Raw genomic sequence first — 115,343 nt, 5'->3', positions numbered from 1 at the left:
AGCGACGGGCACCAACGCAACCGGCAGCGGCTGGCAGCGCTAACCGGCAGCGGGCCGGCTGGGCGCGTCCGAGGCGGAGGTGACGGCATCCGCCCCCAACTGGCCACACGAACGGGCGAAATCGAGCGGCCACAAGGACATCTCCGACGCTGACCGACGAGCGCGACCGCAGCCAGGCAACGGACGCGCTCACGGCGGATTTCGCTTGCGGCAGAAGCGTCTCGCGCCGCCAGAGCCCACCGCCGCCCTGCCCACGGCGGCACGCGACACAAGCGCAACGAGAGCCCCGGCCCGAGCCCGTCAGCAACCGACACCGGCACCGGCTCGGTGCTGGCGACGGGCGAACCGGCAACCGGCAACCGGCAACCGGCAACCGGCAACCGGCAACCGGCGGAAGACAAGCGGAAGCGACCATCCCTTGTGGACAGTCACCCCGACCCAGCGGGCGGCTCGGCCGATGCCGGAGTGGTCCGGCACCAGCCAACGCCGCACGGCTTCGCCGGGGCCAGTGGCCGGATGACCGGCAGGTGGCCCCAACGGGTGAACCTGATGTGCTTGATGTGCTGGGTGACCCGATCGGGGTAGTCCTGCGCCCCCGGGTCGCGGCCTGAGGAAGATCAGGTGATCTTGGCGCGACCGCTAGCGTCCTCGGCGACTCGAATGCCCGTCGAGGGGAAGTTCCCGACCCGCCAACGGGTCAGGGCTGGTGGATCAGGACCTCACCGAGTTGGCGTCGGCCTCGGCGCGCAGGACTTCGTCCAGGCGTTCAAGGAACAGCTCGAAGCTGATCTCCGGCGGGAGGACGTCGTCCTCGCCGGTCAGCTCCACCTGCGGAAACTCGTCGACGGGCAGATCGACGCGGTCATCTACCGGCTGCGCTGGCTCGCGATCGAGCGCGAACAGGTCCTGCTGCCCAGTGGTGTTGTTGGACGGTTCGGTGACCGTGGCCTGACTCCCGTTCGCACTTGCCGGGCCGTGCGCGATGCGTGGCATCGCGGCCCGCCAGGTGACCTTCGAACTGGTGATACGGCTTCGCCGAACCGGGTGCGGCGTGAACACGAACGTCTCCGTTCTGGCCAGTTGAGAAGTACCCCCACAGAGAGGGTAACGAATCGGAGAAGAATACTGCTAATAGGACTCGGCCACTCGACTTCCGGTGGGTTGCCGCGAGCCGGTTCTGCCGGTCGCACCCGTCATGATCAGCAACTTTCGCCCTCGCTGGAGCAGCGGCGTTGCCGTTGGCGCGCAGACGCGAGCGCCGTTGCGAAGCCGTGCTGAGGCGTTCGTCACCGCACTTTCCGAAACGGTCGCGGTACGGAAAAGGCGGTACACCGAAGCACCCGTTCGGCCCAACGAAGTTGTGCGTTCTCCGGACACCCGCGCGGATATCGACGACGAGGACCGCCGGCCGGGGAGCGACCGGCCGACCGCCGGCGCGGCCGCCGCGAGACAGTCCCAGCGCCGACAGTGTCCACAATGGACAGACGGCTCGGCGCCACGGATTCGAGCCCGATTTGTTCCGTTTGTGGCGCACAAGCGCGGCGACCCCGAGTGTGCAGACCGCCCTGCAACTCGTGTTGACACACCCATTAGCGTGACTGCCATCACTCGTTCGCGAGCGGTGGTTGTACAGGTAAATCGCCTGGTAGCAGGGGGCAGGACACGTGAACAGGAATGCGCTCGCCGGAGGGGTGCGGGGTGGCGCGGCGATGGTGGGGCAGGTCCACGGGGGCGTGCACTTCCACGGGGCCGCCGGGGCCTCGACCGCGGAGCCGCGCTGGCCGAGGCGGTACGGGGTGGTGCCGCCGCGGGCGGACTGCTTCCAGCCGCGCGCGGAGGGCACCCGGCTGGCCGAACTGACCGAGCCGACGGGCGGGAACGCGACCGCGAGCGGGGATGGGCCTGACACCGAGAACGCGACCGGGAGCGGAAACAAGCCTGGGCCTGGTGCCGAGGACGCCACCGAGCGCGGGAACAAGCCTGGGTCTGGTGCCGGGAACGCGACTGCGCGCGGGCACGGGTCAGCTGCCGGGAGCGGAAACGAGCCTGGTGCCGATCATGGCCACGCGACCGCGGTGGTGCTCTCCGGTCCCGCCGGGGCCGGCAAGACCCAGCTCGTCGCCGACCACGTCCGCCGCCTCTCCGGCGACCTGGACCTGCTCGTCTGGGTGACCGCGAACTCCCGCGAGGCGGTGATCGCCGCCTACGCCTCTGCCTACGCCGACCTGACCGGCTTCGGCGGTGGCGCGGAGCTCGCCGCGGAACGCTTCCTCGCCTGGCTGGCGCACGCGCCGCAGCGCTGGCTGGTGGTCCTGGACGACGTCCGCGCGCCCGCCGACCTCAACGGGCTGTGGCCGCCAGGCCCGGTGCTGGCCACCACCCGCCGACGGGACGCGGCACTGCGCGGCGCGGGACGCCGGATCCTGGACGTCGGGCTGTTCAGCGCCGCCGAATCGGCCGCCTACCTGGCCGCGAAGTTCGCCGGGACCCCGCGCCTACTAACCGGCGCGGACGGCCTCGCCGAGGACCTCGGCCGGCTGCCGCTGGCGTTGGCGCAGGCCAGCGCGTACATCATCGACCAGGACCTGACCTGCGCGCAGTACCGCGCGCGGCTGGCCGACCGGCGGCGGCGACTGGACTCGCTGCTGCCGGAGCGGGACGCGCTGCCCGATGAGCACCTGGCCACGGTCGCCGCGGCCTGGTCGCTGTCGGTCGAGCGCGCCGACCGGCTGGAACCGGCGGGGCTGGCCCGGCCGCTGCTGACCGTGGCCAGCGTGCTGGACCCCAACGGGGCGCCGGAGGCGGTGTTCACCAGCCCGGCCGTGCTCGAGCACCTCGGCGAGATCGTCGGCAGGCCGGTGGACGCCGAGCAGGCGCGCACCGCGCTGCGTGGGCTGCACCGGATGAACCTGGTGACCCACGATCCCGGCACGCCGCACCGCGCGGTCCGGGTGCACACGCTGGTGCAGCGGGCCGCGCGGGAGGAGCTGGGCGATCGCCTGCCCTGCTGGGCGAAGCTGGTCGCGGACGCGCTGCGCCAGGTGTGGCCGCCGGTGGAGAAGGACCTGCCGCTGGTGCGGGCGCTGCGGGCGAACACCGCGGCGCTGCACCGGCACACCGCCGACCAGCGCTGGACCGCCGAGCACGAGCTGCTCTTCCACGCGGGCAACAGCCTCGGTGAGAGCGGGCAGGTCGCCGCGGCCACCCGCTGGTTCCACCGGCTGCACCGGCTCACCCGGCAGCTGGTCGGCGCGGATCACCCGAGCACGTTGACCGCGCGGCACAACGCGGCCTACTGGCGCGGCGAGACCGGTGACGCCGCGGGCGCGGTGCGGGAGCTGGAGCGGGTGCTCGCCGACCAGGAACGGGTGCTCGGGCCACACCATCCGCACGCCCTGACCACCCGGCACAACCTCGCCCGCTGGCGCGGCCACGCCGGTGAGCACGCGCGCACCGTGCCCGAACTGGAAGCGGTGCTGCGCGAGCAGGTGCGGGTCCTCGGCGCGCGCCACCCGGACACCCTGACCACCCGGCACGACCTGGCCCGCTGGCGCGGCGCGACCGGCGATGCCGCGACCGCGGTGACCGAGCTGGAACGGCTGCTGCGGGACCAGATCTTCGCCCTCGGCCCCTGGCATCCGAACACGCTGACCACGCGGCACAACCTGGCGCGCTGGCGCGGTCACGCCGGTGATCCGGCGGCGGCGGTGACCGAACTGGCCAGGGTGCTCGACGACCAGGTGCGGGTGCTGGGGCCGTGGCATCCGAACATCCTGATCACCTGCCACAACCTGGTGCACTGGCGGATGGTCCTGGACGGCACGGCCGAGCCCTGAGCTCCTCTGCCGCGCGGCCGGGGTTCGGCCAACCGGGTCACGGCGGTCGCCCAGGTTGATCACCACGGGGTATCAGCGGCTCCACCGGCGGTTTTCGCGGTTACGATCCGGCCGTGCGCACGCCCGACTCCGCCGTCCTGGAACGCGAGTCGGAGCTTTCCCGGATCGAGGCGGCGCTGGACTCAGCTGCCCGCGGCGAGGGCCGGGTGGTGCTGATCGAGGGCCGCGCCGGGATCGGCAAGACCCGCCTGGTGCAGGCCACCAGGGACCTGGCCACCTGCCGATCGCGCTGGTCGTGGCCACCCGCCCGCCCGCGGAGAACACCGGGCCGCTGGCCCAGCTGAGCGTGTCCCGGCAGGCCGAGCGGGTGCTGCCGCGGCCACTGACCGCCGCGGCGCTGACCGCACTGCTCGCCGCCCGCCCCGGACCGGCCGCCGCACCGGCGGTGGTCACGGCGCTGCATGCGGCCAGTGGCGGAAACCCTTTCCTGGCAAGGGTTCTGGTCGACGAGCTGGACACGTTGGGCCTGCCCTTGGACGAGGCGGCGACGGCGGCACGGGTCGGCACGCTGGGCCCGAGCACGGTGTTCCGGGCCGCGCTGGGCCGGTTGCCCTCGGCGGCGGTGCGGCTGGCCGGAGCGGCCGCGGTGCTCGGCGTGGGCAGCGACCCGTGGCAGGCGGCGACGATCACCGGACTCGACCCGGCGGAGCTGACCGCCGCGGCCGAGGCGCTCGCCGCGGCGAACGTGCTGGTCAGCGACGGGAACCACCTGGTCTTTGTGCATCCGGTGGTGCGCGAGGCGGTGCTCGCCGGCCTCGGCCCGGTGGCCCGCCGCGGGTTGCACGGGCGGGCCGCGGCCGAGCACCTGACCAGGGCGGTTGACGAGGACCCGGACGATCCGGCGTTGCGGGCGGAGCTGGGGCGGGCGCTGCTGCGCACCGGGGAGGCCGCGCGGGCCAGGGACGAGTTGCGCGCCGCGGCCGCCGGTCTGCCCGACGCGGAACTGCTCGCCGCGGCGGCCTCGGCGACCGCGGTGGTCGACGGCCCGGCCACCGCCATCGCCGAGCTGGAGGCCGCGATCCGGGCCCGGCCCGCCGGGGACCGGGACGCCGGGCGGCTGCACCTGGAGGCGCGGCTGGCGGTGATCCGCTCGTTCATGGCCGGGGAACGGCACCGCTCCTCCGCCCACCTGCGCGGCTACGCCGGCCTGCCGGGCGGCACACCGGATGAGCGGACGCTGCTCGAGCTGCTCGCCCAGATGGGCCGCTACGAGGTCCGCCCCGCCGCCGAGGTCGCCGCCACCGCGACCCGGCGCTGGCCAACGGCGCCTACTTCGACGACGCCACCGGCTCCAGCGAGGCCATGGTCGCCTGGGTGGTCGCGCTGCTGGCGCTGATCTCCGCGGACGGCGTGGAGCCGGCGCGGCGGGAGATCGACCGGGCGCGGCTGCGGGTGCGCGCGCACGGCTCGCCGGTGGAGTTCGCCATGGTGGCCAACGCGGGACTGTTCCTGAACTGGCGGCTCGGCGACGTGGCCGCGGTGGACGCCGAGTCCGAGGGCGCGCTGGCCGCGATCACCCACGAGGATCCGGCCCCGCACGTGATCGCCCTGCGCGCCACCGGCACCCACTTCACCGCCTACGCCGCCCTGGAACGCGGCGACCTGGACGGCGCGGCCGCCGCGCTGGACCGCTTCGACACCGCGCACCCGGACCGGCCGACCATGATGCCGACCATCTGGCTGCACGAGCCCAGGGCGCTGATCGCGTTGGGCCGCAACGATCCCCGCCTCGCCCGCGCCGAGTCCGCCCGGCAGCGGGACCTGATGGCAGAGGCCGGTCTGGACCCGCCGACCATCTCGTGGCGGGCGCCCGCGGCGCGCGCGGCGATGCTGCTCGGCGACACCGCCGAGGCGGGCACGCTGGCCGCCGAACAGCTGGCCATCGCCCGCAGGTGGGGCGCGGCCACCGAGGTCGGGGCGGCGCTGCGGCTGCTCGCCCACGCCGAGCCGGAGCGGCGGCTGGACCTGCTGACCGAGTCCGTCGCGGTGTTGCGGGCGAGCCCGGCGCGGCTGGAACTGGCCAGGTCCCTGGTCGGCCTGGGCGAGGCGCTGCGGGTCGCGCGCCGGCGCGGGGACGCCCGCGAGGTGCTGCACCGGGGCATCGACCTGGCCGGGGACTGCGGCTCGGCGGCGCTGCGGCAACGCGCGGTGGAAGCCCTGGAGGCGCTGGGCGACCGGCCGCGGCGACCGGTGTTCGCCGGGCCCGAGGCGCTGACCGCCAGCGAACGCCGGGTCGCCGGGCTGGCCGCGGCCGGGCGGGCCAACCGGGAGATCGCCCAGGAGCTGTTCGTGACGCCCAAGACCGTGGAGAACCACCTGGGGCGGATCTACACCACGCTCGGCATCACCGGCCGCCGGGACCTGGCACAGGCGCTGGTGTAGGGGGGCCGGGGCGGATTTGGGGGTTCGCCCCTCATGCCCGTGGGGGTCCCGGAGAACAGGCTCTACCTATCACGCCGCGAGGGGCGGCGGAGAAACCGAAGGTAGGAGCCATGATCCGCAAGGCCAGCAACCTGATCCTCGCCGCAGCAGCGACCGCCGCCACCATGGCCGCGCTTCCCGGCGCCGCATCGGCGGACATCGCTCCCCCGCCTGCCTGCGTCCGCGCCACTGATGTCAGCGGCGCCGACTTCGACGTCAAGCAGTGCGGCATCAGCGACGTCGACCAGTTCCGCGCCGGCCTGGAGAACAACGGCAGCGCCTACTGCGGCCCCGCCTCGCTGTACAACGTGCTGCACTACTGGGCGCACGAGAAGAACGCCCCGGTCGGCTGGCTCACCACCGACCTGCGCAACCTCAACCCCAAGGACCAGGCCGACTACAACGTCATCACCAACTCGATCGGGCGCATCGGCGTGGACGCCAAGTACGACGGCGGCACCAACATGGGCAACCTGCGCAACGCCTTCACCATCGCCACCAAGAAGGCCCGCGACGCCGGCTGGACCACCACCTCCGGCAACACCAGCAGCCACACCAGCACCGACTTCTCCGGCGACCTGGCCAAGAAACTGAACGAAGGCCCCGTCCAAATGGTCTACGGCCGTTACAAGGAGGGCCCCCAGACCGGCAGCCTGGAGCGCAACGGCGGCCACATCGTCACCGTGGTCGCGGCGAAGGGCTCCTTCGGCGGCAACACGGTGCAGCTCAAGCTGGCCGACCCGGGCCGTGCCTGGGACCACGGCGACGGCGACTACCTGAAGACCCAGTCGGCGTACGAGTCGCTGGACGTGACGCTGACCCGCCGGGTGATCAACGAGTACCTGCCGGTGGACGACAACCCGGACACCGCCGAGGACGAGAGCCTCAAGCCCGGCACCTACCGGACGGTGAACCGCTGGGAGCTGACCGGACGGCGTTACGTGGGCACGACCCGGCAGATGGTGGAGACGTTCAACTGGTTCTCCATGGCGCCGTGACCCCGGCCGCTCACTCGAATGGATGCGAACGAGGACCCCGTCCGGGTGACGGGGTCCTCGGCTTTTTTGACTGAGCCTGTGGATAGCTGCGACGGCCCAGCCGCGCTCGCACAGTGCTCGCGGAGCTGTTTCCCCTGTTCAGAGCGCTGCCGCCGGTTCACGGGGGCCGCCGGGGCGGCTGGGTCGAGTGCTCGCGGCGCGGTAGACTGGGGACGGCCCAACCGGCATCCGCTGGCCCCAGCCGACGCGAAGATCAAGACGGAAAGCAACCTTTTTGGCCCGAAAAGCGTTCCGCAGAGGAAGCGGAGGGCGGGGGCGGGGAACACGCGGGCCGGACACAGCCCGGGTACAGCTCAGCCCCGGCTGCCCCAGGCCCGGCGCTACCGCCACAACGCGTCGGCCCCAGCTCGGCCCCAGAGCGCGAGCCCAACGGCCCGGTCGTCGGCTCCGGGTGGGTGGTTCCCGCCGCGGGACCGCGGACTCGCCGCCGGGCTACGGCATCTCGCCGCCGACGCATCGCCGTCGCCGTGTCACCACCCATGTCGCGTCGTCATCGCCGACGTCGCGTCGCCGCTGTCGGTGCGGCTCCGGTGGTGCCGGCACGCACCGGCCTGGGCAACGCCCCAGCCCGTGGGCATCGCTACAGCCCACCGGCCCCGCCACCCGCTCGGCGGCCCCGCGACCCGCTCAGCCCCGGCACGCTCGCACATCGTCCGCGCCCACATCGTCCGCGCCCACATCGTCCGCGCCGCACCTCGCCCGCAGCCCCGCCTGGCGTCGTCTGGCCTCCGCATCTGGCCTCGGCGCGCCCCTGCGGGTCCCGGCACGTCCGCGCCCGGACACGCACGCGGGACACGCGGGACACGCGGGCCGCGACGCGCGGTAGGCGACACGCCACCTGATCGAGTTGGTTGCCTGTGCGGTACTCGGGCTACCACCATGAGAGATACCTGGGCACTCCGAACGGCGGGCTGATCGCGATGACGGGATCCACGGGCACACCGTTCGACACCCTGCTGGACGAGGCCGATCCGGGGCCGCCCCGGGTGCGGCGGGTCGCGGGCGGGGTGTTGAAGCTGGTTGGACTGTGCGCGCTGGCTGGGATGCTGGCCGCGGGCGTGTTGTTCCCGCTCGCCGGGGGCGCGGGCGCGGTGGCGGTGCTGGCCAGCGATGATGTGAATCGGACCGCGGCGGAGCTGATCGCCGACGAGGTGCCGCAGATGACCGCGCTGCTGGACACCGACGGCAAGCCCTTCGCCCACATCTACGACCAGTACCGGGTGCCGGTTCCGGCGCACGAGATCTCCAACACGGTGAAGTCGGCGATCGTGGCGATCGAGGACCACCGGTTCTACGACCACCAAGGCGTCGATCCGGTGGCACTGGGACGGGCCGCCATCTCGAACGCGGTCGCTGGGCGGATCTCGCAGGGCGGCTCGACCCTGACCCAGCAGTACGTGAAGAACCACCTCACGCACATCTCGGCCAAGACCCCGGTGGAGCGCACCAGGGCGCAGGAGCAGTCGATGGCGCGCAAGATCCGCGAGCTGCGGATCTCGCTGCAACTCGAACAGACCCTGAGCAAGGACGAGATCCTGACCCGCTACCTCAACACCGTGCCGTTCGGGCAGAACTCCTTCGGCATCCAGGCCGCGGCGCGCGCCTACTTCGACACCACCCAGGACAAGCTGACCGTCGCCCAGGCCGCGCTGCTGGCCGGGATCGTCAACGAGCCGAGCGCGCTCAACCCCTACCGGCACCCGGAGCGGGCACTGGAGCGGCGCAACGTGGTCATCGACGAGATGGTGCGCCAGGGCCGCCTCCCGGCCGACGTCGGCGAGGCGGAGAAGAAGACCAACCTCGACCTGTCGCCCACCCCCGCGCGCCCGCCCAACGGCTGCGTCGGAGTCGGCGACCCCGGCTACTTCTGCGACTATGCGCTGAAGTACCTGGAAAACTCCGGCTTCCAGCGGGACGACCTGCGCCGCGGCGGCTACACGATCAAGACCACCCTGGACCGGAACGCGCTGGCCAAGGCCAAGGCCTCGGTGGACAAGGAAGTCCCGCCGCAGACCCCGAACGTGGCCAACGCCATGGCCATCATCAAGCCCGGCAAGGACAAACACCGCGTGGTCGCGCTGACCGCGAACCGCACCTATGGCCTGGACCGCAAAGCCCGCCAGACCACCCTCGGCCTGCCGTACTCGCCGCAGAACCACGGTGCCGGGTCGATCTACAAGATCTTCACCGCGGCCGCGCTGCTGGAACAGGGCGGCACGCTGACCGAGTCGGTGCCGGTGCCCGACACCTACGTATCCAACGTCTTCCTCGGTGGCGGGGCCAGCTGCCCGCAGGGCGCGATGGGCCTGCGCAAGTACTGCGTGCAGAACGCCGAGAACAGCAACTACCCGCCCCGGATGAGCCTGCAGGACGCGCTGGCGAAGTCGCCGAACACCACCTTCGTGCACCTGCTGGAGCGCGTCGGGGTGAAGGCCGCGGTGGACATGGCGCAGCGTCTCGGCCTGCGCACCCTGGGCACCATGACCGCGACGGAGGATCGGAAGAAGCGCCCGATCGGCCGGTTCTTCGCCGAGCAGAACTTCGGCTCCTTCACCCTCGGCCCCACCCCGACCAGCACGCTGGAGCTGGCCAACGTCGGCGCGACCCTGGCCAGTGAGGGCATGTGGTGCCCGCCCAGCCCGATCGAGGCGGTGCTGGACCGCAAGGACCAGCCGGTTCCGGTGCAGGAACAGAAGTGCGAGCAGGTGGTGCAGCCGGGACTGGCGAACGCGATGACGGTGGCGCTGAGCAAGGACACCCTGGGCGGCACCGCGACCACGGCGGCCAAGCTGGTGAAGTGGGACCGGCCGATGGCGGGCAAGACCGGCACCACCCAGGAGCACAAGTCGGCCGGTTTCCTCGGCTTCACCCCGCAACTGTCGGCCGCGGTGTTCACCTTCGACGACACCTCGGCGCCGCAGACCCTGTGCGACGGTGGCCCGGACCAGCCGCCGCGACCGTGTTCGCAGGGCCGGTACATCTACGGCGGGAAGTACTCGGCACGCACCTGGTTCCGCGCGATGAACGGCGACAACGGCCAGGGCGGGATCATGAACGACCTGCCGGTGGCTGGGCTGCCGGAGGTCGAGGGGCGGTACCTGCACAGCGATCGGCCTCGACCGCCGGAGGTCGAGGCGGCGGGCGAACGGCCGAAGCCGACCCGGACCCGCAACCCCGCGCCACCGCCGCCGCCGACCACGAGCACCGGTGGTCGCCCGGTGACCACGACGCCGAGCCGGCCGCCGACCTCGACCAGGCCGACCACCCCGCCACCGACCCGGACGAAGCCGACGCGCACCGGCTGACGAGTGGCCTGCCCTGGCAACGCGTCCACGTCGGGTCGAACAGCGGTTTGGCAGCGGCGCACCCGGCTGGGTGACAGGGCAGACTTCCGGCATGACCTGGGAAACGATCAACGCGGCCGACGCGGGCAGCTGGACCCTCGGCGACCTGACCGTGCACCGTGTCGGCTTCGGCGCGATGCGCCTGACCCACCAGGCCGACGGCTCCCCCAGCGACCGGGACCGCGCGATCTCGGTGCTGCGCCGCGCGCTCGAGCTGGGCGTCAACCACATCGACACCGCCGCCTTCTACTTCTCGCCGCTGCGCTCGGCCAACGAGCTGATCAACACCGCGCTGGCACCGTACCCGGACGACCTGGTGATCACCACCAAGGTCGGCCCGGGCAAGGACCCGTCCGGGGAGTGGCTGCCGTTGGCGCGCCCGGAGCAGTTGCGCGGGCAGGTCGAGGAGAACCTGCGGCAGCTGGGCCGGGACCACCTCGATGTGGTGAACCTGCGGGTGCACGGACCGGAGTCGATCGCCGAGCACTTCGGCGCGCTGGCCGAACTGCGCGCGGCCGGGTTGATCCGGCACCTGGGCATCTCGAACGTGCGGGCGCACCACCTGGCCGAGGCGCAGGCGATCGCGCCGGTGGTGTGCGTGCAGAACCAGTACGGCATCGGCGCGCCCGCCAGGCAGGACGAGTTCCTGCGGCTGTGCGGCGAGCAGGGTGTGGCGTTCGTGCCGTTCTTCGCCATCGCCGGGGCGGGCAAGGAGTCCGGGGCGGGCGGGGCGGAGGACACCGAGGTGCTGACCATCGCGACCGCCCACGGGGTGAGCACCGCACAGGTCCGGCTGGCCTGGACCCTGGGGCGCGGGCCGCACGTGCTGGCCATTCCCGGCACCGGCAACCCGGAGCACCTGGCGGCCAACATCGCCGCGGGGTCGCTGCGACTCACCGACGAGGAGCTGGCTCGCCTGGAGGCGGTGCACCGGTCGGCGCGCCCGGATTCCTGATGACCTCGAACATGCTGGCCAGACTGTCCTGGCCGAACCCCTGGGCGACCCGTTTGTCCAGGAATTCCTTGACGGGAACCATGAGGTCGGTCGCTATTCGCTGCTCGCGACCAGCTCGAACCATTTTCGCCAACCCGGCCGCATTCAGAGAAACCGTGGACACCGCATTCCCGTATTCACCGGAGTCGACCTGTCTCGCCGCACCTCGAATACTGGGCAGCACCACATTGGTCAGCCACGACTCCGCGAACGGCAACAACCGCTCCCCCGAGCCGACCAGCGCGAAACCCTGGAGCGCGCTGGTCAGGGTGGCCCACAGAATACCGAGCAGGGCCAGGTCGAAGTCGGCCGCAGTGCCCGGGTCCGCGCCGAAGTACACGCTGCTGCCCAACGCCCCGAGCAGCGGCTCACACTCGCGAAAAACCTGCTGGTCACCGGCATAGAACAACTGAGTCTGCGGCTGCCCAACCGTCGGCGGCACGGCCAGCACCGCGCCGTCCAGGTAGCGCAGACCGCACTCGCGCGCCCAGTCCGCGGCGGCCCGCGCCTCGCTCGGCAGACCGGAGGTGAGGTTCACCAGCACCTTCCCGGCCAACTGCCCGCGCACCGGATCGAGCACCTCGTACATCGCGGCGTAGTCCAGGACGCACACCGCCAGAATGTCGCCGGCGGCCACCGCGTCAGCCACACTTCCCGCGCGTTCCGCACCCCGCGCGACCAGCGGCTCAGCTTTGCCGCCAGACCGATTCCACACCGTCGTCGAGTATCCGGATTTCACGAAAGCCCCGGCAATCGCCGATCCCATCCGACCAAGCCCCAGCACTGTAATCACATTTTCAACCTAGGCCGCCCCGCAATTCACCTCAAGTACGCACATCAAAGTGCGTGCCCGACGGCGTTATCCTGGCCCCGATTGGGGGTGCACCACATGAGCGTCCGAACCCGCCCGACCCACTGCGGCCTGGACGCCGCGATGGAGGTCATCAGCGGCAAGTGGAAGGTCCTCATCCTGTGGGCGCTCGGCCAGCAGCCGCAGCGCTACGGCGAACTCCGGCGCCTGGTGCCCGGCGTCAGCGAGAAGGTGCTCACCGACCAACTCCGCGAGCTGATCGCCGACGGGATCATCGACCGGCACGCCCGCCCCGGACCGGTGCCGCACGTCGAGTACTCGCTGACCCCACGCGGCATCGCCCTCAACGAGGCCCTCCGCCCCCTCGGCGCCTGGGGCCGCGAACACCTGTGACCCCGGCGAACCAGCGCGCACGCGAACCGCTGGGCCGCAACGCGAACTGCTGGGCCGCGAATCGCCGACGCCCGCCCGGCCCGGTGCCGGTCGGCTTCACCGATGCCGATCCGCCAGGACCGAGCTGCCAGGGCCGAGTTGCCGGCACCGGCTTGCCTCGCCCCCCGGCCGCGCCATACCTCGTGCTCATCCCGGCGGCGCCTCTTGCTCACCCCGGCCGCGCCGCGCTGCCTGCTCGCCCCGGCCGCCACACCGCTTGCTCGCCAGGCTGCCACGCCTCTCGCTCACCGGGCCGCCACACCGCTTCTTCGGACCCGTGTCACCGGTGCCCGACCCGCCTGTTCCCCGCCCGCGCCTCCGCTTCCTCTGCGGAACGCTTTTCCGGCCGAAAAGGTTGCTTCTCGTCCTGATCTTCGGCTCGACTGGAGCCGCCGCTGCGGTGAACGTGCTGGTCAAGCGACTGACCGAGCATAGCTGGGTGGCTTCCGGAGGCCAAAGCCAGCGCAGCGGGGCAGGTCAGCAGGAGCTGGTGGGGCCGGGGGGCTCGGTGGTGCGGGTGTGTTCGGCGAGTTGGCAGGCGTGGGGAACGTCGCCGGCGTAGGCGGCCAGGCGGGACAGCATGTCGCGGAGGGTTTCGCGTTCGGCTGGGGTGAGGGGGGTGAGGACGGTGTCTTCGACCGTGTGGAGTTTGCGTTCCAGGCGGCAGAGTTCTTGTTGGCCTGGGGCGGTGATGACGATCTGGCGGGAGCGGCGGTCGGCGGGGTCGGGGCGGCGTTCGACGAAGCCGGCACGTTCCAGGTCGTCCAGCAGGTAGGTCATGACGGTGCGGTCGACGCCGAGTTGCTGGGCCAGGGCGATCTGGCTGGGGGCCTCGCCGCGGGCGGCGGCGCTGAGCACCTGGTAGCCGCGGGGGCCGCCGGGCAGGTCGTCGACCGCGCGGTCGGCGGCTTTGAAGTAACCCCGCACGACCGCGCTCAGCGCCAGGCCGAAGTCGAACCGCGCTGGTCGGTGGTGGTTTTGGGTCACCTACCCATCCTATGCCGTTCGTGGGGCGGGATACGTTCTGTTGACAAGATAGTCTGTTTAGCAGAACATCTTGTCGACAGCTGTTCTGGAGAGCAGCGCTTCTGGAGGGAAGACGATGACTCTGCTGCGTGTGGACTCGAGCATTCGGACCGAGGGCTCGGTCAGCCGGGCGCTGGGTGACACCTTCGAGCGGAACTGGCTCGCCGCGCGGCCCGGCACCCCGGTGACGCGCCGTGACCTGGGGCGGCATCCGCTGCCCGCCGACGCCTGGGCGAACTCCGTGGCCACCGGGTGGACCCCGGCGCAGGAGTGGACCGACGGGCACCGGGCGGCGGCTGGGCTGGCCACCGAGCTGGCCGATGAGCTGCTGGGCGCGGACGGGTTGCTGCTGACCGCGCCGCTGTACAACTTCGGGGTGCCGCAGCAGGCCAAGATCTGGATCGACCTGCTGCTCACCGAACCGCGGCTGGCCCCGGCCTCGGGACAGCAGCCGCTCAAGGGCAGGCCCGCGGCGTTGATCGTGGCGCGTGGCGGCGGCTACGGGCCCGGCACGCCCCGGGAGGGCTGGGACCACGGGACGCCGTGGCTGCACCGCATCCTGGCCGATGTGTTCGCGATGGACCTCCGGGTGGTCGACGCCGAGCTGACCCTGGCCGATGTCAACCCGGCCATGGCCGAGCTGCGGGAGCTGGCCGGCCAGTCGCGGGAGCAGGCGCACTCGCTGGCGGAGAAGGTCGCGCCGGAGCTGGCGGGGCTCGCGGTCGCCTGACCGACCGGTTGGCCGGGGCGGGTGGACGGGCAGCACGCCGGGGCTTGCCGGCGAGAAGGCAGAATCCCTGCCATGACCGCCCTGCCCGAGGAGCTCCAGTCCGCATTGGACACCGCGCTGCGCGGTTTCCCGCAGCCGGAGCTGGCGCGCGCGGTCACCCGGCTGATCACCCGCTACCGGCAGGGTGTGGCCGCGACCGAGCCGATCCTGGTCAGCCCGGTGGACGCGGCCGCCTACGCCGGATACCGCATGCCCGGCACCTACGCCGCGGTGCGCGCCGCGCTGGCCGAGGTGGCGCGGCAGCTGCCGGAGTTCGCGCCGCGCAGCCTGGTCGACGTCGGCGGCGGCACCGGCACGGCGGCGTGGGCGGCGGCGGAGACCTGGCCGTCGCTGACCGAGCTGAGCGTGCTGGAACAGGCGCCAGAAGTGGTGGCGCTCGGGCGGAAGCTGATGGCCGCCTCGGCGCGGCTGCGCGGCACCAGCTGGCGGCGCGGGCGGATCGACCCGGCCGCCGAGGCCCCGGCCGCGGACGTGGTGACACTGTCCTATGTGCTCGGTGAGCTGCCGGAGCCGGTGCGGGCGGCCACGGTGCGCTGGCTGGCCGCCTCGGCGCGGCTGCTGGTGCTGATCGAACCGGGCACCCCGGCCGGGTACGAGCGGGTGCTGCGGGCCAGGGACGAGCTGATCGGGCTGGGCCGCTCGGTGGTCGCGCCGTGCCCGCACCAGCGGGACTGCCCGATCACGCCGGGGCGGGACTGGTGCCACTTCTCCGCGCGGCTGCCCAGGCTCGGCGCGCACCGGGTGATCAAGGAGGGCACGCTCAACTTCGAGGACGAGAAGTTCTCCTACGTCGCGGTGGCGAACGAACCGGCCGGCCGGGCGGCGAACCGGGTGCTGCGGCATCCGGTGAAGCGCAAGGGTTTGGTGGCGCTGCGGCTGTGCACGGGCGCGGACGGGCTGGCCGAGGTGACGGTGTCCAAGCGGCACGGCGCGGACTACCGGGCGGCCCGGGAGGTCGGCTGGGGCGAGGAGTGGTCGCCGGCAGCCGACTGACGGACCGCGCCCGGGCTACCGGGGCCGGCTGATGGCCTGGCCGATGCCGCCGTCCACGGTGAGGCGGGCGCCGGTGGTGAAGGTGGCCTCGAAGGCCAGGAACAGCACGGCGGCGGCGACCTCGGCCGGAGTGCCGTGGCGGCCCATCGGGGTCACCGCGTCACCCTCGGCGGTGAAGGCGGCCCGCTCCGCTGGGGACAGGCCGGCGATGCCCATGGTCGGGGTGTCCACGAAGCCGGGGGCGACCACGTTGACCCGGATGTTCCTCGGCAGCAGCGCGCTGGCCATGCCTTTGGCGAAGGCGCGGACCGCGGCCTTCGCGCCGGAGTAGGCGGTCAGGATGTCGGTGCCGCCCTCGTCGGCGATCGAGGTGGTCAGCACCACCGCGCCGCCGTCGGCCAGCAGCGGGGCCAGGCGCTGGACGGTGAAGAACGCGCCCTTGGTGTTGACCGCGAAGGTCTCGTCGTAGCTGGCCTCGGTGACCTCGGCGAAGGGTTCCAGGCGGGCCAGGCCGACATTGACGAACAGCAGGTCGATCCGGCCCAGGGTGTCGGCGGCGTGGCCGGCCAGCTCGGCGATGTCGGCGAGGTCGGTGGCGTCGGAGGACAGGACGTGCGCGCGGCGGCCGGCCAGCTCGGTGCGGGCGGCGGCCAGGTTGGCGGGGTTGCGGCCGGTGAGCAGGACCTCGGCGCCGCGGTCGAGCAGGGCGTGCACGACGGCCCGGCCCATGCCGTGGGTGCCGCCGGTGACCACGGCTTTCTTGTCTGCGTAGGTGTTCATGGCGGCAACCATGGCCGGGCCCGCTCTTGATCCGCTCCAGGTCCGCTCCGGATAGGGTGAGCCGGTGTGGTTCGGGGTGCTGGGGCCGCTGGAGGTGCGGGCGGAGGACGGCGGCCCGGTGCGGATCCGCGAGGTCAAGGTCCGCGCGCTGCTGGCCGACCTGCTGCAGCACCTGGGCCGCCCGGTCAGCGTGGACCGGCTGGTCGAGGACCTGTGGGGCGAGCGCGCGCCCGCGGACCCGGCGCAGGCCGTGCAGACCCGGATCTGGCAGCTGCGCAAGGCCATCGGCCGGGACCTGGTCGTCTCGACGGAATCCGGTTACCTGCTGCGCGCCCAGCCCGGCTCGGTGGACCTCTGGCGGTTCCAGGCACTCCTCGAGCAGGCCGGGGCCAGTGCCGACCCCGCGGTGCGGGCGGAGCTGCTGACTGACGCGCTGGCGCTGTGGCGGGGACCGGCCTTCGCCGAGTTCGCCGACGCCGAGTTCACCCGGATCACCGTGGGGCGCCTGGAAGAGCTGCGCCTGACCGCCGTGGAGGAGCACGCCGAGGCGCGGCTCGCGCTGGGCGCGGACCTGACCGCCGAGCTCGGTGAGCTGGTGGCGCGGCACCCGCTGCGGGAACGGCTGCACGGGATCCGGCTGCGCGCGCTCTACCGGGCCGGGCGCCAAGGCGAGGCGCTGGCGGCCTATGCCGGGTTGCGGCGGCGGCTGGCCGAGGAGCTCGGCGTGGATCCCGGTCCGGAGCTGCTCGCGCTGCACCAGGCGATCCTGACGCGGTCACCGGAACTGGCCGTCCGGCCGCGCACCAACCTGCCGGCCCCCTCGGGTGACCTGATCGGCCGGGAGGCGGCGGTGACCGCGGTGGGCGCGCTGCTGACGCGGGCGCGGCTGGTGACCCTGACCGGGCCGGGCGGGGTCGGCAAGACCCGGCTGGCCGTCGAGGCGGCCCGGCGGCTGGACCCGCCCGATGGGGTGTGGCTGGCCGAGCTGGCCGCCGCCGGGGAGGTCCTGGACGTGGTCACCGCGGTGCTCGGGGTGCGTGACCTGGACGCGTTGCGGGAGCGGAACCTGGTGCTGCTGCTGGACAACTGCGAGCACCTGCTGGATCCGGTGGCCGGGCTGCTCACCCGGCTGCTGGCCGTCGCGCCGGGGGTGCGGGTGCTGGCCACCAGCCGGGAACCCCTTGCCGTGCCTGGGGAACACCGCTTCCCGGTGCCGCCACTGCCCGCGGCCGAGGCGGCCGCGCTGTTCACCGCGCGAGCCACCGCGGCCGCGCCGGGCGCCCGGCTGGACCCGGCGGCGGTGGCGGTCATCTGCCGTCGCCTGGACGGCCTGCCGCTGGCCCTGGAACTGGCCGCCACCCGGGTGCCCGCGCTCGGCGTGCGGGCGCTGGCCGACCGCCTGGACGACCGGTTCTCCTTGCTGGACAACGGAAACCGGACCGCGCCCGCCCGGCAGCGCACACTGCGCGCGGTGATCGACTGGAGCTGGCAGCCCCTGGCGGAGCCGGAACGGGCCGTGCTGCGCCGCCTGTCCGTGCTCGCCGATGGCGGCGACCTGGCCGCGGCCGAGGCGGTCTGCGAGCTGCCCGGCACGCTGAACCTGGTGGCAGGTCTGGTGGATCGCTCGCTGGTGGTGATGACCGAGACCGCGGACGGCCCGCGCTACCGGCTGCTGGAGTCCGTGGCGGCCTTCGCCGCCGAACACCTCGGCCCGGCCGAACAGCAGCGGCTCCGGCAGCGGCACCAGGCGCACTACCTGGCCCTGGCCGAGGAAGCTGACCGGCATCTGCGCGGCCCGGAGCAGCGGATCTGGTTGCGGCGCTTGGACACCGAGTCGGCCAACCTGCGCCGCGCGCTCACCGGTCCCGTCCCGGACGCGCTGCGGGTGGCCAACGCGCTGGGCTGGTACTGGTACCTGCGCGGCCGCTTCGGCGAGGCGCACCGCACCCTCACCGCGCTGCTCGCCACGCCCGGCCTCGGCGCGGAGGCCGTGCGGGCCGAGGCATCGGCGTGGGTGGCCGCCTTCGCCCTGCTCATCCGGGACCCCGAGCTGCCCGAACCCGCCGAACCCGACCTCTCCCCCATCACCGAGGAGAGCAGGCGGACCCACTTGGAATGGTTCCTCGGCTTGGCGCGCAGCGACTTCGGGCCGCCTGCGGCCACCGCCGCCTGGGCTGAGCGGGCGCACGCCGCGTTCACCGCCGCCGGCGAGCGCTGGGGCGCGGCCGCCACCCTGCACACCCGCGCCGCCCTGGCCCTGGCCGCGGGCGAGCTGGCAGCCGCCCGGACGCTGGCCGCCGAGTGCGCCGCCCGGTTCCTCGACCTCGGCGACCGCTGGGGACAGCTCAAGGCCGGGCAGATCGACACCCTGCTCGCCCAGATCGGCGGCGACTACCCGGCCGCAGCGCGCGGTCACGAGCGGGCGCTGCGGCTGGCCGAGTCGCTCGGGCTGTGGACCGAGGCCGCCTACGAGTACGCCGGTCTCGGCAGGCTGGCCCTGCTCACCGGCGAGCTGGCGCGCGCGAAAGAGCTGCACACCGTGGCCGCGCGGCTGGCCACCGAGCAGTCCCACCAGCGCGGCAGGCAGTTCGCCGAGGTCGGCCTGGGCCTCATCGCCCGCCGCCAGGGCGAGTTCGCGGCAGCCGAGCGGTGGCTGCGCAGCTGGCTGGACTGGTGCCGCCGCTACGACGGCGCGGCCGGGGTCGCGCTGATCCTGGCCGAGCTGGGTTTCCTGGCCGAGCAGCGCGGTCAGGCGGCGGAATGTCTTGCCCTGCACCGGGAAGGGCTCGCGGCCGCGGAGGCCGTCGGTGATCCGAGGGCGGTCGCGCTGGCCTGGGAAGGACTCGCGGGCGCGCACGCGCTGGCCGGGGACCATCAGCTGGCGGCCGAGTCGCTGGCGCGGGCCACCGGGTTGCGGGCCTCGGTCGGCGCGCCGCTGCCGCCAGCTGAGCGGGGCGACGTCGAGCGGATCGACCGTCTCATTCGGACAGGTACACGCCCAGACCCAGTTCCTCCGCGGTGCTGACCACCTTGTGCAGCACCGTGCCCGCCCGCTCGTACCAGCCCGCGCCCTCGGCCGGCTCGGCCAGTAACTCCGTCAGCGTGGCCAGCACCTCGCGCAGGGCCGCGTCGGTGGCGCCGTCCGCGCCGCCGACGCCCAGGTAGGGCTCGTCGAGCTCCTCGCGCAGCCGGTCAGCGCCTCACGCAGCGCGCGGTTGGCCCGCTCGGTCTGACCGGCCAGGTGACGGGCCTCGCTGAGGTAGATCAGCGCGGAGGTGACCATGCGGTGCAGCAGCGAGGTGACGAAGTCGCAGCGGTTGGCCATCGAGCGGGACAGCTCGATGCCGCGCTCGCGGTAGTCAGCGGCCTCGGCGAAGCGGCCCAGCGCGGAGCTGGCGCGGGCCAGGGTGTCCCCGGCGATGGTGAACCCGGTCAGCGACTCCGCCAGCAGCGCCCTGGCCTGGCCGAAGCGGCCGTGGTGGGCCTCGAACCTGGCCAGGCCGCGGCGGGCGTAGGCCGCGTCGCCGGTCTCGGTGGCCGCCCGCAGCGCGGTCCGGTGCACCGTCTCCAGGTCCCGCCAGTGCCCGGCCCAGTCCAGGTAGTGCCGCATCATCCAGGCCAGCTGCCAGGCGTGCCGTTCGAACCCGGCGGCGGCCGCTCGCTGCACCAGGCCGATGAGCACCGCGTGTTCCAGGATGAACGGCGGCGCTGTCCTGGGCGGAGACCAGCTCCAGGGCGTAGGCGCGCAGCAGGTCGTGGGTGTGGAAGCGGCCGGGGGCGACCTCAGCGAGCAGGTGCGCGGCGGTCAGCTCGCGGAACAGGGCCTGCGCGCGGGCGGTCGGCAGACCGGCCAGGCTGGCCGCGGCGCGCAGGTCGACGCTGGTGGCCGGGTGGAAGGACAGCAGCCGGAACAGCTGGGCGGCAGGCGCTGACAGCGCCCGGTAGGACCAGGACAGCACGGAGCGGACGTCGGTGCGGCTGTCCGCGCCGGTGAAGGCGTCCAGGCCGCCGCGCGCGGAGTCGAGCTCCTCGGCGACCGCGGCCAGGCTGAAGGCCGGGCGGTAGGCGGCGCGCACAGACCACGGCCAGGGCCAGCGGCAGCCGGCGCAGGCGGCGATGATCTCGCGCACCGCCTCCGGTTCGGCCTCGACCCTGGCCCGGCCGAGGCGGCGGGCCAGGAAACCGGTGGCCTCCTCCTCACTGAGGATGTCCAGCGCCACGGCGTGCGCGCCGGCCGCCGCGACCAGCCCTGACAGCTCGACCCGGCTGGTGACCAGCACGAAGCAGTTCGGGTTGCCGGGTAACAGCGGCAGCACCTGGGCGGTGTCGCGGGCGTTGCCCAGCAGGATCAGGCAGCGGCGGTCGGCGAGCACGCTGCGGTAGAGCGCGGTCAGCCGGTCCGGGCGAAACTGGGTGGGCACGGCCAGGGCGTCCAGCAGGCCCCACACCGCTTCGCGTGGCTCGACCGCGACGCCTTCGGGTTCGAAGCCGCGCAGGTCGACGTAGAGCTGGCCGTCCGGGAACCGCGCGGCCACCCGGTGCGCCCAGCGGACGGCGAAGGTGGTCTTGCCGACGCCGGGGGTGCCGTGCACGACGGCACGCTCAGCGCGGCCAACTCGTCCTCGCGGCCGATAAAGTCGGGCAGGTCGGGCGGCAGCTGAGCGGGGGTGACCGCGGGTGGCGGCGGGGCCGGTCGTGGCGGCCCTGGCCGAGCAGTTCGGGTCGGCGCGCAGGATGCGGCGGTGCAGTTCGCGCACGGCGGGCGCGGGGTCGACGCCGAGCTCCTCGGCCAGCAGCTTGCGCAGGGTGTCGTAGGCGGTCAGCGCCTCGGCCTGGCGGCCTGCCCGGTAGAGGGCGAGCATGAGCAGCTCGTGCAGCCGCTCCCGCAGCGGTTCGGCCTGGGCTTCGGCGGCGAGCCGGTCGACCAGGTCGGGGCAGCGGCCCAGCTCCAGCTCGAGGGTGGCCAGCTCCTCGATCACGCCGAGCCTGCGGCGGCGCAGCCGGACGCGTTCCGCGTCGGCAGCCTCCCCGTGCAGCCCGGCCAGCGGCTCGCCGTCCCACTCCTCGACGGCTTCCTTGTACAGCCCGGCCGCGGCGGCGACCTCGCCGCGGCCGCGGGGCCGCTTCGGCCGCGCGCACGGCGCGCCGGAACCGGCCCAAATCGGTGGCCTCCTCGGGCACCCGGAGCGCGTAGCCGCCACCAGCGGAGACGATCACGGGTTCGCCGTCAGCGGTCTCCAGCACCCGGCGCAGGCGCTGGACGTAGGTGCGGATGGTGCCGCGGGCGGCGCGGGGCACGGCGGCACCCCACAGGGCGGCGGCGATCTCCTCGACCGGGACCGCCCGCCCTTGCGCCAGCAGCAGGGTGGCCAGGGTCAGCCGCTGCTGCGGGGAACCGAGGTTCAGCTCGGCCCCGTCGCGCCAGGCGCGAACCGGCCCGAGCAATCCGAACGCCAGACCCTGCTTCACTGAGTTCCCTCTACTGCCTGGAACTCGAGCGCGTAGGAGACCGCGTGCGCGCGGTTTCGCAGTTCCAGCCGGGAGAGCAGGTCCTGCATGATCTTCTTGATGGTGCGCTCGGAGTAGCTCAGCTGCGCGGCGATGTGCGCGGTGTCCTCGCCCTGGGCGATCAGCCGCAGCACCTCGACCTCCCGCGCGGTAAGCCCGCCGGAGGTGAGCCCCTGCTTGGCCAGCAGGTCGCTCTGGAAGCCGCGGGCCTCGTCGACCAGCCAGCGGGTCAGCTTCTCCGGCAGCACCGAGCCCCCCGCCTTGGTGGCCACCAGCGCCCTGATGACCAGGCGCGCGCTGATGTCGCGCCGGGGCAGGATGCTGACCACACCGACCCCGAAGATCCGGCTCAAATGCCGCTCCCGCAACGGCCCGGCCACCAGCACCACCCGCCGCGCGGCGTTCTCGGCGCGTTCGGACATGGCGGCCAGATCGTCGATCAGCTCGTCGCTCACGGCATTGCCGAGCACCAGCACCACATCCGCTGGAGCGCTCTCACCCACCGCGAGCAGATGCAGGTCCGGCGACAGCGCCAGTTGCGGAACAAGTTCCGCGGCCAGCAACTGATCATCCACCCGAACCGCGACGGCAATTCGATCCCGCGGTTCCGCGGCCCGCGAACCGGCCACCGGAACAACGGATTTCAGCGCGGTGTTCTCGACCTGTTTCGACAAGCTCAAGCTCATGGTCATGGTGACGGCCCCTTTTTCCTCGTCCCCTCGGCGACAAGCAAACCGGAGGCCTGTCAACGAGGCGTCAACGAGCTGTCAATGGTCCCGCCGGACACACTTCCACGCCCCGGAACTCCCTGGTCAGTCACAGGGTGTTGCACGCGAGGGGGCAGCCGCGGGCGCGGGCCGGCGGATTGTCGAGGAGGAGTCCACCGGGCAGGCGCGCGCACGGGGTCAGCGCGTGGCGCACCAGCCAGGGATCCCGCGCCCACGGCTTCCCATGGTTGACCTCCGCCAGCCGGCGACACGACGGGAGTTCGCCCCGAGGGGGTGGGACGAGCGCTCCGGCGGGTGGGGGTTCCCGCGGCCGTGCACCAACTGAACCGACGACTCCATTCCCCAGCAAGCGTCACCGGCCAACCGGGGGCAGCATCACTGCTTCACGAACGGGTTCGCCAGCGGTCCGGTTGTGCAGTGCGGTGTTGGCGCAGGTCAGGGGGTTGTTTGAACTTCCCGGTCCGGCAGCGGTGCGGGCTTTGGGGGCGGTTCGGGGGCCGGGTGGCGGGGTTGGGGTTGGGTCAAGATCACCGCGGTGACCCCCGATTTCCGGGTGGGCGGTGCGGTGCGCTAGGCTTCATCACGTTCGAGAGAACGAAGCAAGACCGGGACGTGGCGCAGCTTGGTAGCGCACTTGACTGGGGGTCAAGGGGTCGCAGGTTCAAATCCTGTCGTCCCGACCAGACGGGGGGTGTTCAAACCAGTCACACAGGCTGGGGCGGGCACCACCTGACGCAGGTCGATCGGTGAAGCGGTCCTCTCCTTCGGGAGGGGGCCGCTTCTCTGTGTGTCGGGGTTCTGTCGGGGGCTGGGAAGCTCGTAGCCGGGCGCTGGGTTGTCGGCGGGGCCGGTGAGGCTGGCAGCGGCGTGGGCGGCGTCTGCGAGTTCGGTGGCGGTGTCGAACGGCTCAGCCAACTCTGAGTTGGTGACGGCCACGGCGGTGACCTCATCGGCGTCGAGGTAGAGCCGGGTGAACATGGTGCGGGTGATCAGGTTTTGGATCTCGGGGGTTCCGGTGTCATAGAGCTGGCGGGCGCGCACCAGCAAGGCGAGCGCCTGGTTCAGCAGCTCGTGTCCGGTGGTGGGGTTGGTGTCGAGTTCGTCGAGTTGCCGGTTGATCCCGGCCTGCCTTGCTCGGATGGTTTTTAGTTTGGCGGTGAGCTTGTCGCGGTTCCACTCGTCATCGCCTGCCAGGTCCAAGAGGGCGTCTTCTGTGTTGTCCAGTTTGGCTAGTTCGGTGGTGAGCTTCTCGCGGATGGTGTCGCTGCCGCTGCCAGCAGCGGCCAACGCGGTTGCCGCAGCTGCTGTCACGACGGCGCGGATCTCCTCGGCAATGGTGACGGACTCGAAGTGGGCGCTGACGGCGTGTTCCACTCCGGTGAGGGTGTCCATGCGCAGGAAGGGTTGATCACAGACTTTGTGCTTGCGCCCCATACAAAAGACGTAGGTGTAGGTGCCGCCGTTGCCGGTGTTATTGGACAGCACGAACCGGCGGCGGCAGCGCTGGCACCACAACAGTCCTTTGAGTGGGTGGTAGTGCACGGTGCGGCGGGTTCCGCCGATACCGGAGCTATCCAGGATGCGTTGTACTCGGTTGAATTGTTCTTCGCTGACCAACGCCTGGTGGCGGCCCTTGTATTCGATGCCGTCGTGGGTGATGTAGCCGCAGTAGTAGCGGTCCCTCAAGATTTTCAAGATCACATCGAGCTTGACCGGTTGTAGTGGTGCACCTTTGCGGGGACGGTTGCGAAAGCCGCGTTCAGTAATGATCTCGTGGATCTGGGTGGGTGTGTAGCGTCCAGTGTCGGCCAGGTCGAAGATTTGGGGGATGTATTCGGCCCGCTGCGGGTCGAGTTCGACAGTGTTGACTTTGCGGCCCTCGAATTGGATGGCGATGTTGACATAGCCGATTTTGGCGAGGCCGGGTGTTCCGCCGTTGCTGGCTTTGTTCGCCAGTTTGGTTTTGATGTCCTCCCCGGAGGATTCCACTTGGAACTGATTAAAGACTGCGAGCATGCCGCGCATGGCTCGGGTGGCCGGGTCGTTGCCATGCAAGTGCTCTTTGACCGAGATCACTGTTACGCCGAGGCGTTCCAGGGTGAGCCCGACGATGGCGTCTTCATAGCGATTCCGCGCTAGGCGCGAGAGTGAGTACACCAGCACGTATTTGATGTCACGGTGTTCGATGATCCGTTTGACCATCTGCGCGAACTTGGGGCGTTGATCGAGCGGCAATGCTGATTTACCCGGTTCGACATACTCCTCGACCAGGGTGATGTTGAGGCTTTCGGCGAGTTCTCGCACGGTTTTGCGTTGGGTGGGAAGGGAGTTACCTTCGGGGTCATAGTCGGTGTCGACCTGGCTGCGATCCGAGACCCGGTAGTAGGCCAGGCCCCGGCCTTGACCGATGGCGTCGGCGATGTGTGAGGTGAAGGTACCGAGTTGGGGTAGCAGGTCAGCCAAATATCCCTTGCCGCTCTTGGGTTTCTTCGCCATGGCTAGCCTTTCTCATTCGCCTCAAGTGCATCGAGCAGTCTCCGGTAGGGCGGGAGCAGTTCGAAAGCGGTTCGAACGTCTACCTCAAGAACCTCAATGAGTCCAATTAAGACCTCCGGGGTCGGTGTGGGGGTGGTGCCGTTTTCAATACGGGCCACGGTCGTATGGCTGATATCGAGTTGTTCAGCAAGTGCGCGTTGGGTCAGCTTTTTGGTGGTGCGTGCTGTGGTGATCAGTTCGCCGAAGCTAGCCGGGCGGTTGGTCGTCTCTGGTGGTGTCACGACTTCCACGGTGGCAGGTGGTGCACGGTTGCACCACCGCCGAACCGGTCGCGCTGGGCCGGTTCGGCGGCGGTGCCTCTAGCGGGCGGGCCTGCTAGCTCTAGCAGTCCCTCTAGCGTCTGACGAGGGTCCTGAGCTGGGGTTGTGTCTCTAGCGGGCGAGGCCGGCGAGCGCCTCGGTTTGGGCCTGGGTGGGGGGTGGTGACAGCGAGCTGCTGCTAGCGCTAGGTGCCTAGGTCACGGTGGCCAAGACCACGCCGAGGGTGTTGAGCTGGTGGCGGGTGAGTGCCTCGGCAAGGCGGTTGCGACCCAGGCATGAGAGCGAATAGGCGAACACGTGGCTGACGGATGTGTGGGCGGCCAGATAGGCCAACAGCTCAGCAATAGCTGGGTTGTCCGGCGCGACGCCGGAGATGGTTTCCGGGCGGATGAATTCGGCGACGACCGGCATATCGAGTGTGTCAGCTAGCCGGTGGCAGGCGGTGCGTTGTCGGGGGATGTTGGCGGGGTTGTTGGCGGCCAGATATAGCACTCCGACGGGGTTGGTTGGGTTACGTCGAGCCATGGCGCTGTCTCCTTATCGGATGGGTGCGGTGATCCAGGTGATGCCCACGACGGCGAGTTGTTCAGCGAGGAGTTCAATACGTGCCTGGGCGGTGGGGTCGGTGATGGTGTCGCCGAAGAACACCACGGCGGTGGTGTGGGTGGTGACGTAGGTCAGAAGTTCGTCGATGTCGTGGCGAATGGTCTCGCTCACCCGGTAGCCCTTGGCTTTAGCGGCGTTCCCGGCGGTGCCGGCGTAGGTGGGGTTGGTGTCCACTGTGAACACCACCGCGGTTTTACCTTTCCTGGTCATGACATAGTGCCTTTCGTGGTGGTGGGTGGCGAGGGGTACTGGTCCTCGGGAATGGGCTCGGTGTGCAGGATTAGAGCGTTGCCGTCTAGGCGCATGTGATCGGAGACGTCGACCCACTCCACTCCGAGGGCGGTGAACTGGTGACGCAGTCGGTTGATTCGGTGTTGGGTGTTGGGGTCATGCACAGGGTCGGCCGTATAGACCGCGTCGATGAGTTTTTCAGAGAGCAGGTTGCGCGGGATGGTGGCGATGAAGGTGTCAGTGACGGTGTAGCCGTGCCATCGTGCAATGCGGCAGGCGGCAATCAGGTGGGCGGGGAAGTCGTAGGCGGTGAACACGATCGCGGTGTTCTGGTGTGTGGCCACGGTTTTTACCTCTCGTTCGGTGTGCGGGGGTGCGGAATCTTGGCGGCGGCAAGGGCTGTGTGGACATCGGTGCGGGTGATGGCGCGGCGGTTGGCTTTCTCCCCGGTGTCCGGGTCGGTGCCCCAGTGCTGAACCGGCCGGATGCCATAGGGGCGCAAGGCGGTGGTGAGCTGGGTGGCTTTCGCCCCGCGCTCCAACTTCGCCCAGGCCCCATAGATGTCGGGTCGGAGTTGGGCGAGGCGGTCCACAATGGACTCGTTCCACATCACTGTGGCATCAACGGGAAAAACTGCGTTGATGTCGGCCAGCAGGGTGCTGGCGGCGGTGATCGTGTCGGGGTCGGTTCCGGCGGTTGTATCGATCGCATAGCCGCTCAACCGGTTGGCAGCTTCACGCAGGGCGCGGGCGCGCCTGGCGATGGTGGCGGAGTTGGGACCGTGGGGTGTGTCGGTGGGCACGCCGCGCAAAATGACCGGCTCGTCACCGATGCCGGTAGCGATGGCGATGCCTTTGTCCAGAATGGAGAACGGCACCGCACTGACACCGCTGGCGTTGGCCCCAGTGCCCAGGACCATGTCATTGGCGCGCCAGTCCATGACTTTGAGGCAGATGCGGATGGCGGCGTTGCTGGAGATGCGGGGCGGCAGGCTCTCTTGGTCGGGGCGTTGGGTGGCCAGGATGGTGATGATTCCGGCGGCCGGGCCACGGCGAACAAGGTCTTCCACCAGGGCAGCGAGTTCGGCCCCGTGCTCGGGGTGGGTGAACCACTTGTGACACTCATCGATCCCGATCACGACCGGGTGCAGGCCAAGGTCACGGACTCCGGCGAGGTGGGGGGTGATTTTGGCCTCGGGGCACACATCGCGGGGTAGGTCTCGGATGACCTGGGAGCGGCGTAGGAGTTCGGCGGACAGCTCGCGCATGTCGGCCAGGGCATAAGCAATGTCCTGCTCGGTGTAGCCGCAGCGGTAGCGGTGGGCTACGTCTTCCAGGGCGCGTAGGTCGCCGTTGCCTTTGAGGTCGAACACATGCAACTCCGCCCGCACATCCAGCGCGGCGGCCAACAGCAGGGCGCGCAGCCACACGGTTTTGCCCATGCGGGGGATGGCACCGATGACCACCGAGGCGAACATCAACACCGCGCTGACCCAGCGCCCACGCGGATCAGTCCCGACCGGTATGCCCTCGAACAGATCGACGGTGCCCTTGGCCGCCAGGGGCCACGCGGGTTGGGCTGCGGCGGTGAGGTTCACATCAGCCACCCAGATCACCACCCGGCCCGGATGCACATCGGGGGCTGCTTCCGGCCAGATACACCCCAACGGCCGCGACAGGGCCGAGGCGAGTTTGGGGCGGCGTTCGATCACCTCCGCCGCCACCACACCGGGCGGCAAGTCCACGACGGCACGCCAGCCCGCGCCGTCCCGGCTGATCGGCGCGGGAAAGTGCGCGGCCTTGGCATTGCGAATCCCGATGGCCTCCAACGCGTTCAGCACGTCCTGGCTGTGCAGGGGCCGGGCCGCGGGCACCACCACGGCGCGGCTGATGATCGGCTTATCGACGGGGGTGCCGACCTTGGCCAAGATCACCACGAGGCCGGCGACCACGACGCCGATCATCCACAGTGGTGCGAACACCCACACGGCCACACAGGACAGGGCTGTCACCACCGCCCCCACCAGCACCATGCGCACGCGCTTAGAGATGCGGTGATTGCGAAGCTGGGTAAAGAAAAAATAGGTCTCTGACCGCTCCGGGATGGCCCCCGGCGTGGGGGTGTCTTTGCGTGCGGCGGTGGCGGTTGTGCCGGTGCCCTTGTGTGCGGCGGTAGTGGCTGGCGGGGTGGTTCGGTTGGGTCGGGTGTCGGCATCGATCATCCAGCGCCCCAACGCTGTGAGGGTGATCCACGCCCCTGCCGGGGCGCGCCACAGCAGCGCCACAGCAACGTACTTTGGTAGGCGCAGCAGATGAAACCCGGCCGCATACGCCCCATGTCGGGCTAGGAACACCAGCGCGGCCCGCAGGGCAGTCCAGGAGCGCAGCCAGGCCGGGATGATGGGCCGCCGCTCTTCTCGTTGCGGTACACCAGAATTCGGGTTAGTGGTGTGGGGTTGATCGACCATCACCGGCACGGCCGGGCCGGTGTCCTCATCGGTGTGGTGGGGGTCGCCGGTGGCGTTCATGGCACTCCTGTCGTCGGTGGCGGGATGCTGCAGAAGGGAAAGGAAAGCCAGGCACCGCACCAACAATGGTGGGTACGGTGGCCGCGGTGCCTGACTGCTCGGGGCGCATCCGTTGCGGCACAACGCTTTCAGCGGGCTAGTCCTCGGGTTCGGTGGCGCTGGGCTTGGGCTTGCGGGTGCGTCGTGTTGGCCTGGCGCGGTGCTTGCCGGTGGCCTGTTGCTGTTGCAGCATCCGCACGTACATCACGATCACTTGGGTCAGTAGGTGCGGATCGATGTCCTTGCGCTGCTTGCCATACACGCGCACTCGCAGGCGTCGATGCTTGCCCATCACCGGCCCCCTTTACAGGCCGCGCCGGGCACTGTGGACGGTGCGCGCCCGCAACCGCGAGGTGTACGCGGTAGAGCGGGAGAACGGTGCGGTGACAGGGAATGCCACCGCCACTAGGTCGTAGGTCTCGGCCCGAAGTAGCCACCAGGCGACCCACAACCGTTGGGGCGCATCGAAAGCGGGTATGGAGGCGAGTAGCCGCCGCAGTGCGGCACAGGCTTCGGCTTGCAGGCTCGTCGTCATGGGGATTGCCTTCCGTCCGTCAAACATTGCGCTAATTGCAATGATTGCCCGCTTTGACGGTAGCAAGATTTGGCCGTAACGGTAGAACACGTTGGAGCGCAATGCATCCTACGTATGTTGATGATTGCAATCATGGCAATGATTGCGGATGTGAGGGTAGGATGGAGTGTATGAGTGAGATGCCACCGCTGGACCCGGCAGATACCCGTCCGTCGTATCAGCAGGCCGCCGACATCATCCGGGACCGGATCATCTCAGGGGTCTACAAGGTCGGCGATCACTTGCCGTCCTTTGTGGAGTTGGGCAAGCGCTTCGGGGTGAACAGCAGCACGGTGCAAAAAGGCGTACGCATGTTGCAGGAGCAGGGCTTCGTTGCCTCCGCCCCTGGGCGCGGAACCTGGGTGCTCTCAGCTACTCCGGCACCGGTAGACCCGGTGTTGCAGCGCCTGGACGAGATAGATGATCGGATTGCGTCCTTGGAGACGGTAGTTGAGGAGCTTCTACGTCGCGAAGGCCATACACCTCGTTGAGCTGTGCCACCAGGCGCGTCAGACGCGCAAGCCTGGCGTTGATTGTGCCCAGCTTGGCGCGTCGCTGCGCCTGGATGCTCTGTTGTTCGCTGTGTTCTAAAGGGACGTTGCCCTCTGCGCTGACGGGAGTGTCCGTCACGGTTCCTCCACTGTGGACAGTGAGCCGGGGTAAGCGCCTGCACTGAAAAGGCCGAAAGCTGTCCCGAGGCTGTGCCGTCAGGGACATATGCCATTTCAGCTATACACGCTCGATGCGGACGGCACCGGGAAACCGAGAATGCTCACCGAAGTGGAGCAACGCCGGGGTATGCCGTCGGAGTGTGGACACGGGGCCAGGCCGCGCCACGGGATGCAGGGGTGCGGGCAGGCTCAGGGACGCAACAGGGAGGCGGGGTGCAGGCGGTGCTGATCGACAAGCAACGAGAACTCCAAGCGGTGGAACAACAAGCGGTGCGGGTGTAACAACGGTGGAACAAAGACAGTTCCCACGCTAACCAGAGATCACCACCCGGCGCTAGATACACCAGCACGCAACCCCGCGCTAGGGCGCGCCGAGAAAGGCAACCCCAACAGGTGGTGACAGCAGGGGGTCCGGCGGAGCACGTTGCCCTTACTCGCAGCCAAACCCGTTGAGGCGTAAGGGAAAACCGGGACAGCGGCGCAGGTGGCGCAGTGGCGTGCCGTGTGCGCTGCGTGTTCAGGGTGCGTTACAGCCCCCTGTGAGGATCACCCCATACCGCTAGCCGCCCTGTCTCGTCGTGACACAGCGTCGAACCCACAACTAGCTTGTGTGATCTGGCGCACTCGTGAGCCGGGAACGTGTACCCGATCGGGGCGTTTACGCCGCTCACAGCTCCTGGGTGACGTTCTTGGCGGTGTGCAGGGGCTTACCGCTGTGGCCGGTGGCCGGGTCTACCCCGAGCCAGGTGCTGACCTGGGTCATGGTGACCGGTGGGTCATCGGGGCCAGCGGTGGCGGCCAGGATTTGCCACCACACCACCGGAAGCGGGGAGAGCAGATAGGCAGCGAGCACGGGCACCAGGGCACAGGGGCCGGGGACACCGAGCCGGGTGCGGCAGGCTGGGCACCGGCCCCGGTGGTTGAGCTGGTGTGGACCCAGCACCGCCCACAGCGCGCCGTGGGTCCGGACCAAGCCTCGGCGCAGGCCAGCAGGCGCGGGGCTGTTGGTGGTCTCAGCGTTCTGCAGGGCTTGGGTGATCGTGCTCAGGTAGGCGGCTACGGCCCGGTACTGACCCACCGCAGAAGGCCCGGTCACCGCTGTCCATCCGGGTCGCTGCCGCCGCTGGCGCTGGTGCCGTTGGTGGTGGCGCGCTCGCGTAGCTCGGTGATGCTGGGTCCGCCCACGGTCAGCACTTGGGCCACCGCGGCCAGCAGGCTGTAGGCCCGGGCGGCGGCGTGGGGGTCGCGGGAGAGGTGCCACAGCGTTGGCATGACGACGACGTCCACAGCGAGCAGGGCAGCGATGTCCAGGCAGGCGGTCAGGCCGGGCCGGTGCAGTCCGGCGCGTGGGTTCCGGCCGGTGTCGATCGGCACGGCTAGGACCTCGTATCCGGCTTTGGCGCACCACGCGGTCAGCCGGGCGCGTACCCGTTGCACATCGGCGGGGTGGGCCACCCGGCCATAGCCCACGGCCACCACACCTGGGCCAGAGGGCAGGCGGGTGAGGCGTTCGCGGCACATGATCAGCTCACCGCCAGGGCGGCCATGGTCGCGGTGGGACGGTGGGTGGCCATCGGTCGCCTCCGAATGTCCTTTCTGGACAGTGCTAGGGGCAACCGGAGCCGGGGAGGGAGGGGGGAGCGGGCCGCTGGTCAGCGGTCGGGGGTGATCACCAGCGGCACCCGGCCCCGGTTGCCAGCGCCTACGGTGCGCTGCGTGATCAGGTGAGACCAGAGCGTTAACGGCGCATCAGTGACGCATCGCTGCGGTATCGGTAGGCTTGACCAGCACAAACAGGCATAGAACTTCCCGGTTGTTCTTCGCTCGATTGGGGCAGTCGCCATGGGCGCGCGGCGTGAGGGCTTGCGGCAAGCGCGTAAGTCAGCCGGATATACCCAAGAACGCATGGCCCAGGCGTGCGGCGTGGAACGTTCCACGTGGGCGCGGTGGGAACGTGGGGAAAGCGACCCGCAGCCGTGGCAGCGCACCAAAATCGCCCATGCCCTTCGGTTATCGCTCTCAGCGGTCGATCAGCTGCTGAACGCCTCCACCCCACACGCCGCAGCGCGCACGGGGATGACCCCGTCCCCCGCGTTTCCGTTCGTCCCTGTCCCGGCCAACGCTGAAACACCGGAGCCGTTACGGGGCAACGACATCGCGGCCATTCACGCCACCATGGGCCAGTTGTTGGCCCTGGACGGGCAGTGCGGGGGGACCGAGGCCAGCCGCCAAGGGCTGCGGGTCTTTCGCGGTATTCAGCGCCGTATCGGTGCCGCGCCCTGTCCGCCCGCCCTGCAACGGGATCTGTATGCGGCGGTAGGGGAACTCGCCGAAATCGTCGGCTGGCTGCTCTATGACGCCAATGATCAGGACGGTATGCGGGCGGTCAGCCACGAATCGTTGATGTACTCGGGTTGGGCTGGGGATCGCTCGATTTCCCTGTTGACACATCAAAACCTGGCGATGCACGCCGAATGGACTCAACGCCCCGCCGAAGCCCTGATGATCGTGGACCGTATTCTGTCCGGCCACACGCTAAGTCCGCGCTTGGAATCACTGTTCCGGGCTCGCCGTAGCCACGCCTTAGCGCTGCAACACCGCCCCAATGAGGCACGCGCCGAGCTGGCCCGCGCCTCGTCGCTTTTCCTAGACGGGGCACGGGATTCTGACCCGGCGTGGGCGTGGTGGGTCGATCAACGACAGTGGCAGTGGTTCACCGCCATGGTGCACCACCTGGCTGGTGATAAAGACATCCCCGTGACCGCGTTCGCCCATGCCCTGGCTATCACTCCAGCGGGGCGGCAACGCGGCAGATATAGCTACACCAGCTACCTGTTCGGCGCTCTGCTAGAGGCCCGGCAATGGAACGACGCGCACCGCCTAGCCGATACCTTGCCCGCGTTGATTACCGATGTGGGAAGCGGATCAGGACGCACTACCGAAATCCTGCGCCGCACCCTCAAGAAAACGCTACACGGTGATGTCCCGGTAAGCATTCACGACACAGCACGGGAACTAGTCGCAGCAATTAGCCGCACTGCATAAAGAAAACCGGACTGCATACTAGCCGCGCTGTCCACACAGGATTAACGCGCCGGTGAGGCGTCCACTGAAATCAGCGGACGCCCCACCGGCGGAAGGTGCGATTTCGTTTCAGTTCTTGGGCTTACAGCTGAGAATTAGCACAAGGCTTCGCGCAGTAGCCCGTACTCTTTCAGTAGGAACTGCTCGAATTCTAGTATCGAACTGGAAACAAGGGAACATAGGGAGGGCGTGTCGGAGCTGGCTATTCCGCTGGGGCCGTAGGCGAGCATTTGTCCTTCGCCGGTTGATATGTCAGTTGCCAGGCGGAGGATACTTCCGTATTTTCTGGCGCTAACGAAGATAACGATATCCTCAGCTTGGCCGGGATCGCTCACTCGGCTAAGTGAGGCCCATGTCTGAAATGGCCATTTTTCCGTCGTTCGCCAGCCTGTACTTGCTAGCAATTTTGGATTGCACTCCAGGAGTGCGGCCGATATGTGCGAAAAAGACTGGTCGAATCTTTGCCAGCATTCTTCAAGTTCAGAATTCATAGTCATTCAGGGGGCGACAATCTCATCATCGAGGGCATCTATGAGTTCTTGTGTAAGTGGATGAACTATTCCCATGTCTCGACAAGCCATCCACTCTGACATTTTCGACATGTCAGTAGGCGCAATGCTAACATGCCCCTCGGGTGAATCTCGCACCGCTCGCAGCTTCCGCAGCCTGGAGGTGTCGATCACTTGCAGCCTAGTTCCGGACTTAAATGCTCCAGGTGAATCAAATGCGGACAATCCCGTATCGTCGACGCCGGGGCGGGGCGTAAAATTCTTCGGAGTTTGGCTACCGGAACGGTAGGCCATATACACAAAGGACATCAGGCATTCCTGACTGGCGCAGTTTGGGGTGTCTAAACCATGCAAGGTAAGGCTTTTGCCTATTTCGGTGCCAAGATGACTTGTGCGATAGAGAAAATTTGTCTGTCGGTTTGGCTGGCGCTACCTTCGCTCAGGTTCTGGACGACTTCCTTTCGTTGGGTCCTTAGTGGCCGCTGTCGGTCGCGGTGAGGTTACGTAGCGGCACACGGGGCGCGATGTTACGGAGGTTCCGGCCTCATGTGGCGGCTTGAGCGCAATGGTCGTCAGATCGAAGGACATTCAGGGCGGTCTGGCTGCCAGTTCTTCAGGTATATTCACCTAAACATCTGCCATGGGCGTTGTTATGCGGCTTTGGGCGTGCGGCGTACGCCGTGCTTGCGTAGCAGCCGCTTGACTGTCTGTTCGCTGACGCCGTACTCGACGGCCACGGCGGCAGCGGTGGCACCGGTAACGAACTTGTCGATCATGGCGCGCTGCTCTTGTGCCGTGAACCGGTCGCTGAGTCGGACCCCGCGCCGCCCGGTCTCGGGTGCTCCGGGGGCCGTCGTACCGGTGTCGGGTGCAGGTTCAGCGAGCGCTTGTGTCACCTTGCGGAGCTGTTTGAGCAGGTCAGGGCGGTTCAAACTGCCTCGTAGGACCTCGACGGTCTGAGGAGTCCTCGCAGGTCAGAACCTGCGAGGACTCCTTTTTTGTGATCTTGGCACTGCCTTCGAGGTCGAGCATGCCGCTCAGCGACACCGTGCCCCGGAAGGCCGGGCCACCGCTAGAGATCGAGACCGCCTACCTGGAACTGGAGTCCACCATTTCCGAGGGCCGTCTCCTGCGCACCCGCACCCCGGCCTGGTGCTGATCCTGGCCGGGCCAGCCTCACCATCGCCGGGCACGCCGCCCGTGAGCTGATCGTCCGGTCACCAACGTGATTGTGGGCAGTGTCATCGGCCTCATGGGCCCCAACAGGCGGCGCCTGTTGGACAACCTCGTGCCCTATCGGCGTCTCCGGACCAGGCCATTGGTGGTCAAACGCGCCGTCCAAATACAACGCCAAAGGCATCGTCAACCGCGCCGCCTACAATTTCGCTTACCCCTGAACGACAAGTCGCCCGTCGGGCACCGCCGCATCCGGCCGTCCGGGACGGGCTGACTCCCGAATCTCCCAGCCACACTCGACCTGCGTCGACCACGTGCCAGTCCGGTCCTACCGCCGGTCCAGGAGTTCGGCCTCTTCCGCTGCGGTCAAACCGGCTTCCCGTTCGCGTTCGATCCCGAGCGCACGTTCGTGATTGAGGGCCGCCACGGCGGTCTCGGCGACCGGGCGGCAGCGCAACCCGGCCTCCCAGGCCGGCCCCGTGTCGCGGTCAACCACGCCCAGGTGGCTCTCCGGCAACCACAACGGCAGGGAGCATGGCCCCTGCCAGGGCAGCACCCCGGCCGCGATGAGTTCCTCCGGAGACATCGGGACACGCTGCAAGTCGGGGGCGCCGACCGCGGCCGCGACCTCGTCGAGCACGGTGCCCAGGGTCGTGGACGGGCCGGAGGCGTCGAAGGTGCCCGTGGTCCTGCGCTCGCCGCAGGCCACGATCCACTCGGCGAGGTCACGGACGTCGATGAGCTGGCACGGCTGGTCGGGCGCGTCGGGGACCACTGCGCGCCCGCCGCGAGCGAACCGGCCTGGCCAGTACCCGAACCGGTCGGACACGTCGTCGGGTCCACAGATCAGGCCGGGCCGCACCACAAGCGCGCGGCCGTGGACCGTCTCGTTGACCGCCTGCTCGGAGGCCACCTTGATCGACCCGTACGCGCCGAAGTCCTCGGGGCCAACCGGATCCGTGTAGCGCGGTTCCAGCATCCTGTCGTCCACGCCCCCGTGGCGGCGAGACAGGTCGGCGTAGACGTTCATGGTCGAGACGAAAGTCCAGTGCCCGGCCGCCTCGCCCAGCTCGGCCAAGGCTTCGCGCACCCACCGGTAGGAGATGATGGCGACGTCGACCACCGCGTCGAACCGCTCGCCACGCAGTGGGGCTAGCCCGTCGTCGACGTCACGGTCGACTCTCACCAATCGGGCGCCATCGGGAACCGTCCCAGACTCCCCCCGCGCCGCGCAGACCACCTCGTGCCCATGCGCCACCGCGGCGGCGGCCACCGCGCGGGAGAGGAATCGGGTCCCACCCAGTACCAGCCAACGACCCACAGCGGGCCTCCTAACCACGTCGGACGAGGGCGCGGACACTGATGGCCAGTCCCAGCAGGCACCAGACGAGCAGCACCACCAGATCCTGAGCACTCGCCTCGAACCGGTCTGAGAGCAGGCCAGCGCGAAGCAAGTCGGCGGCAGGCCGGAACGGGAGCACGTCGTGGATCGCTTGGAACCACTCAGGAAGCTGACTACTCGGGAAGGTGATCGGCGAGAAGAGCATCACGAAGAACACCAGCACCTGGCTGACCAGTTGGGACAGCATCGGGGACAACAGCACCGCGAACGCGTAACCCACCGAAACGGCCATGACCGTCGACAGCACCGCCGCGCCCACCAGCAACGGCCAGTCGATGGAGTAGTCGAGCCCGTAACGCAGGCGAGCCACCAGCACCGTGACGGGGATACCGGGCAGCGCGATCACCAGCCAGACGACCAGGTCGGCCGCCAGCAGCAGTGGGCGCGGCACGGGCAGCGCGCGCTGGTAGGTGAAGGTACCGCTCGTGCGGGCCCCAGCCACCCCCCACGGGCACAGGACCAGACCGATAACCATGATCAGGACGGTGGGGGCGCCGGTAGAAAGCAACTCCGCGGTGCGCGTGTTGATGTCGGGGATGAGGAACCCGAATCCGATGATGACGGCCGCCGCGATCGCCGCCTGGACGACGACGAACAGCGGCAGCATCGACCCGGTCTGGGCCATCGTCCAGCGCAGCAGGGTCCAGGTCGTCGTCCCCAGAGCGGCGCGCGGCGGGACCCCGACGGGGACCCGCGCCTCGGGGTGCGCGACGGTGGTCGATTCAGGCATGAGCGGGCTCCTCGTCGGCGAGCGCGGCACCGGCGTCGGCCGTTGCCGCGAGGTAGGCGTCCTCGAGGGTGACGGGCGAGAGCGTGTACCCCTCGATGCAGTCGGCCGCGCGGAGGGTGGTGGCCCACGCGACCGCGGCTTCGGCATCCGCCGCGCCGAGGTTCAGCAGCACCCGGCGGCCGGCGCGGATCCGGCGGTTGAACCGGACGGGCAACTCCGGCGACTCGGACGGGTCCTCGCCGTCCGGCGGCAGGGAGAGCTCGAGGCGCAGGTCCTCGTCGGTCCCCCGTAGCTGACTCGGTGATCCGGTGGCGACAACCCGGCCGCGGTCGAGCACCACGAGTTCGTCCACCACGTGTTCGGCCTCGGCGACGTTGTGGGTGACCAGCAGGACTCCGGCGCCCTCATCGCCGAGCCGGCGGACGATCGTCCACAGCCGCCGGCGCCGGGCCGCGTCGACGTCATTGGTCGGTTCGTCAAGGATGATCAACGGCACCGGGGCCACGGCGGCCATCGCGAAGGCGGTCAGGCGACGCACCCCGCCGGAGATCCCGCCGCCGTCCGGCCTCGCCCGTCGGCCGATCCACTCCCGGATGTCCAGGGCGTCGGCCAGGGACTCGGCGTCCGCCCGCGCGGCGGCGCGGGACATGCCCCGCAGCCGCCCGGCGATCTCGATCGCCTCCCCTGGGGTCAGTCCGTCCAGGGGGGCCTGGGCCTGGGCTTGCAACGCAACGCACTGTCGCGCCGTCGCCGGGTCCGCGACGGCGTCCACCCCAGCCACCCGAATTGACCCGCTGGTAGGCCGCAGCAGCCCTACGACCTGCGAGACAAGCGTGGTTTTGCCGGCGCCGTTGTGGCCCAGCAGCCCGACCACCTCGCCGGGCCGAACCCGCAGGTTCACCTCGTCGTTGGCCACGACCGTGCCGAACCGTCTCGTCAGCCCCTCGATCTCCAGAACTGCGTCACTCATAAGGATCTCCGTCATTGTCGCGGGACCTCGTACCGTCGGTCTCGCTATACCGTTGGTATTCCGATACCGAAGGTATTGAGATACTGACGGTGCGTCAAGGGGCTAAGATGCGATCATGGATCAACCCCGGGTGATGCCCGCGCCACGGACGCGACGCACCAGAGCCGAACAGAAGCGCGAGACCCGCGACGCTTTGATCGAGGCGGGTCTCGTGGTCTTCAGTCGCGACGGCTACCACGGCGCGGCGCTCGACGGGATCGCCAACGAGGCCGGATTCTCCAAGGGCGCGGTCTACTCGAACTTCAGCAGCAAGGCCGAACTGTTCCTCGCCGTGCTCGACTACAACCTCGGCGCGCTGCGCGGCGAGGGTTGGGATCCGCTAGCCTCCGCGACGACGGCCGCCGTAGGCGCCCCTGGGACGACCGGCGGCGACGAGCGCGAGGCTGAGCAACTGGTGCGCGGGTTCGGACTCGCGACGCTCGAGTTCATCACCACCGCCGCGCGGGACGACATGCTCATCCCCGCGCTGCGCACCCGGGTCCAGATGCTGCTCGACGCCTACGGTCGGGTCGCCGCCACACATCGCGCGGCCGAGGAGGACCTCGCCGTCGACAAGGTCGCCCAGCTCATGGCCGCGCTCGACCAGGGCGCGTCCGTGCTTGCGCTCAGCGGTGTCGCCACGGTCGACGGATCCCTGATGCGCTCGGGCCTGCGGCGGCTGCTGGGACTCCCGGCCGACGCCGTGGACGAGCGCTCCGCGGACCGAGCCGGGCGCGCCTCACTACTGCCGACCGTCGAGCAGGTGCAGCGGCTGATCCGCGACGAACCCGGCGACCTGGACACATAGGGACAGGCTCGCGGGCCCATCCCCCGGGCCTCAGGGCCGCCGGAACTCCAACATGGTGAAGTCCACGTGGACGATGCCGTGCTGGTCGGCAGCGGCGACGGCGGCCGGGGGCGACCCCATGACGACTGCCGGGATCCTGATCGCCTCTCTCCGGTACACCTGCCCGGTGAAACCAGCCTCGGCCGCCATGTGCCGCACCCCGGCCGGATCGCCCAACGTCTCGCTGGTCAACAGGTAGATCCGGCCACCCTCGGCCAGGTACGGCCGCACCTCGTGGAAGAAGCGCCGATGCAACGAGTAGCCGGGGTCGAAGACCGACCGCTCGATCTGCGCGGCGTACCGGCGAGAGCCCGGCGCCCTGACCAGTGGCGGATTCGAACAGACCAGGTCGAATTGGTCGTCGGCGTCCAGTGCGGCGAACAGGTCGCTGGTGAACGCCTCCACTCGGCCGGCCACGCCGTGCCGGGCCGCGTTGCGCCGGGTGTTCTCCACCGCCGCTGGGACGATGTCCAGACCCACCACCCGCGCGCACCCGAGGCGGGCCGCCATCACGCACGTGACGCCTGCGGCGCAGCCGACCTCAAGGAACCGGACACCGTCAGCCAGCGGCAGCCAGGAGGTGAACAGCCGAGTTCCCGGATTGGGCTGCCACACCCCCGGCAGCACGTCCCACCGCATGCCCATCAACGTCGTGGCCGACTGTGCGCGGCCCGGTCCCCCCGCCTGCGACAGCAGCCACTCTCCCACCTCAGTCGCGAGAGCGTTCTCCATGTCCGCCTCCCCTCCGATGCCAGCGGTCATTCGTCACCGGGCCTCTTGTCCTGGCGCGTCGGCATACTCGCGGCTTCCCGCCTACGCACCGCTGCGCTGCCAGGCCAACTGGACCTTCGATTCCATCAACGAAGCCATCGATGTGCGGTGCTCGTCGAGGAAGAAGTGCCCACCGTCGAACTCTTTGGTCTCCAGCGGGTGCTCGGTGTAGCGCTGCCACTCCTCGGCGGTGACCGTGTCGCCACGTCCCAGCATCAGGACGATCGGGCATCGAAGCGGCTCGAACGTCGCGTCCTGGTATGCGCCCAGCAAACGCAGGTCCGCCTCGATGATGGGCGCGAAATACCCCATGAAGTCCTTGTCCTGCAGATATTCCGCCCGCACGCCGCCGTACCGCAGCAGGACGTCCCGGAATCCCTCGGCGGTGTCGAGGTCTCCCACCCTCGTGAACGTGGCCCGGCACGGCGCCGCGGCGCCCGAACTGAAGAACGTCATCGGCGGGTTGGCCAGCCGCTCCTGACACCGCTTGGCCACCTCGTACCCGATGGCACTGCCCATGCTGTGGCCCCAAATAGCGTACGGCCCACGGAATACCTCCTCGAACTCCGTGAAGACGTCCTCGGCGAGCGCTCCGATCGAGGCCGGCATCGGGGTCTGCATCCGCTGCTCGCGCAGCGGGTACTGCACGATATGCAAGTCCACTGCGTCGTTGAACGCGTACTGCCACCGGCTGTAGTAGAGCCTGCCTGCACCGGCGTGTGGAAAGCACACCACCGCGATCTTGTTCATGACGATCACCTTCCGGCCGGAGTTCACGTCGCTCCCGTCCCGGTGCCACCCGGCGGGGCAAGGCGGGTCACGAGGCCTGGACCGCGGCGTCCCTGGTCAGGCACTCGACCTCCTCGTCGAGGATCGCGACCACTTCGGCAGGGTCCTCGACCCAGGTGGACAGAACGACGATGTCCAGCCGGTCTCCGCTGACCTTCGAAACGCAGTAGCAGTCCGCGTAGTCGAGCGTGTCCTGGTTCTCGGTCAGCAGTTCCAAGGTCATGTCCCAGATGGCGTCGTACTCATCCTCGGCGTTACCGGCGAAGTTGAGCATGCACGACGGCCGGAACGACGGGCCCCTGGCCGACTTGGTCGTCTGGAACACCTTCCCGTATCTGATCGCCGACAGCGGCCCGGTCACCAGGTTCGAGAAGTTGACGTTGTGCTTGTTCATCAACTGGAGCTTCTGCTGGATGAGCGCTTCCAGGTCGTCCCGAATACCCCGTTTCCCGGACACGACGACAGGCAGGATGTCCGCGACCATTCCCAGCACCCCGGAGTAGTCCACGTCCTCGTACACGCGGGACTGGAACACGAGGTCGAGCGCGACCTTGTCGACGTCGAGCAGCCGGGCCACCAAGCGCGCGTAGAGGTACACGATCAGCGAGAACGGCTCGACTTTCCCCCCGTCTGCCCCGGTGAGGTTCCGCAGGTCGACCGAGTAGCGCACGTCTCGGATCCGGTGGGCGCCGCGACGGGCCGACGCCGAACGGATCAGCTTCCCGTGGTGAGCCCACGCGTCGAGTTCGAACTTCTCGATGATCTCGTCGGCGCTGATGCCGACCGGGCCCTTCCTGGTCTGCTCCTGCAGGTGCCGGTAGCTCCGCGTGCGGGGCAGTGCCCTGGCGGTTCCCGCCGCCAACTCCTGGTACCGCTTCAGCAGGTCGCTGCGAAACGCCTGACCGGACGCGCCGTCGAAGATCGAGTGATCGAACTGGAAGATCAGGTCGTAGCTGCGCTCGTTGTACTTGACCAGGACCGCCTTGTACATGAGTGTGTCGATCTTGAGGTCGACGTTCCACTCGCGCTTGACCAGTTGCGCCCGCACCTCCTCCTGACGCCGGCGCGGCAGTGCGGAGAGGTCGATCCGGGGCAGCGTGAACGTCACCGGGGGCTCGAACTCCTTCCACCGACGCCTGCCGAGGAAGCTGATGAGGACGCTGCGCAAAAGCCCGTGCCGCCCGACGACGTCGCCCAGGGCCCGTTGCAGCACGTCGACGTCAATCAACTCGCGGAACTGCACCAGGTAGAGCTGCGGGCGCGCTCCTCGCGAGAAGTAGTGCTTCTGCGTCCCGCTGACCGGATAGGTCCATCGCACCGGCCGGGCCAGGATCGAGCGCCGCATGTCCTCCTGGCGCCGGTCGATTTCCTCGAACAACCCGGCCAGGCCCCCCTTCCGGGAGGTCGGGTCGCCACCGAGTGGAAGAGAGGCGAAGTCCCGCCCGGTCAGGAAGACGTCCTCAGCCGACCCGGGCAGGATGTAGTGCGGCGTGAACGCCTGCGGCAGTCGCAGATCGTTGACCTTCCTGATTACCGTCGTGCGGAGTTCCTCGTGAAAATCGTCGACGAACAGGACAACCGTCGCCTCGCCGTCGCTTCCGGCGGCGACCTCGTGCAGGCGGCACTTTGATCCCAGGCGCTCGCCGAGCAGGAGCGCCGCACTCTCCAGCGAGTCGCAGTCCTGGTTGATCTGCTTGCCCGCCCGGCTGAGCAGACCGGCCAGCTCGCCGACGGTCGGGTGGCTGTGCACGTCGCTGGCCAGGACGGTGTAGCCACGCCGCTCCAGGGCACTGGTGAACTGGACCAGTTTCAGGGAGTCGAGCCCGACGTCGAACAGGTCGGCACGCGCGTCGATCCCGTCCAGCCCGAGCAACTCAGCGAACTCCCGCTCGATCATCGCGGCAAGGGTGCCCCGTTCGTCACCGGCGCCGGGCTCCTCTGGCAACCGGACCACCTTCCGCGCGGCCGCCACCGCCAGCAGGTCCGGCCCGTAGTAACCCGTCCGCACACCGGAGTCGGACATCTCGTGCAGCAGGTCCAGGAACGACACGTCGTCATCGCCGAGGCGCCCGAACGAGTACAGCCTCGCGCTGTCCACTTCGGCGTCGATCGCCGCGTTCCCGGTGAGCCGGACGGTGACGCCGGCGTTCCACCCGGAGCGGTCGAGGTCGAGGCGGGAAACGACGCCGCAGGGGATTCCCAGCTCGCGTCCGGTCTCGCGGACGCGGCGCAGGAGTACCCGCGGGTCGAGAGGACTGGGAGCCCCGTCGGCTGCCTCCTGCAGCGAGGTGTCCCAGAGCACGACCCGATCGATCCTTGGCAGCGCACGGATCCGGCGGGCCAACTGTGTCGCGATCTCCTCGGCTGTGCGTCCCGACACGGCGGACCGGATCGTGCATCGCCCCTCGACTCGGTCGGTGGCGGCCACCGAGCCGGCCTGCGTGAGACCGAAGGGCACCACGTCGACGCTCCGGTCGCGGCCCGCGGCCGCGAGCACGTCGTCGACCGCGTCCGGCGGGCACAGGACCGCCGACCGCCCGGGGCGGGCGGCGGACCGGCCGCGGTGACCGTGCAACGGCACCATGGCGGGCACGAACCGGCCCCCGTCCTCGTAACGGGCGGCCACGGCATCGTCGTGCTCGGCCGCCAACTCCCTGCGCAGGCTCTCGCTCCAGACCCGTGGGCCCTGCCGGGCGGCGAGCGCCTTGTCGCACCGGAGCACCCGGATCCGCAGGTCCGGGTGCTCCAGGTTCAGGCCGAGCACCTCCGGCAGCAGCAACGGGCCGCGCACATCGTCGGCGGGGTCCAGCACGATCAGGTCGCGCACCACCGGCTCCCGCATTTCGGAGACGACGGCGCACAGCTCCCGCACGAGCGCCGCCGAAGCCGCGCTCGCCTCGCGGTGGACGACGACGGTGTCCCCGACCAGCGCGTGCTCCGCCAGGTCCGCGGCCAGCCTCCGCAGGTCGCCGTCGTGGCCCAGCCGGATCTGGGCGCCAGAGGGTCCGTCGAACCGGTACTCCCGGCCGAACCCAACGTAGAGCGCGGTCCAGTACGGGACCTCGTCCATGACGCGTTCGATCCGTGGCCTGTTGCCGGTGAACACAATGATCGTCCTCGGCCTGCCACTCCCGGCCGAGTCCGGAAGCAACGCCCGGGTCCACATCGGGTGCAGCAGGTGCGGCGCCCTGCGGGCGACAGGACCGGACGGGAACTGCCGGCCGCGCTCGGGGACCGCGCGAGGCCCGTCCTCGGCCCCGGCGAGGAACTGCTGGAACTCGGCGATGTCAACCGGGTACTCGGTGCGGTCGAACGGGTAGAGCGGGAGCCGCACCTTGCGCGGCGCGCGATCCCGATGGAAGGCCGACCAGTCCAGCGCGACACCCGCCTCCCAGAGCTTCTTGACCGCGGTGGCCAGGTGCTCACCGTCGCTGATCTTCTCCAACCGGTGGCGCAGCATGTTGACCGTCGTCGTGCCGGTGCCCCTGGTGATGGCGCGTACGAAGGAGGACAGCGACTTGCCGGGGCCGACCTCGACGAACACGGCGTCGCCCCGCTCCATGATCGTCTCTACGCCGGCCTTGAACTGGACCGTGTGCCGGACGTGGGCGCAGTAGTAGCCGGGGTCGGTGGCCTGCTCCGGCGTCACCCACGTCCCCGTCACGTTCGAGACGTAGGGGATCTCCGGCGCCTTGAAGCTGATCGTCGCGGCGACCTCGCGCAACTCCTCAAGGATCGGCTCCATGTATCGCGAGTGGTACGCGTGGTCCGCCTCGACGTGTGTGAAGGCGATCCCCTTCTCGCCGCACTGCTGCTCGAACGCGGCGACCGCCATGGAGGTGCCACTGACGGTGCAGTCCTCCGGCCCGTTCACCGCCGCGATCGACAGTTCGTCGGTCAGCATCGGCCCGATCGTGCCCTCGCCGGCCTTCACCGAGGTCAGCGCTCCCTCGGGAGTGGCGTCCATCAGCTTGCCCCTGGCCTGCACGAGCCGGATCCCGTCCGCAAGCGAGAACACGCCGGCCACGCACGCGGCCACGAGCTCGCCGGTGCTGTGCCCGATCATCCCCCGCGGCTGCACGCCCCAGTCGAGCAGTGTCCGCGCCATCGAGTACTCGACCACGAACAGCAACACCTGGGTGATCTCGATGTGGCTCAGCAGCTTCCCCGCCGACGCCGTCTCACCGAAGAAGACCTCCCGCGGCACCGGATTGCCGAGCGTGTCGGTGATCGCGAGGCAGGCGTCGACGCGGGCCCGGAACGCGGCCTCGGTCTCGTAGAGATCGCGGGCCATCCGCAGGTGCTGCGCGCCGAGCCCGCTGCAGAGGAAGTAGACGTCTCGCCGCCCCTTCCTGGCCACATGTGCCGGCTCGTCGCCTGCCTCCAGCGACTCCTGGAGGCGCGCACGCAACTGTTCGATCTCCCCGAACCCGACGGCGTAGCGGTAGGGCAGATCGCGCTGACGATCCTGCAGGGTCCACGCGAGATCAGATCCGTCGAGGTCCGGGTGGACGGCCAGGTGATCGACGAAGCTCTGCTTCAACCGCCGGATCGCCTCGGCGGAAGCCGCTGACAGCACGAATGTGTTGTGGTCACGGCCGGCTGCGGCCGGACGCTCGGGGACGGGTGCTTCCTCCAGCACGACGTGGGCGTTCGTCCCGCCGATCCCGAACGCGCTGACGCCCGCGCGCAGCGGGAGCACCTGCCCCGAGGACGACCTCTTGCGCTGCAGTTCGTGTCGCTGCGCGGCGATGTAGAACGGGCTTCCGTCAAGTCTGATGCCCGGGTTCAGCCTGCTGAAGTGGAGGCTCTGTGGGACCGTGCGGTGCTCGAGCACCTTGCATGCCTTGATGAACGAGGCGACTCCGGCGGCGGTGTCCAGGTGACCGATGCTCGCCTTCAGTGACCCGATGCCGCACGAGTCCGGCTCGCCGGCGCCGAACGCCCGGGACAGCGCCTCGACCTCCACCGGGTCGCCGAGAGCGGTGCCGGTGCCGTGCGCCTCCACATAGGACACCTCTGCCGGGGTCACCCCGGCGACACGGTGGGCCTTGCGGATGACCTCCGCCTGCCCCTCGATGCTCGGCGCGGTGTAGCCGACCTTGCGGGCGCCGTCGTTGTTGACCGCGGAGCCTTTGATCACCGCGTGGACGCGGTCACCATCGCGCAGCGCGGTCTCCAACCTTTTGAGGACCACGATCCCGACGCCGTTGCCCTCGACGGTGCCGCTGGCCACCGCGTCGAACGCACGGCAGTGCCCGTCCGGAGAGTGGATCATGTTCTCCTGGTGCCGGTAGCCGTTCTTGTGGGGCAGGGTCAGGCCGCTGCCGCCGGCGAGTGCGATCTGGCACGCGCCGGTCCAGAGATTGCGGCACGCCACGTCGATGGCTACCAGCGAACTGGAGCAGGCGGTGTGCAACGTGTACGCCGGTCCCCGGAGATTGAGGGAGTGGGCGATCCGAGTCGCCGCGAAGTCCTTGTCATTGAGCTGCAGACCGGCGAAGACCGCGCCCGCGTGATCGGTGAACCGCCTCAGCGTGTCGACCTCCCACGCCACGTTGTTCGTGGCCCCCAGGAACAGGCCGATGGACTCGCTGCGCCGCTCCGCCGAGTAACCGGCGTCCTCGAGGGCGTGGTAGACCTCCTCGTGCAGGGCACGCACCTGCGGGTCGAGCACGGTCGCGTCGGCTGGCGTGTAGTTGAAGAACGCCGAGTCGAAGAACTCGATGTCCGGGAAGACGCCCTTCGCTCGGACGTAGTTCCCGTCCTCGAGCGCCAGGGGGGAGACTCCCATCTCGATCAGCTCGTCGTCGCCGAACCGGGAGATGCCCTCCACACCGGCCGTCAGGTTCGCCCAGAGAGCGTCCACCGTGTCGGCTGCCGGGAAACGGCCTGCCATGCCGATGACGGCGATCTCGAGTCCGGTGTATCGGTGTTCGGGCACGGTCGCGTCAGACATCGTCAACGCCTCCTTCGCCATCGTCCATCATCCGACTCATCAGCAGGCTCGTCCGGACCGCCTGCTCGTGCTCCTGCTCATCCGGACCGGCCGCCGTTCCGCCCGAAGTGGACGGTCCGGCGCTCGCGGGGGAGTCGAGGTGGGACGCCAGCGCGGCGACCGAGGTGAACTCGAAGAACGAGGTCACGGGCAGGTCGCGATCCAGCGTCGTGCGCAGCCGGTTCCTGATCGCCAGCAGGCTCAGCGACGTCACGCCGATCTCGAAGAAGTTCTTCTCGATGTCGACGCTGTCGGCGTCGAGGACCTCGGCCACGACGTCGTGCACGATCCGTTCGGTGGCACGGAATCGGCCTGGGTCCGGGCCCGCGCGGTGCGCCCCGGCTTCGGGACGCAGCTGCGCCAGGCGCTCCTTGTCGACCTTCCCGTTCCGGGTGAGCGGGATTCGTTCGACCCGCACCACCGAGGCGGGCACCAGGTAGCCGGCGAGCGTCCCGCCCAGCTCATATCGGACGCGGCCTGGGGTCAGGGCCTCAGCGGCCACGTAGTACCCGGCGAGCTGCGTGCCACGCTCCCGCTCGACCGCGATCACCACGGCATCCTGGACGCCGTCGATCGAGCGCAGGGCGTTCTGCACCTCGCCCAGCTCGACACGGAATCCGTCGACCTTGACCTGGTCGTCCAGGCGGCCAAGACAGTCCAGGGCGCCGTCCGGGAGCGTGCGGGCCAGATCACCGGTGCGATAAAGACGTTCCCCCGGAAGGCGGGCAAGGGAGACGAACTTCTCGCGGTTCAGCTCCGGGCGGTGGTGGTAGCCGGCGGACACACCCTCCCCGCCGACGCACAGCTCGCCGATTGCCCCAGGAGGCAGCCCGTTGAGGCCGTTGTCCAGGACATAGGCCGTCGCGTGGTTCACTGGCCGCCCGATCGGTATCCGTTCCCCCCGCAGGTCTTCGGCGCGGACGGTGTGCGTCGTGGAGAACACCGTGTTCTCGGTCGGCCCGTACCCGTTGACGATCTTCACCTCCGGGCAGGCCTCGATCACCGCGGCGACGTGCCGGACCGACAACGCACTGCCCACCACGCACAGGTACCGCAGCGGTGCGAAGATCCGCGGATCACGGTCGCAGTGCTGGTTGAACAGAACCGTCGGGATGGTGACGTTCCGTACCCCGTGGCGTTTGATCGTCTCCCGCATCCGGTCCGCGTCGAGCAGGTCCAGCTCGTCGTCGGGCAGGACGAGCGTTCCGCCGGAAAGCAGCGCCCCCCAGATCTCCAGGGTGCTCCCGTCGAAGGCAGGTGAGTTGACGAAGAGGACGACCTGCTCCTCGCGGAAGTCCATGAACTCCTGGTCTGCGAACAACCGCAGGACGTTGCGGTGGGTGATGACGCAGCCCTTGGGCTTGCCCGTCGACCCGGAGGTGTACATGAGATAGGCGCTGGCCCTGTTGCGGTCGCGCCGCCACCGCGCGTCCACCTTTGCGGCGGTGTCGCCGGTTCCGTCCCCCGCGGTGTCCGGTCCGAGCTCCTCGACCAGGACGACTTCCACCGCCTCCGGGGCCCGCTCGGCGAAATCCGCCACGGTGCACAGGCACCGCACGCCGGCATCGGTGAGAACGGTCTCGACGCGGGCTCGCGCGTCCTTGGTGTCGACTGGGACGTAGTAGTTCCCGGTCTTGAGGATCGCGAGGATGGCGACCACCAACTCGGGGCGGCGATCGGCCAGCACACCGATCCCGGTGTCCGATCCGACGCCACGGTCGACGAGCGTCCGGGCGACGGCGTCCGACCAGCCGTCGAGGGTCCGGTAGGTGTACTCCGCGCCCCGCCAGAGCAGAGCGGTCCGGTCGGCGTGCGTCCGGACGACGTCGTCGAAGACCTCCAGGAGCGAGGACTCAAGCGAGATCGAGGGCGCGGCCGAGCTATCCGGAGCGGTCGTCGCGGTGTGCCGCTCCGGCTCCCACATCCCGATGTCCCTGATCCGGATCCGCGCATCCTCGACCACGGTTGCCAGCACACGCACCAGGCAGCGTTCCAGGGTCTCCATCAGAGCGACCGAGTGGACGCAGGCGTTGTACAGGAAACTGACGCCCAGTCGCGTCCCGGGAGCGACCACGATGTTGAAGTCGTAGCTGGTTCGCTCGAAGACCTCGACGCCGTGGAAGCGGGGGCCGGCTCCGTCGCCGGCGCCGAACTCGCGCAGTCGCTCCGACATCGGGTAGTTCTCGAACGCGATCACATGGTTCAGCAGCGCGTTGCGCAACGGTGACAGGCTCTGCACCTCGTGCAGCGGGAAGTGCTCGTAGCGGCTCGACCGCAGGGACGCGGCGTGCGCCGCGCGGCACAGGCCGGCGAAGTCGGTGTCTTCTGCCGCCGTCACCCGGACCGGCTGGGTGTTGGCGAACAGGCCGACCATGTTCTCGATGCCGTCCACCTCGGCGTTGCGGCCGGAGACCACGCTGCCGAAGACCACGTCGTCGGTGTAGTTGAACTTCTGCAGCACCACTCCCCACACCGCCTGGAACACGGTGCTGGGGGTCACCGCGAGCTGCCGCGCGAGCCGCGCCAGCCCGTCGTGGAGGTCCTGCGGCAGCTCGAACCGGTGGGTCGCGTGCCGGTAGCCCTCGCCGCGCCGGTCCGCAGGCAGTCCGGCCGGCCGCTCGTAGCCGTCCAGCGCCTCCGACCAGTACCGCCGCGCCTGGTCATCGTCGTGCCGCTGTTCGCACCAGGCGATGTAGTCGGCGTAAGGGCGAGCCTCGTGCCGTTGCACGATCGAGCCGGCGCGGGCCAGCTCGTCGTAGTACTCGAACCACGTCCGGAACAGCGGCGCCAGCGACCAGCCGTCCAGGATGATGTGGTGGAACGTGACGACCAGGCGCCAGCGCTGGTCTCCGACCATGATCAGGGTGGCTCGCAGGAGCACGCCGCTGTCAAGCTCGAAGCCTGTGGCGCGGTCGGCGGCCTTGAACTCCTCGATCGCCCGGTCGGCGTCGTCCCGGTCGCGGTAGTCGATCGCCTCGACCCGCGGCGGCCAGTCGTTGAGGACCACCTGGTAGGGCTCGTCGGTCCGCTGGAAGGAGAAGACTGTTCGCAGGACGCCGTAGTGACGCGAGGTGGCCCTGAGGGCCGCACGCAGCCGTTCGAGATCCACCTCGCCGGTGCCGGTGAAGTCGAACTGCTCCACGTACGCGTCGGACCCGGCGCCGACGACATGGCTGAAGAGCATGCCCTTCTGCATCGCGGCCAGGCCGGAGACCGATTCGATGTTCTCTGTGGCAATCATGGACCGAGCTCTCTCTCTGTGCTCCGCACGCGAGACGGATGCGAGTCCTGACGGAGGTGGGTCCGCGCCCGGGCGGAGCCGGGCGCCGGCCATCATCGGTCGCCGCCCGCCACGTCGAGGAGGATGTCGTCGAGCACATCCGGCTGGACTGACGGCGACGTGCGCACGTCCGGCCGGTCCCGGGCTGTCACGGCGTCGCGGACCGCACGGAAGGACGACCGGAGGGCCTCGACCAGTGCCCGGTCGTCGCCACGCGCCCGCCATACCGCCGGATGGCGCAGCTCGACGAGCAGGTCGCCCGTGCGGCGCAGGGCGATGATGTCCAGGACGTGGGGCGAGCGGAAGTCCTCATCGACGGTGACCTCCGCCGGGAGGTGCCGGACCTCGACGCCCTGCCGGCGACCACCCTGCTCCCCGAGGTAGTTGACGCTGACCTGGGGGCGAATCCCGGCGAGCAGCGCCGCGTCCTCCCCGAGACCTGGATCCGACCAGCGCAGTGGCGCGAAGCCGATCCCCTTGCCAGGCAACCGGTCGAAGGAGCGGCCGATGGCGCGCAGAGTGTCCCTGACGCTGCCTTTCAGCCGCACGAGATGCGGGAAAACGGCGGTGAACCAGCCCACTGTCCGGGTCAGGTCGCGTTCCTCGGCGAACGGCTCCCGCCCGTGCCCTTCCAGCGTCACCAGGATCCGGTCACGGCCCCGCCAGGCGCCCAGCGCACAGGCGACGACGGCAAGGACGGTCTGCGCGGGGTCCAGCCCGTGGGCCGTTCGCGCCGCGTCGAACAGTTCGGTGGCCTCGCCCGCCGCGAAACTGACCACCTCCGACACGGTGTCGGCGCGCCGGAGCTCGACCTCGTCGAACATCGCAGCCGCTGAGCCGGCCCGCCGCGCCAGATCGGTCCAGTACGGCAACTGCCCCCGGAAGCCCCCGTCGCGCGCGTGCGCCGCCAACTCGGCGGTCCACGCCGGGAACGGCATGGACTTGGGTGCGAGCGGGGCGTCCGGGTCAGCCAGGCAGGTCAGCAGATCCTCGATCAGGATTCCCCAGGAGACCACGTCCACGGCCAGGTGATGGATCGCCAGCGCGCACTGCTCGCCTCGCTCGCCGAGACCCGTCGCCAGCGCGACGGCAGACCCGGTCACCACATCCACCCTCGCCTGCAGCGATCTCAGATAACCGGTGAGGACGTGCCCGGACAGGCCCGCCGGCGCCACCTCGGCGTGGACCAGCGGCTCCTCGCCAGGATCGCGCAGCACGAGCCCGTCACCATCGATGCGGACGCGCAGCGCGTCGTGGAAACGGACGAGCCGCTCGACCGCGCGCACCAGGTCGCTGCCGGGCAGCGGGGCGTCGCAGGTGATGAGCAGGCACTGCGTGAACACCCGGTCGCGGTCGTCGGCCGAGGCCAGGAACGCCTGCTGGACGGGTCCGGGGACCATCGGACCCGACACCGGCTGCTGGTCGTGGACCTGTTCCTCCCGCCCGCTGCCGGCCCACAACTGCTCGGCCAGCATGCGCACGGTCGGGTTACCGAGCAGGTCCGAGGCCCGGATCGCCATGCCATGTCTCTTGAGCGCGGCCGCGATCTGGATCGCCTTGATCGAGTCTCCGCCGAGGGCGAAGAAGTTCGCATCGATGTCGGCCACCTCCGTCCCGAGCGCGAGCGACCAGGCCACGGCGATTCGTCGCTGGGCGTCGGTCGCCGGCCTGGTCGCTGACGCGGGGGTGGCGAGGTCCGGGGCGGGCAGTGCCGCCGTGTCCAGCTTGCCGTTGCCGGTAAGCGGGACGGCATCGACTCGGACGATGAACGCGGGCACCATGTAGCCCGGCAGCCGCCGTGCCAGCGCGGCGCGCAGGCGCGCGTCGTCGGGTTCGGCGCCGTCCTCGTAACGGACCCAGAGGCACAGGCTCCTGCCGGTCTCGTGCACCGCGGCGTGCGCCCATCGGACCGTCGGCTCCCCCACCGCGACATGGACGATCTCCGCGGTCTCGATGCGATAGCCCCGTAGCTTGACCTGGTCGTCCATGCGGCCGGAGTAGTAGAACAACCCGTTGCTCCGCAGGGTGACCAGGTCGCCGGTCCGGTACAGCCGCTGCCCGGGCAGAGCGGGTGACTCCACGAACCGCTCGGCAGTCAGACCCGGCTGGTTCAGGTAGCCGTCGGCCAGCCCGGCGCCGCCGATGCAGAGTTCGCCGGGGACGCCGATCGGTCGCGGTTCCAGGTTCTCGTCGACAACCCACAGCGAGGTGTCGTTGATGGGTCGCCCGATGGGGACGGCGTCGCGCTCGTCGCAGGAGTCGAACGTGTGCACCGCGGCGAAGACCGTTGACTCCGTCGGCCCGTAGCCGTTGGCGATCCGTCCTGGTCCAAGGAGCCGGAACGCCCGCGCGACGTGGGCCGGTGACGCCGCCTCCCCTCCGAAGATCAACTTGCGGATGCCGGCCAGGCGTTCCGGGATGTTGTCGATCAGGGCGTGGAACATGGCGGCGGTGATGAAGAAGCTGGTGACACCGTGGCGTTCGATCGCCGCGCCGAGCCGGTCGAGATCCAGCACGTCCGGCTTGTCCAGGACCACGAGCGCGGCGCCGTTCGTCAGCGCGGCGAACATGTCGTAGACCGACCCGTCGAAGGAGTAGTCCGACAGCATGAGGAAGACGTCGTCGGGCCCGGCGGGGTAGAACACCGACTGGCGCACCACGCGCAGCACGCCTTTCTGCCGGATCGTCGAGCCCTTCGGCGCCCCGGTGGTGCCGGAGGTGTACATGATGTAGATCGGGTCCTCGCTGCTGCTCGGCAGCCCGGGGTCAGCACTGTCCGCGGCCGGCTCCGGGCCCGTGGACAGGTCGAGGACCTGGAGCCGGTCGCCGGCGAGTTCGCCGGCCTGCTCCGCGCGTCCGGCCGTCACCACGATGAGCTCCGCCCCCGAGTCCCGAAGCACCAGCCGGAGACGTTCGCCCGGAAACTCGACATTGAGCGGGACGTAGTGGCAGCCGGCCTTGAGCACTCCGAGAACGGCGACGACCAGGCCCGCGGAACGGTCCGCGAGAATCGCGACCGGTGAGCCGGGCACCACCCCCAGCCGGGACAGGCGGTGCGCGAGCCGGTTCGCCCGCGCGTTGAGTTCGCCGTAGGAGACCCGCCCGGAGTCGGTGATCAACGCCGTCCGGTCGGGGCCGGCAATGGCCTGCTGCTCGAAGAGCCGGGCGACGCCACAGTTCTCCAGCGGCGGGGCCGGAGTTGTGGCGAGTCGCCGGATCTGCTCGATCTCCTGCTCCGGCACCAGCCGGAGCGCGCCCACCGGATCCGCGTCGGCCGCGGCGAGGACGGACCGCAGCAGCGTCGCGTAGCGCTCGACGTGCAGCAGCAGCGTCTCCTCGCGGAACAGGGTGGTGGAGTACTCCCACTCCATCAGCAGCCGCCCGCCGCTCTCGCGGGCGCTGAGCGTGATGTCGTACTTGGCACTGCCGTCGTCGAAGGTGACCACCCGTTCCCCGGCGTGTTCCAGACCCAGGTCGGTGTTCTGGTAGACGAAGCAGACGTCGAACAGCGGGCGCCGCCCGGGTTCGCGCGGCGGGTCCAGGTCCTCGATCACCAGTTCCAGCGGGCATGCCTGGTGCTCGAACGCCTCCAGCACCGTCGACCGCAGCCCGGAGAAGAACTGCCCTATCCCGTCGGCGGGGTCGGCGGAGATCCGCAGTGGCAGCGTGTTGACGAACATGCCGACGACGTCGGCGTAGCTGAGGTCCGGTCTACCGGCGACTGGGGTACCGACGACGAGGTCGGTCTGCCCGCTCAGCCGGCTCAGCAACTGGTGGAAGACCCCGAGCAGCACCATGGAGGGCGTCAGGTCGCGTGTGCGCGCGTAGTCCTTCACCGCCTTGAGCGTCTCCGCGTCCAACTCGGTGAACAGCGTCGCGCCTGCACCGGCCACGGCATCGGTGCGCTGCCGGTCGGTGGCCAGGTGCAGCGTCGGGACGCCTTCGGCGAATCGGGAACACCAGTAGTGGCGCCCACGCAGCACGTCGGCGCCCGTCTCGCGTTCGAGCAGCTCTCGTACGGCCGAGCGGTACCCGCGGGCCGGTGGAGGGAGTTCGGCCCCGTCGACGATCGCGGCGAGGTCGCGGAACAGGATCCCCATCGACGTGCCATCGGTGACGATGTGGTGGAAGTCGATCGCCACGCAGCTCACGCCGTCGCCGAACTCGAAGCAGCCGACGCGGAACAGGGGGCCCTCGTCGAGCCGGAAGGGCCGGACGAAGCGCGTCATCTGCTCCCGTGCCCGGTCTTCGTGGCTCTCCCCCGGTCCCGGGGCGTCGAGGTGGAGGCGTTCTACCGCCACCTCGACCTCGGCGTGGATGCGCTGCACCGGTTCGCCGTCAACGAGGTGGAACGTGGCACGCAGGCTGTCGTGGCGGCTCACGAGACAGTGCAAGCCCGCCTCAAGACGGGCCACGTCGAGGGTGCCCTCGCCGATCGTCAGTCCGGTGATGTTGTACGCGACCGAGTCGCCGTCCAGCCCGCCGGAGAACAGCATGCCCCGCTGGGACGCGGTGAGCGGGAGCTCGTACTCCGTGGCGTCGTCCTCGGTCCCGGTGCCGTCCGAGCCGCGGTCGGGGCGGCCGCGGACCGGCTCGTCGCTGAGCCCGAACTCGCCGGCGACGGCGTCGGCGAAGTCGTCGAAGACCGGCTTTCTCAGCAGCAGTGGCGCGGGGATCTCAAGGTCGAACTCCGCGTTCAGCCGCTGAATGATCTTCAAGGACGAGACGGAGTCGCCGCCCAGGGCGAAGAAGCTCTCGGATCCGGCGAACTCGGGGTAGCCGAGGACCTCCGACCACACTGACGCGATGACGGACCGCGTTGTGGGCGGCTCGGGCTTGCCGTCCGGATGCGCCGACCGTGCCGGGTCCGTACCCCCTGGCAGCACCGGCCCGTCCCCGGCCGGGGACGGCGGGCCGACCCGCACGGTCTCGTCCCAGTAGCGGGCGTGGTCGAAGGGCTGCGGCGGCAGCGGGACCCTCCGGGCTCCGCCGACCGGTGTGGTGTCGGCGAACGGCCGGGCGTGACCGGCGAGATAGGCGGTCGCCGCGGCGCGGTGGCGCCGGAACCACTCGGGGAGGTCGGCCCGCCGACCGGTTCCGGCGCCGGGAGGCAAGGTCGTGCCTCCGTCCTGCGGTCCGTGATTGGCCGCAGGGGACTCGGGGCGTCCGCGCAGGACGGCCGTGCGCCTGTCCGGGAATGGCTCCTCGTGCGCGCCGCGTGGGCGGAGCAGGCGCGCCAGGCCCGCCCGCAGGCCGACGCGATCGTGGCAGAGGATGACGGCCCGTACCGGCTGGTGCTCCCGGCCCACCCGCATGGTGTGGCAGATGTCGATGAGGTGGAACTCGGGATGGGTGTCAAGGAAGTCCAACTGACGAGCCACGGACCGCACGAGGAGTTCCTCGCTCCGCGCGGAGATCACGTAGAGATGGACTCCCGGCCCGGCCAGTGGTCGCGGCGGCGTCTCCGGCGCCTCCTGGAGCACCACGTGAGTGTTGGTCCCGGTCAGGCTGAAGCTGCTCACCCCCGCCCGCCGGGGCGTCACGCCTGGCTCCCACGGGGTGAGCCGGTCGATCACGTACACCGGCGAGTCGACGAGGTCGAGGTGGCGGTTCGGGCTCTCGAAATGCAACGACGGCGGGAGCATCCGGCGGTCGAGGCACAGCACCGTCTTGACCAATGACGCCAGGCCCGCGGACCCGACCGTGTGCCCGATGTTCGACTTCACCGAACCCAGCGCACAGAACTGCCTGCGGCTGGTGAACTGACCAAAGGCGGCCTTGAGGCCCTTGACCTCGATCGGATCGCCGAGGGCCGTCCCGGTGCCGTGCGCCTCGACGTAGGACAGCGACTCCGGCTCGATACCGGCCCGCTTCCATGCCGCGACGAGCACGTCCTTCTGCGCCCGAGCGTTGGGGGCGGTGATGCCGTTGCTGCGGCCGTCGTTGTTCACCGCGTTGCCGACGATGACGCCGTAGACATGGTCTCCGTCGGCCGTGGCCCGAGCCAGCGGCTTGACGTGGACGGCGACCACCCCCTCGCTCCAGACCGTGCCGTCGGCTCCGGCGTCGAAGGCCCGCACCCGGCACTCGCCGGACTCGGTCTCGCTGCCGAGACTCCCCGGGGAGAGGAAGAGGTTGATCCCGGCGACAAGGGCGCTGTCGCAGTCACCCTGGCGGATGGCCTTCATCGCCGTGTCCAGCGCCACCAGCCCGGACGAGCAGCCAGTGTCGGTGACCGACGCGGGGCCCCGCAGGTTCAGGTGGTATGAGATGCGGCTCGCCAGGGTGCCCGGCCACGAGCCCGCGAACGCGGAGAAATCCACCTCTGACAGGAACGGCAGGTAGGACATGCTCAGCCGGTGCGAGTGGTCGTTGCCGACGAAGACACCGATCGCCGCGCCGTCCAGGTCGCCGCGGGCGTACCCCGCGTCCTCCATCGTCTCGACGAGGACTTCCATCATGTGCCGGTGGTAAGGATCGAGTTCCCTGGCCGCCCGCGGCGAGATACCGAAGTACTCGGGGTCGAAGAGGTCGATCCGGTCCAGGAAGCCGCCCCGGCCGAGGCCGGCGGGGTTCGGCAGGACCCGGCGGAGGTCATCCAGACGGGCCTGCGGGAAGTCTCCGATGGATTCACGCCCCGAGACGAGGTTGTCCCAGAACCGCTCCTTGTCCGGCGCCCCGGGCAGTCGACAGGCGATCCCCACGACGGCGATCGGGTCGCCGCCGGGTCCCACCGCGCGGTCAGGCCGGGTGCCGGGCCGCCCGACCGCGCGGATGAACTCCTTGGCCCGCTCGGCGTCGAGGCGGTCCTGCCGCACCTGCGTCAGCAGGTACTTCAGCAGTTCCTTGCGCGTCTGTTCCCCCACTTCGGTCACGGTCGCTCCCCATGGACCCCGGTGTCGCCGAAAGCGGAGAGCAGCTCCGTGTCGCCGATCTCGGCCAGCACCTCCCGCAGTGCCGGGTCCGCTCCCGGGTCAGCGGTCCCGTCCGCATCCGGGCCGAGTCGCTCGTCGATGTAGGCGGCGAGATCGACGACGGTGGAGAAGGAGAACAGGTCGGCGACGTCCACCGTCTCCGGATAGGCCACCTCCACCTTCGACAGCAGGTCCGCGGTCATCAGCGAGTTGCCACCGAGTTCCTGGAAACCGGCGTGGGCATCGATCTCCACGAGACCGAGCACCGCCCCGTAGATGGCTGCGATCCGGCGCTGGGTCGGGGTCGGGTCCGGCAGGCCGGTCAGGGTGACATCGGCCATCGCGTCACCGGGCTCCGGCGTGGTGTCGGCAGCGTCGGCGACCTCGGCCGGGACGGTGAAGGGGAGAGTCCTCCACTCACGCCGCAACACCGGGAGGTTGAACTCGGCCGGGACGGCGCCGTCGGCCGGGTGGCGCAGGAAGTACGCCAGCCAGGCCAGTCCCTCCCGCACCGACACTGGCGTGAACGGGGTGTCGTCCGCTGGCACGCCACGATCGACGGCCATTCCAGCCCCGGTCCAGGTCGGCCAGTTGACCGACAGGGCGCGCACGCCCGCCGCCCGTGCGCCGGTGGCCAGGGAGTCCATGAAGGCGTTGGCGGCGCAGTAGTCGCCCTGGCCGTGCCCGCCCATGACCGAGGCGATCGAGGAGAAGAACACGACGAACGGGTCCGGGTGGGCCCGCGCCAGTTCCAGCAGCGCGATGCTCCCGTCGACTTTCGGGGCGAGCACGGCGTTGTAGTCCGCCCGCTGTTTGGTCGAGAGGAAGCCGTCACCGGCGACACCCGCCGCGTGGACGATGCCGGACAGGCGCACGCCGTCGGCCCGCAGGCGCTCGTCCAGGCTCCGGACATCGTCAATCCGCGACACGTCGCAGCGGATGTAGTCGGCCACCCCCAGTTGCTCGACGCGACGCCTCGTCGGTTCGTCGAGTTCTGTGCGGCCGAGCAAGAAGATCCGGTCGGCTCCCCGCGCCGCCATCTCCTCGGCGACGCACAGGCCCAGGCCGCCCGCACCACCGCTGATGAGGAAGGCGCCCCCGGCATAGGGCGACTCCGTGTCGTCCTCCTCGTCGACGGTGACGGGCTCCAAGCGCCGCACGTGCACCTCTGATCCGCGGATCGCGCGCGGCGAGGCGCCGTGAGCGCCCAGGCACTCGTGGGCCAGCAGGTCCGCGGGCACGCCGGGGTGCGCGTCGAGGACCCCCACCGGCAGGTGTTCCTGTCCGATCACCACGGCCAGCGCCGCGGTGGCCGCGGCATAGGGGTCCGTGACGGCGTCGGCGCCGACCACCCGCCAGGCGTTGCTGCCGAGCACCCGCAACCCGAGGGGGAGCTTGACCCGGTACGCCAGCAGGCCGCGGTACAGCTCGAACAGCGCGTCGACGCCACCACCGCGCCGGTCCGCGTGGGACAGTTCGGAGCCGGCCGTGAAGTCGGTGGCGAACAGCAGGCCCTGGACCTCCGCCGAGCGCAGCCGGGTGCACAGCACCCGCACGCCGTCCTCGTCGGGAGTGAACACCTCGCCACCCGGTCCGACGCCGGCCCCGAGGTAGCACGGCACGACGCGTACCCCCGCCCCGGTGAGCGCCTCGATGAGATCGCGGCCGGTCACGGTGTCGCGCACCAGCACCGCCCAGGCCGCCTCCTGGTTCGTCCGCAGCTCGGCCGGAGCGGTCTGCTCCCAGGTCACCCGCAGAAACCGGCGCGGGCCAGCCACACTGAAGCGCGTCCAGTCGACCTTCTTGACGGTGTAGCCGCTGATCTGACCGAACACCCTGCCGTCGAGGTCGATCAGGTCCACGTCGAAGGTGATCGTCTCGCCACCGGGGCCACCATCGCGAACCGTGCGGACCCGCGAGTAATACGACTCGGGCGCCGGCCGGTGCAGGACGAAGTTCTTGTACAGGTACGGCAGGTAGGTTCGGCCGCCGACCTGCGAGCTCACGTTGACCGCGTTGTCGAGCATCGCCGGATGCAGCCCGTAGGTCGTGGTCTCGGCGTCGATCCCCAGGGGCAGCCGTAGCAAAGCCAGCGCCGCTCCGTCACCGTGCCATTGCGCGCGCACGGAATTCCAGTGCGGACCGAACTGGAAGACTCCGGTGTCTGCCTCGAAGTCGACCGGGTCGGCCACCGTGGTCGCCGCGCGCTGCACCGCCGCGACGTCGACGATCGTCTCCTGCTCCGTGGCGACCGCTCTGCCGACTCTGCCCTCGACGTGTGGGACCCAGTCGTCGCCCTGCCTGCTGACCACCTGGAACGTGTAACCGTCCGCGGACCGTTCGAGCCGGGTCCGCACGGTCGCGTCGGTGCCGGCGGCCACAGAGAGGGGCACGCGGAAGACCACGTCCTGGAACCGCACGGCCCCGGCGCCCGCGACCGCGGCGTGGGCCGCCCGAGCCATCTCCAGGTACGTGGTGCCCGGCACCACTGCCCTGCGGTCGATCCGATGGTCCGCCAGCACCCAGTGCCGTTCCACCGACAGCGTGTTCTCGAACACGACGCGGGAGTCCGACCGGCTGGTCTCCGCACCGAGCAGGGGGTGCTCTCGTGGGGCGCCAAAACTCCGCACCCGAGTCCGCAGCGGCCGGGCCCAGTGGCGGGTCCGCGCGAACGGGTAGCTCGGTAGCGGCACCCGCCGACGGGCGTCTCCCGCGTGGTACCGCGCGAAGTCGACGCGCGCGCCCCGGACGTAGCGGGTGGCCAGTCCGGTCAGCACGTCGTCCTCACCGGGCGCCGTGCCGGCGGCGATGACCGCGTCCGCCTCCGCCGACAGGCGTTCGAGGGTCTGCCTGGTGACGTCGCCAGGGGCGAACGTGCCCTTCTTGTCACTGACGACGACGTGCGCTCCGTAGTGGACGCCCTGCCGCTCGTCGGTGCCGAGGCCGCGAGCGCGGACGCGATCGATCGACTCCGCGAGCTGTTCCCTGCTCGCCGCGATGATCAGAAGCCGGTGCTCGTGGTGCGCACGCCCGATGTTGGAGGTGTAGCAGATGTCGGCGAAGGACCACGGGCTGCCCGCGAGCAGCTCGTCGTAGCGGTCCAGTAGCTCGCGCAGGGCTTCCTCGGTCCGGGCGCTGACGGTCAGGCAGTAGCGCGGCCGACCCTGGTCCGCGCCGCGGTAGGCGGGGGCCTCCTCCAGCACCAGGTGGCAGTTCGTCCGGACGAAGCCGAACGAGCTGACCCCGGCACGCCGCGGGGTTGCGGAGGTGTCCCATGCCGCCAGCCGGTCGTGGACGTAAAGCGGGCTGTCGGCGAAGTCGATGTAGGGATTGGGCACATCGAAGTTCGCCGACGGGGGCAGCACACCCGTCTCCAGCGCCTTGACCACCTTGGTGACAGCGGCCACGCCGGAGGCGCCCACCATGTGCCCCATGGTGGTCTTCAGCGAACCGATCCCGCAGAACTGCCGGCGCGAAGTGTGCCGCCGAAACGCCTCCGACAGGCCTTTCGCCTCGATCGGGTCGCCGAGTGCCGTCCCAGTGCCGTGGGCCTCGACGTAGCTGATCGTCTCGGGCTCGACGCCAGCCCTGGCCCAGGCGTCGAGGATCACCTGCTCCTGCATCTGCGCCCGCGGTGCGGTGATACCGCCGGACATGCCGTCGTTGTTGATGGCCGAGCCCTTGATGACCGCGCGGATGTGGTCCCGGTCGGCGAGTGCGCGCGCGAGCGGCTTCAACATGACCATGCCGACGCCTTCGCCCCACACGGTCCCGTCGGCCCTGGCGTCGAAGGTGCGCACGGTGTGGTCGGGGGACTCGACGCTGTCCATCGTCGCCCCGGTCATGTACGCGGCCTTCACCTCACCGGCCTGCGACAGGTTGAGGCCGCCTGCCAGCGCCATGTCGCACTCGCCGGCTTGCAGTGACTGGACGGCCTGGTGGATGCTCACCGCGCCGGCGGAGCACGCGGTGTCGATCATGACGCACGGGCCGGTGAGGTCCATCAAGTAGGAGATCCGGCTTGCCACCAGCCCTTCCCAGGATCCGGCGAGCTGCATCGGACTGCGCTCGGAAAACATGCGGTAGTACGAGTAGTTCGTCTGGTCACGACCGAGGAAGACCCCGGTTCGGGTGCCTCGGACGCTCTCACCGCCGTATCCGGCGTTTTCGAGTGTCTCGTACGCGACCTCCAGGCCGATCCGCTGATGCGGATCCAGGTAATCCGCTTCCAGCGGCGGGATGCCGAAGAAGCGCGCGTCGAACCGGTCGATCCGGTCCAGGTAGCCGCTCATCGAATAGATGCGGTCCAGATCGGACTCGGCCACGATCGCGCCGAGGATGACCTCGGAGTAGTACGGGTTCCGCAGGATGTCGTACATGTCGGCCTTGCGTGCCTGCGGGAAGTCCCGGACGCAGTTCCTGCCCAGCCGCAGGAAATCCCAGAACTCATCGACGCTGCCCGCCGCGGAATAGCGCCCGGCCAGGCCGATGATGGCGATGTCACGAGGGGTCGTCGGCGCGGCCGTCAGTTCCAGCAGCAGCGCCTTCGCCTCTCCCTTGCTGATCCGCCGCTGCGCGACCTGCTCAAGGATGAAAGCCTTCACACTGTCCATCTGGCATCCCGATTCTGTCGAAACGACCCGATTCCGTTACAGCAGGCCACGGGACTCCTCCACCGTGATCTCGCCTTGCTCCACCATGTCCAGCAGCCGGTCGATGTCGTCCGCACCGGCCATGTCGGTCGCTCGTGCCGGCGCACCGGCCGCACCGGTGCTCTCGGCGCCGAGCCGGGAGGCGACGCACGCCGCCTGATCGGCGATCGTGGTGAACCGGAACAGGTCGGTGATGTCCATGAGGTCCGGAAAACGCTCGTCGTAATGCCTCAACATCTGCGAGGCCAGCAGAGAGTTGCCGCCGAGGTCGTCGAACTTGTCGTGGGCGTCCAGTTCCGTGACATCGAGCGTCCGCGCCCAGATCTCGGCGACGGCCTGCTCGACTGCGCCGACGCCATCCAGCCCGTAGAGCGCGACGGCCGGCGCGCCGGCGGCGTCGGTCGTGCGGCTCGCCCGCGCGGTGGCCGCCGCCGTCACCGCACGTCTCCGGCCTGGCATGACGACCGGCGGGTGGTCACGCTCAGCCATGAGTGCCCGGAGCAGCCCGGTCCCCTCGCTCGGGCCGACCGGCGGGAAGAGCTCGTCCTCGTCCACGGCGTGCAGGCGCGCGGCCATCCCGGTCTCCCGCCACGCGGGCCACTGGATGCTCAGCGCGGGCAGGCTCCGGGCCCTGCGGTACTGGGCCAGGCTGTCGAGCACCAGGTTCGCGGCGGTGTAGTCGGACTGGCCCTGGTTCAGCAGGAGCCCGGAGATGCTGGAGAACGCCACGAAGAAGTCCAGGTCGTCACCCAGGGTGGCCTCGTGGAGAGCGACCCCGCCGACCGCCTTCGGGCGGTACACGGCCATGAACTCGTCAATGCTCTTGGTGTGCAGGAACCCGATCCCCGGCCGACCGGCCAGGTGCAGCACCCCGCTGATCCGGCCGTACCGCTCCCTCAGGTCGACGACGGCGCGCTCGACCGCCCGCGGGTCCGCCATGTCCAGCCGGACGACCTCGGTGACGGCGGGGTCGCCCTCCGGCCCTGATCCGGGGCCGGGCGCGACGCCCTCCCGCTCCGAGCCCAGCAGGACGATGCGCCGGAACCCCTGCCGGGCCAGGTCCTGCGCCACGGCGGTGCCCAGCCCGCCCGTACCGCCGGAGACGACGGTGAGCCCGTCAGGCGGGACCGGACCGCGCGTCCCGTCCCGCATCGAAATCCCGCGCCGCTCGATCACCGGCTCGTACGGCCGCGCGTCCCGGTAGAACAGCAACGCCGGTCGGTCGAGGCCGCGCGCCTCGTCGATCAGGACCCTCGGCGGAGTGCGTTCGTCGATATCGACGCAGCGGATGCCCAGCGCCCGGTGTTCAAGGCCGGCGACGCGCATCAGGCCGAGCACGCCGGCCTGCCCCGGATCAGGTGCGGGCTCCTCGCCGGTGACCGCGAGCGCGGTGTGGGTCAGGACCACCAGGCCACCGGCGAGTTCCGGACGGCGGGCGGCGAGGAACTGCACGAGCGCGACAGTCCTGTCGACGGGCTCGACCACCCGCTCTGCCAGCGGTGCGACGGAGTCATCCGGAATGCCAGCGAGAATCCCGAAGGCGAATTCACGGCCCTCGCCGAGCTGGTCGTCAGCGGCGTCGGCCACGTGCAGAAAGTCGTAGCCCGCCGCCCGGATCTCGCTGGTGAGGGTGGCAAGCATCGGACCGAAGCCGCCACAGAGCAGGACGGTGCCACCCCGGCCGGCGCCGGCGTCGACTGGCGGGTCGGTCAACTGATAGGCCTGCACGTACCCGTAGCCGCCGGCACCGCCCAGGTCGAGGTCGACCGCCGACTTGATGCAGTAGTTCTCCACCGTCAGCACGACCCGACCGGTGGGGTCGGCGACCGTCACGTCGAACGCGTACAGCCGACCCTCGACCGAGGCGGGCCGTTTCCGGAAGTGCGCCAGGACGTGGGCTGGCAACGGGCCGTGAATCGTCAGCCGGCCGTAGGACAGCGGCAGGTAGAGCCGGTCCTCGTCGTAGAGGTTGCTGGGTGCGTTGATCAGCGTGTCGAGCAGTGCCGGGTGCAGGGCGTAGTCGTCGATCTCGTCGCGGAACCGCACCGGCAACTCGAGCTCGTAGAGCATCTCGGTCAGCTCACGATCCGCCCAGCCGCCGCGCAGACTCCCGGTCCAGCGCTCGCCGAGGGTCAGCCCCTTGGACCGGTCGAGCTGGTCGTCGTAGCCCAGCTCGCGAGTCAACCGGCGCCGCAGGCCGTCCGGATCGATCGGTCCGGCCGCCGCTGCGGCGATCTCCGTGACGAGTTCCGCGGTGGCGTGGCGCACCCAGATCCCGTCCGTGCTCTGGGCGGCGACGGTGACCTCGGCGGTCCCCGGACCGGCCCCGGCCCCGATGATGACGTGGACCTCGGCTTCCGCACCGTCGTCAACCGCGAGCGGCGCGGCGAACTGCACCCTCCGCAGCGTCATCGCGGAGCCGGTATGGCCCAGCCGCCTGGCGACCTGCACGATCATCTCCACCAGTCCGGTACCGGGGAGCACGCTGAGCCCGTCGATGCGATGCTCGGCCAGCTCCCAGAACCGGTGCGGGGAGAGCCGGCACACGGCGATGTCCCGGTCCAGCGTCCGCACCAGGTGGGCGCCGGCGGCCGGCCCGCCGCGGGGAGTCGGACCGTCGGCCTTGATCCAGCACCGCAACGGCTCGAACGGGTAGGTCGGCAGCGGGATACGGCGCTCGCCCCGCGCCGCAGCCCGCCAGTCGATGTCGGCGCCGCGGACATAAAGTGAGGCGAGCCGTCGCAAGCCGTCACGAGCGAGTGTCCCGTCGAGCAGCAGCGCCGCCTCGCGGCTTAACCGCTTCTGCTCCTCGGGGGTGAGATCACGCGGGTCACGCGGCTCGCCGCCACCGACCACGAGTCGGAACTCCCCGGCGGTGAGGTCCCCGTTCGGTGCCGTGCCGGGGCCATCCTCGAGGTGACGCGCGAGAAGCGCGAGCAGCTCCTGCCGCTCCTCGAACACGAACGCGACACGTGCCCGGTGGTGCAGGCGCCCGGTCGACGCGGTGAAGCCGAGGTCGGCCAGATCCACCTCGTTCGCGCTCAAGAACGCTAGGTAACGCGCCACGAGCCGTTTCAGGCCCGCGGTGTCCGGCGCGCTCAGCGGGAGCAGCACCGGGGCCGGAGCAGCCACCCGCTCCGGCTCGGGGACCGGGTCGGCACTGCGCACGACGAGATGGCAGTTCGTCCCGCTCAGGCCGAAGCTGTTGATGCCCGCGTACAGGGTCTCGGTCCGGTCGTCGCCCCACGGCACCGTGCGGTCGTTGACGTAGACCGGTGACAGCGGGAACACGATGTTCGGGTTGGGCTCGTCGAATCCGAGACTCGCCGGCAGGGTCCGGTGTCGCATCGACAGCACGAGCTTGGCCAGCCCCGCCAGGCCGGACGCGTTGTCCATGTGGCCGATGTTGGTCTTCACGGTGCCGATGCCGCAGAACTGCTTCCGGGAGGTGTGCCGGGCAAAGGCCCGCTCGATCCCGCCGATCTCGACCGGATCGCCGAGGCGGGTCGCCGTGCCGTGTGCCTCGATGAAGCTGATCTGATCCGCCCGGACGCCCGCGTCGGCGAGTGCCGAGTCGATCAGGTCGGCCTGCGCTTGCGCGTTGGGGGCGGTTATACCGTTGGAGGCGCCGTCCTGGTTGATCGCGCCGCCGAGGATGACCGCGCGGATGGTGTCGCCGTCGCGCTGCGCCCGGTCGAGCGCCTTCAGCACGAGGACGATGCAGCCCTCAGCCGGGCTCGTGCCGTCACTCCTGCGGTCGAAGGTCCGCGTGTGGCCATCCCGGGACGAGGTGCCCTGGATGTCCTTGATGCCGATGCCGGAACTGTCGGCCACGACCGGGAGCAGGTCGCAGTTCACAGCGCCGACGAGCGCCATCGTGCAGTCCCCGCGCTGGATCGCGCGGCAGGCCGTGTAGGCGGCGACCAGACCGGACGAGCACGCCGTGTCGATGAGCATCGACGGTCCTCGCAGGTTCAGCAGGTAGGCGATCCTGCTGCCGATGATCGACTTGACGTTCCCGGCGACGGAGATCTCCGGGGCGTCGGGGGCGATTGCCTGGATCATCGTCCGGTAGTCGTCGCCGAAGTCGGTCGACATGCCCACGTAGACCCCCACCTGCTGGCCCCGGATCTCGGCGTTGAGGTGGCCGGCGTCCTCGAGCGCGGCCCACGCGGTCTCCAGGAAGATCCGCTGGTTCGGGTCGAGGGCCCGTGCCTCCTGGCGGGACATCGAGAAGAACGGGTAGTCGAACTCCGCCACGGAGGGCAGCCGGGTGCCGCCCCAGTAGCGTTCCCGCGAGGGCCGCGACGGCGCCCCGCGCGCGGCCAGGTAGGCGTCGACGTCGGCGCGTCGCTCCTCGGACAGGTCACGCCGGCCCCGTTCGCCGCGGACCGTCATCTGCCAGAACTCCTCGAGGTCCACGGCCTCGCCCACCCGCCCGCTCATCCCGATGATCGCGACCGGGACGTCACCGCGTCCTGGGTCGGATCGGGCGATCCGCACGTCGGCGGCCTCGGGAAGTTCCGCCAGGTCCAGGTCACCGATGGCCAGCAGCGGGTTCATGACCCGGTCGCCCGGATCGGCACGAACAGTTCAGTGTCACCGGCGCGCCGCAGGATCGACGCGATCCGCTCCTGCTGCTCGGCCTCCGGCACGCCCTTTGTCCGCATGATCCCGCGCAGGAGGTCAAGGGCTTCCCGCCGCTGCTCGCCGGTGAGCTCGTCCTCCTCGGTCGAGGACAACTGCTGGAGTCGGCGGTAGGGCGTGATCACACCGGCGGCGTACTCGTCGTCGTCGAAGTTCCTGTTCCGGGTCGCGGCGGCCGCGCCGAGGCACAGCCCGACGAGACCGGGACGGTTCCTCCGCTCCTCGATAGCCCGCTCGAGCGCCTTGTGGGCTCCGTCGGTGTCCTCGTCGAGGCTGTGGGCCACCGCCCCGGCACCGGTGATCATTCTGGTGAGCACGTTCTTCGGCCCCACCTCGATCCACAGTGTCACCCCTCGGGCGGTGAGCGTGGACACCACGGCGTCCCACCGGACCGGGCTGGTGAGCTGGACGGCGAGGGCGTCCCTGATCTCCTGTGCGCTCTCGTACAGCCGGCCGGTGACGGTGCTGCAAACTGGGACACCCGGCCGTGTGAACTCGATCTTCTCGATCTCCGCCACGTAGGCGGGCACGGCATCGGCCATGAACACGCTGTGGAAGGCGCCTGCGACGTTGAGCGTGGCAACCCTGCCGCCCCGGTCCTCCAGCAGGGTGGTGATCCCTTGCAGGTCCGCGAGCGTCCCGGACAGGACGGTTTGCCGCTCGGCGTTGTAGTTGGACACCTGCACCGTGCGGCCGCCGGAGTTGAACTCCTCGACGCACCTCTCGACCTCGGCCACCGGCATCCGGAGCGCGGCGATCATCCCGGTGTCGGCGGCAGCCGTGCATGACTCCATGGCCTCGCCGCGGACCTTGACCAGGCGCACCGCGTCCTCGAAGCCCACTGCTCCTGCCGCGAGCAGCGCGGTGATCTCACCCAGGCTGTGCCCGGCCAGGTAGGAGACCGGCAGCTGCCGGTCCCGGCCGAGCACCTCGTACATCGCGAAGCTCAGGACCAGCAACGACATCTGCGCGTGCCGGGACCGGGTGAGCTCGGCCGGGGACTCGGTGAAACAGAGGTCGGCGAGGGAGTAGCCCACGAGGTCGGACGCCTGCGCGAAACGTTCCCGCACGCTGCTCTCCGACTCGAACCAGCGGCGGCCCATCCCGGAGAACTGGGATCCCTGGCCGGGGAACACGAGCGCGAGGTCGGTCATGTCTGGTCCTTCCGTGCCGATGCGTGCAGGTGTCCCGGTGTGGCGCCGGATGTGTGGGGTGGGGCGTGGGAGCCGACCGGGGCCGTGGGGGATTCGAGGACTCCCAGCAGCCGCACGTAGCTGTCGAACAGCCGGTGCGCGGCTCCGGGGTCGATCTCGCGCCGGTGCGCGAGAGCCACGGCGGCAGACTGCGCGGTCACGGCGGTGCCCAGGACGATGTCGGCGTGCCGGAGGATGTCGCTCTCCCCGGCGCGCAGGCGGTCCGCACAGGCGATGGTCACCATGCCGCCGGCGCCGCGGCCGGGACGGATCCGGTCGAGGTGCACCTCGCCGCCCGGCAGAGCGACCAGGCGCAGGTAGTCGTCCACCAGGTCGGACAGGTCGGCCCGGCCGAGGACATCGAGGCGAACCGGGACCGCCCGGTCGCGCCCGAGCACTACGCAGAGCGTGACATCGTCGCAGGAGAGCGTCTTGCCGACGGTCAGGGCGAACGCGGCATGGGCCAGCGCCTGCGCCGCGCGCTCACCGCCCTCGCCCGCCCGGTTCAGCGCGGCCCGGACCCGGGCAGGCAGCACGACCTCGACGGTCCCGTCGGCCCGCTCGGCGCCCCGCTCCGGTGCGAACCAGGACTCGGGCAGTCGCACACCGACCTCGGGCAGGGAGCCAGCCTGCCCGTGCCGCGCCAGCTTCCGCTGCAGGAGTTCCTGCAGGCCGCCAAGGGTGGGCTCGGCGAACAAGTCGCTCACGTCGAGCACCCCGGGGTATGCGACGTTCAGCTGTTCCAGCAACAGGACGAGGCTGAAGGAGTTGCCGCCGAGATCGAGGAAGCTGTCGTCCGGGCCGAACGAGACGTCACCGAGAACCGACTTCCAGGCTTTGAGCAGGTCCTCGCTCACCGCCGGGGACACCTCCGTCCGCCCCGGTCCGGGCGGCGGGGTGCCTTGGCGTGCCAGTGCCGTGCGATCGACCTTGCCGCTTGTCGTCATGGGCACCTCGGGCACCGCCGTGAGCGTGGCGGGGACCATGTAGCCGGGCAGCGTCCGGGACAGGAAGTCCTTCAGCGACTGCGGGTTCAGGTCCGCGTCCCCGCGCACCGCGTAGAACCCGCGGATGACCCGGTTCCCCGGCGAGATCTCGTCGACGACCGCCCCGGCCCCAGCCACCAGTTCGTGCCCGGTGATCGCCAGCTCGATCTCCTCCAGCTCGATCCGGTAGCCGCGGACCTTGACCTGGTTGTCCACCCGGCCCAGGCAGTGGACCTCGCCATCCCGCCACCGCGCCCGGTCCCCGCTGCGGTAGATCCGTCCCTCGCCGAAGGGGTTCTCGCGGAACACCTCGCGGGAGAGCTCGGGCCGGTGCAGGTACCCGGGTGACACGCCGTGGCCGCCGATCCACAGGTCACCGACCGCTCCCTCCGGAACGAGCTGAAGGTCGCCGTCGAGCACGTAGAAAGTGGTGTTGGAAATGGGCGTGCCGATGCTGACGGACGCGTCGCGGGTGAGCTCCTTGACGCTGGACCAGATGCAGGTCTCGGTGGGCCCGTAGACATTGAAGACCTGGCACGACGACCGGGCCCACAAGTCCGGCAGCAGGTCCTCCGGGAATGCCTCGCCGCCGACGACCAGCTTGTCCAGCGGTTCCAGTGCCACCCGAGCCGCGTCCGGATCTGCACACAACATCCGCAACCGGCTCGGCGTCATCTGCAGGTACCGCACGCCGTTGCCATCGACGAACTCCGCGATCGCCGCCGGCGTGCGGGTGTCCGCCTCGTCGGCCAGGACCACGGTCCCACCGGTGACCAGCGTCATCAGGGTCTCCAGGAGGTGGATGTCGAACGACGGGGTGGTCAGGCACGCCACCGTGGCGTTCTCCGCCCAGCCGAGCGCCCTCGGCATGCCCCACAGGAAGTTCGCCAGCGCACGGTTGGTCACCGTGACGCCCTTCGGCCGGCCGGTGGAGCCGGAGGTGAAGATGACGTACGCGAGGTCCTCCGGCTTGTCGGACTCCGGCGCCGGCGCCGCCGCATCCGGCAGGTCCTCCTCGCCGATGGTCATCGTCATCGCGCCCAGTTCCAGGGTCTCCGCGATCCCCGGAGCACACAGGACTTTCGCCGGGGCGGCAGTCTTGATCATCGAGCGCAGCCGCTCCGGAGGGTTCGTGACCTCCAGCGGCAGCCAGGCGGCACCGACGCGGTGCACGGCCAGCATGGCCGCGACGAGGTCCGGTGATCGCGGCAGCAGTAGCGCGACCAGGTCCCCCTTCCCGACTCCGGAGTCGCGGAGCCGGGCGGCGAGCCGGCCTGCGCGCTCGGCCAACTGCGCGTAGGTCGTCTCCTCGCCACGGAAGCGGATCGCCGGCCGCCGGGCGTGTGTGGCGAACGCTCGGTCGAACAGCTCCCCGAGGCGCGGCACGTCCGGTACGGACGGACCGGCGCCCCAGGACAGGAGACGTTCGGCCGTGGCTTCCTCGACGAGCGGTATCTCGCCGATCTTGCGGTCGGGGTCCTCCACCGCTCTCGCGAGCAGGGCGCGGTACATGTCCATCAGGTCGGCGATCCGCTGCTCGCCGTAGACGTCGGAGTGGTTCAGGTCGACGAACAGGCCACCGTCGCGCTCGACCAGTTCGAGCGTCATGGCGAGCATCGAGCCGCGCATGCCAAAGTCCACGGTCGTGCCAGTGAGCGCACCGAACCGGCGAGCGCGCTTCCGCGCGTTCGTGTAGATGAACATCGTGTCGAACAGCGCGTTGCGACCGTAATCGCGCTCCAGCTCCAACTCCTCGATCAGCGCGTCGTAGGAGTAGTGCGAGTGCTCGATCGCCGCGACGCTGGTGTCGCGGACCTGCCGGAGGAAGTCCGACAGCCGGGTCTCGGGCGTCGGGCGCAAGCGCAATGGCAACGACTGGGCGAACATTCCGACCGTGCCGTCGAACGGGCCCAGGATCCGCTGGTCCAGAGGCACGCCGACGCACAGATCCGTCTCGCCGCCCGTCTTGGCCAGCAGCACCGACCACAAGGACAGGTAGAAGACGAACGGCGTCGTCCGGTGCCGACGGATCACCGCCTTGGCCGCCTCGTGCACCTCACGGTCGATCTCGGCGTAGAAGTGGCGTCCGTTGAAGTCGTTGACGACCGGGAGGGGAGCGTCGGTCGGAACGGACAGGGGCGAGGGCAGGGTCTCGAACTCGCCCAGCCACCACCGCCGGTGGTCCTCGTAGCCGGCCCCGCCGGGCAACTCGGACCGCCGGCGGACGTGCTCGGCGTAGTCCGCGGGCTCGCCGGTGCTCGTCAGCCGCCCGTGCGTCAGGTGGTCGGCGAGCTCGTCGATGATCAGTTCCAGCGCGCGGCCGTCGACGATGATGTGGTGAAAGGAGACCACGAGATCGTGGGTGCCGTCCTCGCCGACGACGATCCCGTAGCGCCACAACGGCGCCCTGGACAACTCCAGCGGCGCGTTCATCACCGCGGCTACCTCCTCGGCGCTGGCTCCGTCGAAGAGGTGGAACTCCGGCTCGACGTCCGGCTGGACCCGGCAGATGACGTCGGTGGAGTCGATCTCGTAGCGACAGCGCAACTTCGGGTGCCTGCGGGCCACAGCCCGGAACGCCGCATCGACCTGGGCCGGATCCAGCGGGCCGTCGAAGCGCAGCCGGGCCGGAACCTGGTAGGCCGCGTTCCCGCCGCGCATGCGGGAGAGCACGTAGACGCGCTTCTCCTCGGCCGAGAGCGCCATCAGGCCGGGGGGCTGCGGCGTCGCGGCGGGCACGCGCCGCGCGCCGGTTGCACCATCACCGGTGCGACCAGCCGACCTAGCTCGCCGGAAGTCGAAGCCTCCGGCCCGGATCGCCTGCACGGCAACACGGAATGCCTCGAGGATGCGGTCTTTGTGCTCCTCGGTGTGGGCCAGCGAGAAGTACCCCGAGCGCCGCTCCCACACGTAGACGCCATGGTGGGCCAGCAGCTTGAAGAAGAGGTTCGCGGTGAGGGTCATGGTGACCACGTCGCGCGGCGCCACCGTCTCGTACTTGTACATCGAGGCGAAGTGCGACAGCCGGATCGGCACGTCGTCGCGGTCGAAGTAGTCGTTGGCCCGCTGGACGAAGTCGTCGGTGAACCGGTTCAGTCGGGCTAGCCGCTCCGCACCGCCCTCCTTCAGGTTCGTCAGCACCGCCCGGCAGGCCGCCATGGTGAGCGGGTGTTTGCAGAACGTCCCGGCGAAAAATGTCGTCGGCACCGCCGGCCGGGAGTCGTCGGCGTCGGAGAAGGCCCCGCCGTCGACGGCGTCGAGGTACTTGCTCCGGCCGGCGACGATACCCACCGGCATCCCCCCGCCGACGAGCTTGCCGTACAGCGACATATCGGACTCGACCCCGAAGTACGACTGCGCGCCCCCCAGCTCGACCCGGAAGCCGACGATCATCTCGTCGAAGATCAGCGCGATCCCATGCTCAGTGCAGATCCGCCGGAGTTCCCGGAGAAAGCCCGCGGGCTGCAGGCCCGGGTTGCGTGACTGCACCGGCTCGACCAGCACGGCGGCCAACTCCTCGCCGTGCTGCCGGATCCGGTCCAGCGAGTCCTCGGCGCCGTAGCTGAGCACGAGGGTGTTCTCGATCATGGCTGGCGGGATGCCTATGGTCAGCGGAACGCTACCGGTCCCGTCGCTCTCGGCCAGGACGCCATCGGAGCTGCCGTGGTAGGAGTCGGTGAACCGCACGATCTTGTCGCGCCCGCTGACCGCCCTGGCCAGCCGCAGGGACACCATCACGGCCTCGGTGCCGGTGTTGCAGAACGTGACCCGCTCGGCGCCGGTCATGTCGTGGATCAGTTCCGCGACCTCGCCGGCGACCTTGTTCTGGGGCCCCAGCTCATATCCGGCCTCGAGCTGATCCCGCACCGCACGCATGACGAAGTCGGGCTGGTGGCCGAAAAAGTGGACGCCGTACCCAATCCCGGTGTCGATGTACTCGTTGCCGTCCACGTCCCAGAACTCGGCGCCCCGAGACCGGGCGGACACCAGCGGATAGGCCGTCTCCTTCAGGCTCGTGTCGAAGTTGAGCGAGGCGATCCAGTCGGCGAGCATCTGCCGGTGGGAGCGCGCGTACTTCTTCGACCCCGCGGTCCTGGCGGTGTAGCGGGTGACGAAGTCGTCGACGAACCGCTGCTGCCGCGCGGTGAGCCGGTCCTCGCGCAGCGAGATGTTGTTGTTGTAGGAGCCGACCTTCCGGACCGTCCGCGACGGCCGGCGTTGCGGCGCGGGCCCGTCGGCCGGCGCGGTGCTGGAGAGGGCCTGGAGCTGTTGCCGCATGAGGGCCAACTGGGAGTGGATCACCGCCTCCAGGCCGAAGCCGGGCGGACCGGTTCGGCCGGTGCCCGAGGGCGCCCCGGACGCCGCGGTGCTCCCCTGGTGAACGCTTACGGCAGTGTCCGACGGGGCGACCGGCAGATTCGGCTCGGGAGAGCTCTCCTCCACCGGGCGGTTCCGGGCGACGAAGTCGATCAGCTGCCCCACCGTGTGGAGCGATTGGAAGAAGGTCGTGACCGGGATGTCGAGTGCGAACGCCTTCTCGATGCGCTTGCCTACCTGCACCAGCATGAGCGAGTCGACACCGAGTGAGAATAGTTCGACGCCGCGGCCCAGCGCCGTGGTCGCCACACCGGTGACCTCGCTCAGCACCTGCGTGACGACCAGCCCGACCGCCTTCTCCTCAACCGCCCGGCGTGCGTCGGTCGCGGTGGCGCCGACGTTGACGGAGCCGTTCGCCGGAGGGCCGTCGACTCCGGTGTTCATGGGCGCGCTGCCTTCTCCGGTGCGGTCCCGGTACCAGATCCGTTGCCTGTCGAACGGGGTGTGCGGGAGGTCATGGACCACTCGCCCGGCGCCCGCGAGGTGGCGGGGGTCCAACTCGGCGCCCAGCTCCCACAGCCGACCGGCGGTGCCGAGCAGCTGCCGCAGATCGGACCTGCCCTTACGCAGGCTCGGAAGGACCACCACGTCGTCACCGAACTCCTGGGCGACGAGCCCGCCGAGCGTCGCCGTGGCACCGATCTCCACGAAGGTGCGGAGTCCCGACCCGACGGCCGAGGCGACGGCGTCCCGGAACAGGACGGGCTCGACCAGGTGCCGGCTCCAATGGCCGGCATCGATCGGGGCCCCTGCTGCCACTGGCCGGGCGGTCTGCGCGGAAATCCAGGTGACTGACGGGTCGTCGAAGCGCCGATCGTGGATCTGGGCGTGCAGGCGCTCGGCCGCCGAGACCATCCGCGCCGAGTGGAAGGGGTGTGACACGTCCAGTCGCTCGACGAAGACGCGCTGCCCACGCGCGGCCTTCAGCACGGCGGCCAGGCTCTCGGCCGGGCCGGAGACGGTGACATTGGCCGAGGAATTCACTGCCGCCAGCGAGACGTCCGGGTAGCCGTCGAGCAGTTCCCGTGCCCGCTCTGGGGAGCACAGCAGGGTCGCCATCGACCCGTCGGCCGAGGAGTCCGCGACGACCCGCGCCCGGCACACGACCAGGTCGACGGCCTGTGCACGGGTCATGACGCCGGCGAAGCAGGCCGCGGCGTACTCGCCGATGCTGTGCCCGATGACCGCGGCGGGGGTGATGCCCCAGCTTTTCCAGTACCGGGCGAGCGCCAGCCCGACGGCGAAGATCATTGGTTGGGTGTGCAGTGGTGACCGGAAGTGCTCCCCGGCCTCCTCGGAGAACATGACCTTCAGCAGAGAGATGTCCGCGGCCCGACGGAACTCGCGGTCCAGCTCGTCCAACTCGCGGCGGAAGACCTCGGCGTGGCCATACAGCTCCCGGGCCATCCCCGGGTACTGCGTCCCCTGGCCGGAGAAGAGGAACACCGGGCTCGCCGCGCGGTGGTCGACGTCGGCCGGGTCCTTGTTCAGGTCCACGCCGGCGGCGGCCCGCAGGTCGTCCGTCGTGGCGCAGACCAGGGCTTTGCGGTGCTTGAGGCCGCGTCGCCTGCCCAGGGTGTGCGCGATGTCATCGAGATCGGCCGTGGTGCCGGCGCTCCAGTCGGCAAGGTCGCGCAGCGCGGTCCGCAGCGCCGCGTCGGAGTTCGCCGAGACCGGCAGCAGGCGGGGGATCGCGGGGGCGGGCGCGGCACGGCGCGGTTCCGCCCGGTGCTTGTACTCCTCGACGACGATGTGGGCATTGGTCCCGCTGATCCCGAAGGAGCTGATTCCCGCCCGGCGTCGCCCGCCCGAAGGCTCCCATGGGATCTCCTCGGCGACCACCTCGACGGGGACGCGGTCCCAGTCGACGAGGTGGTTGCCGCTGCGGAAGTGCAACGTGGCCGGCAGGCGCTCGTTCTGGAGGGAGACAACGACCTTGCAGAGCGCCGCCATGCCGGCGGCCGACTCCAGGTGCCCCAGGTTGGACTTGACGCTGCCGAGGCCGACCTTGGTCGTGCGACCGGTGAAGACCCGGGCCAGGGCGTTGATCTCCTGCGGATCGCCGATCGGCGTCCCGGAACCGTGGGCCTCGACGTAGGAGACGTCCTCGATCCCGACACCGGCCTCGGCCATCGCCTCCTCGATCACCCGGCTCTGGGCGATACCGCTGGGGACGGTGAAGCCGCCACTGCGGCCGTTGTGGCTGACCGCCGAACCGCGCAGCACGGCGAGGACGTCGTCGCCGTCGTGTTCGGCGTCGGCCAGGCGTTTGAGGAGAACGACGACACCGCCTTCGCTCCGGATGTAGCCGTCTGCGCCGTCGTCGAAGCTGCGGCACCGGCCCGACGGCGACAGCGCGCCCAGTCGCGACCACGACAGGTGCCCCTCGGGGCTGAGAATCAGGTTCACCCCTGCGGCGACGACCAGGTCACATCCGCCGTGCTTCAGCTCCCGGCTACCCATGTGCAGGGCGTAGAGAGAGGACGAGCAGGCGGTGTCGATCGCCATGCTGGGACCCTCGAAACCGAAGGTGTAGGAGATCCGTCCGGCGGCCGCGTTCGCCATGTTGCCGGTGTAGGTGTACGCCTCGTGGGAGTACCCGAGGTTCTGCCCGACCTGGCGGTAGTCGTTGTTGTAGATCCCGACGAACGTCCCGACTCGGCCGGCCGCGCCTGCGGTGTACGGGTCGATGCCGGCATCCTCGAACGCCTCCCAGGTCAGCTCCAGGAGCAGCCGCTGCTGCGGGTCCATCAACTCGGCCTCGCTCGGCGAGATGGCGAAGAAGGTCGGGTCGAACAGGTCGATGCCGCGCAGGTAGCCGCCTCGGGTGGTCGTCACCTCGGTGGTGTCGAGCGGGCTGTGCGCCCACCTGCCGTCCGGAACCGGCTCCACGACGTCGATCTGCTCGCTCAGTGCCTCCCAGAGTTGCTGCCGGGTTCCGATGCCACCGGGCAGTCGTAGCGCCATCCCGATCACCGCGATCGGCCCGGACGGCGAGGTCGGGGACGCGGCTGCGACCGCACGGGGTGGGGCCGTCTGCGCGCCGTTGCGGGCGGTGAGCGTCCGCCGGATCTCCTCGACCAGCGCGGCCGGCTCGGGATGGTCGATGATGCAGGTGCTCTCCAGCCGGACTCCCAGCCGACGCTCAAGCCTGGCCTGCAGAGAGACCAGTTGCACCGAGTCGAGGCCGAGGTCGAACAGGTTCGCGCCGAGGAGGGCCGGGTCTGAGGCGCCGCCGGGCGAAGCGTTCTCCAGCTCGTTGAGGATGCAGGAGGCAATCGCCTCGACCAGGTCACCGGAACCCGGGACCACTGGATCGACGGGCGCGGGCGGGTCGGTGCCGTGACCGGGTTCCGGCAGAGCACGTTCCCAGTCGACCGGCACGCCGTGCACCCATGCCTCCGCCAGCGAGGAGACGACGCGGGCCGGACCCTGCTGGTCGCGGCGCAGCGTGCCGATCACCGGCACGTCACCGCCGGTGGCGGTCACGATCTCGCGCATCGGGCCGATCAGCACCGGGTGCACGCTGAGCTCGACCAGCGCCCGGTGGCCGTCGGCGAGCGCGGCCTGGGCCGCCTGCTCGAACATCACCGGGCTGCGGAGGTTGCGGTACCAGTACTCGGCGTCCAACTCGCCGGTGTCCAGCCGCCCGCCGGTGGTGCTGGAATAGAAGGGGAGTTCCGTCGAGCGCGGGACGATCCGGCCCAGGGAAGCGAGCAGAGCCTCGCGCTGCTGCTCCACCTGCGGCGAGTGCGCGGGGAAGTCGACGGACAGCTTCTGGGCGTAGGTCCCCTCATCGCGCAGGTCCTCGACAACGCGGGCGATGACCGGGCCGGCTCCGGCGATCACCACCGACCGAGGCGCGAACACCCCGGCGATGTCGACGGCGTCGCAAGGGTCGGCGCCGCGGGCGTCGAAGCGGTCCTTGGCCTCGGCGACGGTCAGACCGACCATCGCCATGGTGCCCTGGCCCACCAGCGGCACGTGCGCCCGGCTCCACAGCACGGCGATACGCGCGGCCTCATCGAGGGGTAGCGCACCGGCCACGTACGCCGCCGCGATCTCACCGAGACTGAAGCCGGCCACTGCACCCGGCTCGACCCCGTGCCAGCGCCACAGGCCGGCCAGCGAGACCATGATCGCGAAGAGCATCGGCTCCACCACGTCTGGCCGGTGCAGCTCCGGTGCCGGGCCGTCGGCGCGCATGACGTCGACAAGTGACCAGTCAACGTGCGGGGCGAGGGCCTCAGCGCAGTCGCTGATCTGCCTGACGAACACTGGAGAGGAGTCCAGCAGGTCAGCGCCCATGCCCGGAAATACCGTGCCCTGGCCGGGGAAGACGAACACCGGGTGGACCTCGTCCGCGGCGACGCCGCGCACCGCCCGTGCGCTCGGGCGCCCCTGGGCCACCGCGGTCAGCGGCTCGAGCCAGTCGTCACCGTGCGCGAGCAGGACGGCCCGGTGGGCTGGCGCGCGCCGCGCCGAGGCCAGGGACCCGGTCGCATCGCGCGGGTCGGCGACACCGTCCTCGATCTGCCGCCGCAGCCGATCCGCGTGGTCACGTAAGGCCTGGCTGCTCGGTGCGCTCAGAATCCACGGAGCCGTCATCGGCGCCGCCTCCCGTACCGGCTATCGATCAGAAGCACGAAGCTGTTCATGACTCTCCCGGACCTAGCCTTTCCTGGCGAATGTGGTCAGGCCAAAATCAGCGATCAGCGTCTGCTGAACCTGCGAGGTGCCCTCGATGATTTCCAGAATCTTCGCCTCCCGGAAAAGGCGTTCGACCGGATAACCGCTCCAACACCCACTTCCGCCGAGCACCTGGACCGCGTCCGACGTGACGCGTCCGGCGACGGTCGAGGAGAAGTACTTGGCAATGCTTGTCGCCGCGATCGCGTCCGGGCTGCGTTCGGCGCGCAGCCGACCGGCCCGCCTGCACAGCTCGCGCGCGGCGGAGACGCCGGTGACGGCGTCCGCGATCATCTTCTGTACCAGCTGGAACGAGCCGATCTTGCAACCGAACTGTTCGCGCCGGGCAGCATGGCTGCACATCTCCTCCAGAGCCGCTTGGGCGATCCCGACGCCCGCCCACGCGATGCTGTAGCGCCCGAGGAGCAGCGCCGTGTTGGCGACGAAGGCAAATCCGGATCCGATTCCGCAGACGAGGTTCTCGGCCGGGACCTTCACGTCGGAAAGCACGACCTCAGCCATGTGCGTAGCGCGATTACCGAGCATTCCCGACATCGGCCGGATCTCGACACCGGCCGTCTCCCGGTCGACAAGGAACGCACTGACGACGCCGTTGTCCGCTGCGAAGACGAGGAAGACGTCTGCGATCCCCGCAAACGAGATCCATTTCTTGCGGCCGTTGAGGACGAAGTCCTCGCCCTTCTTCAGGTAGCTGGTGGACATCGACGCCGCATCGGAGCCCGCACCGGCCTCCGACAGCGCGAAGCACGCGATCCGTCGCCCGCTCGCAAGGTCGGGCAGGTACTTCTCCTTGATCCGCCAGGACGCCCGGCCGGCCAGCGTCTCGGCGACCAGTGACGTGTGGACGGTCAGCAGAGCACGGGTCGAGGCGCATGCCTTGCCGATCACCTCGGTGAGTTCGCCATACTCGAGCGGGGTCAGGCCAAGGCCCCCCCACTCGACCGGCACCGTCGCACCGAGGAATCCCGAATCCGCCATCTGCTCGATCACCTCGTGCGGGAGGCGTTCCGCGCGGTCGAACTCCGCCGCGCGGGGTGCCAGTTCGGCGGCGAAGGCCACGGCCCGCGTCATGATCGGAATCGGGGAACCGTCAGCCACGGCGCGCTGCCCTCAGTTCGTCCACCATCCGCGCCATCCGCTCGACCGAGCTGAAGTTGCGGAGGTTGAGGTAGTTGTCCGGGACCTCGACACCGAAAGCGCCCTCGATGTGAGCCAGCAGTTGCATGGCGAAAATGGAGGTGACGAACCCCTTGTCGAAGATGTGGTCGTCGTCGCTCAGTTCGGTGTCGCCCAGCGCGGTGATGTTGGCCCTGACGAACTCACGAATGCTGTCGCGGACGTCCATGCCGCCGGCCGCATCGACTGAAGATCCGCTGTCATGCATCGACGTTCACCCTTACGTGGTCGGGATAGTCACGAACGATCGTGAGATCGTTCTCAAAGAGGTGCTCGGCACCGACCTGGGAGACAACGCGGAAGTTCGCCAACTGGTATGTGAACAGCATCTGGCGATTGCGATCAGTGCGCCGGAACCTGGCGAAGAGGCGGACGCCCCGCGCTGCGCCCTCTTTGATCAAGAAGTGCAGGAGTACGGTCCCCACGCCCTTGGAGACCGTCCGGCAGGACATGAGCAGAAGCGCGATCGTCCAGCAGTCTTCGGCCTTCTCGACCAGTGCCATCCCGATCTTGCCGTAACCGCCGTAGCGATCAGTCAGCTCGCATACCCACAGGTCGTGGTCCGGGTCGTCGAGGAGCTTCTCGAGTTCGTCGTGGGAGTAGTGGACACCGGTCGAGTTGAGCTGACTGGTCCGCTGGATCAGTTCCTCCAGCCGCAGCAGGTCGTCCCCGCCTGCCTGGGAGATGGTGAGGATCATGCCGAGGCTGCGCAGGAATTCGTCCCGGGGTCCCTGGAACGCGAGTTCGGATCGGTCGCGTTGCTCGCCCTGCTGGTACATCAGCCGCCGACGCCGTGCGTCCTCGGTGACGTGAGCCGGGGACAACCGGGGCAGCGTCACGAGCGAGAGGCGGTCCGCGGCGTCGATCGTCTCGACGTCAGGGTGGACGAAGGCGACTTCATCACGTTCGAACTCCTGGTCGTCAACGAAGACCAAGGTGTCCAGCCCGATGTTCAGCTTTTCCTGCAGCACGGTGATGGAACTGGACTTGCTGTTCCAGTTGATCTGTGGATGGAGGAAATACTCGACGATGCCGAACTCGTCGAGCTTCTGCATGGCGTCGTCGTGATTGTTCTTGCTCGCGATGGACTGCAGGATCCCGCGCGCGTCGAGAGTTCTGACGATCTTGATGACCTGTGGTTCAACAACGACGTCGTCCCCCGCCGAGAGCGTCCCTCGCCAGAGCGTGTCGTCGAGATCCCATACGACACACTTTGCCATCTTCATCCGTTCCAATTTCCTGCTCCGACCCGTCAGGTACTTTTCACGGTCATCGAGAAGCGGTGTAGGTATAGAATCCCTGGCCGCTCTTGCGGCCGACCAGTCCGGCGGCCACCATCCTTTTCAACAATGGGCAGCAACGGAACTTCGGGTCCTGCATGTCGTCGTAGAGCACCTGCAACGAGTCGACGACGGTGTTCAGACCGATGAGATCCGCGGTGGCCAGGGGACCCATCTTGTGGCCGTAGCCGAGGGTGAATATCGCGTCGATCTGTTCAGGTTCGGCGACCCCCTCCTGGACGAGGAACGCCGCCTCGTTCATGAACAGGTGGGACAGCCGGTTGGAGACGAATCCCGGCATGTCGCGCACGACGACCGGCCGCTTGCCCAGCACGCTCACGAAGGCCTCAGCCTGCTTCGTCGTCTCATCGGAGGTGTGGTGTCCACGCACCAGCTCCACGCACTTGATGAGGGGGACCGGATTCATGAAGTGCATGCCGATCACCTCCTCGGGCCGCGCGGCGAGGGCGGCGATCCTCGTGATCGAGACGCAACTGGTGTTCACCGCGATCCGGGAACCCGCCCCACCCACCTCGCGCAGTTCGCGGTGTACCTGCTCCTTGACAGCGACGTCCTCGACGACGTTCTCGACGATCCAATCGGCGCCGGCGAGCACGGCCAGGTCCTCGCCGATCCGGATGCGACCGGGAATCCCCGGGTCGTTCCAGCAAGGCTCGTCCGGTGCCATGAGCCGGTAGCGCCGCACGAGGGTTCGGATGTCGCGGGCCGCCGAGGCCAGGACCCCGGGGTCGTGATCGCAGAGCACCACGTCGTACCCGTAAGCGGCGCAGGTGATGGCCACGTCCTTGCCCATCACCCCGGCTCCGACAATCCCCACCGTCGGCATCGCCATCACCCCCGCCGGGCTGTCGCGGTGCCGGGACCGGGCGTCGCCCGGCCGCCTGGGAATCCTGTTGTGGCCGCCATGGGGTCGAACGGGCGCGCACCGTGCTGCGATCGATCGATCATGTCGGCTCCCCGGGTCGGCGGTTCGATGCGCCCACGATCTGCGGGGCGGCGACCGGCTGAACACCCCTTAATCGCCGAAGAGGGGACCCCAGTCCGGGCCTGGGGTAGGGGTGCTGCCGGAAGATGCGGGATCAGGGATCGTCGCGATGGGACGAGCCTGGTCGGCGACTACGGCGGCGTGCCCGGTGTCACCAGCCGTGGGCACGGTGGCGCGAGTTCGCCACCGTCCGGGGACGCGGACGGAGCGGAGTTCGCGGCAGGTCTGCGAGAGCGCCGCGGCAGGCCGCCACACGAGAGGTCACCGGCCGTCGAGCGCGGACACGGGTGGAGCCGAAACGGCTCCCAGGGCCCGTGGTGGGTTGCCCCACCGTAGAGGTGCCGTCGGATTATCCGGCTTGGCAGCCGTCCACGCCGCGCAGGCGACCCATCTCGTCGGTCAGCAGCTGGGCCAGCGTCGCGCGTCCGGTGACGTTGAGCTTCCGGTAGATACGGGTGAGGTGCTGCTCGACGGTGCTCACCGTGATGAAGAGCTTCTTGCTGATCTGCCGGTTGGTGTGTCCGCGGACCGCGAGTGTCGCGACCTTGCGCTCGGTCTCGGTGAGCGGATCGGTCTGTGGGGCCGGCTGCCCCAGCGGGCCGATCAGTTCAACGAGGAGTGGATCCTCCACCAGAGGCTGGAGGCCGCATGCCCGCGCGAGATCGAAGGCCCGTGCCGCGGCGGAGTGCGCTTCGCGCGCGGCCCCGACCAGCTTGTGCGCGCGGCTCAGCTCCCGTAGGGAGTGCGCGACCTCGACGCGATCGCCGCTGCCGCTGAGCAGCTGCACCGACTCCTTCAGCAGCCCCAGCCGGTCCCGGGGCCGGCAGGTCGAGGCCAGCACGCGCAGGGCGCGCCCTCGGGTACGGGGTGCCTCGCGCCCTGCCCGCTCCAGCTCCAGCGCGGCGAGCGAGCGAGCCACACGCTCGTTGCCGAGCATGAACTGGGCCTCCGCCGCGCTGGTGCGCCACGGCGCGAGGGCCGGTCGGTCCAGTCCTCGCCCGACCATCGTCTGTGCGCAGCGGAAGAACGTGTCCAGCGCCTCGCCCGGCCGCCGACGCGCGATCTGGTATTGGCCGAGCGACCAGAGCAGCCGCAGCCCGAAGTGGGTGTCGAGCAGCGACTCCGACATGGCTGCCCGCAGCAGGTGCTCGGCGCTGTCCAGCCGTCCCATCGCGGTATTGGCCGTGACCGCGACCGACAGAGGGCCGGCGAGTGCCGGGCCCCATTCGCCCGCGGGAAGCATCCGAAGCGCGGTCTCCACCATCTGGACGGCTTCGCGCAGCTCGCCGCGACGCCGCTTGGCCTCGGCCTGCCAGACCAGGCGGCCGGTCTCTCCGGCGAGGGCGCGGCGGCTCGCGACTTCGCTCGGTGACAGGCGCGACCGCGCCACCTGCCCGTCGGCATAGCGGTGGGCCAGGGGAACGAACTGTGCGAACGGTTCGTCGCGGGGTGACAGTCCGCCGGTAGCGTCCGACGACGGATCGGCAGCGTGCAGTGACAGGGCGACAACGCGCGACGACAGCCCAGCAGCCGTGCGCGGCGACGGATCGTCGTGCCGGGACCCCGGTGTCCCTACTGGCGGTGCCGACCGGTCGCGGGTCACTTCGGACGTGGCGTCGTCAGTGTCGAGACCGGGCCGTGCGGGTGCCAGCGCCGCGGATTCCCCATCGGCATCCGGGGACGCCACGGCGGACCCGGCCGCGGTCCCCCGGACGTTGGGACGCAGCCGGTGTCGGCTCTGGGCGGCGCGCTTGCCGGTGGCCGCGCAGTCCGTTGCCTCCCGTTCGGGATGCCGGCCGCCGGCCTCGCCGTCGCGCGGCCGGTCCAGGAGGGCCAGCTCCGCCGGGGTGTCGTCGAGAAGCCATCGCGGCTGGCTCCAGTCGACTGCCTCGACGCCCGCGTTGACGAGTTCGGCGTCGGGCCGGACCAGATGCAGCCCTGTCACCGTTCCCGGGGCGTCTGCCTCGGTGGATCTCTTCCGCGTGCTGCGCTCCACGGCCGCACGGACCGCGGGGTGGCGGAAGCGCCCGCCGTGCAGCAGGCCAGCGCTTTCAAGTTCGTTGACGGCGCACGCGATCTGGTCGGCCCGGGACGGCATGACGGCGACGAGTAACGCCGTGGCGGAAGTCGCGCTGGTCAGCTGCTCGTCGAGCAGCGCGAGGCGATACGCGATGGCGACGGTCGGCGCGCCCAAGCGGTGCAGGTAGGTCAGGTATGCCTGAGCGAACATCGGGCCAGGAGCGACCCGGTCCGTGGGCGAGTGCGCGCAGTGGACGGCAAGTTGGTCGTCGATGACCGCGGTGACCAGGCCAGGATTCCCGCCGGTGATCTCGTGGACCTCGGCCGCGTGCTCAGCGGCCCACGCGCCACCCAGCTCGGCGGCGACCAGGGTGCCGACGGCCGCGGGCGACATCGGCGAGAGCACCAGGCGCTTGCCGGGCAACTGGCCGTCGACGTCGACGCTGCCCGCTGGCAGGAACGGCTGCGCTAGCACGAAAACTACGCGACTGAGGCGGAAGCGACGCTGCAGGTAGGCCAGCGCGGTAAGGGACAGCTTGTCGGCCTCGTGCACGTCGTCGATCATGATCACGACGCGATGGCGCTCGGACTCCACGGTAAGCACGCGGCACAGTTCGTCGAGCAGCAGCGCGTCAGATCGGTGCACGGTCGAGCGGGGACGACCGCGGACCGATGTGGCCCCGTCCGGCGCGAGCCGGTCCACCCCCGCCATGCGGTCGACGAGTTGCGCCGCGGCTGGCGGCAGTCTCGGGTGCGCCATGAGCTGGCGTAGCACACCGAGTCCGATGTCACGCTCGGCCCGCGAGCCGGCGGCGAACAGGACCAGGCCCTCATCGAGTCCCCGGGCGAAGGCGCTGAGAAGCGCGGTCTTGCCAGCACCCCCGGGTCCGGTGACCACGAAGGTGCCGTCGAGCATTCCGCCGGCTGACCGCACCGCATCATTCAGTAGTTCCAGTTCGCGCTCACGCCCGACCAGTTCCACGTGTCCCCCCCGGGTGATCTCATCCGGACAGAAATCCGGAAAGGATCTTCTGCACGGGAATCCCGGCATCTACCCCCGAGATGCCTCGTCCGGCATCTACCCCAAAGATGCCTCGGCGAACAAATTACCTGAATTGGTTAAATTGACCATAGCGCCGTTCGGGGCAGTGTCGCATGCCGCGCTACTAGACCATTCAGACCTGTTGAACCAGCCCTGATTTCTGTATCTGGATGGCCACGCTGACACGGAACGATCAGGGATGACGCTGTTTCGCGAGGCATGTCCGGCGCTGGCGTAGTCGGGGACGGTCATGGGTGCACGCCCCGAGCACCCAATCCCTGACTCAGGAGGCGACAGGAGTCATGGCGCGGCGGTGTGGCACAGCAGCAGTGGTCTCGGGCCGCGACACGACCCGAAACCGCCCACCCGACAGCCTCCCGATACGACACATGGTCAGCGGGTGCGCTGAGGTCAGCGATGACCACTGACTGGCTGCGCTGGAGAACCTCGTGCCATAAGCCATCACCGGGGGTTCGGGCGAACAACGGACTCCTTTACTCGGCCGGTTAAGCTGGAGGCTGACCTCGAAGAACAGGCCGGAGCATGCCGCTCAGTCCTTCCACAGCGTCCCGGCGTCGAGGTCGACGGCGCTCCATCTGTGGTCGCGGATCGAGGCGAGGAACTGTCTCACCTCCGCCTCACTCCAGGGCACCCGCCGCAGCCGCCGCCTTGCGCCGCGCCTCGCGCGGGATCTGCGTGTACCAAGCGATGTTGCGGACGACCAGCCCGCGCCGCGACGCTACGTTCCGCGATGATCTGAAGCGCCCTAGCGTGGGCTGCACGGAACGCACGCTGAGCCCGCTGCCGACCTTCCCGCCGCGCTTGCGACCGGAGGTGAGCATCCAGCTCACCAACTCGTCCGCGTCCTCCTCGGTGACCTCCTGGAGCCGTTTCTCGCCGAGCCGCTCGCGCACCGGCAGCAGGGCGTCGGCGTAGTTGGCGGCGGTGGCCTTTTCAACGCCCACCGTCGTGGACTTCAACCAGGTGTCCAGCCATGCCGACACGGTGGTCTTGTCCGGCCCGACGAACGTCCCCTCGTCGGTCTGGCGCTTGACCTTGGCGTACTCGGCGCGGGCTGCCTTCTTGGTGTCGTAGGTCTTCGTCAACTGCCTACGCTTGCCGGTCGCCGGGTCGCGCCCGATGTCGATCACGAACCGGTACCTCGTCGTACCGTCCTTCAGCTCGATCTTCTCGATCGGGTCCCCCACTGCAGTGGTGCTCCTTCGTTATCGCTCCCCCTCGGGCGAACCCAAAGAGGGCAACAGGCCAAGCTCACGAGCCCTGCGGATGTACCATCACTTGCCGATCTCCGCGTTGGCCTTCGCCGGTGCAGTGGAATAGCCCGTCAGCCTGCCAGCTGCCGCCGTACTGTTGATGCAAGGTCCTTGCGCTTGACTCGCTGGCCTGACTGAAGATGCATGTTCTACTCCGTCGTTTTCGCAGTGGGCTCTGCGTCGAGGGCGAGCAGGTGATGCTCACGTCGCTCCGGTCGTAGCAACTGCTCGATGTGCTCGATGACGCGGCGGGGAAGCGAACAGCGGTCGATCGCAACTCGCCACGCCTCAAGGTCAATGAACACTCGGGGCCGACTACTCGCTGCGAGCTTGCGTTCGAGTTCGCTCAGTTGCTCGTTCAGCCAGACAGCTTGTTCTGCGTCCAAGAGGAATGCCTCTGATCCGTGAATAGGCAATTCCAGGCGGAGCGCTGAGCGCCACTTCTCAGGTTGAGCGACATATTGGGCAAGAACGGGATTACGGTTGTACGAGTCTGCGAACAACTTCTCGAGCGCTGACGGAACCGCGGGGGCGAACGTGAACGTCACATATTTGAGCCACGTCGTATTTCGCCCTGGCCGATAGCCCCGACTCTCGCTCCCGTAGTAGGGCGTGCCGGCGATCTCCCTGCGAGCGTGTTCAGTTGCCGGCACGAGGTTGGCGTAGGACGTGCGCAGGTGTTGAGATGACGTCGTTCTGCCCAGTCGCTGCAACAACCATGCGGCCTGGTCTCGGAGATCTTCCGTCCGGGAGGACAACTCGTTGAAGGCGTGCACGAACCGGTGCCGCTCGGTCGGCGTAACAAGTAGTGCACTCCACGAGGCCTGGGCCTCGAAGTCGTCCACGCCGCCGAAGTAGGGAAGGCCGGTGAGCATGAGATGGATCGGGGCGCTCGCCGGCACAGTTCGGAGTTCCTCCAGGAGGTCGGCGGCAATGCGTCCAGGCACGTGGTGTTCTTCCAATTGCCGACGAACCTGTACCTCGAGGTCCGCCGGCGATGAGTAGGTCAAGTCGACGAGGGCCGGGCGCAGGGCATCCGAGATGTCCTGATAGAGCCACCGCTGCTCGAAGTGGTACTCGAGAGTTGAATCGTGGACTTGCACGACGTGGGCGGTGGATTTTCCTGGCGCTGCGCGTAGCGCCCGACCCGCCACCTGCATGAGGTGGCCGATACTGGAGGAGGGGTACGTGATGACGGCGGCGTCGATGGATGGATCGTCGAACCCCTCACCGACGAGTTGGCTGGTCGCGATGAGAATCCCAGCTGGCCGTGCCGCGAACTCGTCCAGGAATTCTCCCGGTGTGGGCAGGCCGCGACTGTTGGCGTCGCCGTGAACGAAGGCGATGTCATCGCTCACCAGGGGGTGCGAGTCTCTCATCTCCAACTGCTCGAGGAGAGCCCTGTACAGGTTCTCGGCACGCTCGCGCAGCGATACAGCGACGAGTGGCTTCGCGAAGTCGGTGTCAGTCCGCTCGAGCAGGTAGTCCGCAAGATCGCGCAGTCCTCCGGGCGAGTGCCAATCCAGATCCGGCATGTTCTCCGGAGGGTCGAAGACCGGCTCGATGACGCAGCCCCGGCGGAACAGTTCGCGATAGGTGATCGTGTACGTGATCTCGTCGATGCCGATCGGCAGGACGTCTGACCGATTCGGCGTGGCGGTCAGGAACAGGCCCGGAACGCTCTTGAGGTTGAGGATGGGCGCGTAAGAGGACGCCGCAGCGTGGTGCGCCTCGTCCACGATCGCTAGGGACAGCGAGTCGCCGAGGTTCGCCAGGGTCCCGTTGAGGTTGCTCGTCATCGCAAAGTGGACCCGCTCGAAGGCCTGAGTCGCCTCATCGGACCCAAGCCCTGACTCACGCATCAAGGCCTGCAGCGTTCTCCTGGCCTGCGTCTTGAGCAGGTGACGGTGAGTAACCCAGAGAACAGTGCGACTCGGCTCCTGGGCGGTGAGCCACTCAAGGGCGATCCGCAGTGCGATGCGCGTCTTGCCACCGCCGGTAGGCACGATCAAGCCGGCCTTGATAGCGCCCTGCGACAAAGACTTCAGCGATGCCTCCACCGCGTCGTCTTGCCAGGACCAGTCGGGGATCAGGCGGGAGTCCTGCTGGACGGCGACGGCCGGTTTCGCGCTTTCGGGGGCAGTCGCCGCGACGACGCCGACGGGAATGCCAAGCTCGTCGGCCACCGTCGCCAGCGCCTCGCGACGGGACAGTCTGGCGGCGTGGGCCGCCACCATCGAGCGGATGGCGTCCGGGCTGAACACCCACTCCGCGACCGGCGCCTCGGGTTGGAAAGCGGCACAGGCCTGCTCGAGCAGATTCAGGGTCGCGGTGTTCACCCCTCGGGACGGATCGTCGGTAAGGAGTCCATGGATCCGGTTCGGGTAGATGCGCCCCGCCTGGTCGCCCAGGGCCTGGGAGAGGCCCTGGGCGACGGCGTTGACGCTGCCGAGGCGAAGCACCATGTCGGCCAGGCGGTGGATAACCGCCTGCACGCGAGACTCGGTGATGCTGTGGCGGGGCATCAGGCCTCCGAGGCGTCGATCATCTTGATGAACTTGGCCGCCACGTCGCGCACCTGCTCCAGTTGCGGACGCAGGAAGTGCCCCTCAGACGTGAGTTGGCTCGCCGAGAACTCGTTCAGCCGCCGCAACAGGTCGTCCAGGACGGCGTGAGGCTTCTTGGTCGCCTTGTGCATCAGATACTCGGCCTCGACCTCGTGCATGGTCGGCGCCTCGCCCGGGTTCTCCACGTCGAACCGGCTGGCGAACGACGTGCCCTGGGCCTCGTCGTACCGGTTCATCTGGTCCCAGACCAGGATGTTCTCGTGCCGGTAGAAGATGTTCGGATTGGTCTCGGCCTTCTTGGTCCGCGGCTCCTTGAACACCCAGGTGAACAGCGCCGTTTCCCCCTGCTCGGGGATCGCCATGGCGTCCTCGCTGATGCCGAACTTCTGGCGGACCCACGGCTTCTTGGAGATGTTCTCGAACAGGTAGTAGTCGGTCTTGCCGAACGTTTCCCCCTCAGGCAACTCGTCCTCCCACTCGGCGCGGAAGTGGCTGAACCACTTCGCCGCCCGGAGCTGGCGCCTGGTGGTGGTCTCGCCGAGCGAGGCCTCGTGGGCCACGCGCTTGAGGGTCGCGGAGTCCCAGGAGAGGTCCGCTTTCTCGCCGTAGGTGTCGGCGAACAGGTGCTCGTACCGGTTGAGCAGCCAGATGTCCTCGGCGTAGTTGCCCCACTCCTTGGCGCCGGTGATGTGCCGCACGGCGAGGACCCGGGGCAGCTTGTGCTCCAACTCCTCGGGAGTTGAAGCGTCGATGGGCACGATTGACAGGGTCTCGGTGTCGGCGATGACCTGCTCCAGGCGCTGGACCTGCGCCCGGTAGTCCTCGATCTCGCTCTTGGGGTAGCTCGACGCCTTGGCCTCCACGCGCGCGAGCTTCTTGCGTGCCTTCGGCAGGTCGTCGGTACGCAGCCGGTTCAGGGTGACAAGCCGACGGTTGCCCTCCACGATCACCCAGCGCTTCGGGTTGTCCGGGTGCTGCCAGCCGAGCATGTTGTCGATCGGCATCCAGCCCTGGCCGGCGATCGCCTCGGCCAGATCGGCGATGCCGTAGGCCTCGTTGCCGATCTCCTCGAGGATCTGCTTGCGCAGGGTCTCGTCGAAGAGCGCAGCCTCGTCGGCGTAGCCCGGCGCGTCGGACAGCGCGAGGCGTGGGTTGTTGGGGTCGGGGTGGCAGGCCGTGATCGGCACCATGACCGGGGACCGCAGGTACTTCTCCATGATGTTTCTCATCCATGAGTCGTTGTCCTGGAACAGGCCGACACCACCATACCGAAATTTTGAAACAACACGCAACCGCAGTGCCGAAACGGCGGCACACCCCTATGGGTGCCTAAGTCGGCCACACGGCCTGATCTGCGCTTACACTGCTGTGGGTGCGTACTCGCTGATCAGGCCACTGAGGTCTGGCTCGGGGAACGCCGTGGGGGGTCTTCACGACCTGGATGCCTGCGCCGGAGAAGACCGCGTCGAACGAGGCGGTGAACTGGCCGGCCCGATCGCGGATGAGGAATCGGAAGTCTTCTGCCCGGTCGCCGATGCCTATGAGTAGGTTGCGGGCTTGTTGCGTTGCCCAAGGGCTGTCCGGGTTCGTGGTGGTGCCGAGGATGTGATGAAGTCGCAGGCCAACGCGCTCGTGGCCTGCGCGCACAGGAACCGTCGCCAGAAGGTGTCGGTGTCACGCTGGAGCCCAGGCGGCGTTCGCATGCGCATGAGCAACTCGCCCTGGATCCGACGGCAGCCCCAACTGCTGTTGTCCCCCTTCTACGCGATCAGGCGTCGGTGCCATCGCAGGACGGTGCCCGGTGTCATCACTCGGTGATCGCGCACCTAACGGGGGAGTCTGCGATGCGCACAATGCGGCGATCACCGCCGATGACCCACTCCAACCGCGGATGAGGGTGACCCGGCGCAGAACGGCGACTTCGTGCCGCAGCACTAGTAACTCCACGTCCTTGGCCGTTGATGACCGACTGAGCAGACCAGCCAGCCACCGAGCCGGACGAAGATCAGATAGAGCAGTCGTCACCGGCCTGGCCGGTCGAGCGCGAAGATCCGGTGAACGGGCTCGTCCGCCTTGCTCGGTCAGGCCCGCTCCCCTGAGTGGATGAGTCTATGGGCTTGCCCGGATACGTTGTGGTGCCGGTGTGAGTACACGCTGGTCACCGCCGTTTGGCAGCCCGGCCGGGTCGTCGCAGACGACCCAGCTCACGCCTCGTCGCGGCGGAGGGCATTACGGACCTCGCGGCCCGTGTCGGTTCCGCACCCCAGCGCCTCCCGCAGCCGCAGGGCGGATGGGTCGGCGGACAGCTGACTGGCGGCGACCATCCAGCGGGCGTGGTCTATCAGTAGGGCCGCTCGGTCGCCGGTGGTTCCGCGCTATGCCGCTGCGGTGCAGGCGCGTTCTGCCTGTACTTCGGCTTGGTGCGGGCAGGAATAGGGCCTACCGGTAGGCCGTGTCGAGGTCGCGAACGCCGCCCAGATGATTGGCAGCACGGCCACGGCGCCGACCGCGACCAGCGGGCCGACGGCGTGGGCAAGGAGCTACATCGGGTCGAACCGTGCCCAGGAGCCAGCCACACGTCCAGGGTCAGTGTCACCGCCAGCGCCCCGACCAGTGCCGTCAGCGCCGCGGCGGTGAGCACCAGGCGCACCCGCGACGCCTGCCAGGCCCGTGCGGCCGGGTCCTGGGCGAGGATGTGGAGGCGGGCGGCCTCAGCGGCGCGCTTGCGGCTGCGCCGGACTCGATCGGTGTCCACAAGCAGCGGCGCGGCGTCGGCCTGCAATTCCAGCAGGACGTGGACCTCGTCGACCTCGGCATGGAGGTCTCGGGGCCGCTCGGTGGCCGGTGCGGCGGCGGGTGGAGCCGGGTCGGCTGCGGCCGGAGCGTGGGCGGCGACGTAGTTCTCCAACTCGGCCACAGCGCGCTCCACGTCGTCGTCGTTCGGCTCGGGGAAGGGCGTGGAGGTGTTCATCGCTGCACTCTGCAGTCGCCGCCGGGGCAGTCCACGATGTGCCGGATGCGGCGCGCGGCAGCGGCTGCGGCCCGCCAGCAGGTTCGTGGCGTCCCGCAGCCCTTGGGGTGCCCGAAGCTCGGCGGCTCCTTGTAGAACAGGTGCACCCGGCTCATCGGGCGCCCCCGCTTCGCTGTGGCGCACAGCGCGAACATGGCATCGACCGCGTGCGGTCCTCGTCCAGCCACACGGCGTGGGCGCTGACCGGGTCGGAGTCGCGGGCGTCGCACTGCCCGTACACCGGCGGCACCGCCGAGCGCCCGGTAGGGGCGCGCTCGGCGCGGGACGGTTATCTGGACGGTTGCAGGACGGTTTGGGCGTGGTGGTGATGCCCCGACGGTCGCTGCTGACGCCCCCGCCGGTCAGTGGGGCGCCACCCTGACGCCTCTCATCAAGGACTGTGGGCAACCTGGTGGACAGCGCGAGGTTGTAGACCTGGGGCCGTGAGTTGGCTTCCGGGACCTTGGCGTCGCGCACCTGCGTATTGCCCGGCCTGATCAGGCCCAGTTCCTCCAACGAACGCTGGATGGTCCGTCGGGACAGACGGGTGTAGCGCATCATCCGGTCGACCGACGGCAACGCGTCGCGACCATCGGGGTCGGCGTGTTTGGCGAGCGCGATCAGCGTGATCGCCAGCGTCGAGGCGTCCTTGCGGTCAGTGGGGATGAGGGTGCGGTTGAGCAACCGGGTCGATAGCTTCGGTGCTCACCAGGCGCCGCCTGTGGCGCGGGCGCGGTAGAGGAGGCTGGATGGTGCCGACCACCGAGATGTCGTGGGTAGCCAGCCATTCGATGAGGTGTCGGTCGTGCTCGCCCAGTTCGACGCCGTCCAGCGGCTCCAGGAAAGCGGTGACGCGGTTGGCGTGGCGGCGAGCGCGCCACTCTGTTCGGTGGTCTCGTCCGGCTGCTGGCTGTCGAAGGACCCGCTGTCCTCCATGTCGAGGGGTGGCGAAGGCGCTGCAGTGGCCGTCGGAGCGGCGTAGTGGTGTGAGGGAGTGGGTGGTACTCATCGTGAACAGGACCCCTGGCGCTCGGGTCCCGTCTCGCAGGCGTCTCACGGACCTGTTGACACCGGACTCGACCCGCCACAAAGGACCCGACAGGACCACTGTGGATGATTTGGTGCGGGCCCTCAATCGCCCAGTTCGACGGCGCGCTGGGCGAGCGCGTGAAGCTGGTCGCCGGGCAGCGTCGCGCTGCTCTCGGGGAGGCCGTTCGCGGGCCAGCGGACGACGAACAGCACCGGTCCCGCGGGCGGCAGCGGCCGAACGTCCACGGTCTGGCGGAGATGTCGTGGGCCGCGGGTGGCGGCACTCGGGTAGAGCGCGAGGTCGTCGGTGAAGGCCCGGGTCCGCACCGGGTTGAGGCGGTCCAGGGTGGTGGCCTTGCGGCCGTCGGCGTAGCGGAGGCCGAGGTCGAGGCCTGGGGTGACCGGTGCCGGGTCGCGCGGGTGCGGGACGAGGCTTTCCGGGGGTTCCCGGTCGCGGGTGAGCACGGTGACGGCCAGGGACAGCCCGTCCGGCCAGCACCGCACGCTCTCCACCGCGATCAGTGTGCGGGGGCCGCGGAAGACGACATCGGTCACGGGCCACACGGCTGGCACCACCCGGTCGACCGGTGGCGCCCACATGAAGCCGCTGGCCCGCACACCGGGCTCGTCGAAGAAGCTCACCCCACACCCCCTGGGATGTGCGCGATTCACGTGCGTGTCTGGCCCCGCCCGGGGCAGCCTGTGCCAGCCCCACCGGAAGCGGGCGGACCCGTTGCGGTGCAAGGGGCTCGCCGGTTCTCGGTGGGGCCAGGCCTGGCTGGTGCGGGCGGGGCCGTCGTTGTTGCGGTGACCCTCGGCTGACTACACGCGCTCGGCGTCGACCGTGGTCGCGGGTGCGGCGCCGGGCTGCTGGCGGTTCTCGAGCTTGATGCCGCACTTGCCGACCAGGGCGACGCCGGCGCCGATCGTCATCGCCACCGGAGCGGCCAGCGCCGCGACCAGGCCGACGGCCACCGGCACCTCCAGGACCACGTCGTCCTTGCTGTCACGCACGACCACGCGACGGTTGAGGCCTTCGCTGACCAGCCCGCGAACGGCGTCGACCACGGAGTCGGCGGCGGAACGGGTGGACTCGGAGTTGGGCTCGCTCATGATTCTCCTCGTGCTGCGGAACTGCCTGACACGACCATGGTGCCCTCGGCCCGGCGCCCTGCCATCAGGGTTTGTCCCTGACCTCACCTGACTTACCCGCCCCGGTCCTGTGCCAGGGTGGACACCATGACCTGGGATGGCGAGGACTACCAGCGCCGCTTCGACCGCCTGGCCGGCACCGGCACCGACGTGCACGGCGAGGCCGGCTTCGTTCGCTCGTATCGGCCTGGCTCCGTGCTCGACGCGGGCTGTGGCACCGGCCGGGTCGCCATCGAGCTCGCCCGGCACGACATCGACGTCGTCGGGGTCGACGTGGACGCCTCCATGCTCGAGGTCGCCAGGAAACGCGCGCCGCACGTCACCTGGCACCGCCGCGATCTCACGAGCCTGGCCCTCGGCCGCCGCTTCGACGTCGTCGTCATGGCGGGCAACGTCCCCCTGTTCACCCCGGAGGGCACCCAGCAGGCCCTCGTCGCCGGGGTGGCCGGCCACGTCGCGCCCGGCGGCGTGCTCATCGCGGGCTTCTCCCTCGATCGCGGCTACACCGCCGAGGACTACGACGCCCACTGCGCGACTGCGGGGCTCACGCTGGTCGAGCGCTATGCCACCTGGGACCGGAAGCCGTTCACCGGGGGTGACTACGCCGTCTCGGTCCACCGCGGGACATTCGGGCGCTGAGCGGTACTCGCCTTCCAAGCTCGAACGGTTGTTCTCGACGGGACTGGAATCGCGGTGGTCAACGGATCAGCGTCGCCGGTGGCGTCACTGGCGGAGGGCTAGCGCAGAGCTTCGCTGACAGCGCTCCTCAGCGTGACCTGCTGATTGTCGGGGCACACAAGAACGAAGTTGAAGGGAACTTCGCCACCTCCCCATTCTTCGCCGAGTGCGAACGAGTTCGCCCAGCGTCGTCCTGCGTCGTGAACGTTCCGGATCAAAGTGGGCCGATCGAGGGGAGCGCGCGCTAGAAGATGCTCGGCATTGTCGATGATCACCAGGTATGCGCGCGCCGGAAGCCACTTGAGATCGTTGATGCACTCGTCGAAGGCGGGCCAGTTTCGACCGAAGTACTCCGGGAAGCGGAAGCTGCTGGCGAACTGATCGAACAGCTCGTCGACATCGAGCATCCTCATCCCGTCAAGGTGCACCACCAGCGCCGAATCGGGTAGACGCACCGCGTGCAGGCCGTCCGCTGCTGACTCGGCCAACACGTGCACCCACGGGCGTTCACGGGCAAAAACGGAATCAAGAATTGTCACTATTACACCCCGGCAAAAACCTGATAATGGTCCGGAGCGTACCAGATGGACGCGTCAGACCCGAGTGTCGACATGTCTACCCCTCAATCACCGTCAGGACTTTTCGGGCACAGAATTCATAAAAGGCGGATGGACTGCCCGCCGCGAAACCGGCCCGGTGGCTCATCGGCGTTGGCGGGGCAGGCGGATCCGGGTTGTGCACCGCTGCCGCTCCGGCCGGGTCGGCCGGAACTCGTTGAGCCACTCGTGAAAGGCCTCCGCCAGCCGGGGCAGTTCGCGGAGCTCGCCGAGGTGGAAGCCGCGTGCCATGTTCGCCCAGACCACGCCGAACTCGGCTGGGTCGGCTTGGCCGTGTGGGAGGTGGCGGGCGGCGTAGCGGGCGGCGGTCTGTTGCTCCTGGTCCCAGGAGAATCTTGTGCCGGTCACCGCATGGCGCCCAGGTAGGCGGGGACGTGCAGGTCGGCTTCGGTGGCGGACTGGACGTCGGGGATGGTGACGCCGGGGGCGAGCTCGCGCAGGGCCGGGCCGTCGGGGGTGATGTCGATGACCGCGAGGTCGGTGATCACCCGGTGCACGACGCGGCGGCCGGTGGTGGGCAGGGTGCAGGTGCGCACCAGCTTCGGGGTGCCGTCCTTGGCGGTGTGTTCCATCAGGACGATGACCTTCTTCGCGCCGTGCACCAGGTCCATGGCGCCGCCCATGCCCTTGACCATGGCGCCGGGGATCATCCAGTTCGCCAGGTCGCCGGTGGCGGAGACCTGCATGGCGCCGAGCACGGCGACGTCGATGTGGCCGCCGCGGATCATCGCGAAGGACAGCGCGGAGTCGAAGTAGGCGGCCCCTGCCTGGACGGTGACGGTCTCCTTGCCCGCGTTGATCAGGTCTGGGTCCTCGGCGCCGTCGACGGGGTACGGGCCGACGCCCAGGATGCCGTTCTCCGACTGCAGCACGACGTGTTTGCCTGGGGGGAGGTGGTCGGCGATGAGGGTGGGCAGGCCGATGCCGAGGTTGACGTAGCCGTCGTCGGGCAGTTCGCGGGCGGCGCGGGCGGCCATCTGCGCGCGGGTGAGGCTCATCGGGCGGGCACCTCCGACAGGTCGCGGGAACGGGTTTCGGTGGCCATCAGCACGCCCGCGGTGGAGATGATCGCGGCGATGATGACGTAGAGGGCCACCGGGGCGGGGCCGCCGTAGCTGGTGAGCAGGGCGGTGGCGATCAGCGGCGCCAGCGAGCCGGCGATGATGGAGGTGACCTGGTAGCCGATGGAGGTGCCGGAGTAGCGGACGCTGGTGTCGAACTGTTCGGCGAAGAACGCCGCCTGCGGCCCGTACATCGCCGCGTGCGCGATCAGCCCGCCCGCGATGGCCAGGGTGATCAGCCAGGCGTTGCGGGTGTCCAGCAGTGGGAAGAACACCAGCGCCCACAGGCCCATGCCGATCGTGCCCGCCAGGTAGACCGGTTTGCGGCCGAGGCGGTCCGAGAGCGCGCCGAAGGCGGGGATGGCGACCAGGTGCACGACGTTGGCCACCAGCAACGCGTTGAGCACCAGGCTTTTGTCGAGCTTGAGGTGGGTGGTGACGTAGGTGAGCACGAACGCGGTGAGCACGTAGTAGGAGATGTTCTCCACCAGCCGCGCCGCGATGCAGACGCCGATCTCCTTGGGGTAGCGCCGCAACGCCTCCAGCGCGGGCGCCCGCTTCGGCCCGCCCGCGGCCTCGGCCTTCGCGCGGGCCTCGGTGAACACGGGCGCGTCCTCGATGGAGGAGCGGATCCAGTAGCCGAGGATGATCAGCACCGCGGACAGCAGGAACGGGATCCGCCAGCCCCAGCTCTCGAACGCCGCGTCGTCCATGGTCGCGGCCAGGACCGCGAGCACGGCGGTGGCCAGCAGGTTGCCCACCGGGACACCGGCTTGCGGCCAGCTGGCCCAGAACCCGCGGTGCCGGGCCGAGCCGTGCTCGCTGACCAGCAGCACCGCCCCGCCCCACTCGCCGCCGATGGCGAAGCCCTGGACCAGCCGCAGCGCGGTGAGCAGGACCGCGGCCCAGATCCCGATGCTGGCGTAGGTGGGCAGCAGGCCGATCGCCGCGGTGGCCACCCCCATCATCACGAGGCTGACCATCAGCAGCTTCTTGCGGCCCAGGCGGTCGCCGTAGTGGCCGAAGACGAGCCCGCCCAGTGGCCGGGCGACAAAACCGAGGGCGTAGGTGAGGAAGGCCAGCATGGTGCCGACCAGGGGATCGCTCTCCGGGAAGAACAGCTTGTTGAACACCAGCGCGGCGGCGGAGCCGTAGAGGAAGAAGTCGTACCACTCCACGGCGGTGCCGACGAGGCTGGCGGCCAGCACGCGGCCGATCCGGGTCTGTGCTCGCGCTGGCGAGGCGGCGGCAGTGCTCATGCCGCGGAACGCTAGGTCCGGCTCCCCTCGCGAACCAATGTGCGCCGACACATAATGACCTGCTCAGCCATGTGCTCGCCGGACATTGCCGCGGTGGTCGCCGGGTCAGCAGTGTTGTCGTCCACATGACCTTGGGCGAAGGGGACAGCATGGACAAGCTGGTCGACTCCGCGGCCGCCGCCGTGGCCGACATCCCCGCCGGCGCGAGCCTGGCGGTGGGCGGTTTTGGGCTGTGCGGCATCCCGGTGGAGCTGATCACGGCCCTGCACGCCAGCGGGGTCGGCGAGCTGCGGGTGGTGTCGAACAACTGCGGGGTGGCCGACTTCGGGCTGGGCGTGCTGCTCGCCGACCACCGCATCGCGCGCATGACCAGCTCCTATGTCGGGGAGAACAAGGAGTTCGCCCGGCAGTTCAGCGCCGGGGAGCTGGAGGTCGAGCTGGTGCCGCAGGGCACCCTCGCGGAGCGGTTGCGCGCCGGCGGCGCGGGCATTCCCGCCTTCTACACCGCGACGGGCCTGGGCACGCAGGTCGCCGAGGGTGGTGTTCCGCTGCGCTACGGCCTGGACGGCGCGGTCCTCATCGCCTCACCGGCCAAGGAGGTCCGTGCCTTCGCCGTCGGCGGGCGACGCGAGCAGTTTGTGCTCGAACACGCCATCACCTGCGACTACGCCCTGGTGCACGCCGCGGCCGGGGACCGGCACGGCAACCTGGTGTTCTCCCGGTCGGCCCGCAACTTCAACCCGCTGTGCGCGATGGCCGGCCGCGTCACCATCGCCGAGGTGGAGGACCTGGTCGAGCCCGGTGAGCTGGACCCCGACCAGGTCCACCTGCCCGGGGTGTTCGTGCAGCGGGTGGTGCACGTCGGCCGGGATGTGGACAAGCGGATCGAGCGGCGGACGGTCCGCGCCAGGGAGTGAGGAGGCGGGCTGGGTGGAGGACTTCGCTTTCCGGTTGCTGGAGCTGCTCGCGGGCGGGGCGGACAGCGCCGAGCTGGCGCGTTTCGCGGTGGCCGAGCCCCGGTCGGCGGCCGCGGTGGACCTGGCGCTGCGGATCAACGCCACGGTGCACGGCCACCGGCGGCGGGAGGCCGAACTGTCCGCGCTGGTGGACACCGCGGGCGACCTGGCGCGGTTGCGCGACCCAGATGAGGTGCTGCGCTCCATCGTGCGCCGCGCGCGCAGGCTGCTCGGCGTCGACCTGTCCTACCTCACGCTCAACGACGCCGAGGCCGGCATCACCTACATGCGGGTGACCGACGGCTCGGTGTCCACGCTGTTCCCCGAGGTGCGGATGAAGATGGGCGTGGGGCTGGGCGGGCTGGTGGCGCAGACGGCGCTGCCCTACACCACCCCCGACTACCTCTCCGACGAGCACTTCCTGCACTCCGGGCCGGTGGACGAGGCGGTGCGCGACGAGGGGCTGACCGCGCTGCTGGCGGTGCCGCTCGCGGTGGGCGAGACCGTCATCGGCGTGCTGTACGCGGCCGAGCGCGCCGCGCGGGAGTTCAGCCCGGAGGAGATCGCGCTGCTGTCCTCGCTGGCCGACCACGCGGCGGTCGCGCTGGACAACGCGCGGCTGCTGGCCGAGGTCAGCGCGCACAGCCAGGACGTGGAGCGGGCCGAGCAGGCGCACGACCGGCTGATGGACCTGGTGCTGCGCGGCGGCGAACTGCCCGCGGTGGCCGCCGCCGTGGCCGATGTGCTGCGCGGCGGCATCGGCGTCTACACCGCGGGCGGCACGGAGCTCGCGCACGCCGGGCTGCCCACCGCGGCCCCGGCCCCGGAGACGGTCACCGCCTCCTACAACTCCGGCCGGGCCACCGCCACCGAGCACGGCTGGGTGTGCGCGGTGCAGGCCGGGCCGGAGCTGCTGGGCAGCATCGTGCTGCGCACCGGGGCCGCGCTCACCGACGCCGACCGGCGGCTGTTCGAGCGCGCCGCGGTGGTCACCGCGCTGCTGCAGCTGCTGCGCCGGTCGGTGGCCAAGGCCGAGGACGAGGTCCGCGGCGAGCTGCTCACCGACCTGCTCACCGCGCCGGAGCGCAAACCCGGCACGCTGGTCGACCGCGGCAAGCGCCTCGGCGTGGACCTGACCGCCGAGCACGCGGTGCTCGTGGTGCACGCCGACGGGGTGTCCCGGCGGCGGCTGGCCGCATCCGCCGCGCAGTACGCCGTGCTGTGCGGGATCCACGCCGAGCAGGTCGTGCTGCTGGCGCGCACCGACGCGCCGGGTGCGCTGGCCGCCCAGATCGCCGCCGCGCTCGGCGCCCAGGCCGGCTGCCCGGTGACGGTCGCGGCCGGCGGCCCGGCGCGCGGCCCCGCTGCCCTGGCCGCGGCCTACCGGGAGGCCGAGCGGTGCCTGCGCGCGCTGCTCCGCCTGGGCCGCGAGGGTTCGGGCGCCTCGATGGCCGAGGTGGGTTTCCTCGGTCTGGTGCTGGCCGACCGGGCCGACCACACCGGTTTCATCCGGCAGGCCCTGGGACCAGTCCTGGACTACGACCGCGACCGCGGCACCGAGCTCATCCGCACCCTGACGGCCTACTTCGCCAGCGGCTGCCACGTGCCCCGCACCAAGGACCGGCTGCACATCCACGCCAACACGGTCGGCCAGCGCCTGGACCGGATCGGCAGCCTGCTCGGCCCGGACTGGCAGTCCCCGGACCGGCTGCTGGAGATCCAGCTCGCGCTTCGCCTGCACGCGCTGCGAGACCTGTAGAGATCTTGGGATCTTTCCCAGAAGCAGAGGAGAAGTCATGGCGCGATTCGGCATCATCGGTGCCGGGCTCATGGGACACGGCATCGCGGTCGCGCTCGCCAGCGGCGGCCACCAGGTGCACATCCACGATTCCGACCCGGCGACCCTGGACAGCCTGCCCGGCCGCATCGGCACCGCCCTGCGGTTGTGCGGCGCGTCCGAGGAGGCGAGCGAGCGGGCGCGCAGCCTGATCACCGCCACGCCCCGGCTCACGGAAGCCTTGCGCCCGGCCGAGTTCGTCATCGAGGCGGTGCCGGAACGGTTGTCCGTCAAGCACGAGGTGATCGCGGCGGTGGAAGCGGCCGTCTCCCCCGATGTGCCGGTGTGGTCGAACACCTCCGTGCTGTCCCTCACCGAGGTCGGGTCGGTGATGCGGCATCCCGGCCGGCTGGTCGGCGTGCACTGGTGGAACCCGCCGCACCTCATCCCGCTGGTGGAGCTCGCGCCCAGCGCGGAGACCAAGCCGAAGCTGGTGTGCCAGGCCGAGGAACTGCTCGGCGCGCTGGGCAAGACCACGGTCCGCCTGCACCGCGACGTGCCCGGCTTCATCGGCAACCGGCTCCAGTTCGCCCTGCTCCGGGAGGCGCTGAACCTGGTGCGGGACAACGTCTGCGACGCCGCCACCATCGACACCGTGGTGCGGTCCAGCTTCGGTCTGCGGCTGGCCTCGGTCGGGCCGATGGAGAACGCCGACTACATCGGCCTCGACCTCACCCGCTCCATCCTGACCAGCCTCTCCCCCAGCTTGTCCACCGCCGCGGGACCCTTTCCCGGCCTGGACGAACTGCTCGCCGACGGCCACCGCGGCATGGCCTCCGGTGCGGGCCTGCTCAGCTGGCCGCCCGGTCGCGGCGAGGACGTGGCGCACCGCCTCGTCGCCGGTATCCAGCGCAACCTGGAGTCCGGCACATAGCGGGTCCCGCAGGAATGTGGGCGCACACATGGTGCCCGAGTTCACCTTTTCGTAGCGTCAAGGAAACAGCGTGACCTAGGACACCTGTTTTCACCCCCTGCGTTTCCCCTGTTTCCTGGAGGCTCTGCGATGCCACAAAATCAAGCCTTCGCCGGTCTGCGCGCCCCTGCCGCGGCACTTCTCGCCGTGCTGGCTTTGCTGGCGGCCGCGGTATTGGCGATAACCGGAATTTCCGCTCAGGCCAGCGCGAAACCGGCGCCGTTGTCCGCGGTGGAGCACGATCCGGTCATTCTCATTCCCGGTATGACGGCCCAGGCCTCGGCCATGGAACCGATGAAACGCAACTTCGTCAGCGCCGGCTGGCGGCCGGACCGGGTGCACACCTGGACCGACAGTTTCAACATGAAGGGCGACCTCACCAAAGCGGGTGTCGAGATCGGGCAGAAGGTCGACAGCGTGCTCGCGCAGAGCGGCGCGCGCAAAGTCGTCCTGGTGACCTGGTCGGCCTCCACCCTGGCCGCGCGTTCCTATCTGAAGCACGTCTCCGGCGCGCAGGACAAGGTGTCGATGTACTTCTCCATGGCGGGCCCGCACCACGGGACCACCACCGCGTCCATGTGCCAGAACCTCTACACCTCGTGCCGGCAGTTCGCCATCGGCTCCCCCTGGCTGGCCGCGCTCAACTCCGGCACCGAGGTGCCGGGCTCCCCCGCGGTGCGGTACACGACGCTGCGCTCGACCTGCGACTGGAACGTCAACCCGAGCGTCTCGGCCGAGCTCGCCGGAGCAGGCAACCGCCAAACCCCCACCTGCATCGACCACCTCGCCTTCCCCAGTGACGCCGGGGTGTTCAACCAGATCAAGACCATCATCACCGAGCACGAGACCACCCCCACCAGCACGCCGACCAGCTCCACCACCCCGACCACGACCACCAGCACGCCGCCGGTCTCGCCCTGCACCTCGGTCAACGGCCAGTGGGCCGCGGCGGGCCCGTTCGCGGTGACCTCCGCCTCCAACGGACGGGGCACGACGGTGTTCCGGCCGGTCAACCTGGGCACGCTGGGCTGCTTCAAGCACCCGGTCCTGCTGTGGAACAACGGCGCGGTCTCCAAGCTCGACCGGTACGCCCCGCTGCTGAACCACCTGGCCTCGCACGGTTTCCTCGTCGCCGCGGCCGAGGGCAACGCGGGCACCGGCGGCCCCATGCTCCAGGGCCTTGACCACCTGACCACCGAGAACGGCCGGGCGGGCAGCGACTTCCAGGGCAAGGTCGACCTGGACAAGGTCGGCGCCACCGGCCACTCCTTCGGCGGCGGCGCCGCGGTCGACGCCGGGGCCGACCCCCGGGTGGACACCATCGCGCCGATCTACCCCCTGGCCTTCAGCAACGCGGGCCGGGTGCGCGGCCCCGCGGTGTTCTACGCGGGCCAGAACGACCCCACCGTCCAGCCGGCCACGGTCCGCCGGACCTACGCCCAAGCCACCCAGGTGCCCGCCATCTACGCCGAACAGCGCGGCGCCGACCACTACGGCATCGCCGCCCTGCACGGCCCGATCACCGCGTGGTTCCGCTTCCACCTGATGGGCGACGAACAGGCCCGCGGGCTGTACTTCGGCCCGAACTGCGCCTACTGCTCGTCCTCGTTCTGGTCGGTCTTCGAACGCAACGCGAAGGCCCAGGCGGTTCCCGGCTCCTGAGGCCGGTCAGGACAGCGGGGAGCCCGGCGATCCCGGGCTCCCCGTTCCCACGCGCGTCTCCCGGAATCGTCCTGCGACCCGGCCTGATGTGGGAAAGTTCGTGGGTGGGCAAGCGCGAGATGGACGACGAACAGCGCGAGCGGATGCACGACCTCAAGCGGTTGACCCGCCGAGGAGTGCTGACCGGTGGCGCAGTCCTGGTTTTCGCGATCGTCGCGGGGGTTTTCCTGTTCGAGGACTGGACGACTCTTCTGGCCAGCGGCTCGCTGGGCCTCGGGGTGACCATCGTCGTGTTCGTTTCACAGTGGCGCTACATCCGGCGCGGACCGTTCCCCCGGCTGCCCGCGAGCATGCGTGAGAGCACCTCCGGACGCTAGTGTCCTGAGTCGGAAGTTCGCCAGCGGTCTCGACGGCCCAGCTTCCCGCTGACCGCACCGCCGGCAAGCCCACGTACAACCCGGTACGAGGGCTTCCCTGCGGCGCGCCCAGCGGAAAGCTGGACCGCCGATACCGCCACCGAACTTCCGACTCAGGACACTAGCCCGCGAACCCCGGTTCAGGCGCGCAGGCCGCTGAGGGCGAAGAACTCCTGGCGGGAGGCCGGGTTCTCGCGCAGCACGCCGTGCAGGGCCGAGGTCACCGTGCGGGAGCCCGCGGCCCGCACGCCGCGCAGCGCCATGCACAGGTGTTCGGCCTCGATGACCACGCCGACTCCCTTGGGGGACAGGTGTTCCTGCAGCCAGTTGGCGATCTGTTTGGTGAGGCGTTCCTGGACCTGGAGGTCGCGGGCGAAGAGCTCGACGACCCTGGCCAGTTTGGACAGGCCCAGGATGCGTTCGCCGGGCAGGTAGCCGACGTAGGCGCGGCCGTGGAAGGGCAGCAGGTGGTGTTCGCACAGGGACTGGACCGGGATCTCCTTGGCCAGCACCAGTTCGTCGTAGCCCTCGTCGTTGGGGAAGGTGGTCAGGTTGAACTCGCGCGGGGTGAGGAGCTCGGCGTAGGACTGGGCGACCCGGCGCGGGGTGTCGGCCAGGTGTTCGGTGCCGGGGTCCTTGCCCAGGGCGGTGAGCAGGTCGGCCACGGCTTTCTCGGCGGCGGGCAGGTCGATGTCGTCCCGGCCGTGAATGACGCGCAGGCGACGGTGCGGGGTAGCCATGGCGCCCTCCTCTAAAATCGACTTTGGCTGACTTTAGAAGGAGCGTCGAGGTTCCGTCAACGCCGATTGGTTTTAGACTGGGGTGATGGCTGACTCTCTGGACGCGCGGGTGGCCGCGGTGGCGGCGCTGGAGGAACCGACCCGGCGCCGGGTGTACGACCACGTCGCGCGCCAGGGCGAGGCGGTGACCAAGGACGAGGTCGCCGGCGCCTGCGACCTGCCGCGCACGACCGCGGCCTTCCACCTGGACCGGCTGGCTGAGCAGGGCCTGCTGGACGTGGTCTTCGAGCGGCGGACCGGGCGCAGCGGGCCGGGCGCCGGACGGCCGGCGAAGCTGTACCGGCGGTCGGCGCGACAGGTGGAGGTCACCCTGCCAGAGCGGCGGTACGAACTGGCCGGGCTGCTGCTCGCGGCGGCGGTCGAGGACGCCGAGCGCACCGGCGAGACGCCCAGGACCGCACTGGACCGGCGGGCCGAGGAGCTGGGGCGGAGCCTCGGCGAGGCGGCGCGCGGGCAGGGTCGGGCGGGGGCCGAGTCGGTGCTGGCGGTGCTGGAGCGGCACGGGTTCGAGCCACGGGTGACCGACGACGGGATCGCGCTGGGCAACTGCCCCTTCCACTCGCTCGCGCACGCGCACACCGCGCTGGTCTGCGGGATGAACCTGTGCCTGCTCAGCGGGCTGCTGGCCGGGCTGGGCGCCACCGGGGCGCGGGCCGAGCTGGCTCCGGCGGCCGGGCACTGCTGTGTGCGCGTGCGGCCGTAACGAGGGTCAGGGTTTCAGCGGGCCCCTCTGGTGGCGAAGCTGTCCCCGGCCTTGTCGCGGTTACTTGATGGAGTAGGAGTCCCCGTAGACCTTCCAGCTCAGCGGGGTGCCGAGGTCGAAGTTCTTGTTCCTCAGGAACACCCGCTGGGCGGTGTCCACGCGGCTGGTGTCCTCGTGCGCGGCTTCCTGCTTCATCGCCCACACCCTGGCGTCCAGGTAGGCGTTGAGATAGGTGGTCTCGTCGCCGCCCTGGGCCGGGGGCTTGGCCTTGGCCAGCGCGCGCTTGCGGATGTTGGTGAAGCTGGTCTTGTCGCCGCCGTCGCCGTGCATGACGATCGCGTCGTAGTAGATGAACTGGCCGAGGGCGCGCAGGCCGTCCTGCTGGGCGCGGGTCACGGCGGGGGTGAAGTAGACGCGGTCGCGTTCGTCTTCCTGGGCCTGCTGGAAGACCTTGTCACCGGCCGCGGTGCGCCAGTCCTTGGGGTAGTTCGGGTCCAGGCCCTCGTGCGAGGCGCTGCCGTCGACCTTCTTCAGCGCGGGCAGGTACCTGGCCAGGATGTTGCCGGGCTTGCGCTTGGTGTACTCCTGCACCAGCTCCAGCATGTCGTGCGTGCCGGAGCAGAAGCCGATGATGCCGGCGGTGTAGCCGCGGCCGTCCTTGATGTCCTCGATGTACTTGAACTGGGCCCGCCAGTCCAGCGAGGAGTTCTCCGCGCTGGAGACGATCTTCATGGCGATTTCCTTCTTGGCCGGGTCGGTCAAGCCGGGCGCGGCCGCGGTCGCGCTGCCGGGGACCGGGGAACCGGCCTGGGCGGACGTGCTCGCGGCAGTCAGGGCGAGACCGGCCACCGCGATCGCGGCGAGCGCGCGGATGTGCCACCTGGACGCGTTGCGCATCGAGGGTCCTCCTAGTCGGGCAGGGATGGTGCATTCCGAGGGCGGCAGAGGTTTGTGCACAATCGTTTGGACCGGGGCGGGAGCAGGAGTTCCCGGCGCGACCTAGTTAGTAAGGAAGGTAGCCTAACTTCTATGGGGAAGGGTAACCACCTCACCTCCGGGGCGGCAATACTCTGCTCGCAGATAGCGGCACAAACCTCGCGATACCGCCCAATACCGGCAAAATCGCCGTCGGCGTAGGGTCGGGGCAGAAGGGGGTGGCGCCATGTCCGGGACGAACACGGGGGTGCCCGCGGTGCTCGCGCACGAGCTGCCCCGGCCGGTGCCGCGGGCCGAGCTCGCGGCCTGCCCGGTCGGGGACGTGTTCCGGCTGGTCGGGGACAAGTGGAGCGCGCTGGTGGTGATCCTGCTCGGCGGGCGGGCGCACCGGTACAACGAGCTGCGCCGCAGCATCGAGGACATCAGCCAGCGCATGCTCACCCGCACCCTGCGCGGCTTGGAGACCGACGGCCTGGTCCGGCGCGAGGTGCACCCGACGGTGCCGCCCACCGTTGAGTACAGCCTCACCCCGCTCGGCCGCTCGCTGCTGGAACCGTTGTCCGCCTTGGCCGAATGGGCGGTGCGGCACGAGCCGGAGATGGCCGCCGCCCGGTCAGCCGCGGCGCGCGACTGACTCCTGCGGGGTCCCGTAGCCGGAGCCGCCGAGGGTGCCGATGTGCCGCAGCACCACGGCCGCGAGCAGGGCCAGCAGCACGATGCCGGCGCCGGCGGTCAGCGCGGCGGTGTTCAACCCGGTGATGGCGGCTTCTTTGGCCTGCCGCAACACCTCCGGCGGCAGCTGGGCGGCCACCGAGTGCGCTCCGGCCAGGCTGTCGCGCAGGGGGTCGGCGACGCCGGGCGGGAGGCCGGCCGGCAGCTGCGGGGTGAGCTGGGCGCGGTAGGCGGCGGTGGCCAGGGTGCCGAGCAGGGCGACGCCGAGAGCCAGGCCGAGCTCCTGCACGGTCTCGGTCAGCGCGGCGGCCCCGCCCGCGTTCGCCGGTGGCGCGGCGCCGACCACCAGGTCGGTGCCCAGCGCGGCGATCGCGCCCAGGCCCAGGTAGACCAGGCCGAAACCGAGCACCACCGGCAGCACCTCCTCCGGCTGGCGGACCTGGGCGAGCAGCAGGTAGCCGACCGCGGAGAGCAGCAGGGTGCCCGCGACCACGTGGGCGGGGCGGATCCGGCGGGCCAGCAGCGGGGTGGCGATGGCCGCCAGCAGCATCATCAGCGCCGGCGGGCCCATCCAGGCGCCCGCGGTCAGCGGCGGCAGCGCGGCCACCAGTTGCAGGTGCTGGGTGACCAGCAGCATCACCCCGCCGACGCCGACCAGGCCGACGGTCAGGATGCCCAGCGCGGCGCTGAAGGTGCGGCCGGTGAACAGGCGCACGTCGACCAGCGGGTCGGGCAGCCGGAGCTGGCGGCGGACGAACAGCACCGCGCAGACCGCGCCGAGCAGCAGCGCCAGCCCGGTGGCCAGGTCGGGGCCTGCCTTGGCGGCGTGCTTGACCGCGAAGATCAGCGGCAGCAGGGCCAGCAGCGAGAGCGCGACGCTGACCAGGTCGAACCGGCCGGTGGCCGGGGCCCGGTGTTCCGGCAGCAGCAGCGGCGCGGTGACCAGCAGCAGCACCACGATCGGCACCGCGACCAGGAAGGCCGCGCCCCACCAGTGGTAACGCACCAGCAGGCCGCCCACCACCGGCCCGGCGGCCATGCCCAGCGCGAACGCGGTCACCCACAGCCCGATCGCCAGCGCCCGCTGGGCCGCCTCCGGGAACAGCGTGCTGACCAGCGCCAGGGTGGAGGGCATCAGGGTGGCGCCGGCGATGCCCAGGGCCGCCCTGGCCGCGATCAGCAGCTCGGCGCTGGGCGCGTAGGCGGCGGCCACCGACACCAGGCCGAAGGCCACCGCGCCGATCATCAGCAGCCTGCGCCTGCCGATCCGGTCGCCGAGGGTGCCCATGGCGATGAGGAACCCGGCGATCAGGAACCCGTAGGCGTCCATGATCCACAGCACTTGGGTGCCGGTGGGGTTCAGGTCGGCGGCCAGGCTCGGCATGGTCAGGTACAGCACGGTCACGTCCAGGCCCAGCAGCGCGGTGGGCAGCGCCAGCACCGCGAGCCCGGCCCACTCCCGCGGACCTGCCTTCCGGGTGGTCAGAACAGTCATGACGGCACCGTGGACGCGGTCGCTGACGAGCCGCTGACGATATGCTGAGCCCATGCGCTACGGGGTCCTCGGCCCGCTGGTCGTGTGGGGGCACGACGGCGACGAGCTGCCGGTGCCCGAGGCGAAGGTGCGCGCGCTGCTGGCGAACCTGTTGCTGCACAACGGCGGCCCGGTGCCGGTGGACCGGCTGCTGGAGGACCTGTGGGACGGCTGCCCGCCGGGTCGGCCGGTGAACGCGTTGCAGGCCAAGGTTTCCCGGCTGCGCCAGGTGCTCGGCCGGGACGAGGTGCTGCACCAGCCCGCCGGGTACCGGCTACGGCTGGCCGCGGACCAGCTGGATTCCACGCGGTTCCAGGAGCTGCTCTGCCGCGCGCACACCACCGCCGAACCGCGGGCCAGGGCGGAGCTGCTGGCCGGGGCGCTGGAACTGTGGCGGGGCGCGCCCTACGCCGAGCTGGCCGACGCGCCGTTCGCCCGCGCCGAGATCGCCCGGCTGGCCGAGCTGCGGCTGACCGCGCTGGAAGACCTGGCCCTGGCGCGGCTGGACCTGGGTGAGCAGCCCGAGGGCCTGGCCGAGCTGGTGGCGCGGTACCCGCTGCGGGAACGGCCGCGGCTGGCCCTGATGCGCGCGCTGTACCGGGCCGGCCGGCAGACCGAGGCGCTGGACTGCTTCCAGGACCTGCGGCGCCGGTTGGACGAGGAGCTGGGCGTGGCCCCCGGCCCGGAGATCATGGCTCTGCACCAGGCAATCCTGCGTCAGGAGCCCGCACTGGCCGCGCCACGGCAGGGCCGGACCAACCTGCCCGCGCCGGTGACCACGCTCGTCGGCAGGCGGCAGGCGATCGCCGAGCTGCGTGAGCTGCTGGCCGAGGGATCCGGTCATCGGGCGGTGTCGCTGGTCGGGCCGGGCGGAGTCGGCAAGACCCGGCTGGCCATGGTGGCCGCGCACGGCCTGATCGAACACTGCCCGGACGGGGTCTGGCTGGTGGAGCTGGCCGGACTCAGCCCCGGCGCCACCACCGAGGACGTCGCCGAGCGGATCATCGCCACGCTCGGCCTGTGCGAGACCACCACCGCCGAACCCGCCCCGGCCGGCAACGCGCGCTGGCTGGGCCAGGCCCTGGCCGGGCGGAAACCGTTGCTGCTGCTGGACAACTGCGAGCACCTGGTGGAACCGGTCGCCGCGCTGGTCACCGATTTGCTGGCCGCGGCGGCCGGGGTGCGGGTGCTGGTCACCAGCCACGAGCCACTGGACATCCCCGGTGAGCTGGTGCGCCCGGTGCCGCCGCTGGCCGTGCCGGACGCGGTCGAGTTGTTCGGCCAACTGGCCGCCGCGGCGGGCTGCCCGCTGGACCCGGCGGCCGAACCCGCGGTGGCCACCATCTGCCGCCGCCTGGACGGCATCCCGCTGGCCCTGGAGCTGCTCGCGCCCCGGCTCCGCGTGCTCAGCCCCGACCAGCTGGCCGAGCGGCTGGACGACCGGTTCGCCCTGCCGGTCGGCAACGGCCGGGGCCGCCCGGCCCGGCAGCAGACCCTGCGCGCGATGATCGACTGGAGCTGGGAGCTGCTCACCGAACCCGAGCGCACGGTGCTCAGCGAACTGGCCGTGCACCCCGACGGATGCGTGCTGCCCGCCGCGGTGCGGATGTGCGCCGGCACCGGCATCCCGGTGCTGGAAGTGTTGTCCCGCTTGGTTGATCGCTCCCTGGTGGTCCGGGACGGGGAGCGGTTCCGGCTGCTGGAGTCGGTGGCCGCCTACTGCCTGGACCGCCTCGCCGAGTGCGGCGAGTTGAAGGAGGCCCGCACCCGGTTCACCCGCTGCTACCTGGACCTGGCCAAGCAGGCCGAACCCCGCCTGCGCGGCCCGGAACAGCGCCACTGCCTGGACATCCTGGACGCCGAGACCGTGAACCTGCGGCGGGCCTTGGAGATCGCGGGTCCGCTCGCGCTCCCGCTGGCGAACTCCCTTGCCTGGTACTGGTTCCTGCGCGGCCGCGTCAGCGAGGCCCGCCGGTCGCTGCGCGCGGCGCTGGCCGCACCCGGTGGCACCGCGGCGGAACGGGCGGTGGCCACGGCCTGGCTGAGCGGCTTCGAATCGCAGGTGGCCCCGGCCGGTTTCCCTTGCGGCATCGAGGATCCCGCGCTGGTGGCCCGGCTGCGCTGGTTCCTCGGCAACCGCGATCCGGAGCTGACCGGCGACGACCCCTGGGCGTCCGCGGCGGTCCTGCTCGACCACGACCCCGAGGCGGCCGAGGCCCGTTTCCGCGAGCTCGGCGACGGCTGGGGCCTGCTCCGCGCACATCGGGCCCTGGCCGAGGGCGACCCGGCCCGCGCCAAGGCGGCCCTGGCCATCGCCGAGGACCTCGGCCTGTGGACCGAAGCCGTGGACGTCCTGTGCCTGCTCGGCGACCTCGCGCCCACCGCAGAGGAGGCCCAGCGGCACTACCGGCGGGCCCTGCGCGTCTCGGTCGACCGCGCCTACCCGCGCGGCCAGGCGATGGCCGAGTCCAGGCTCAGCCCGTAGCGTGGCGGCCGTGCGGGTGGCTGTTGTCTCCGGGGGCGAACCCGGCCACGTCTTCCCGGCCATCGCGCTGTGCCTGCGCCTGGCCGAAGCCGGCGACGAGCCCACCCTGTTCACCGTCGGCCGCTGGGTCCACGCCGCCAGGGACGCGGGCATCCCTGCTCCCCCGCTGCCCGAGCTGCCCCTGACCGCCGAGGACGACCGCGAGGACCTGGGCCGCTGGCAGCACGAACGCGCCGCCGCGATGGCACTCGCGCTCGCACCGCGGATCGCCGAGTCCCGCCCGGACCTGGTGGTGTGCGACGTGCTCGCCCCCGGCGGCGGCCTGGCCGCGGAACTGCTCGGCCTGCCCTGGGCGAAGCTGTCCCCGCACCCGCTCTACGAACCCTCCCGCGGCCTGCCACCGGTGGGCAGCGGCCTGGCCGTCGGCGAAGGCCTGACCGGCCGGCTCCGGGACACCCTGCTGCGCGCGGCCACCGCCCGCTCGATCCGCCAAGGCGAACGGCAACAGGCCAAGGCCCGCCTCGGCCTGGGCCTGCCCGTACGCGGACCGGGTCCGGCCGCCCGGCTGATCGCGACCCTGCCCGCGCTGGAGGTCCCGCGCCCGGACTGGCCGGCCAACGCCCACGTGGTCGGCCCCCTGCTGTGGGAACCGACCCAGGAACTGCTCACCCCACCGCCGGGCACCGCGCCCCTGGTGCTGATCTCCGCCTCGACCGCGGCCGCCGGAGCCGTCGGCGTGGCGGAGGCGACCCTGGAAGCGTTGCGGGGCTTGGGAGTTCGCGCCGTGGTGTGCACCTTCGGCCCGCCACCGGCCGGCCTGCCGGAGTGGGCGCGGGCCGGTCTGGGCAGGCAGGACGAGCTGCTGCGCGAGGCGGCCGTGGTGGTCGGCGGCGGCGGCCACGGCGTGCTGGCCAAGGCCCTGGTCGCCGGGGTACCGCTGGTGATCGTGCCCGGCGGCGGCGACCAGTGGGAGCTGGCCAACCGCGCCACCCGCCAGGGCAGCGCGCTGATCGTCCGCCCATCGGAACCAACCGCCCTGCGCGCGGCGATCCGCCACATCCTGGCCGAACCGCGCTTCGCGGCGGCCGCGGCTCGGGCCGCCGCGACCGCCGCCCAGGTCAGCGACCCGGTTCAGGTCTGCCGGAACGCGCTCAGCGCGCGTTGACCAGGTCGATCACGAACACCAGCGTCTTGCCGGAAAGCCGGTGGCCGGCCCCGGCCGGACCGTAGGCCAGCTCCGGCGGGACGGTGAGCTGACGTCGCCCGCCGCTCTTCATGCCCGGAATGCCCTGCTGCCAGCCCGCGATCAGTTTGTTCAGCGGGAACTCGATGGTCTGGCCCCGGTTCCACGAGGAGTCGAACTCCTCCCCGGTGTCGTACTCCACGCCGACGTAGTGCACCTCCACGGTGCCGCCGGGGACCGCTTCCGCGCCCTCGCCCAGCTTCAGGTCCTTGACCACCAGTTCGGTGGGGGCCGGACCGTCCTGGAAGTCGATCTCGGGCTTGGTCATGCACGGTGTCCCTTCACTTGGCTGCGGATCCCGCACACCGTAACCGCTGCCGTTTGCCGTCACCGGGTGGCGCGCGTGGGCACTATGGGGTGCATGGCCGACATCCTCACCGAAGCCGAACTCGACGAGATCGAACACCGCGCCAACGAGGCGTTCGCGGTGGCTCCCCTGCCGTGGCTGGAGTACCTGGAGACCCGCTACGCCACCGGGGGCTGCAGCTTCATCGCCTTGGACGGCGACAGCGAGATCGACCACGAGCTGTACGTCAGCATCTACCGCGGTAAGGAGGATTGGATCTCGCCAGATACCAGGATGGACGCGGTTGTCGACTTCATCGGGCATGCCGCGGCGGACGTCCCCCGGCTGGTCGCCGAGGTCAGAAGACTGCGCGCACTGCTCGACCAGTCTCGCTAGCCCCTGCCATAACGACGCTATGCGATCGCCAGCAGAAAAACTCGTTCGAGCGAGGTGTTCGAACTCGTCGGAAGTCCGGGCCAACTCCCGATACGCTGTTCCCTCGTGGGCCTGTCCCTCCCCCCTTTGGCGGGCCCACGTGCAAGGGCGCTGGTCTGCCCATCCCCCCTGGCCGGCCAGCGCCCCCGCGGGAGCGGGCGTGCGAGGGTAGGAGCATGAAGAGCGGTCCGGTCGTCCTGATCATCACCTTCCTCGCGGTCGCGGGTCTGCTGGGGTGGCTCGCGGTCCTCCGCTGGGAGGACGCCAACAAGATCGCCACCGCCGCCTCGGCACTCGGTGCGGTGGCTGCGGTCGGCGTCGCGGTGTGGACCGCCCTGCGCGCGCCCAAGGCCGGTGGCTCGATCCGCGTCTCCGGCACCGGCAAGGCGACCGCGCGCGGCGGGGGCAGCGCGAACACCGGTTTCCGCGGCAAGTCCGGGACCACCGCCGAGGTCAGGAACACCGGTGAGGCGAAGGCCGACGGCGGTGACGCCAGCACCGGGATCCGGCTTGACTGACCAGCCCCGCCCCCGGCGGGTCGAGGTCGACCACAGCGGCCCGGCCACGGCCAGTGCGGGCGGTTTCGCCAACACCGGCGTGCACATCGGCGACGTCAACCTGCTCACCGGCGTCCCGGTGCGCACCAACTACCGGCACCAGGTCCAGCGCATCGCGCCCCCGGAACTCGTTGACCGCGACCAGGAACTGGCCGAACTGGCCGCCTTCTGCACTTCTCCGGACACCTCGGGCGCCTACCGCTGGTGGCAGGCGGGCGCTTGGTCCGGCAAGACCGCGCTGCTGTCCTGGTTCGTGCTCAACCCGCCGCCCGGGGTGCGACTGGTCTCCTTCTTCATCACCGCCCGCCTGGCCGGTCAGAACAACCGGTCGGCCTTCATCGACAACCTGCTCGAACAGCTCCTCGCGCTGCTCGGCGAAACCGTCCCCCCGTTCCTCACCGAGGCCACCCGCGAACCGCACCTGCTGGGCCTGCTGGACACCGCCGCCCAGCTCTGCCGGGACCGCGGCGAACACCTGGTCCTGCTGGTCGACGGCCTGGACGAGGACCGGGGCGTCACCACCGGCCCCGACGCGCACAGCATCGCCGCGCTGCTGCCCGCCGACCCCCCAGCCGGTATGCGGGTGATCGTCGCGGGCCGCCCCAACCCGCCGGTCCCCGCCGACGTCCCGCCGCACCACCCCCTGCGCGCCCGCGAGGTCGTCCGCGCCCTGGACCCCTCCCCCGCCGCCCGGGCCATGCGGCACGAGATGGAGCGCGACCTGCACGGCCTGCTCCGCGGCACCCAGCTCGAACAGGACCTGCTCGGCCTGATCACCGCCGCCGGCGGTGGCCTCACCGGCGACGACCTGGCCGAGCTCGCCGGCTGCTCGGCCTGGGAGGTGGGCCACCACCTGACCACGGTCACCGGCCGCAGCTTCGCCCGCCGCGACTCCTACTACCACCCCGGCGCCGCCCCCGAGGTCTTCCTGCTGGGCCACGAGGAACTCCAGCTCACCGCCCAGGACATGCTCGGCCCCACCCGCCTGACCACCTACCGCGACCGCCTGCACACCTGGGCCGACACCTACCACGACCGAGGCTGGCCACCCGGCACACCGGAGTACCTGGTCCGCGGCTACCACACCATGCTCACCGCGACCGGCGACCTGCCCCGGCTGACCGCGCTGGTCACCGATCCGGCGCGGCAGGAACGCCTGCACGACTACTCGGGCAGCGACAGCGCCGCGCTGGCGGAGATCGTCTCGGTGCTGGCGGCCCAGGTCGAGCAGGATCCACCGGACCTGACCGCCATCACCCGCCTGGCCATCCACCGCGACCACCTCCGCGACCGGCACAACGACATCCCGGCCGACCTCCCGGCAGCCTGCGCGATGGTCGGCCAGGTCCATCGCGCCGAGGCGCTGCTGCGGTTCCTCAACTCGTCGGACCGCGTCGACGGGCGGATCTCGCTCGCGGAGGTCATCGCCTCCCGGGGAGATCGCGCTCGGGCGATCAACCTGCTGGAGGAGGCCGCGGAACTGGCCCGCTTTGACCGCTTCAGCACCCAACTGTCGGTGTGGGCGGCATTCACCAGGATCGGCGATGAGCACCAGGCGGCTGCCCTGATGGCGAAGATCGAAGACCGAGTGTCCGCCGCGGACCGGCCCTGGCGGCTGGTCGACATCGCGGCGGCACGGTCCCGGTGTGGCGAGGTAGCGCCAGTCGCCGGGATCATCGCCGACGCCGAGCCGGAGGTCCGGGCCGTCGCCGAACCGGTGGATAGGGCCACACTGTTGCTTGACCTCGCCGAGATCCGCGCCCGCACCGGTGACCTGGATGGTGGGCGGCGGCTCGCCGAGGAGGCCGGTGCGCTGCTGCCGTCGCTACCCGAGGACGAACAGGACGAGCCGCGGAAGAACCTGGCCAAGGTGCTGGCGAGGTGCGGAGACACCCGGCAGGCCGCGAGGGTCGCCGCCGACATCCCCGACCGGCACCAGCGTGATGGTGCTCTGTGCGAGGTCGCCATCGCGTTCGCCCGCGAACACGACCTGGTGCGGAGCCGAGCGGCGATCCAAGGCATCACCGACCGCGGCACGCAGGTCGAGGCACTGGCACGGGTCGCCCCGATCCTGGCCGACTGCATCGCCGAGGCCACCGCACTCGCCGACACCATCGAGGAGAGCTACGACAGGTCGCTCGCCCAGGCACAAATCACCACGGCTCTGGTGCGGCTCGACGACCTGGACCGCGCCGAGGACATCGCCTGCGCCATCGAGGACTCCGGGATCAACGCATCCGCGCTGGTCTCCGTGGCACTGGCACGGGCGCGCCGGGGAGCGGTGGACCAGGCGTTCGCGCTGACCAACGAGGCGTACACGCGGGTCCGGACTCGCGGTGACCGGTTCCGCCAGGCGGAGACACTGCTGGCCACCGCCAAGGCCTGTCTCAAGGCCGGGGACAACGCGCGGGCCGCGGATCTCGTCCGCAAGGCCGAGCCCCTGGCCAGGGGTGGCGACGACGGCGTGGGCCGCGGGTTCCTGCTGTGCCAGCTGGCCGCCGCCCTGCTCGAAGCAGGTGAGTTCGACGAGGCCAGGGCGTTCGCCGCCAGAGTGCCCACGGACTGGCAGGACGTAGCGGCCACCAGCCTCGTGGACAGCCTGGTCCAGGCCGGTGACCTGCCGCGGGCCGAGGAGATCGCGCGGACCATCCCCACCCAGCGGGCCAGGTACTGGTGCCTGCTGGACATCGCGGACGCGCGCGCGGCACGGGGTGCGGCTGAGCTGATCGACGAGGTCGACTCCGCCGCCGATCGTGCGGAGGACGAGTTCGCGGAGGAACTGCTCGCGCGGATGGGCGACAGCATGGCAAGGCACGAGGGTCCCCGGGCGGCTGAGCTGGTCGAGCGGGCCGTCACCGTCGCGCGGACCCTGACCGTGCACCGGGTGCGGGTCGAAGCGCTGACCTCGGCCGCGCTGGGTCAAGCCAGGCTCGGTGACCAACAACGAGCCAGGGCGCTGCTGACGGAGGCGGAGCGGGTCGCCGAGGACGCGCCAAGCAACGACAGTCCGAGAGCGTGGGCCGCGGTCGTCACCGGATTCGCCACCGTGGGCGAGTTCGACAGGGTCGAGGCACTGGCCCAGGCGATGCCTGACAACACCTACCGGAGCCGGGCGTTTGGCGAGTGCGTCCGGCTGCTGGTGGATCGCGGTGATCTCCATCGTGCCGAGCAGTTCGCGCAAGGCATCACCGCGCCGGATGCCCGGGTGCGGTCGATCCTGCTGCTGGCCGGGGCCCAGTCGGATCCCGACCGGCGCGACCACCTGGTTGAGGAGGCGGAACAGGCCGCGGGCTGGGCCGAGCACCTGATCGCGGTCGCCGGGTTCCTGATCGATCACCACACGCCGGAGCGGGCGGCGCCGCTGATCGCGCGGGCGATCCAGCAGCACCAGTTGGACGTCTCGGTGGGCGAGCTGGCCA

General features: G+C 70.1%; 77 protein-coding genes, 1 tRNA gene and 2 pseudogenes. 30 read left to right on the top strand and 50 right to left on the bottom strand.

What is annotated here, in order from left to right; translation table 11 throughout:
- Positions 1-711 precede the first annotated feature (711 nt).
- Positions 712-1,059 (bottom strand): hypothetical protein, encoded by a 348-nt coding sequence (locus M8C13_RS25845; protein ID WP_252483287.1) that lies wholly within the window; start codon positions 1,057-1,059, stop codon positions 712-714.
- A gap of 1,016 nt (positions 1,060-2,075) precedes the next feature.
- Here M8C13_RS25845 and M8C13_RS45540 point away from each other — a divergent pair.
- The 7 genes from M8C13_RS45540 to M8C13_RS25810 all read left to right on the top strand — a co-directional run bounded on the left by M8C13_RS45540 (position 2,076) and on the right by M8C13_RS25810 (position 11,674).
- The gene (locus M8C13_RS45540; protein WP_308202864.1) at positions 2,076-3,836 is read left to right on the top strand and encodes a tetratricopeptide repeat protein; all 1,761 of its coding nucleotides are present in this window, start codon (positions 2,076-2,078) and stop codon (positions 3,834-3,836) included.
- Between the two features lie 113 nt (positions 3,837-3,949).
- Positions 3,950-4,180 carry an AAA family ATPase gene (locus M8C13_RS25835; protein ID WP_252483286.1) on the top strand — a complete coding sequence of 77 codons (231 nt, stop codon included), beginning with the start codon at positions 3,950-3,952 and terminating at the stop codon, positions 4,178-4,180.
- Complete coding sequence (locus M8C13_RS45535) at positions 4,132-5,232, top strand: tetratricopeptide repeat protein (RefSeq protein WP_252483285.1); 1,101 nt, start codon at positions 4,132-4,134, stop codon at positions 5,230-5,232. The genes M8C13_RS25835 and M8C13_RS45535 overlap by 49 nt, the downstream gene beginning before the upstream one ends.
- On the top strand, positions 5,211-6,278 hold the full coding sequence (locus tag M8C13_RS25825) for a LuxR family transcriptional regulator (RefSeq protein ID WP_252483284.1): 1,068 nt from the start codon (positions 5,211-5,213) through the stop codon (positions 6,276-6,278). The genes M8C13_RS45535 and M8C13_RS25825 overlap by 22 nt, the downstream gene beginning before the upstream one ends.
- A 110-nt stretch (positions 6,279-6,388) precedes the next feature.
- Positions 6,389-7,315: a hypothetical protein gene (locus M8C13_RS25820; RefSeq protein ID WP_252483283.1), complete on the top strand. Its 927-nt coding sequence runs from the start codon at positions 6,389-6,391 to the stop codon at positions 7,313-7,315.
- A gap of 980 nt (positions 7,316-8,295) precedes the next feature.
- On the top strand, positions 8,296-10,680 hold the full coding sequence (locus M8C13_RS25815; protein ID WP_252483282.1) for a transglycosylase domain-containing protein: 2,385 nt from the start codon (positions 8,296-8,298) through the stop codon (positions 10,678-10,680).
- Between the two features lie 91 nt (positions 10,681-10,771).
- Complete coding sequence (locus tag M8C13_RS25810) at positions 10,772-11,674, top strand: aldo/keto reductase (protein WP_252483281.1); 903 nt, start codon at positions 10,772-10,774, stop codon at positions 11,672-11,674.
- Here the strand turns inward: M8C13_RS25810 and M8C13_RS25805 are convergent.
- Positions 11,613-12,506: an NAD(P)-binding domain-containing protein gene (locus M8C13_RS25805; RefSeq protein WP_252483280.1), complete on the bottom strand. Its 894-nt coding sequence runs from the start codon at positions 12,504-12,506 to the stop codon at positions 11,613-11,615. The genes M8C13_RS25810 and M8C13_RS25805 overlap by 62 nt on opposite strands.
- A 96-nt stretch (positions 12,507-12,602) precedes the next feature.
- On the opposite strand from M8C13_RS25805, the gene M8C13_RS25800 reads away from it, so the two are divergent.
- Complete coding sequence (locus tag M8C13_RS25800; RefSeq protein WP_252483279.1) at positions 12,603-12,917, top strand: helix-turn-helix domain-containing protein; 315 nt, start codon at positions 12,603-12,605, stop codon at positions 12,915-12,917.
- A 516-nt stretch (positions 12,918-13,433) separates the two neighbouring features.
- Here the strand turns inward: M8C13_RS25800 and M8C13_RS25795 are convergent.
- Positions 13,434-13,943, bottom strand: a complete 510-nt coding sequence (locus tag M8C13_RS25795; RefSeq protein WP_252483278.1) for a MarR family winged helix-turn-helix transcriptional regulator — start codon at positions 13,941-13,943, stop codon at positions 13,434-13,436.
- 115 nt (positions 13,944-14,058) lie between these two features.
- Between M8C13_RS25795 and M8C13_RS25790 the strand changes: the two genes are divergently transcribed.
- Positions 14,059-14,712 (top strand): FMN-dependent NADH-azoreductase, encoded by a 654-nt coding sequence (locus tag M8C13_RS25790; protein WP_252483277.1) that lies wholly within the window; start codon positions 14,059-14,061, stop codon positions 14,710-14,712.
- Positions 14,713-14,784: 72 nt separating this feature from the next.
- Positions 14,785-15,765: a small ribosomal subunit Rsm22 family protein gene (locus tag M8C13_RS25785; RefSeq protein WP_252483276.1), complete on the top strand. Its 981-nt coding sequence runs from the start codon at positions 14,785-14,787 to the stop codon at positions 15,763-15,765.
- A gap of 15 nt (positions 15,766-15,780) precedes the next feature.
- Here M8C13_RS25785 and M8C13_RS25780 read toward each other — a convergent pair whose 3' ends face one another.
- Positions 15,781-16,545 carry an SDR family oxidoreductase gene (locus M8C13_RS25780; protein WP_252483275.1) on the bottom strand — a complete coding sequence of 255 codons (765 nt, stop codon included), beginning with the start codon at positions 16,543-16,545 and terminating at the stop codon, positions 15,781-15,783.
- A 64-nt stretch (positions 16,546-16,609) separates the two neighbouring features.
- Here M8C13_RS25780 and M8C13_RS25775 point away from each other — a divergent pair, with 64 nt between their 5' ends.
- Complete coding sequence (locus M8C13_RS25775) at positions 16,610-19,570, top strand: BTAD domain-containing putative transcriptional regulator (protein ID WP_252483274.1); 2,961 nt, start codon at positions 16,610-16,612, stop codon at positions 19,568-19,570.
- Here M8C13_RS25775 and M8C13_RS44680 read toward each other — a convergent pair.
- The 4 genes and pseudogenes from M8C13_RS44680 to M8C13_RS25765 all read right to left on the bottom strand — a co-directional run bounded on the left by M8C13_RS44680 (position 19,524) and on the right by M8C13_RS25765 (position 22,628).
- Positions 19,524-19,658 carry a hypothetical protein gene (locus M8C13_RS44680; RefSeq protein ID WP_256509685.1) on the bottom strand — a complete coding sequence of 45 codons (135 nt, stop codon included), beginning with the start codon at positions 19,656-19,658 and terminating at the stop codon, positions 19,524-19,526. The two genes, M8C13_RS25775 and M8C13_RS44680, sit on opposite strands and share 47 nt — an antisense overlap.
- A 246-nt stretch (positions 19,659-19,904) precedes the next feature.
- Positions 19,905-21,746 carry an AfsR/SARP family transcriptional regulator gene (locus M8C13_RS25770; RefSeq protein WP_252483273.1) on the bottom strand — a complete coding sequence of 614 codons (1,842 nt, stop codon included), beginning with the start codon at positions 21,744-21,746 and terminating at the stop codon, positions 19,905-19,907.
- Between the two features lie 43 nt (positions 21,747-21,789).
- Positions 21,790-22,014: pseudogene (locus M8C13_RS45825) on the bottom strand (winged helix-turn-helix domain-containing protein); the annotation flags it as partial.
- Positions 22,011-22,628, bottom strand: coding sequence for a LuxR C-terminal-related transcriptional regulator (locus tag M8C13_RS25765; protein ID WP_252483272.1), 618 nt, complete (start codon positions 22,626-22,628; stop codon positions 22,011-22,013). The gene M8C13_RS25765 and the pseudogene M8C13_RS45825, both read right to left, overlap by 4 nt.
- 759 nt (positions 22,629-23,387) lie before the next feature.
- On the opposite strand from M8C13_RS25765, the gene M8C13_RS25760 reads away from it, so the two are divergent.
- Positions 23,388-23,464, top strand: a tRNA-Pro gene (locus tag M8C13_RS25760).
- Here M8C13_RS25760 and M8C13_RS25755 read toward each other — a convergent pair.
- The 7 genes from M8C13_RS25755 to M8C13_RS25725 all read right to left on the bottom strand — a co-directional run bounded on the left by M8C13_RS25755 (position 23,427) and on the right by M8C13_RS25725 (position 29,292).
- A complete protein-coding gene (locus tag M8C13_RS25755) occupies positions 23,427-25,277 on the bottom strand; it encodes a recombinase family protein (protein ID WP_252483271.1) in 1,851 nt (616 codons plus the stop codon). The genes M8C13_RS25760 and M8C13_RS25755 overlap by 38 nt on opposite strands.
- Positions 25,278-25,279: 2 nt before the next feature.
- Entirely contained in the window at positions 25,280-25,558 is a 279-nt protein-coding gene (locus M8C13_RS25750; RefSeq protein ID WP_252483270.1) for a helix-turn-helix domain-containing protein, read from the bottom strand.
- Positions 25,559-25,789: 231 nt separating this feature from the next.
- Entirely contained in the window at positions 25,790-26,122 is a 333-nt protein-coding gene (locus M8C13_RS25745) for a recombinase family protein (RefSeq protein ID WP_252483269.1), read from the bottom strand.
- Between the two features lie 12 nt (positions 26,123-26,134).
- Positions 26,135-26,377 (bottom strand): hypothetical protein, encoded by a 243-nt coding sequence (locus M8C13_RS25740; RefSeq protein ID WP_252483268.1) that lies wholly within the window; start codon positions 26,375-26,377, stop codon positions 26,135-26,137.
- Between the two features lie 32 nt (positions 26,378-26,409).
- A complete protein-coding gene (locus M8C13_RS25735) occupies positions 26,410-26,778 on the bottom strand; it encodes a hypothetical protein (RefSeq protein WP_252483267.1) in 369 nt (122 codons plus the stop codon).
- A 5-nt stretch (positions 26,779-26,783) separates the two neighbouring features.
- Positions 26,784-28,961, bottom strand: a complete 2,178-nt coding sequence (locus M8C13_RS25730) for an FtsK/SpoIIIE domain-containing protein (RefSeq protein WP_252483266.1) — start codon at positions 28,959-28,961, stop codon at positions 26,784-26,786.
- Positions 28,962-29,097: 136 nt separating this feature from the next.
- Entirely contained in the window at positions 29,098-29,292 is a 195-nt protein-coding gene (locus tag M8C13_RS25725) for a hypothetical protein (RefSeq protein WP_252483265.1), read from the bottom strand.
- Positions 29,293-29,705: 413 nt separating this feature from the next.
- On the opposite strand from M8C13_RS25725, the gene M8C13_RS25720 reads away from it, so the two are divergent.
- A complete protein-coding gene (locus tag M8C13_RS25720) occupies positions 29,706-30,065 on the top strand; it encodes a GntR family transcriptional regulator (RefSeq protein ID WP_252483264.1) in 360 nt (119 codons plus the stop codon).
- Positions 30,066-30,912: 847 nt separating this feature from the next.
- On the opposite strand, the gene M8C13_RS25715 is transcribed toward M8C13_RS25720, so the two are convergent.
- Together M8C13_RS25715 and M8C13_RS25710 are read right to left on the bottom strand one after the other, a co-directional pair.
- Complete coding sequence (locus M8C13_RS25715) at positions 30,913-31,341, bottom strand: hypothetical protein (protein WP_252483263.1); 429 nt, start codon at positions 31,339-31,341, stop codon at positions 30,913-30,915.
- Complete coding sequence (locus M8C13_RS25710; RefSeq protein WP_252483262.1) at positions 31,338-31,766, bottom strand: recombinase family protein; 429 nt, start codon at positions 31,764-31,766, stop codon at positions 31,338-31,340. Before M8C13_RS25710 ends, M8C13_RS25715 begins: the two co-directional genes overlap by 4 nt.
- 321 nt (positions 31,767-32,087) lie before the next feature.
- Here M8C13_RS25710 and M8C13_RS25705 point away from each other — a divergent pair, with 321 nt between their 5' ends.
- Entirely contained in the window at positions 32,088-33,290 is a 1,203-nt protein-coding gene (locus M8C13_RS25705) for a helix-turn-helix transcriptional regulator (protein WP_256509684.1), read from the top strand.
- A 1,198-nt stretch (positions 33,291-34,488) separates the two neighbouring features.
- Here M8C13_RS25705 and M8C13_RS44675 read toward each other — a convergent pair.
- Complete coding sequence (locus tag M8C13_RS44675; RefSeq protein WP_256509683.1) at positions 34,489-34,614, bottom strand: hypothetical protein; 126 nt, start codon at positions 34,612-34,614, stop codon at positions 34,489-34,491.
- 254 nt (positions 34,615-34,868) lie between these two features.
- Here M8C13_RS44675 and M8C13_RS44670 point away from each other — a divergent pair, with 254 nt between their 5' ends.
- Positions 34,869-34,997, top strand: a complete 129-nt coding sequence (locus M8C13_RS44670) for a hypothetical protein (protein WP_256509682.1) — start codon at positions 34,869-34,871, stop codon at positions 34,995-34,997.
- Positions 34,998-35,342: 345 nt separating this feature from the next.
- Here M8C13_RS44670 and M8C13_RS25700 read toward each other — a convergent pair whose 3' ends face one another.
- The 3 genes from M8C13_RS25700 to M8C13_RS25690 are packed head-to-tail and all read right to left on the bottom strand — an operon-like array spanning position 35,343 to position 38,116.
- On the bottom strand, positions 35,343-36,335 hold the full coding sequence (locus M8C13_RS25700; RefSeq protein ID WP_374213145.1) for an epimerase: 993 nt from the start codon (positions 36,333-36,335) through the stop codon (positions 35,343-35,345).
- Positions 36,336-36,345: 10 nt separating this feature from the next.
- The gene (locus M8C13_RS25695; RefSeq protein ID WP_252483259.1) at positions 36,346-37,146 is read right to left on the bottom strand and encodes an ABC transporter permease; all 801 of its coding nucleotides are present in this window, start codon (positions 37,144-37,146) and stop codon (positions 36,346-36,348) included.
- A complete protein-coding gene (locus M8C13_RS25690) occupies positions 37,139-38,116 on the bottom strand; it encodes an ABC transporter ATP-binding protein (protein ID WP_252483258.1) in 978 nt (325 codons plus the stop codon). Before M8C13_RS25690 ends, M8C13_RS25695 begins: the two co-directional genes overlap by 8 nt.
- A gap of 115 nt (positions 38,117-38,231) precedes the next feature.
- On the opposite strand from M8C13_RS25690, the gene M8C13_RS25685 reads away from it, so the two are divergent.
- A complete protein-coding gene (locus M8C13_RS25685; RefSeq protein WP_252483257.1) occupies positions 38,232-38,963 on the top strand; it encodes a TetR/AcrR family transcriptional regulator in 732 nt (243 codons plus the stop codon).
- Between the two features lie 30 nt (positions 38,964-38,993).
- Here M8C13_RS25685 and M8C13_RS25680 read toward each other — a convergent pair whose 3' ends face one another.
- From M8C13_RS25680 to M8C13_RS45820, 19 genes and pseudogenes are all read right to left on the bottom strand, one after another.
- Positions 38,994-39,734, bottom strand: a complete 741-nt coding sequence (locus M8C13_RS25680; RefSeq protein ID WP_252483256.1) for a methyltransferase — start codon at positions 39,732-39,734, stop codon at positions 38,994-38,996.
- A gap of 81 nt (positions 39,735-39,815) precedes the next feature.
- Positions 39,816-40,523 carry a thioesterase II family protein gene (locus M8C13_RS25675; RefSeq protein WP_252483255.1) on the bottom strand — a complete coding sequence of 236 codons (708 nt, stop codon included), beginning with the start codon at positions 40,521-40,523 and terminating at the stop codon, positions 39,816-39,818.
- Between the two features lie 67 nt (positions 40,524-40,590).
- A complete protein-coding gene (locus M8C13_RS25670; RefSeq protein WP_252483254.1) occupies positions 40,591-46,542 on the bottom strand; it encodes a type I polyketide synthase in 5,952 nt (1,983 codons plus the stop codon).
- Entirely contained in the window at positions 46,514-49,801 is a 3,288-nt protein-coding gene (locus M8C13_RS25665; RefSeq protein ID WP_252483253.1) for an amino acid adenylation domain-containing protein, read from the bottom strand. Before M8C13_RS25665 ends, M8C13_RS25670 begins: the two co-directional genes overlap by 29 nt.
- Before the next feature lie 92 nt (positions 49,802-49,893).
- Positions 49,894-56,715, bottom strand: coding sequence for a non-ribosomal peptide synthetase (locus M8C13_RS25660; RefSeq protein ID WP_252483252.1), 6,822 nt, complete (start codon positions 56,713-56,715; stop codon positions 49,894-49,896).
- A complete protein-coding gene (locus M8C13_RS25655; protein ID WP_252483251.1) occupies positions 56,712-61,367 on the bottom strand; it encodes a type I polyketide synthase in 4,656 nt (1,551 codons plus the stop codon). The genes M8C13_RS25660 and M8C13_RS25655 overlap by 4 nt, the downstream gene beginning before the upstream one ends.
- Positions 61,368-61,403: 36 nt before the next feature.
- Positions 61,404-65,969 (bottom strand): type I polyketide synthase, encoded by a 4,566-nt coding sequence (locus M8C13_RS25650; protein WP_252483250.1) that lies wholly within the window; start codon positions 65,967-65,969, stop codon positions 61,404-61,406.
- Complete coding sequence (locus M8C13_RS25645; RefSeq protein WP_252483249.1) at positions 65,966-67,207, bottom strand: ACP S-malonyltransferase; 1,242 nt, start codon at positions 67,205-67,207, stop codon at positions 65,966-65,968. The genes M8C13_RS25650 and M8C13_RS25645 overlap by 4 nt, the downstream gene beginning before the upstream one ends.
- Positions 67,204-77,217, bottom strand: coding sequence for a non-ribosomal peptide synthetase/type I polyketide synthase (locus M8C13_RS25640; protein ID WP_305883998.1), 10,014 nt, complete (start codon positions 77,215-77,217; stop codon positions 67,204-67,206). Before M8C13_RS25640 ends, M8C13_RS25645 begins: the two co-directional genes overlap by 4 nt.
- 63 nt (positions 77,218-77,280) lie before the next feature.
- Complete coding sequence (locus tag M8C13_RS25630; RefSeq protein ID WP_252483248.1) at positions 77,281-78,417, bottom strand: acyl-CoA dehydrogenase family protein; 1,137 nt, start codon at positions 78,415-78,417, stop codon at positions 77,281-77,283.
- Complete coding sequence (locus M8C13_RS25625; RefSeq protein WP_252483247.1) at positions 78,410-78,703, bottom strand: phosphopantetheine-binding protein; 294 nt, start codon at positions 78,701-78,703, stop codon at positions 78,410-78,412. The genes M8C13_RS25630 and M8C13_RS25625 overlap by 8 nt, the downstream gene beginning before the upstream one ends.
- Positions 78,696-79,721, bottom strand: coding sequence for an HAD family hydrolase (locus M8C13_RS25620; RefSeq protein WP_252483246.1), 1,026 nt, complete (start codon positions 79,719-79,721; stop codon positions 78,696-78,698). The genes M8C13_RS25625 and M8C13_RS25620 overlap by 8 nt, the downstream gene beginning before the upstream one ends.
- Before the next feature lie 43 nt (positions 79,722-79,764).
- Positions 79,765-80,622, bottom strand: coding sequence for a 3-hydroxyacyl-CoA dehydrogenase family protein (locus M8C13_RS25615; protein ID WP_252483245.1), 858 nt, complete (start codon positions 80,620-80,622; stop codon positions 79,765-79,767).
- 508 nt (positions 80,623-81,130) lie between these two features.
- Positions 81,131-83,782, bottom strand: coding sequence for an AAA family ATPase (locus tag M8C13_RS25610; protein ID WP_252483244.1), 2,652 nt, complete (start codon positions 83,780-83,782; stop codon positions 81,131-81,133).
- 698 nt (positions 83,783-84,480) lie between these two features.
- The gene (locus tag M8C13_RS25605; RefSeq protein ID WP_252483243.1) at positions 84,481-85,050 is read right to left on the bottom strand and encodes an Arm DNA-binding domain-containing protein; all 570 of its coding nucleotides are present in this window, start codon (positions 85,048-85,050) and stop codon (positions 84,481-84,483) included.
- Positions 85,051-85,265: 215 nt separating this feature from the next.
- On the bottom strand, positions 85,266-87,641 hold the full coding sequence (locus tag M8C13_RS25600) for a DEAD/DEAH box helicase (protein ID WP_252483242.1): 2,376 nt from the start codon (positions 87,639-87,641) through the stop codon (positions 85,266-85,268).
- Complete coding sequence (locus M8C13_RS25595) at positions 87,641-88,975, bottom strand: ParB/RepB/Spo0J family partition protein (RefSeq protein ID WP_252483241.1); 1,335 nt, start codon at positions 88,973-88,975, stop codon at positions 87,641-87,643. The genes M8C13_RS25600 and M8C13_RS25595 overlap by 1 nt, the downstream gene beginning before the upstream one ends.
- A gap of 1,049 nt (positions 88,976-90,024) precedes the next feature.
- On the bottom strand, positions 90,025-90,654 hold the full coding sequence (locus tag M8C13_RS25590; protein ID WP_252483240.1) for a hypothetical protein: 630 nt from the start codon (positions 90,652-90,654) through the stop codon (positions 90,025-90,027).
- A gap of 555 nt (positions 90,655-91,209) precedes the next feature.
- Positions 91,210-91,377: pseudogene (locus M8C13_RS45820) on the bottom strand (helix-turn-helix domain-containing protein); the annotation flags it as partial.
- A gap of 121 nt (positions 91,378-91,498) precedes the next feature.
- On the opposite strand from M8C13_RS45820, the gene M8C13_RS25585 reads away from it, so the two are divergent.
- A complete protein-coding gene (locus M8C13_RS25585; RefSeq protein ID WP_252483239.1) occupies positions 91,499-91,675 on the top strand; it encodes a hypothetical protein in 177 nt (58 codons plus the stop codon).
- A gap of 149 nt (positions 91,676-91,824) precedes the next feature.
- On the opposite strand, the gene M8C13_RS25580 is transcribed toward M8C13_RS25585, so the two are convergent.
- Both M8C13_RS25580 and M8C13_RS25575 read right to left on the bottom strand, forming a co-directional pair.
- A complete protein-coding gene (locus M8C13_RS25580) occupies positions 91,825-92,364 on the bottom strand; it encodes a hypothetical protein (RefSeq protein WP_252483238.1) in 540 nt (179 codons plus the stop codon).
- A gap of 180 nt (positions 92,365-92,544) precedes the next feature.
- Positions 92,545-92,835 (bottom strand): DUF4342 domain-containing protein, encoded by a 291-nt coding sequence (locus tag M8C13_RS25575; RefSeq protein WP_252483237.1) that lies wholly within the window; start codon positions 92,833-92,835, stop codon positions 92,545-92,547.
- A 126-nt stretch (positions 92,836-92,961) separates the two neighbouring features.
- On the opposite strand from M8C13_RS25575, the gene M8C13_RS25570 reads away from it, so the two are divergent.
- Positions 92,962-93,513: a trans-aconitate 2-methyltransferase gene (locus tag M8C13_RS25570; RefSeq protein WP_252483236.1), complete on the top strand. Its 552-nt coding sequence runs from the start codon at positions 92,962-92,964 to the stop codon at positions 93,511-93,513.
- Positions 93,514-93,611: 98 nt separating this feature from the next.
- On the opposite strand, the gene M8C13_RS25565 is transcribed toward M8C13_RS25570, so the two are convergent.
- From M8C13_RS25565 to M8C13_RS25550, 4 genes are all read right to left on the bottom strand, one after another.
- Positions 93,612-94,091 (bottom strand): barstar family protein, encoded by a 480-nt coding sequence (locus M8C13_RS25565; protein WP_252483235.1) that lies wholly within the window; start codon positions 94,089-94,091, stop codon positions 93,612-93,614.
- 162 nt (positions 94,092-94,253) lie between these two features.
- On the bottom strand, positions 94,254-94,517 hold the full coding sequence (locus M8C13_RS25560; RefSeq protein WP_252483234.1) for a hypothetical protein: 264 nt from the start codon (positions 94,515-94,517) through the stop codon (positions 94,254-94,256).
- Positions 94,514-95,167 (bottom strand): 3-oxoacid CoA-transferase subunit B, encoded by a 654-nt coding sequence (locus M8C13_RS25555; RefSeq protein WP_252483233.1) that lies wholly within the window; start codon positions 95,165-95,167, stop codon positions 94,514-94,516. Before M8C13_RS25555 ends, M8C13_RS25560 begins: the two co-directional genes overlap by 4 nt.
- Complete coding sequence (locus M8C13_RS25550; RefSeq protein ID WP_252483232.1) at positions 95,164-96,489, bottom strand: MFS transporter; 1,326 nt, start codon at positions 96,487-96,489, stop codon at positions 95,164-95,166. Before M8C13_RS25550 ends, M8C13_RS25555 begins: the two co-directional genes overlap by 4 nt.
- A 149-nt stretch (positions 96,490-96,638) precedes the next feature.
- Between M8C13_RS25550 and M8C13_RS25545 the strand changes: the two genes are divergently transcribed.
- From M8C13_RS25545 to M8C13_RS25525, 5 genes are all read left to right on the top strand, one after another.
- Positions 96,639-97,406 carry a CoA transferase subunit A gene (locus tag M8C13_RS25545; RefSeq protein ID WP_252483357.1) on the top strand — a complete coding sequence of 256 codons (768 nt, stop codon included), beginning with the start codon at positions 96,639-96,641 and terminating at the stop codon, positions 97,404-97,406.
- Positions 97,360-99,204, top strand: a complete 1,845-nt coding sequence (locus M8C13_RS25540) for a helix-turn-helix domain-containing protein (protein ID WP_374213144.1) — start codon at positions 97,360-97,362, stop codon at positions 99,202-99,204. Before M8C13_RS25545 ends, M8C13_RS25540 begins: the two co-directional genes overlap by 47 nt.
- A gap of 37 nt (positions 99,205-99,241) precedes the next feature.
- Positions 99,242-100,156 (top strand): 3-hydroxyacyl-CoA dehydrogenase family protein, encoded by a 915-nt coding sequence (locus tag M8C13_RS25535; protein WP_252483230.1) that lies wholly within the window; start codon positions 99,242-99,244, stop codon positions 100,154-100,156.
- A gap of 129 nt (positions 100,157-100,285) precedes the next feature.
- A complete protein-coding gene (locus M8C13_RS25530) occupies positions 100,286-101,857 on the top strand; it encodes a dienelactone hydrolase family protein (RefSeq protein ID WP_252483229.1) in 1,572 nt (523 codons plus the stop codon).
- Positions 101,858-101,961: 104 nt separating this feature from the next.
- A complete protein-coding gene (locus M8C13_RS25525) occupies positions 101,962-102,234 on the top strand; it encodes a hypothetical protein (protein ID WP_252483228.1) in 273 nt (90 codons plus the stop codon).
- 179 nt (positions 102,235-102,413) lie between these two features.
- On the opposite strand, the gene folE is transcribed toward M8C13_RS25525, so the two are convergent.
- Positions 102,414-103,013 (bottom strand): GTP cyclohydrolase I FolE, encoded by a 600-nt coding sequence (gene folE, locus M8C13_RS25520; RefSeq protein WP_252483227.1) that lies wholly within the window; start codon positions 103,011-103,013, stop codon positions 102,414-102,416.
- 85 nt (positions 103,014-103,098) lie between these two features.
- Between folE and M8C13_RS25515 the strand changes: the two genes are divergently transcribed.
- Entirely contained in the window at positions 103,099-103,776 is a 678-nt protein-coding gene (locus tag M8C13_RS25515) for a metalloregulator ArsR/SmtB family transcription factor (protein WP_252483226.1), read from the top strand.
- 60 nt (positions 103,777-103,836) lie between these two features.
- On the opposite strand, the gene M8C13_RS25510 is transcribed toward M8C13_RS25515, so the two are convergent.
- The gene (locus M8C13_RS25510) at positions 103,837-104,673 is read right to left on the bottom strand and encodes a chitosanase (protein ID WP_252483225.1); all 837 of its coding nucleotides are present in this window, start codon (positions 104,671-104,673) and stop codon (positions 103,837-103,839) included.
- Between the two features lie 265 nt (positions 104,674-104,938).
- On the opposite strand from M8C13_RS25510, the gene M8C13_RS25505 reads away from it, so the two are divergent.
- Positions 104,939-105,346, top strand: coding sequence for a helix-turn-helix domain-containing protein (locus M8C13_RS25505; protein ID WP_252483224.1), 408 nt, complete (start codon positions 104,939-104,941; stop codon positions 105,344-105,346).
- Here M8C13_RS25505 and M8C13_RS25500 read toward each other — a convergent pair.
- Entirely contained in the window at positions 105,326-106,879 is a 1,554-nt protein-coding gene (locus M8C13_RS25500; RefSeq protein ID WP_252483223.1) for an MFS transporter, read from the bottom strand. The genes M8C13_RS25505 and M8C13_RS25500 overlap by 21 nt on opposite strands.
- Positions 106,880-106,931: 52 nt before the next feature.
- On the opposite strand from M8C13_RS25500, the gene M8C13_RS25495 reads away from it, so the two are divergent.
- On the top strand, positions 106,932-109,403 hold the full coding sequence (locus tag M8C13_RS25495) for a BTAD domain-containing putative transcriptional regulator (RefSeq protein WP_252483222.1): 2,472 nt from the start codon (positions 106,932-106,934) through the stop codon (positions 109,401-109,403).
- Between the two features lie 10 nt (positions 109,404-109,413).
- Positions 109,414-110,568, top strand: a complete 1,155-nt coding sequence (locus M8C13_RS25490; RefSeq protein ID WP_252483221.1) for a glycosyltransferase — start codon at positions 109,414-109,416, stop codon at positions 110,566-110,568.
- Here M8C13_RS25490 and M8C13_RS25485 read toward each other — a convergent pair.
- The gene (locus M8C13_RS25485; protein WP_252483220.1) at positions 110,555-110,914 is read right to left on the bottom strand and encodes an FKBP-type peptidyl-prolyl cis-trans isomerase; all 360 of its coding nucleotides are present in this window, start codon (positions 110,912-110,914) and stop codon (positions 110,555-110,557) included. The genes M8C13_RS25490 and M8C13_RS25485 overlap by 14 nt on opposite strands.
- Before the next feature lie 93 nt (positions 110,915-111,007).
- Between M8C13_RS25485 and M8C13_RS25480 the strand changes: the two genes are divergently transcribed.
- The 3 genes from M8C13_RS25480 to M8C13_RS25470 form a co-directional block, all read left to right on the top strand.
- Positions 111,008-111,328 carry a hypothetical protein gene (locus M8C13_RS25480; protein WP_252483219.1) on the top strand — a complete coding sequence of 107 codons (321 nt, stop codon included), beginning with the start codon at positions 111,008-111,010 and terminating at the stop codon, positions 111,326-111,328.
- Positions 111,329-111,543: 215 nt separating this feature from the next.
- Positions 111,544-111,885, top strand: coding sequence for a hypothetical protein (locus tag M8C13_RS25475; protein WP_252483218.1), 342 nt, complete (start codon positions 111,544-111,546; stop codon positions 111,883-111,885).
- A partial coding sequence (locus M8C13_RS25470) for a hypothetical protein (protein ID WP_252483217.1) occupies positions 111,878-115,343 on the top strand: 3,466 nt, incomplete at its 3' end. The genes M8C13_RS25475 and M8C13_RS25470, both read left to right, overlap by 8 nt.

Source organism: Crossiella sp. SN42 (assembly GCF_023897065.1).
Lineage (GTDB): Bacteria > Actinomycetota > Actinomycetes > Mycobacteriales > Pseudonocardiaceae > Crossiella.
The sequence above is the reverse complement of the archived record's forward strand: the minus strand, read 5'-3'. Positions and strand labels throughout refer to the sequence as shown.

Excerpts from the sequence above, each read along its gene's own strand:
- M8C13_RS25820 (WP_252483283.1), top strand. The coding sequence starts at position 6,389 with ATGATCCGCAAGGCCAGCAACCTGATCCTCGCCGCAGCAGCGACCGCC.
- M8C13_RS25815 (WP_252483282.1), top strand. The coding sequence starts at position 8,296 with ATGACGGGATCCACGGGCACACCGTTCGACACCCTGCTGGACGAGGCC.
- M8C13_RS25810 (WP_252483281.1), top strand. The coding sequence starts at position 10,772 with ATGACCTGGGAAACGATCAACGCGGCCGACGCGGGCAGCTGGACCCTC.
- M8C13_RS25800 (WP_252483279.1), top strand. The coding sequence starts at position 12,603 with ATGAGCGTCCGAACCCGCCCGACCCACTGCGGCCTGGACGCCGCGATG.
- M8C13_RS25790 (WP_252483277.1), top strand. The coding sequence starts at position 14,059 with ATGACTCTGCTGCGTGTGGACTCGAGCATTCGGACCGAGGGCTCGGTC.
- M8C13_RS25785 (WP_252483276.1), top strand. The coding sequence starts at position 14,785 with ATGACCGCCCTGCCCGAGGAGCTCCAGTCCGCATTGGACACCGCGCTG.
- M8C13_RS25780 (WP_252483275.1), bottom strand. The coding sequence starts at position 16,545 with ATGAACACCTACGCAGACAAGAAAGCCGTGGTCACCGGCGGCACCCAC.
- M8C13_RS25755 (WP_252483271.1), bottom strand. The coding sequence starts at position 25,277 with ATGGCGAAGAAACCCAAGAGCGGCAAGGGATATTTGGCTGACCTGCTA.
- M8C13_RS25745 (WP_252483269.1), bottom strand. The coding sequence starts at position 26,122 with ATGGCTCGACGTAACCCAACCAACCCCGTCGGAGTGCTATATCTGGCC.
- M8C13_RS25730 (WP_252483266.1), bottom strand. The coding sequence starts at position 28,961 with ATGAACGCCACCGGCGACCCCCACCACACCGATGAGGACACCGGCCCG.
- M8C13_RS25725 (WP_252483265.1), bottom strand. The coding sequence starts at position 29,292 with ATGGGCAAGCATCGACGCCTGCGAGTGCGCGTGTATGGCAAGCAGCGC.
- M8C13_RS25720 (WP_252483264.1), top strand. The coding sequence starts at position 29,706 with ATGAGTGAGATGCCACCGCTGGACCCGGCAGATACCCGTCCGTCGTAT.
- M8C13_RS25710 (WP_252483262.1), bottom strand. The coding sequence starts at position 31,766 with ATGTGCCGCGAACGCCTCACCCGCCTGCCCTCTGGCCCAGGTGTGGTG.
- M8C13_RS25705 (WP_256509684.1), top strand. The coding sequence starts at position 32,088 with ATGGGCGCGCGGCGTGAGGGCTTGCGGCAAGCGCGTAAGTCAGCCGGA.
- M8C13_RS44675 (WP_256509683.1), bottom strand. The coding sequence starts at position 34,614 with ATGATCGACAAGTTCGTTACCGGTGCCACCGCTGCCGCCGTGGCCGTC.
- M8C13_RS44670 (WP_256509682.1), top strand. The coding sequence starts at position 34,869 with ATGCCGCTCAGCGACACCGTGCCCCGGAAGGCCGGGCCACCGCTAGAG.
- M8C13_RS25695 (WP_252483259.1), bottom strand. The coding sequence starts at position 37,146 with ATGCCTGAATCGACCACCGTCGCGCACCCCGAGGCGCGGGTCCCCGTC.
- M8C13_RS25690 (WP_252483258.1), bottom strand. The coding sequence starts at position 38,116 with ATGAGTGACGCAGTTCTGGAGATCGAGGGGCTGACGAGACGGTTCGGC.
- M8C13_RS25685 (WP_252483257.1), top strand. The coding sequence starts at position 38,232 with ATGGATCAACCCCGGGTGATGCCCGCGCCACGGACGCGACGCACCAGA.
- M8C13_RS25680 (WP_252483256.1), bottom strand. The coding sequence starts at position 39,734 with ATGGAGAACGCTCTCGCGACTGAGGTGGGAGAGTGGCTGCTGTCGCAG.
- M8C13_RS25675 (WP_252483255.1), bottom strand. The coding sequence starts at position 40,523 with ATGAACAAGATCGCGGTGGTGTGCTTTCCACACGCCGGTGCAGGCAGG.
- M8C13_RS25670 (WP_252483254.1), bottom strand. The coding sequence starts at position 46,542 with ATGGCGAAGGAGGCGTTGACGATGTCTGACGCGACCGTGCCCGAACAC.
- M8C13_RS25665 (WP_252483253.1), bottom strand. The coding sequence starts at position 49,801 with ATGATTGCCACAGAGAACATCGAATCGGTCTCCGGCCTGGCCGCGATG.
- M8C13_RS25655 (WP_252483251.1), bottom strand. The coding sequence starts at position 61,367 with ATGGACAGTGTGAAGGCTTTCATCCTTGAGCAGGTCGCGCAGCGGCGG.
- M8C13_RS25650 (WP_252483250.1), bottom strand. The coding sequence starts at position 65,969 with ATGAACCCGCTGCTGGCCATCGGTGACCTGGACCTGGCGGAACTTCCC.
- M8C13_RS25645 (WP_252483249.1), bottom strand. The coding sequence starts at position 67,207 with ATGACCGACCTCGCGCTCGTGTTCCCCGGCCAGGGATCCCAGTTCTCC.
- M8C13_RS25640 (WP_305883998.1), bottom strand. The coding sequence starts at position 77,217 with ATGACGGCTCCGTGGATTCTGAGCGCACCGAGCAGCCAGGCCTTACGT.
- M8C13_RS25625 (WP_252483247.1), bottom strand. The coding sequence starts at position 78,703 with ATGCATGACAGCGGATCTTCAGTCGATGCGGCCGGCGGCATGGACGTC.
- M8C13_RS25620 (WP_252483246.1), bottom strand. The coding sequence starts at position 79,721 with ATGAAGATGGCAAAGTGTGTCGTATGGGATCTCGACGACACGCTCTGG.
- M8C13_RS25615 (WP_252483245.1), bottom strand. The coding sequence starts at position 80,622 with ATGCCGACGGTGGGGATTGTCGGAGCCGGGGTGATGGGCAAGGACGTG.
- M8C13_RS25600 (WP_252483242.1), bottom strand. The coding sequence starts at position 87,641 with ATGCCCCGCCACAGCATCACCGAGTCTCGCGTGCAGGCGGTTATCCAC.
- M8C13_RS25590 (WP_252483240.1), bottom strand. The coding sequence starts at position 90,654 with ATGAACACCTCCACGCCCTTCCCCGAGCCGAACGACGACGACGTGGAG.
- M8C13_RS25575 (WP_252483237.1), bottom strand. The coding sequence starts at position 92,835 with ATGAGCGAGCCCAACTCCGAGTCCACCCGTTCCGCCGCCGACTCCGTG.
- M8C13_RS25570 (WP_252483236.1), top strand. The coding sequence starts at position 92,962 with ATGACCTGGGATGGCGAGGACTACCAGCGCCGCTTCGACCGCCTGGCC.
- M8C13_RS25555 (WP_252483233.1), bottom strand. The coding sequence starts at position 95,167 with ATGAGCCTCACCCGCGCGCAGATGGCCGCCCGCGCCGCCCGCGAACTG.
- M8C13_RS25550 (WP_252483232.1), bottom strand. The coding sequence starts at position 96,489 with ATGAGCACTGCCGCCGCCTCGCCAGCGCGAGCACAGACCCGGATCGGC.
- M8C13_RS25545 (WP_252483357.1), top strand. The coding sequence starts at position 96,639 with ATGGACAAGCTGGTCGACTCCGCGGCCGCCGCCGTGGCCGACATCCCC.
- M8C13_RS25540 (WP_374213144.1), top strand. The coding sequence starts at position 97,360 with ATGTGGACAAGCGGATCGAGCGGCGGACGGTCCGCGCCAGGGAGTGAG.
- M8C13_RS25535 (WP_252483230.1), top strand. The coding sequence starts at position 99,242 with ATGGCGCGATTCGGCATCATCGGTGCCGGGCTCATGGGACACGGCATC.
- M8C13_RS25530 (WP_252483229.1), top strand. The coding sequence starts at position 100,286 with ATGCCACAAAATCAAGCCTTCGCCGGTCTGCGCGCCCCTGCCGCGGCA.
- folE (WP_252483227.1), bottom strand. The coding sequence starts at position 103,013 with ATGGCTACCCCGCACCGTCGCCTGCGCGTCATTCACGGCCGGGACGAC.
- M8C13_RS25515 (WP_252483226.1), top strand. The coding sequence starts at position 103,099 with ATGGCTGACTCTCTGGACGCGCGGGTGGCCGCGGTGGCGGCGCTGGAG.
- M8C13_RS25510 (WP_252483225.1), bottom strand. The coding sequence starts at position 104,673 with ATGCGCAACGCGTCCAGGTGGCACATCCGCGCGCTCGCCGCGATCGCG.
- M8C13_RS25505 (WP_252483224.1), top strand. The coding sequence starts at position 104,939 with ATGTCCGGGACGAACACGGGGGTGCCCGCGGTGCTCGCGCACGAGCTG.
- M8C13_RS25500 (WP_252483223.1), bottom strand. The coding sequence starts at position 106,879 with ATGACTGTTCTGACCACCCGGAAGGCAGGTCCGCGGGAGTGGGCCGGG.
- M8C13_RS25495 (WP_252483222.1), top strand. The coding sequence starts at position 106,932 with ATGCGCTACGGGGTCCTCGGCCCGCTGGTCGTGTGGGGGCACGACGGC.
- M8C13_RS25485 (WP_252483220.1), bottom strand. The coding sequence starts at position 110,914 with ATGACCAAGCCCGAGATCGACTTCCAGGACGGTCCGGCCCCCACCGAA.
- M8C13_RS25480 (WP_252483219.1), top strand. The coding sequence starts at position 111,008 with ATGGCCGACATCCTCACCGAAGCCGAACTCGACGAGATCGAACACCGC.
- M8C13_RS25475 (WP_252483218.1), top strand. The coding sequence starts at position 111,544 with ATGAAGAGCGGTCCGGTCGTCCTGATCATCACCTTCCTCGCGGTCGCG.